The 112,884-nt window shown below is 71.7% G+C and carries 102 protein-coding genes, 3 tRNA genes and 15 pseudogenes (2 of these 120 cut by a window edge); 44 read left to right on the top strand and 76 right to left on the bottom strand.

The annotated features are described in order from the left end of the window. From ACZZ0J_RS01755 to ACZZ0J_RS01715, 9 genes are all read right to left on the bottom strand, one after another. On the bottom strand, positions 1-690 hold the 5' portion of the coding sequence (locus ACZZ0J_RS01755) for an LLM class flavin-dependent oxidoreductase (protein ID WP_463434415.1). It extends 360 nt beyond the left edge of the window; 690 of the gene's 1,050 nt are visible here — the first part of the coding sequence; the start codon lies at positions 688-690; its stop codon lies off the left edge, out of view. Then, positions 659-2,095: an NtaA/DmoA family FMN-dependent monooxygenase gene (locus tag ACZZ0J_RS01750; RefSeq protein ID WP_463434413.1), complete on the bottom strand. Its 1,437-nt coding sequence runs from the start codon at positions 2,093-2,095 to the stop codon at positions 659-661. The genes ACZZ0J_RS01755 and ACZZ0J_RS01750 overlap by 32 nt, the downstream gene beginning before the upstream one ends. Continuing rightward, entirely contained in the window at positions 2,092-2,997 is a 906-nt protein-coding gene (locus tag ACZZ0J_RS01745) for an LLM class flavin-dependent oxidoreductase (protein WP_463434411.1), read from the bottom strand. The genes ACZZ0J_RS01750 and ACZZ0J_RS01745 overlap by 4 nt, the downstream gene beginning before the upstream one ends. Next, positions 2,994-3,323: a hypothetical protein gene (locus tag ACZZ0J_RS01740; protein WP_463434409.1), complete on the bottom strand. Its 330-nt coding sequence runs from the start codon at positions 3,321-3,323 to the stop codon at positions 2,994-2,996. The genes ACZZ0J_RS01745 and ACZZ0J_RS01740 overlap by 4 nt, the downstream gene beginning before the upstream one ends. A gap of 10 nt (positions 3,324-3,333) precedes the next feature. Next, positions 3,334-3,741 carry a carboxymuconolactone decarboxylase family protein gene (locus tag ACZZ0J_RS01735; RefSeq protein WP_214547053.1) on the bottom strand — a complete coding sequence of 136 codons (408 nt, stop codon included), beginning with the start codon at positions 3,739-3,741 and terminating at the stop codon, positions 3,334-3,336. Between the two features lie 316 nt (positions 3,742-4,057). Continuing rightward, complete coding sequence (locus tag ACZZ0J_RS01730) at positions 4,058-5,335, bottom strand: LLM class flavin-dependent oxidoreductase (RefSeq protein ID WP_463434406.1); 1,278 nt, start codon at positions 5,333-5,335, stop codon at positions 4,058-4,060. Positions 5,336-5,432: 97 nt separating this feature from the next. Further along, positions 5,433-6,167: an LLM class oxidoreductase gene (locus ACZZ0J_RS01725; RefSeq protein ID WP_463434404.1), complete on the bottom strand. Its 735-nt coding sequence runs from the start codon at positions 6,165-6,167 to the stop codon at positions 5,433-5,435. 164 nt (positions 6,168-6,331) lie between these two features. Continuing rightward, complete coding sequence (locus tag ACZZ0J_RS01720) at positions 6,332-7,552, bottom strand: acyl-CoA dehydrogenase family protein (RefSeq protein WP_463434402.1); 1,221 nt, start codon at positions 7,550-7,552, stop codon at positions 6,332-6,334. 94 nt (positions 7,553-7,646) lie between these two features. Further along, complete coding sequence (locus ACZZ0J_RS01715) at positions 7,647-8,882, bottom strand: reverse transcriptase family protein (protein WP_463434400.1); 1,236 nt, start codon at positions 8,880-8,882, stop codon at positions 7,647-7,649. A 297-nt stretch (positions 8,883-9,179) separates the two neighbouring features. Between ACZZ0J_RS01715 and ACZZ0J_RS01710 the strand changes: the two genes are divergently transcribed. After that, on the top strand, positions 9,180-9,740 hold the full coding sequence (locus ACZZ0J_RS01710) for a histidine phosphatase family protein (protein ID WP_463434398.1): 561 nt from the start codon (positions 9,180-9,182) through the stop codon (positions 9,738-9,740). 191 nt (positions 9,741-9,931) lie between these two features. Here ACZZ0J_RS01710 and ACZZ0J_RS01705 read toward each other — a convergent pair whose 3' ends face one another. Together ACZZ0J_RS01705 and ACZZ0J_RS01700 are read right to left on the bottom strand one after the other, a co-directional pair. Further along, entirely contained in the window at positions 9,932-10,741 is an 810-nt protein-coding gene (locus ACZZ0J_RS01705; RefSeq protein ID WP_463434396.1) for a DUF1684 domain-containing protein, read from the bottom strand. Between the two features lie 93 nt (positions 10,742-10,834). Further along, positions 10,835-12,100, bottom strand: a complete 1,266-nt coding sequence (locus tag ACZZ0J_RS01700) for an ROK family transcriptional regulator (protein WP_463434393.1) — start codon at positions 12,098-12,100, stop codon at positions 10,835-10,837. Positions 12,101-12,234: 134 nt separating this feature from the next. Here ACZZ0J_RS01700 and ACZZ0J_RS01695 point away from each other — a divergent pair, with 134 nt between their 5' ends. The 5 genes from ACZZ0J_RS01695 to ACZZ0J_RS01675 are packed head-to-tail and all read left to right on the top strand — an operon-like array spanning position 12,235 to position 17,680. Next, on the top strand, positions 12,235-13,233 hold the full coding sequence (locus ACZZ0J_RS01695; RefSeq protein ID WP_123672741.1) for a carbohydrate ABC transporter permease: 999 nt from the start codon (positions 12,235-12,237) through the stop codon (positions 13,231-13,233). Between the two features lie 3 nt (positions 13,234-13,236). Then, complete coding sequence (locus ACZZ0J_RS01690) at positions 13,237-14,181, top strand: carbohydrate ABC transporter permease (protein WP_463434390.1); 945 nt, start codon at positions 13,237-13,239, stop codon at positions 14,179-14,181. Further along, entirely contained in the window at positions 14,178-15,569 is a 1,392-nt protein-coding gene (locus ACZZ0J_RS01685; protein WP_463434388.1) for an ABC transporter substrate-binding protein, read from the top strand. Before ACZZ0J_RS01690 ends, ACZZ0J_RS01685 begins: the two co-directional genes overlap by 4 nt. Before the next feature lie 39 nt (positions 15,570-15,608). Next, on the top strand, positions 15,609-16,613 hold the full coding sequence (locus ACZZ0J_RS01680) for a Gfo/Idh/MocA family protein (protein WP_463434386.1): 1,005 nt from the start codon (positions 15,609-15,611) through the stop codon (positions 16,611-16,613). Between the two features lie 44 nt (positions 16,614-16,657). Then, positions 16,658-17,680: a Gfo/Idh/MocA family protein gene (locus ACZZ0J_RS01675; RefSeq protein WP_214547037.1), complete on the top strand. Its 1,023-nt coding sequence runs from the start codon at positions 16,658-16,660 to the stop codon at positions 17,678-17,680. Positions 17,681-17,794: 114 nt separating this feature from the next. Here ACZZ0J_RS01675 and ACZZ0J_RS01670 read toward each other — a convergent pair whose 3' ends face one another. Together ACZZ0J_RS01670 and ACZZ0J_RS01665 are read right to left on the bottom strand one after the other, a co-directional pair. Further along, positions 17,795-18,463, bottom strand: coding sequence for an SLAC1 family transporter (locus ACZZ0J_RS01670; RefSeq protein WP_463434383.1), 669 nt, complete (start codon positions 18,461-18,463; stop codon positions 17,795-17,797). Next, entirely contained in the window at positions 18,427-18,801 is a 375-nt protein-coding gene (locus ACZZ0J_RS01665; RefSeq protein ID WP_463434381.1) for an SLAC1 family transporter, read from the bottom strand. The genes ACZZ0J_RS01670 and ACZZ0J_RS01665 overlap by 37 nt, the downstream gene beginning before the upstream one ends. A gap of 79 nt (positions 18,802-18,880) precedes the next feature. Here ACZZ0J_RS01665 and ACZZ0J_RS01660 point away from each other — a divergent pair. Next, positions 18,881-20,106 (top strand): annotated as a pseudogene (locus ACZZ0J_RS01660) (cobalamin-independent methionine synthase II family protein). A gap of 113 nt (positions 20,107-20,219) precedes the next feature. Here ACZZ0J_RS01660 and ACZZ0J_RS01655 read toward each other — a convergent pair. After that, positions 20,220-21,181, bottom strand: a pseudogene (locus ACZZ0J_RS01655) (SDR family NAD(P)-dependent oxidoreductase). Between the two features lie 75 nt (positions 21,182-21,256). Here ACZZ0J_RS01655 and ACZZ0J_RS01650 point away from each other — a divergent pair. Further along, entirely contained in the window at positions 21,257-21,520 is a 264-nt protein-coding gene (locus ACZZ0J_RS01650; protein ID WP_123672725.1) for a hypothetical protein, read from the top strand. A 373-nt stretch (positions 21,521-21,893) separates the two neighbouring features. Beyond that, positions 21,894-22,892, top strand: coding sequence for an alpha/beta fold hydrolase (locus ACZZ0J_RS01645; protein ID WP_463434379.1), 999 nt, complete (start codon positions 21,894-21,896; stop codon positions 22,890-22,892). Here ACZZ0J_RS01645 and ACZZ0J_RS01640 read toward each other — a convergent pair. Together ACZZ0J_RS01640 and ACZZ0J_RS01635 are read right to left on the bottom strand one after the other, a co-directional pair. Beyond that, a complete protein-coding gene (locus tag ACZZ0J_RS01640; protein ID WP_463434377.1) occupies positions 22,886-23,140 on the bottom strand; it encodes a DUF7218 family protein in 255 nt (84 codons plus the stop codon). The two genes, ACZZ0J_RS01645 and ACZZ0J_RS01640, sit on opposite strands and share 7 nt — an antisense overlap. 79 nt (positions 23,141-23,219) lie before the next feature. Continuing rightward, a complete protein-coding gene (locus ACZZ0J_RS01635) occupies positions 23,220-23,558 on the bottom strand; it encodes a DUF3140 domain-containing protein (protein ID WP_463434375.1) in 339 nt (112 codons plus the stop codon). A 108-nt stretch (positions 23,559-23,666) separates the two neighbouring features. On the opposite strand from ACZZ0J_RS01635, the gene ACZZ0J_RS01630 reads away from it, so the two are divergent. After that, positions 23,667-24,566, top strand: coding sequence for an SDR family oxidoreductase (locus ACZZ0J_RS01630; protein WP_463434373.1), 900 nt, complete (start codon positions 23,667-23,669; stop codon positions 24,564-24,566). Between the two features lie 155 nt (positions 24,567-24,721). Continuing rightward, on the top strand, positions 24,722-25,687 hold the full coding sequence (locus tag ACZZ0J_RS01625; protein WP_463434371.1) for a methyltransferase family protein: 966 nt from the start codon (positions 24,722-24,724) through the stop codon (positions 25,685-25,687). Here the strand turns inward: ACZZ0J_RS01625 and ACZZ0J_RS01620 are convergent. Together ACZZ0J_RS01620 and ACZZ0J_RS01615 are read right to left on the bottom strand one after the other, a co-directional pair. Then, positions 25,668-26,084: a VOC family protein gene (locus ACZZ0J_RS01620; protein ID WP_463434369.1), complete on the bottom strand. Its 417-nt coding sequence runs from the start codon at positions 26,082-26,084 to the stop codon at positions 25,668-25,670. The genes ACZZ0J_RS01625 and ACZZ0J_RS01620 overlap by 20 nt on opposite strands. A 148-nt stretch (positions 26,085-26,232) precedes the next feature. Further along, complete coding sequence (locus tag ACZZ0J_RS01615; RefSeq protein ID WP_123340467.1) at positions 26,233-26,820, bottom strand: acyltransferase; 588 nt, start codon at positions 26,818-26,820, stop codon at positions 26,233-26,235. Between the two features lie 200 nt (positions 26,821-27,020). Between ACZZ0J_RS01615 and ACZZ0J_RS01610 the strand changes: the two genes are divergently transcribed. The 4 genes and pseudogenes from ACZZ0J_RS01610 to ACZZ0J_RS01595 all read left to right on the top strand — a co-directional run bounded on the left by ACZZ0J_RS01610 (position 27,021) and on the right by ACZZ0J_RS01595 (position 32,002). Beyond that, positions 27,021-27,872 (top strand): mechanosensitive ion channel family protein, encoded by an 852-nt coding sequence (locus tag ACZZ0J_RS01610; protein WP_463434366.1) that lies wholly within the window; start codon positions 27,021-27,023, stop codon positions 27,870-27,872. A 99-nt stretch (positions 27,873-27,971) separates the two neighbouring features. After that, positions 27,972-28,762 (top strand): annotated as a pseudogene (locus ACZZ0J_RS01605) (sulfatase-like hydrolase/transferase). Then, the gene (locus tag ACZZ0J_RS01600) at positions 28,759-30,312 is read left to right on the top strand and encodes a sulfatase-like hydrolase/transferase (protein WP_463434364.1); all 1,554 of its coding nucleotides are present in this window, start codon (positions 28,759-28,761) and stop codon (positions 30,310-30,312) included. Before ACZZ0J_RS01605 ends, ACZZ0J_RS01600 begins: the two are co-directional and overlap by 4 nt. 1 nt (position 30,313) lies before the next feature. Continuing rightward, the gene (locus ACZZ0J_RS01595; protein WP_463434362.1) at positions 30,314-32,002 is read left to right on the top strand and encodes a SulP family inorganic anion transporter; all 1,689 of its coding nucleotides are present in this window, start codon (positions 30,314-30,316) and stop codon (positions 32,000-32,002) included. 8 nt (positions 32,003-32,010) lie between these two features. Here ACZZ0J_RS01595 and ACZZ0J_RS01590 read toward each other — a convergent pair. Beyond that, positions 32,011-32,915, bottom strand: a pseudogene (locus ACZZ0J_RS01590) (formylglycine-generating enzyme family protein). A gap of 217 nt (positions 32,916-33,132) precedes the next feature. Here ACZZ0J_RS01590 and ACZZ0J_RS01585 point away from each other — a divergent pair. Together ACZZ0J_RS01585 and ACZZ0J_RS01580 are read left to right on the top strand one after the other, a co-directional pair. After that, entirely contained in the window at positions 33,133-35,688 is a 2,556-nt protein-coding gene (locus ACZZ0J_RS01585; RefSeq protein WP_463434360.1) for a helix-turn-helix transcriptional regulator, read from the top strand. 121 nt (positions 35,689-35,809) lie between these two features. Further along, a complete protein-coding gene (locus ACZZ0J_RS01580; protein WP_123292622.1) occupies positions 35,810-36,010 on the top strand; it encodes a hypothetical protein in 201 nt (66 codons plus the stop codon). 58 nt (positions 36,011-36,068) lie between these two features. On the opposite strand, the gene ACZZ0J_RS01575 is transcribed toward ACZZ0J_RS01580, so the two are convergent. The 12 genes and pseudogenes from ACZZ0J_RS01575 to ACZZ0J_RS01520 all read right to left on the bottom strand — a co-directional run bounded on the left by ACZZ0J_RS01575 (position 36,069) and on the right by ACZZ0J_RS01520 (position 43,650). After that, positions 36,069-37,139 carry a SulP family inorganic anion transporter gene (locus ACZZ0J_RS01575; RefSeq protein WP_463434356.1) on the bottom strand — a complete coding sequence of 357 codons (1,071 nt, stop codon included), beginning with the start codon at positions 37,137-37,139 and terminating at the stop codon, positions 36,069-36,071. Further along, complete coding sequence (locus tag ACZZ0J_RS01570; RefSeq protein WP_463434354.1) at positions 37,031-37,723, bottom strand: SulP family inorganic anion transporter; 693 nt, start codon at positions 37,721-37,723, stop codon at positions 37,031-37,033. The genes ACZZ0J_RS01575 and ACZZ0J_RS01570 overlap by 109 nt, the downstream gene beginning before the upstream one ends. Positions 37,724-37,754: 31 nt before the next feature. Continuing rightward, the gene (locus ACZZ0J_RS01565) at positions 37,755-38,312 is read right to left on the bottom strand and encodes a GAP family protein (RefSeq protein ID WP_463438123.1); all 558 of its coding nucleotides are present in this window, start codon (positions 38,310-38,312) and stop codon (positions 37,755-37,757) included. Continuing rightward, positions 38,194-39,009, bottom strand: coding sequence for an AI-2E family transporter (locus ACZZ0J_RS01560; protein ID WP_463438122.1), 816 nt, complete (start codon positions 39,007-39,009; stop codon positions 38,194-38,196). The genes ACZZ0J_RS01565 and ACZZ0J_RS01560 overlap by 119 nt, the downstream gene beginning before the upstream one ends. 65 nt (positions 39,010-39,074) lie before the next feature. After that, positions 39,075-39,470 (bottom strand): annotated as a pseudogene (locus ACZZ0J_RS01555) (AI-2E family transporter); the annotation flags it as partial. Positions 39,471-41,035: 1,565 nt separating this feature from the next. Beyond that, positions 41,036-41,527, bottom strand: a complete 492-nt coding sequence (locus ACZZ0J_RS01550) for a GAP family protein (protein WP_463434352.1) — start codon at positions 41,525-41,527, stop codon at positions 41,036-41,038. Then, positions 41,457-41,753 (bottom strand): hypothetical protein, encoded by a 297-nt coding sequence (locus ACZZ0J_RS01545; RefSeq protein WP_463434350.1) that lies wholly within the window; start codon positions 41,751-41,753, stop codon positions 41,457-41,459. Before ACZZ0J_RS01545 ends, ACZZ0J_RS01550 begins: the two co-directional genes overlap by 71 nt. Positions 41,754-41,831: 78 nt before the next feature. Beyond that, positions 41,832-42,095: a DUF1269 domain-containing protein gene (locus ACZZ0J_RS01540; RefSeq protein ID WP_333926147.1), complete on the bottom strand. Its 264-nt coding sequence runs from the start codon at positions 42,093-42,095 to the stop codon at positions 41,832-41,834. Further along, entirely contained in the window at positions 42,074-42,325 is a 252-nt protein-coding gene (locus ACZZ0J_RS01535; protein ID WP_333926148.1) for a hypothetical protein, read from the bottom strand. Before ACZZ0J_RS01535 ends, ACZZ0J_RS01540 begins: the two co-directional genes overlap by 22 nt. A gap of 105 nt (positions 42,326-42,430) precedes the next feature. After that, positions 42,431-42,853, bottom strand: coding sequence for a hypothetical protein (locus tag ACZZ0J_RS01530; RefSeq protein ID WP_463434347.1), 423 nt, complete (start codon positions 42,851-42,853; stop codon positions 42,431-42,433). Positions 42,854-42,910: 57 nt separating this feature from the next. After that, positions 42,911-43,213, bottom strand: coding sequence for an SHOCT domain-containing protein (locus ACZZ0J_RS01525; RefSeq protein WP_463434345.1), 303 nt, complete (start codon positions 43,211-43,213; stop codon positions 42,911-42,913). Positions 43,214-43,221: 8 nt separating this feature from the next. Continuing rightward, positions 43,222-43,650: a DUF6325 family protein gene (locus tag ACZZ0J_RS01520; RefSeq protein WP_463434343.1), complete on the bottom strand. Its 429-nt coding sequence runs from the start codon at positions 43,648-43,650 to the stop codon at positions 43,222-43,224. A 179-nt stretch (positions 43,651-43,829) separates the two neighbouring features. On the opposite strand from ACZZ0J_RS01520, the gene ACZZ0J_RS01515 reads away from it, so the two are divergent. Then, complete coding sequence (locus ACZZ0J_RS01515) at positions 43,830-44,084, top strand: DUF6458 family protein (protein WP_463434341.1); 255 nt, start codon at positions 43,830-43,832, stop codon at positions 44,082-44,084. 17 nt (positions 44,085-44,101) lie between these two features. After that, the gene (locus tag ACZZ0J_RS01510) at positions 44,102-44,764 is read left to right on the top strand and encodes a GAP family protein (protein ID WP_463434339.1); all 663 of its coding nucleotides are present in this window, start codon (positions 44,102-44,104) and stop codon (positions 44,762-44,764) included. A 114-nt stretch (positions 44,765-44,878) separates the two neighbouring features. Here ACZZ0J_RS01510 and ACZZ0J_RS01505 read toward each other — a convergent pair whose 3' ends face one another. Next, a complete protein-coding gene (locus ACZZ0J_RS01505; RefSeq protein WP_463438121.1) occupies positions 44,879-45,814 on the bottom strand; it encodes an AraC family transcriptional regulator in 936 nt (311 codons plus the stop codon). Positions 45,815-45,918: 104 nt separating this feature from the next. On the opposite strand from ACZZ0J_RS01505, the gene ACZZ0J_RS01500 reads away from it, so the two are divergent. After that, on the top strand, positions 45,919-46,251 hold the full coding sequence (locus ACZZ0J_RS01500; RefSeq protein WP_463434337.1) for a hypothetical protein: 333 nt from the start codon (positions 45,919-45,921) through the stop codon (positions 46,249-46,251). Positions 46,252-46,292: 41 nt separating this feature from the next. Here the strand turns inward: ACZZ0J_RS01500 and ACZZ0J_RS01495 are convergent, their stop codons facing one another. Beyond that, positions 46,293-46,430: a hypothetical protein gene (locus tag ACZZ0J_RS01495; protein WP_463434335.1), complete on the bottom strand. Its 138-nt coding sequence runs from the start codon at positions 46,428-46,430 to the stop codon at positions 46,293-46,295. A gap of 384 nt (positions 46,431-46,814) precedes the next feature. On the opposite strand from ACZZ0J_RS01495, the gene ACZZ0J_RS01490 reads away from it, so the two are divergent. Next, positions 46,815-47,651: an alpha/beta fold hydrolase gene (locus ACZZ0J_RS01490; protein ID WP_463434333.1), complete on the top strand. Its 837-nt coding sequence runs from the start codon at positions 46,815-46,817 to the stop codon at positions 47,649-47,651. A 113-nt stretch (positions 47,652-47,764) separates the two neighbouring features. Here the strand turns inward: ACZZ0J_RS01490 and ACZZ0J_RS01485 are convergent, their stop codons facing one another. Genes ACZZ0J_RS01485 through ACZZ0J_RS01450 form a run of 8 tightly spaced genes read right to left on the bottom strand, consistent with a single transcriptional unit; the run spans position 47,765 to position 56,581 of the window. After that, positions 47,765-49,363: an ATP-binding cassette domain-containing protein gene (locus ACZZ0J_RS01485; protein ID WP_463434331.1), complete on the bottom strand. Its 1,599-nt coding sequence runs from the start codon at positions 49,361-49,363 to the stop codon at positions 47,765-47,767. Then, entirely contained in the window at positions 49,360-50,256 is an 897-nt protein-coding gene (locus ACZZ0J_RS01480; RefSeq protein ID WP_463434329.1) for an ABC transporter permease, read from the bottom strand. Before ACZZ0J_RS01480 ends, ACZZ0J_RS01485 begins: the two co-directional genes overlap by 4 nt. Beyond that, positions 50,253-51,236: an ABC transporter permease gene (locus ACZZ0J_RS01475; RefSeq protein WP_463434327.1), complete on the bottom strand. Its 984-nt coding sequence runs from the start codon at positions 51,234-51,236 to the stop codon at positions 50,253-50,255. The genes ACZZ0J_RS01480 and ACZZ0J_RS01475 overlap by 4 nt, the downstream gene beginning before the upstream one ends. Then, positions 51,233-52,795: an ABC transporter substrate-binding protein gene (locus ACZZ0J_RS01470; RefSeq protein WP_463434325.1), complete on the bottom strand. Its 1,563-nt coding sequence runs from the start codon at positions 52,793-52,795 to the stop codon at positions 51,233-51,235. Before ACZZ0J_RS01470 ends, ACZZ0J_RS01475 begins: the two co-directional genes overlap by 4 nt. Before the next feature lie 54 nt (positions 52,796-52,849). Continuing rightward, on the bottom strand, positions 52,850-53,908 hold the full coding sequence (locus ACZZ0J_RS01465) for an NtaA/DmoA family FMN-dependent monooxygenase (protein WP_463434323.1): 1,059 nt from the start codon (positions 53,906-53,908) through the stop codon (positions 52,850-52,852). Continuing rightward, positions 53,905-54,171, bottom strand: a complete 267-nt coding sequence (locus ACZZ0J_RS01460) for a hypothetical protein (protein ID WP_463434321.1) — start codon at positions 54,169-54,171, stop codon at positions 53,905-53,907. Before ACZZ0J_RS01460 ends, ACZZ0J_RS01465 begins: the two co-directional genes overlap by 4 nt. Beyond that, positions 54,168-55,544 (bottom strand): LLM class flavin-dependent oxidoreductase, encoded by a 1,377-nt coding sequence (locus tag ACZZ0J_RS01455; RefSeq protein WP_194648766.1) that lies wholly within the window; start codon positions 55,542-55,544, stop codon positions 54,168-54,170. The genes ACZZ0J_RS01460 and ACZZ0J_RS01455 overlap by 4 nt, the downstream gene beginning before the upstream one ends. Further along, the gene (locus ACZZ0J_RS01450; protein WP_463434318.1) at positions 55,541-56,581 is read right to left on the bottom strand and encodes an LLM class flavin-dependent oxidoreductase; all 1,041 of its coding nucleotides are present in this window, start codon (positions 56,579-56,581) and stop codon (positions 55,541-55,543) included. The genes ACZZ0J_RS01455 and ACZZ0J_RS01450 overlap by 4 nt, the downstream gene beginning before the upstream one ends. 235 nt (positions 56,582-56,816) lie before the next feature. Between ACZZ0J_RS01450 and ACZZ0J_RS01445 the strand changes: the two genes are divergently transcribed. Continuing rightward, a complete protein-coding gene (locus ACZZ0J_RS01445; protein WP_194648764.1) occupies positions 56,817-57,824 on the top strand; it encodes a helix-turn-helix transcriptional regulator in 1,008 nt (335 codons plus the stop codon). Between the two features lie 306 nt (positions 57,825-58,130). On the opposite strand, the gene ACZZ0J_RS01440 is transcribed toward ACZZ0J_RS01445, so the two are convergent. Together ACZZ0J_RS01440 and ACZZ0J_RS01435 are read right to left on the bottom strand one after the other, a co-directional pair. Next, on the bottom strand, positions 58,131-58,274 hold the full coding sequence (locus tag ACZZ0J_RS01440) for a hypothetical protein (RefSeq protein ID WP_463434315.1): 144 nt from the start codon (positions 58,272-58,274) through the stop codon (positions 58,131-58,133). A gap of 3 nt (positions 58,275-58,277) precedes the next feature. Continuing rightward, complete coding sequence (locus ACZZ0J_RS01435; RefSeq protein WP_214546999.1) at positions 58,278-59,267, bottom strand: hypothetical protein; 990 nt, start codon at positions 59,265-59,267, stop codon at positions 58,278-58,280. 130 nt (positions 59,268-59,397) lie between these two features. Here ACZZ0J_RS01435 and ACZZ0J_RS01430 point away from each other — a divergent pair, with 130 nt between their 5' ends. Continuing rightward, positions 59,398-60,084 (top strand): HAD family hydrolase, encoded by a 687-nt coding sequence (locus ACZZ0J_RS01430; RefSeq protein WP_463434312.1) that lies wholly within the window; start codon positions 59,398-59,400, stop codon positions 60,082-60,084. Positions 60,085-60,204: 120 nt separating this feature from the next. Continuing rightward, positions 60,205-61,371 carry a N(5)-(carboxyethyl)ornithine synthase gene (locus ACZZ0J_RS01425; protein WP_463434310.1) on the top strand — a complete coding sequence of 389 codons (1,167 nt, stop codon included), beginning with the start codon at positions 60,205-60,207 and terminating at the stop codon, positions 61,369-61,371. Positions 61,372-61,479: 108 nt separating this feature from the next. On the opposite strand, the gene ACZZ0J_RS01420 is transcribed toward ACZZ0J_RS01425, so the two are convergent. The 3 genes from ACZZ0J_RS01420 to ACZZ0J_RS01410 all read right to left on the bottom strand — a co-directional run bounded on the left by ACZZ0J_RS01420 (position 61,480) and on the right by ACZZ0J_RS01410 (position 62,332). Next, positions 61,480-62,031 carry a hypothetical protein gene (locus ACZZ0J_RS01420; protein WP_463434308.1) on the bottom strand — a complete coding sequence of 184 codons (552 nt, stop codon included), beginning with the start codon at positions 62,029-62,031 and terminating at the stop codon, positions 61,480-61,482. A 4-nt stretch (positions 62,032-62,035) separates the two neighbouring features. Then, a complete protein-coding gene (locus ACZZ0J_RS01415; RefSeq protein ID WP_214546992.1) occupies positions 62,036-62,233 on the bottom strand; it encodes a hypothetical protein in 198 nt (65 codons plus the stop codon). A 26-nt stretch (positions 62,234-62,259) separates the two neighbouring features. Beyond that, positions 62,260-62,332 (bottom strand) — tRNA-Val (locus ACZZ0J_RS01410). A gap of 111 nt (positions 62,333-62,443) precedes the next feature. On the opposite strand from ACZZ0J_RS01410, the gene ACZZ0J_RS01405 reads away from it, so the two are divergent. The 5 genes from ACZZ0J_RS01405 to ACZZ0J_RS01385 all read left to right on the top strand — a co-directional run bounded on the left by ACZZ0J_RS01405 (position 62,444) and on the right by ACZZ0J_RS01385 (position 66,175). Beyond that, entirely contained in the window at positions 62,444-63,088 is a 645-nt protein-coding gene (locus tag ACZZ0J_RS01405) for a SatD family protein (RefSeq protein WP_463434305.1), read from the top strand. After that, on the top strand, positions 63,088-63,945 hold the full coding sequence (locus tag ACZZ0J_RS01400; RefSeq protein WP_463434303.1) for a hypothetical protein: 858 nt from the start codon (positions 63,088-63,090) through the stop codon (positions 63,943-63,945). Before ACZZ0J_RS01405 ends, ACZZ0J_RS01400 begins: the two co-directional genes overlap by 1 nt. Before the next feature lie 114 nt (positions 63,946-64,059). Next, a complete protein-coding gene (locus tag ACZZ0J_RS01395; RefSeq protein WP_463434301.1) occupies positions 64,060-64,611 on the top strand; it encodes a hypothetical protein in 552 nt (183 codons plus the stop codon). 35 nt (positions 64,612-64,646) lie between these two features. Then, on the top strand, positions 64,647-65,627 hold the full coding sequence (locus tag ACZZ0J_RS01390; RefSeq protein ID WP_194648754.1) for an aldo/keto reductase: 981 nt from the start codon (positions 64,647-64,649) through the stop codon (positions 65,625-65,627). Then, positions 65,624-66,175, top strand: coding sequence for a hypothetical protein (locus ACZZ0J_RS01385; RefSeq protein ID WP_463434298.1), 552 nt, complete (start codon positions 65,624-65,626; stop codon positions 66,173-66,175). Before ACZZ0J_RS01390 ends, ACZZ0J_RS01385 begins: the two co-directional genes overlap by 4 nt. A 129-nt stretch (positions 66,176-66,304) precedes the next feature. Here the strand turns inward: ACZZ0J_RS01385 and ACZZ0J_RS01380 are convergent, their stop codons facing one another. Together ACZZ0J_RS01380 and ACZZ0J_RS01375 are read right to left on the bottom strand one after the other, a co-directional pair. After that, positions 66,305-67,879 carry a phenylacetate--CoA ligase family protein gene (locus tag ACZZ0J_RS01380; protein ID WP_463434296.1) on the bottom strand — a complete coding sequence of 525 codons (1,575 nt, stop codon included), beginning with the start codon at positions 67,877-67,879 and terminating at the stop codon, positions 66,305-66,307. Beyond that, positions 67,876-68,922, bottom strand: coding sequence for a nitroreductase family protein (locus ACZZ0J_RS01375; RefSeq protein WP_463434294.1), 1,047 nt, complete (start codon positions 68,920-68,922; stop codon positions 67,876-67,878). The genes ACZZ0J_RS01380 and ACZZ0J_RS01375 overlap by 4 nt, the downstream gene beginning before the upstream one ends. Positions 68,923-69,024: 102 nt before the next feature. On the opposite strand from ACZZ0J_RS01375, the pseudogene ACZZ0J_RS01370 reads away from it, so the two are divergent. From ACZZ0J_RS01370 to ACZZ0J_RS01350, 5 genes and pseudogenes are all read left to right on the top strand, one after another. After that, positions 69,025-69,348, top strand: a pseudogene (locus tag ACZZ0J_RS01370) (holo-ACP synthase); the annotation flags it as partial. 262 nt (positions 69,349-69,610) lie between these two features. Then, entirely contained in the window at positions 69,611-69,919 is a 309-nt protein-coding gene (locus ACZZ0J_RS01365; RefSeq protein WP_123292585.1) for an acyl carrier protein, read from the top strand. Then, positions 69,916-71,091, top strand: coding sequence for an acyl-CoA dehydrogenase family protein (locus ACZZ0J_RS01360; protein ID WP_323749205.1), 1,176 nt, complete (start codon positions 69,916-69,918; stop codon positions 71,089-71,091). The genes ACZZ0J_RS01365 and ACZZ0J_RS01360 overlap by 4 nt, the downstream gene beginning before the upstream one ends. Next, positions 71,088-72,056: an amino acid--[acyl-carrier-protein] ligase gene (locus tag ACZZ0J_RS01355; RefSeq protein WP_463434292.1), complete on the top strand. Its 969-nt coding sequence runs from the start codon at positions 71,088-71,090 to the stop codon at positions 72,054-72,056. The genes ACZZ0J_RS01360 and ACZZ0J_RS01355 overlap by 4 nt, the downstream gene beginning before the upstream one ends. Beyond that, complete coding sequence (locus ACZZ0J_RS01350) at positions 72,053-73,573, top strand: hypothetical protein (protein ID WP_463434290.1); 1,521 nt, start codon at positions 72,053-72,055, stop codon at positions 73,571-73,573. Before ACZZ0J_RS01355 ends, ACZZ0J_RS01350 begins: the two co-directional genes overlap by 4 nt. Here the strand turns inward: ACZZ0J_RS01350 and ACZZ0J_RS01345 are convergent. Both ACZZ0J_RS01345 and ACZZ0J_RS01340 read right to left on the bottom strand, forming a co-directional pair. Beyond that, on the bottom strand, positions 73,495-74,577 hold the full coding sequence (locus tag ACZZ0J_RS01345; protein WP_463434288.1) for an alpha/beta fold hydrolase: 1,083 nt from the start codon (positions 74,575-74,577) through the stop codon (positions 73,495-73,497). The genes ACZZ0J_RS01350 and ACZZ0J_RS01345 overlap by 79 nt on opposite strands. A gap of 53 nt (positions 74,578-74,630) precedes the next feature. Then, complete coding sequence (locus ACZZ0J_RS01340) at positions 74,631-75,119, bottom strand: peroxiredoxin (RefSeq protein ID WP_111085695.1); 489 nt, start codon at positions 75,117-75,119, stop codon at positions 74,631-74,633. A 241-nt stretch (positions 75,120-75,360) separates the two neighbouring features. Between ACZZ0J_RS01340 and aceE the strand changes: the two are divergent. The 6 genes and pseudogenes from aceE (at position 75,361) to ACZZ0J_RS01310 (ending at position 83,091) form a co-directional block, all read left to right on the top strand. Further along, a pseudogene (aceE, locus tag ACZZ0J_RS01335) lies at positions 75,361-78,104 on the top strand (pyruvate dehydrogenase (acetyl-transferring), homodimeric type). A gap of 96 nt (positions 78,105-78,200) precedes the next feature. Further along, positions 78,201-79,355, top strand: a complete 1,155-nt coding sequence (locus tag ACZZ0J_RS01330) for a PucR family transcriptional regulator (protein ID WP_463434285.1) — start codon at positions 78,201-78,203, stop codon at positions 79,353-79,355. A gap of 78 nt (positions 79,356-79,433) precedes the next feature. Further along, positions 79,434-80,374, top strand: a pseudogene (locus ACZZ0J_RS01325) (ACP S-malonyltransferase). After that, on the top strand, positions 80,371-81,474 hold the full coding sequence (locus ACZZ0J_RS01320) for a beta-ketoacyl-ACP synthase III (RefSeq protein WP_463434283.1): 1,104 nt from the start codon (positions 80,371-80,373) through the stop codon (positions 81,472-81,474). The pseudogene ACZZ0J_RS01325 and the gene ACZZ0J_RS01320 overlap by 4 nt, the downstream one beginning before the upstream one ends. A 41-nt stretch (positions 81,475-81,515) precedes the next feature. Further along, positions 81,516-81,764, top strand: a complete 249-nt coding sequence (locus ACZZ0J_RS01315) for an acyl carrier protein (protein WP_017886710.1) — start codon at positions 81,516-81,518, stop codon at positions 81,762-81,764. A gap of 83 nt (positions 81,765-81,847) precedes the next feature. Beyond that, positions 81,848-83,091: pseudogene (locus ACZZ0J_RS01310) on the top strand (beta-ketoacyl-[acyl-carrier-protein] synthase family protein). A 168-nt stretch (positions 83,092-83,259) separates the two neighbouring features. Here ACZZ0J_RS01310 and ACZZ0J_RS01305 read toward each other — a convergent pair. The 6 genes from ACZZ0J_RS01305 to ACZZ0J_RS01280 all read right to left on the bottom strand — a co-directional run bounded on the left by ACZZ0J_RS01305 (position 83,260) and on the right by ACZZ0J_RS01280 (position 88,222). Further along, a complete protein-coding gene (locus tag ACZZ0J_RS01305) occupies positions 83,260-83,760 on the bottom strand; it encodes a DUF3145 domain-containing protein (RefSeq protein ID WP_235035923.1) in 501 nt (166 codons plus the stop codon). Between the two features lie 170 nt (positions 83,761-83,930). Next, positions 83,931-84,761: a DUF1684 domain-containing protein gene (locus tag ACZZ0J_RS01300; RefSeq protein ID WP_463434252.1), complete on the bottom strand. Its 831-nt coding sequence runs from the start codon at positions 84,759-84,761 to the stop codon at positions 83,931-83,933. Next, positions 84,758-85,882, bottom strand: coding sequence for an AI-2E family transporter (locus tag ACZZ0J_RS01295; protein WP_194648745.1), 1,125 nt, complete (start codon positions 85,880-85,882; stop codon positions 84,758-84,760). Before ACZZ0J_RS01295 ends, ACZZ0J_RS01300 begins: the two co-directional genes overlap by 4 nt. A gap of 7 nt (positions 85,883-85,889) precedes the next feature. Then, positions 85,890-85,964 (bottom strand) — tRNA-Ile (locus tag ACZZ0J_RS01290). A 9-nt stretch (positions 85,965-85,973) separates the two neighbouring features. Further along, positions 85,974-87,122, bottom strand: a complete 1,149-nt coding sequence (locus ACZZ0J_RS01285) for a glycosyltransferase (protein ID WP_463434250.1) — start codon at positions 87,120-87,122, stop codon at positions 85,974-85,976. 188 nt (positions 87,123-87,310) lie between these two features. Then, complete coding sequence (locus ACZZ0J_RS01280; protein WP_181437562.1) at positions 87,311-88,222, bottom strand: DMT family transporter; 912 nt, start codon at positions 88,220-88,222, stop codon at positions 87,311-87,313. Between the two features lie 39 nt (positions 88,223-88,261). On the opposite strand from ACZZ0J_RS01280, the gene def reads away from it, so the two are divergent. Then, positions 88,262-88,837: a peptide deformylase gene (gene def, locus ACZZ0J_RS01275; RefSeq protein WP_463434247.1), complete on the top strand. Its 576-nt coding sequence runs from the start codon at positions 88,262-88,264 to the stop codon at positions 88,835-88,837. 59 nt (positions 88,838-88,896) lie between these two features. Here the strand turns inward: def and ACZZ0J_RS01270 are convergent, their stop codons facing one another. The 11 genes and pseudogenes from ACZZ0J_RS01270 to dusB all read right to left on the bottom strand — a co-directional run bounded on the left by ACZZ0J_RS01270 (position 88,897) and on the right by dusB (position 102,555). Next, positions 88,897-89,385, bottom strand: a complete 489-nt coding sequence (locus ACZZ0J_RS01270) for a hypothetical protein (protein WP_194648742.1) — start codon at positions 89,383-89,385, stop codon at positions 88,897-88,899. 76 nt (positions 89,386-89,461) lie between these two features. After that, positions 89,462-89,535 (bottom strand) — tRNA-Asn (locus ACZZ0J_RS01265). 125 nt (positions 89,536-89,660) lie between these two features. Beyond that, a pseudogene (locus ACZZ0J_RS01260) lies at positions 89,661-90,662 on the bottom strand (D-isomer specific 2-hydroxyacid dehydrogenase family protein). Further along, positions 90,659-91,588, bottom strand: a complete 930-nt coding sequence (locus ACZZ0J_RS01255; protein ID WP_123292572.1) for an ATP-binding cassette domain-containing protein — start codon at positions 91,586-91,588, stop codon at positions 90,659-90,661. The pseudogene ACZZ0J_RS01260 and the gene ACZZ0J_RS01255 overlap by 4 nt, the downstream one beginning before the upstream one ends. Before the next feature lie 174 nt (positions 91,589-91,762). Further along, positions 91,763-93,439 carry an ABC transporter ATP-binding protein gene (locus ACZZ0J_RS01250; protein ID WP_194648740.1) on the bottom strand — a complete coding sequence of 559 codons (1,677 nt, stop codon included), beginning with the start codon at positions 93,437-93,439 and terminating at the stop codon, positions 91,763-91,765. Beyond that, positions 93,436-94,440 (bottom strand): ABC transporter permease, encoded by a 1,005-nt coding sequence (locus tag ACZZ0J_RS01245; protein ID WP_123340417.1) that lies wholly within the window; start codon positions 94,438-94,440, stop codon positions 93,436-93,438. Before ACZZ0J_RS01245 ends, ACZZ0J_RS01250 begins: the two co-directional genes overlap by 4 nt. A 2-nt stretch (positions 94,441-94,442) precedes the next feature. Further along, on the bottom strand, positions 94,443-95,552 hold the full coding sequence (locus ACZZ0J_RS01240; RefSeq protein WP_463434242.1) for an ABC transporter permease: 1,110 nt from the start codon (positions 95,550-95,552) through the stop codon (positions 94,443-94,445). Between the two features lie 82 nt (positions 95,553-95,634). Further along, the gene (locus ACZZ0J_RS01235) at positions 95,635-97,266 is read right to left on the bottom strand and encodes an ABC transporter substrate-binding protein (RefSeq protein ID WP_463434240.1); all 1,632 of its coding nucleotides are present in this window, start codon (positions 97,264-97,266) and stop codon (positions 95,635-95,637) included. 759 nt (positions 97,267-98,025) lie between these two features. Continuing rightward, positions 98,026-99,938: pseudogene (gene dnaG / locus ACZZ0J_RS01230) on the bottom strand (DNA primase). Positions 99,939-100,050: 112 nt separating this feature from the next. Beyond that, positions 100,051-101,404: pseudogene (locus ACZZ0J_RS01225) on the bottom strand (deoxyguanosinetriphosphate triphosphohydrolase). Further along, the gene (gene dusB, locus ACZZ0J_RS01220) at positions 101,401-102,555 is read right to left on the bottom strand and encodes a tRNA dihydrouridine synthase DusB (protein ID WP_463434238.1); all 1,155 of its coding nucleotides are present in this window, start codon (positions 102,553-102,555) and stop codon (positions 101,401-101,403) included. The pseudogene ACZZ0J_RS01225 and the gene dusB overlap by 4 nt, the downstream one beginning before the upstream one ends. A gap of 47 nt (positions 102,556-102,602) precedes the next feature. Here dusB and ACZZ0J_RS01215 point away from each other — a divergent pair, with 47 nt between their 5' ends. Then, the gene (locus ACZZ0J_RS01215) at positions 102,603-103,088 is read left to right on the top strand and encodes an aminoacyl-tRNA deacylase (RefSeq protein WP_463434236.1); all 486 of its coding nucleotides are present in this window, start codon (positions 102,603-102,605) and stop codon (positions 103,086-103,088) included. A gap of 158 nt (positions 103,089-103,246) precedes the next feature. On the opposite strand, the gene ACZZ0J_RS01210 is transcribed toward ACZZ0J_RS01215, so the two are convergent. The 4 genes and pseudogenes from ACZZ0J_RS01210 to ACZZ0J_RS01195 form a co-directional block, all read right to left on the bottom strand. Beyond that, complete coding sequence (locus ACZZ0J_RS01210) at positions 103,247-103,456, bottom strand: hypothetical protein (protein ID WP_123340411.1); 210 nt, start codon at positions 103,454-103,456, stop codon at positions 103,247-103,249. Continuing rightward, entirely contained in the window at positions 103,453-104,187 is a 735-nt protein-coding gene (locus tag ACZZ0J_RS01205) for a DsbA family oxidoreductase (protein ID WP_463434233.1), read from the bottom strand. Before ACZZ0J_RS01205 ends, ACZZ0J_RS01210 begins: the two co-directional genes overlap by 4 nt. 85 nt (positions 104,188-104,272) lie before the next feature. Further along, positions 104,273-105,657, bottom strand: a pseudogene (locus ACZZ0J_RS01200) (glycine--tRNA ligase). 105 nt (positions 105,658-105,762) lie between these two features. Beyond that, positions 105,763-106,818 (bottom strand): aminotransferase class V-fold PLP-dependent enzyme, encoded by a 1,056-nt coding sequence (locus ACZZ0J_RS01195; RefSeq protein WP_463434231.1) that lies wholly within the window; start codon positions 106,816-106,818, stop codon positions 105,763-105,765. A gap of 70 nt (positions 106,819-106,888) precedes the next feature. Between ACZZ0J_RS01195 and ACZZ0J_RS01190 the strand changes: the two are divergent. After that, positions 106,889-107,440: pseudogene (locus ACZZ0J_RS01190) on the top strand (LysR family transcriptional regulator); the annotation flags it as partial. A 388-nt stretch (positions 107,441-107,828) separates the two neighbouring features. Beyond that, positions 107,829-107,960 carry a hypothetical protein gene (locus ACZZ0J_RS01185; protein ID WP_463434229.1) on the top strand — a complete coding sequence of 44 codons (132 nt, stop codon included), beginning with the start codon at positions 107,829-107,831 and terminating at the stop codon, positions 107,958-107,960. 8 nt (positions 107,961-107,968) lie between these two features. Here ACZZ0J_RS01185 and ACZZ0J_RS01180 read toward each other — a convergent pair whose 3' ends face one another. The 5 genes and pseudogenes from ACZZ0J_RS01180 to ACZZ0J_RS01160 form a co-directional block, all read right to left on the bottom strand. Continuing rightward, positions 107,969-108,766: an isoprenyl transferase gene (locus ACZZ0J_RS01180; RefSeq protein WP_123292559.1), complete on the bottom strand. Its 798-nt coding sequence runs from the start codon at positions 108,764-108,766 to the stop codon at positions 107,969-107,971. Positions 108,767-108,888: 122 nt separating this feature from the next. Continuing rightward, a pseudogene (recO, locus tag ACZZ0J_RS01175) lies at positions 108,889-109,610 on the bottom strand (DNA repair protein RecO); the annotation flags it as partial. A gap of 219 nt (positions 109,611-109,829) precedes the next feature. Beyond that, positions 109,830-111,605, bottom strand: coding sequence for a 2-isopropylmalate synthase (leuA, locus tag ACZZ0J_RS01170; protein ID WP_159574049.1), 1,776 nt, complete (start codon positions 111,603-111,605; stop codon positions 109,830-109,832). A gap of 384 nt (positions 111,606-111,989) precedes the next feature. Next, entirely contained in the window at positions 111,990-112,424 is a 435-nt protein-coding gene (locus tag ACZZ0J_RS01165) for an ABC transporter permease (protein ID WP_228505181.1), read from the bottom strand. A gap of 224 nt (positions 112,425-112,648) precedes the next feature. Beyond that, a protein-coding gene (locus ACZZ0J_RS01160) for an FtsX-like permease family protein (protein ID WP_463434225.1) crosses the window boundary here: on the bottom strand, positions 112,649-112,884 show its 3' end. The gene runs 505 nt beyond the window's last position; only the last 236 of its 741 coding nucleotides appear in the window; its start codon lies beyond the right edge, outside the window — the gene reads right to left on this strand; it ends in the stop codon at positions 112,649-112,651.

The following is a 112,884-nucleotide window of genomic DNA, read 5'->3' as shown; positions in this document are numbered from 1 at the left end:
GCGGTACGCCGCGAGCTGGTTCCGCTGAGCGGTGCCGTAGTCGTCGGTGTCCTCGCCCGAGGTGAGGTTGCCGAGCAGCAGGTTGAGCCCGGAACTGCCGGCGAACGCGGCCGACCGGAGCGACCCGCCGCCGTACCAGACCCGGTCGACCAGGCCCGGCGCGTACGGCTGCAACCGGGGGCGCTGGAGGTTCCCGGGGCTCTGGATGACGGTGCCGTCCGCGCCGAGGAACGCGCCGCGCAGGTTCTCCACGAACCGGGACACCCGCCCGTACCCACGGTCGAACGCGCGCCAGTCGCCGTCGAACACCAGATCGCCGAGGATCTCGGCGTGCGGCGAGCCGGTGGACAGGCCGACCTGCAGTCGACCGTGCGCCAGGACGTCGGCGAGCGAGAAGTCCTCGGCCAGGCGGAAGGGACTCTCCCACCCGATCGGCACGACGGCGACGCCGAGCTCGATGGACGTGGTGCGCTGCGACGCCGCCGCCAGGAAGACCGCGGCCGAGCCGATGCCGTGCTCGAGGTGTCGGTGCCGGACCCAGGCACCGTCGATGCCGAGCCGCTCGGCCGTGGCGAAGAGGTCGAGGGTGGCCTCGAGACCGTCGGCAGGGCGTCGTCCTCGAAGTTGCCGGGGACGAGGATCGCGAGGCTGGAGATCGTCACGCGAGCACCCCGGCGGACGCTGCCGCACGCGCCGGACCCGCCGCTGCGGCCGTGCGTGCGGCGGCCGATCGGTCGCGGATCGTGCCGGGCAGGTCGAGCGTCTGCCGGAGGGTCGCACCCTCGTCGTAGGACTGCCGGTAGACGCCGCGCTCCTGCAGCAGCGGGACGACCGTGTCGACGAACTCGTCGAGGCCGTAGGGGTTGGTGTGCGGCACGACGACGAACCCGTCGGTGGCGCGCTCCTGCACGTACCGGTCGATCTCGGCGGCGATGTGCGACGCCGTCCCGACGAACCCGCCGCGGGTCGAGGCGCGGATGACGAGGTCGCGGATGGACAGGTGCTCGGCCTCGGCCAGGTCCCGCCAGGACTGCACGAGCGCGGGGACGTCGCGGGTGTGCCGTGCGCGCCCGCGGGTGATCGCGGTGCCCTCGTAGTCGGGCTCGACCGTCGGCAGCGGGCCGTCGACGTCGTACGACGACAGGTCGCGGTTCCAGACCTGCTCGAGGAACGCGATCGCCGTGGCCGGACTGACCTGGGCACGACGGATGGCGTTCGACCGTTCTTCGGCGTCCTCCGCCGACGACCCGATCACGAACGTCGCGCCGGGCAGGATCTGCAGCTCGTCCTTCGACCGTCCGACCCGTTCGAGCCGCTCGGTCACGTCGCGGTAGAACGCCTGCGCGTCGTCGAACTCGGTGTGCAGCGAGAAGATGACCTCGGCGTTCGTGGCGGCGAGGTCGCGCCCCTCGTCGGAGTCACCGGCCTGCACGATCACCGGGTGCCGCTGCGGACTGCGGGGCACCGGGAACGTGCCGGTGACGTCGAACTGCGGACCGTGGTGGTCGACGTCGCGGATGCGCGACCGGTCGGCGAACACGCCGTCCGCCAGCTCGCCGACCGCGGCGGTGCCGGCGACGACGGCGTCGGGCTGCCACGAGTCCCAGAGTTCGCGGGACAGCGCGATGAACTCGGCGGCGCGCGTGTACCGGTCGGCGTGGTCGAGGAACCCGCCGCGGCGGAAGTTCGCGCCGTGGAACGCGTCCGAGCTCGTCACGACGTTCCAGCCGGCACGACCGTCCGTCAGGTGGTCGAGCGTAGCGAGCTGCTTCGCGAGCTCCACGGGCTCGTTGAACGTCGTCTGCAGGGTGCCGACCAGCCCGATGTGGTCGGTGACCCCGGCCAGGGCAGCCAGGACCGCGAGGGTGTTCGGGCGCCCGACCACGTCGAGGTCGTGGACGCGGCCCTTCTGCTCGCGGAGCCGCAGGCCCTCGGCGAGGAACAGGAAGTCGAAGAACCCACGCTCCGCGTTGCGGGCGAAGTGCTCGAACGACGAGAACGCGATCTGGCTCTCGGCGCGGTCGTCGCTCCAGATGGTGGTGTTGTTGACGCCTGGGAAGTGGGCGGCGAGGTGGACCTGACGCTTCGTGCTCATGCTGAGACCCCCGAGGGAACTGGACCGGTGACGGACGGACGGGCGTACCGGCTGACCGCCGGGGCGATGCCGAGCCGCGTGCGCAGGTCGGCGGTGGGACGGGACGCCACGTCGGCGCGGAGCCCGGCCGTGACGAGGGCGGGGACGAGCTGCCTGGCGATGGCGGTGCTGTCGATCGGGATGCGCAGCGGGCGGAGCCGGACGCCGGCGAAGCCGAGGCCCCGCAGATCCCCGATCAGCGACACGAGTTCGGGCACCGTCGTCGCGAGCACGGACGTGTCCGACCCGGAGCCGACGGCGTACGGGGTACCGGCAGCGGCGTCGAGCGCGGCGAGCTCGTCGGCCGCGGCAGCGGTCGACGACCCGATCAACACCGCGAGGTCGGCGAGGACCGGGCGACGGACGTCCGACCCGGCCACCTGCTCGAGGTGACGGACCTCGTCCAACAGGTCCAGCGCCTCCCGGCCCTGGTACCCGGGCGTGACGAGCACGACGTCCGCAGCGTCGACGGCGAACGCCGCTGCGTCGGCGCGGTGGGCCAGGACGAAGACCGGCGGACGCCCCTGCGGCGACCGCGGCACGATCGACGCGCCGTGGACGGACAGGTGACGGCCCGCGTACTCGGCGTTGTGGATCCGGTCGCGGTCGATGAAGCGGCCGGTCGTGACGTCGCGGATGATCGCGTCGTCGTCCCAGCTGTCCCAGAGGCGGGAGACGACCTCCGCCGCCTCGCGGGCCTCGTCGAACAGCGTGGTCGCGTCGTCGCCGCCGGGTCGACGGCCGAACAGGGCCGATTCGCGGGGCGTCGGGCTCACCTGGATCCGCCACCCGGCTCGCCCCAGCGAGACGTGGTCGAGGGTCTGGAGGCCCGTGGCGACGTGGAACGGCTCGGTGTGCGTCACCGAGACGGTCGGCACCAGACCGACGGCGCGGGTCGCGGGGCGACCGCGTTCGCGACGAGGAGGGCGTCGAGGCGTCCGACGACGGTCGTGGTGTCGAGGTCGTGGTCGGCAGCCGTCGGGCCTGGGCCTGCCGGGCGCGTCGGGCCCGCGGTGAACGAGTCCTCGATGGTGACGGCGTCGATGCCGAGCCGGTCCTGCTCGACGACGACCTCGCGCCAGTGCCGGAGGCTCGACAGGCGCTGCGCAGCCGGGCCGGCGACGCGCCAGGCGGCGGGGTGCCAGCCGGCGCCCTGCAGCGCGGTGACGAGGGTGATGCGGTCGGGCATGGCAGTCCTCCTAGTGGGTGTGCGCGGCGTGGTCGGCGGCGGCCGACGCGGGGGCCGCGTCGGCGGGGGTCGCGTGGGCGGGGGTCGCGTCAGCGCCGAACTTGAAGCCGAGCCGGCCGTGCGCGAACCCACCGCCGGCGCGGATGGCCGTGGCGACCCAGGCGGCCTCGGCGAGTTCAGCCTCGGTCGCACCGGCCGTCACCGCGCGCTGGCTGTGGCCGTCGATGCAGTAGACGCACTGCGTGGTGATGCCGACGGCGAGGGCGATGAGCTCGCGGTACTTGAGCGGGATCGCGCGGCCCTCGGCCTGGAACACCGACTCGTCGAACTGGACGAAGGCCTTGAGGATGTCCGGGGTCTGCTGCTTGTAGACCTTCGTGAAGGTCTTGTCCTGTTCGCGGTCGAGGTAGTCGGTCATGTCGGCGACGCTAGGGCGGTCGGGGCACCGAGGCGACGGGTGTTGCGGACCGTGACCGGCGGTGTCGCCGTGTGACACGGTGCCGCCGGCCGGCCGTCACACGGCGTCACGCGCGGCGGGGGACGCGCGGCGGGGACGCGCGGCGGGGGCGCGCGGTCCGCGCGGTCCGCACGGTGCGGCCTCCGTCGGTCGGTGCGAGGTTGCTCGCTCCGTGAGCGGCTGCAAGCCCGCACGGTGCGACCAACCTCGCACCAGCTGGGCGCACGCGCACCGTGCTGCAGGCGCGGCAGCATCGCGGACCTCGCACGGTGCGCGGTCAGAGCCCCCGTGCGCGCGCCGCGAACCGCCCGCGCAACGTCACGTCCTCGTACGACCGGTGGAACACCCCGCGTCGCTGCAGGATCGGCACGAGCTCGTCCACGACGGTCTCGAGGCCCCGCGGGAACTCGTCGATCATCAGGTTGAAGCCGTCGGCGGCACCGGTCCGGTACCAGTCCTCGATGGTGTCGGCGGCCTGTTCGGGCGTGCCGACCACGATGCGGGCGCCGTACCCGCCGAAGCCCCGCAGCACGTCCCGCAACGAGGTGTTGTTGGCGCGCACCCACCGCACGACCGTCTCGTGGTACCCGAGCGAGGGCCCGTAGGTGACCGGGTCGACCTCGCGGTCCAGGATCGCCGACGGGATCGGCGCCTCCGGGTCGAGCCCCGACAGGTCGGCGTCGAGGTGCGTCCCGAGCGCCCGGAGCGAGTAGCCGTCCGGCGCGAGGGCCTCGAGCTCGTCGAACCGGCGCTGCGCCTCGGCCTCGGTGCTGCCGAGCACGAGCGACAGTCCGGGTACGACGGCGACGTCCGCTGCGCTCCGGCCGTACGTCTCAGCGGCGACCTTGACCGCGCGCAGGTGCTCGCGGGCTGGTTCCGGCGTCAACTCGACGGCGAAGACGCCCTCGGCGACCCGCGCCGCCAGGTCACGACCGTGCGGCGATCCCCCGGCCTGGAACACGACCGGGTGCCCCTGCGCCGACGGCGGGACCCGGAGCACGCCCTCGAGGTCGAGGAACTCGCCGTGGTGCACGACGGGTACCCCGGTCGCGGCGGACCGCCAGAGCGCCGTCACCAGGTCGACGAACTCCCCGGCACGGGCGTAGCGCTCGGGCCGGTCGGGGTTCGTCGCGACACCGAAGTTCGCGGAGACCGAGCGGTCGTAGGTGGTGACGGCGTTCCAGGCGACGCGCCCGCCGGACACGAGGTCCAGGGACAGCAGCCGCTCGGCGACGTCGAACGGGTCGTTGTACGTCGTCGACGCGGTGCCGACCAACCCGAGGTGGTTCGTCGCGTCGGCGATCGCCCCGAGGGCCACGAACGGCTCGAGCAGTCCGTACGCGCGGACGTTCGGGTCGCCGAACGCCGGGTGGTCGGCGAAGAAGACCATGTCGAGCAGGCCGCGTTCGGCGGTGCGCCCGAGGTCAGCCCAGAACTCCGCCGTGAGCAGGTCGGTCGCGTCGACGTCCTGGGTCCGCCAGGCCGCCGGACGCTGCCCGAACCCCTGCAGGTTCACGCCGAGGATCAAGCCGGCGTCGCCGCCTGCGCCCGTCACGCGGTCACCGCCGCGGCGTCCGGCACGGCGAGCCCGAGCAGGGCACGGAGCGTCGGGCGCCTCGGTCGTGTCGGTCGCGGAGGTCGCGGAGGTCGCGTCACGGTCGACCGGGAGGCCCGGTGCGGCTCCGCCCCGTCCGTCTCCCCGGCAGCGGTGCGAGCGGGTGCGCCGCGCCCCCGAGCGTGAGGTCCGCTCCGGGCACGTCGATGTCGTGCCAGACCGCGAGGACGGGTTCGCCCTGCCGGCTCGACGGCGTGGTGAGCGGTCCCCGGACGCGGTAGCCGTCCGGCCCGCCGTCGTGGTCGAGCGGTCGGATCCGGTCGGTGTGCGCGAAGACACCCGACGTGCGGTCACCGACGATGCTGTCGAGCGGCCAGGTGCGCCACAGCCCGCGGAGCACGCGGGCGAACTCGGCGGGGTCGTGCGGTGCGCCGGTGCTCGGTGCGCCGGTGCTCGGTGCTCCGGTGCTCGGTGCGCCGTGGTCCCGGGCGCCGACGACGATGCCCACCCGGCCGTCCAGGACGTGGTCGAGCGAGAGCACCCGGCGGGCGACGTTGTACGGGTGCTCGCGTGTCGGTGCCACGGCGACGAGGAACCCGTGCTCCGGCAGGGCACGGCCGAGGGTGAGCGCCGCGGTCGTCGGGTCCAGCCGGTGGCCGGTGCTCGTCGCCGGGTCGAAGCGGTCGGTGCCGATCGCCACGACGGCCGCTCCGGAACCGACGATGCGGGCCGCGAGCCGGGCGATGCCGCCGGGTGTGGCGGCCGCGGCGGCGAGGTCCGCGTCCGGGATGGCGACGACGAGTGGTGCGGGGGCGCTGGGCGCGGTGGTCACGGTGGTCCTCCCGTTCGAGGTGCGCAGAACGGCCCGCCACGGTCACCTCCCCAGCGTCCGTGGCGAGCCGGTGCACCGACCGTAGGTGCTCACCTCGGCACGCTGCACGCAGGTGTCGGCGGGTTGCGCCCCGTGACGGTCCGTTACGGCGAAGCGGTCTGCCGTCAGCGGTCCAGCGGACTCGCACCGTTGACGAGCAGGTCGGCGACGATGCGGCGCTTGTGCACGCGCGGGTTGTGCGACGCCAGGGTGCGGGCGTTCCGCCAGTGTCGGTCGAGGCCGAGCGAGCGGAACGTCCCCGAGGACCCGAGCGCGTCGAACACCAGCGTCGTGGCGTCGAGCACGGCGTCCGTGACGATGGTCTGCGCGCGCGCCACCGCGACCCAGCTGCGCTCGAGCGCCGCGCGCAGCGCCGGGTCCGTCGACGGGTCCGCACCCGCCGCACGCAGGGCGGTGTGCCGGTCGACGGCCGCGTCCACCGGGCCGAGGCTCGCGACGAACGCGGCGTCGGCGGCGTGCACCCGGGCGTCGACGGTGCCGATCACGCTCAGCAGCTCCGGATCGTGGGTCGGGTCCGCCGCGGTGCCGTTGTGGTGTCCGCGCGCCCGGGACCGCAGTGCCTCGACGCCCTCGCGCAGGGCAGCGCGGCCGATGCCGACCAGGATCGCGTGCATCACCGTCTGGTAGTACTGCTCCTGGTACGGGTACCGGGTCGCGTACGGCAGCACCCGTTCGTCGGGCACCGGCACGTCGGTGTAGGTCACGCTCCCGCTGCCGGTGATCCGCTGGCCGAAGCCGTCCCAGTCGTCGCCGATCAGCACGCCGGGGTCTGTCGCGTCGACGAGCGCGACGGACTTCGTGCCGGTGTCGTCGACGGCCAGCACCGTGATCCACCGGGCGTACACGCTGCCCGTCGAGTAGAACTTCCGTCCGGTCAGCCGCCAGGACCCGCCCGGGTCACGGACGATCCGCGTGGCGAGGTCCGCGCCGGACGGGCTCGGCGACTCGCTCCACCCGCCGCCGACGAACTCGCCGTCGCCGAGCCGCGTCACGATGGCACGGTCGAACGCGGTGCCCTCGGCGTGCACGCGGTCCTCGACGAACGAGAAGTGGTTCCGCCACACGTGTGCCAGGTTCGGGTCGACCTCGGCGATCTCGGCGATCGCGCGGAACACGTCGGACAGACGGGCACCGACCCCGCCCCAGGCGACCGGCGTCCGCCACCGTGCGAAGCCGGCGTCGACGAGCCACCCGAGCTGCTCGGTGGCGAGACGCTCCTCGCGTTCCCGCTGGCGGGCGTCGAGACCCATCCGCTCGATCACGGGCCGGAGCGGCGCGATCAGCGCGTCGTAGCGGTCGTCGGCCGGGAGCTCACTCGGACACATGGCGGCACGCTACCCAGTGCGCGCGGCGCGCGGCCGGGCGCAGCAACGCGGGGCAACGGGGCGCAACCGGACGTCACACGGTGCGCAGACTGACTCACCACACGATGCGCGCGAACTCCTCGCGGAGCCGTCGGGCCCGACCCGGGTTGACCTGCTCGACCCACCCGATGCGCCCGAGCAGGTGCGCGCGGAGATCCGGGTGTCCCGCACGGTTCTGGGAAGCCGGCCCGTGCACCACGGCGTTGTGCAGGATGGCGTGCAGCCGGTCGACCTCGCGGCGCCCGGGCGACGGCCGCTCGTTGACCACGACGCCCGTGACCGACTGCCGGACCCCACGGCGCCGCACCCGGGTCTTCGACGGGTTGAGGCGGTGCCCCTGCTCGGTCACGATCCGGTCGACGCCCCGCAGGAAGGCATCCGGTCGTGCGGCCAGCCGGTCGCCCCCACTGAACATCAGGTCGTCGGCGTAGCGGGTGTACACCGCGTCGACGGCGCCGGCCCACCCGGCCAGACGGGCGTCGAGGTGCCGCAGCGCGGTGTTCGCCAGCGCCGGCGACGTCGGTGCGCCCTGGGGCAGGTGCGCCGTCGCCAACGCCTGGCGCAGCGCGTGGCGTTCCTCCGGCGAGCCGCCGGCGGGCATCGCGCTGAGCACGTGCACCGGCATCCGGTGGGTGCAGAGCCCGGTCAGCACGTGCGCGAGCGGTTCAGCGAACCCAGCGGCCCGGAAGACGCCGTAGACCGTCGGGGCGCTGACGCTCGCGAAGAACGACGTGAGGTCGGCGGTGACCACCACCTGCTGGCCGGTGTGCACGGCCGCTCCCGTGACGACGCTCCGCCCGGCCACGAACCCGTGCGCGGCGTCGTGCACGGGCAGCATCGTCAGGAGTTCGTCGAGGATCGTCCGTTGTGTGCGGCGGAGCATGTCCATCGGCTTCTCGAGCAGGCGCGGTGCTCGACCGGGTCGGGTGATCCACTCGTGCCGGTAGTGGTGGAGCGGGCTCGAGGGCCCGGAGCGACGGTTCCACGCGCGGGTGTCGGCGAGCCAGAGCAGCCGGCCGACGGTCAGGTCGAGCGCCCGGGCGAGCTCCGGCAGGGTGTCGACGAGCAACGGGCTCGCGGTCTCCGGTCGTGCGCGCACCGCGGTGGCCCGGTGGACGAGCACGCGGACCGGCCGGCGGTCCTCGCGCGACCGGTGCAGTGCGACGAGGCGCGGTGCGAGGGCGAGCACGGCGGCGAGCTGGCGCGGAGCGTCCACCGGTGGCCGGGGGTACGCCTCGAGCGCAGCGGCGACCGCGAGCCCGACGTACGCGCGCTCGACGCCGACGACCACGTACCCGACGGCCGCCAGCTCGTCCGGCTCCCACCGCTCGGCCGTCAGGAACGCATCTGCCAGCGCCGCGGTGACGACGGAGAGGGGCGTGGGGTTCCCGGAGGACCTGTCGGTGCCTCCGTGCAGCGGCGCGCGCGGAGCGCGCTCGCCTGCTCGGGGCGTGTCGTCCTGCTGGTCCTGCGTGCCCCGGGGTGACCCCGGAGAGGTCGACGCGTCACGCGCGCCGGCCGCCTCCCCGGGAACTCCACGCGCTCACCCTACGGCGGACCACTGCGGATGCCGTGCCAGGATCGGCGGATGGTCTCCTACTTCCTGAGCCACGCCGAAGTCGTCGTGGAGCCCGCCGTCGCGATCGAGTCGTGGGGGCTCTCCGCAGCGGGACGCGCACGCGCAGCGCGGTCGGGTCCGCTGGCCTGGGAGCCGGGCGTCCGGACACTCGTGTCGAGCACGGAACGCAAGGCCGTCGAGACCGCCGAGCTGCTCGGGGCCGCGGTCGGGCTCGTGCCCGCGCAGGATCCCCTGCTCGGCGAGATCGACCGCAGCGCGACGGGCTACCTGCCGCCGGCCGAGTTCGAGGGTGTCGTCGACCGGTTCTTCGCAGAACCGACCCGATCGGTCCGCGGATGGGAGCGGGCCGTCGACGCCCAGGCCCGCATCGTCGGAGCGGTCCGGCGGCTCACTGCGGCGGGCGACGCGACCATCGTGTCCCACGGTGCGGTCGGGGCGCTGCTCCTCGCTGCCCTGACGGGAGCGCCGGTGTCACGCGCGCTCGACCAACCCGGCATGGGCAGCGTGTTCGCGTTCGGTGCGCAGGAGTGGCGTGCGACGAGCACCTGGCAGCGCGTTCCCCTCGCCTGACGCGCACGCCGTTCACCGACGCCGAACGACACCGTGGACGTCGCACGACATCGGCCCTGTCGCTTCGGCGCGGCTGCAACGACCCGCGCGCGCAACGGACGACGTCCTCGACGTCGTACGACATCGAGGACGTCGTTCCGCGTCGGCCCGCTCACGGCGACCGGGCGGCGGCGCTGCCCCAGCGACACTGCTCAGGCGGGGAGACGCTCCCCGGCCTCGACCGCGACGTCGAGCCGGTTCTCGGCCGGCGGCAGCGGGCACGTCGCGTGCGCGGTGTACGCGCACGGCAGGTTCGTGGCGCGGTTGAAGTCGATCCGGGTCGCCCCGGAGGCGTCCGGTGCGGCGATGTCCAGGCTCCGGTTCGCGGCGTACGTCGTCACGCCGCTGGTGCGGTCGGTGAACAGGACGTGCAGACCGTCGCCGTGCCCGTTGAACGCGAGCAGCGACCGCGGCCCGTCGAGGTCGAAGGTGAGCACGCCCGGCGCCGAGTACACGTGCTGCAGCCCGTCGACGACCGAGCCGACTGTGACCTCGCGCGGTACGTCGAACGGTTCGAAGTGCGCGTCGACGACGAACCGGTCCGATGGCTCGTACGTCGGGGTGCCGGGGTACTCGGTCCGGGTCGGGTTGCCCGGGTGCCGGGGCCGGATGACGTCGCTGCCGCCGCGCCGGGCGACCTCGACCACGACGGTCTCGTCGCCGTCCTGCCACACGACGTTCGTGCTCGAGCGCTCGGGCAGTGGTCCGAAGCGGTGGGTCCCGGTGACCGACTGCCCGTCGACCGTGATGGTCTCGCCGTCCGCGAGCTCGACGACGGGGCCGTCCTCGCCCGTCGACCACGTGCCCGGGGCGTCGTCGAACCGCTCGGGCGTGCTCGTCAGCCACCGGATGCTCGTGATGGCGAGGAAGCCGTGCTCGCTCGCCCGGGCTCGTTCGTGGGCGTCGTGCCAGGCCGCCCACTCGGTGGCGGAGTCGGGTGCGGTCGGCGTCGTCGTGCTCATGCCCCCGACGCTACGACGCCCGGGCCGCGAACGCGACGTCCCCGTCGCGCGACGTCACGCGCACGGCCGACCCGAGGCCCTGGACGGTCCCGCTCACCAGGGGTGGGCGATGCTGCGGACGTGCACCGGGCCTCCCGGTCGACGCCCCGTACCGACGCCGGTGCCGCGGCCGACGGGGGCAGGCACGGCGAGGTCGGCCTGCAGCACCGCGCAGGCGGCGCCACGGGCCACCGAGGCCTCGCCGAAGGCGGTCGCCGCGACCGTCGGGAACGGCCCGTGCGGCAGGCGGACCGCGAGCCGCTCGCGGACGGCCGCGATGAAGACGTCGCCGCCGGCGAGGGCCGCGCTGCCACCGATCACGACGCGCGGCACGTCGAGCAGCTCGACGACGTGTGCGAGCGCGGATCCGAGCGCTGCACCGGCCTCGGCGACCAGCAGCGCTGCGGACGGCGTCGCGCAGAGCCGCTCGAACGCGTGCCGGACGTCGCTCGCGCGATCGAGCGGGATGCCCGTGGGGAGCAGCCCGGCGGCGATGGCGCGCCGGACCTGTTGCAGGGGCTGGCAGGCTTCCCAGACCTCGGTCCAGCGGCCGTGCGCCTCGACCGGCATGCCGCCGAACTCACCGGCGTTGCCGGTGGCGCCGCGGACCACCTCGCCCGCGGCGACCGTCGCGGCGCTGATGCCGTGGCCGAGGAACACGGAGACCAGGTCGTCGGCGCCGGCAGCGGACCAGACCTCGCCGAGGGCGCTCGCGACGCCGTCCTTCTCGAGGCGCACGGGCAGCCCCGTCCGGGCGGCGAGCTCGTCGGTGACCGGCAGTGACCACCAGGCGGGCAACTGCGCGGGGGTGCCCATCCGGACGCCGTCGGGGTCGATCGAGCCGGGGACGGCGAGGCCGATGCCGGCGGGAAGGGGAACGCGCGGACGGGCACCGCCACGGACCCGGTGCACCGCCGCCGCCATCGTGTCGAGCGTCCGCACCGGGTCGTCCGTGGCGTCCAGGTCGACGTGCTCGACGGCCAGCACGGCTCCGGTCAGGTCGGTGCGCACGACGACGAGGTGCGCCGGGTCGAGGTGGACCCCGATCGCCGACCGCGACCCCGCGACGACCTCGAGCTGCCGCCCACCGCCGGGGACCTCGCGCACCAGTCCCGATCCCACGAGCCCGGCTGCGATGTTGGACACCGTCTGCGCGCTGAGCCCGGTCGCACGCATCAGCTCGGCGCGGGCGAACGGTCCCCGGCGACGGACGAGATCGAGCACCAGCGCACGGTTCTGGACCCCGACGCGCACGAGGTTCGTGCCGCCCGTTCTGCCCTGCACCACGGTGTCAGGAAGGGGTTGACGCGGCTCGGACATGGTCCCTAGCATCTCTGGTCATACGAATTTGTCAATCAATTGGATTGAAACCGCGACGGTGCGATCGGTTCGCCCGTCCGGAGACGGGTTCGCCTGTGCCACACCGTCGTGGCACGGGGTCGGAAGGGACGCTCGTGACGACGACCGCACGATCCGGAACAGCAGCACCACCGCGAACGGCGCGGGGCGGTGACACCACCGTCCGACGACGACCACGCGAGAAGCACCCGTGGACACCGGCCGAGAAGCGCCGGCTGCGCGTCGGCATCGCGTTCATCTCGCCGTGGATCCTCGGTGTGCTGGTGTTCATCGCGTACCCCCTGATTTACTCGTTCGCGATCAGCCTGACCCGGTACTCGGGCATGGCCGACATCACCTGGGTCGGGTTCGCCAACTACGTCGCCGCGTTCATCGACCCGCTCGTGCACACCGCGGTCGGCAACACCCTGTTCTACGCCGTCATCGCGGTGCCCGTCGGGATCGTCATCGCCATCGTGATCGCCATCGCGATGAACCAGGACGTCCGCGAGATCGGCTGGTACCGGACGGCCCTCTACATCCCCTCGCTCATCCCGACCTTCGCGCTCGCGTTCATCTTCGTGGTGCTCGTCAACCCGCAGACCGGCCTCGTCAACCAGGTCATGAAGCTCGTCGGGATCCCGGCCACGAACCTGCTCGGCGACCCGACCACGGCGAAGCTCGTCATCGTCGCGCTCGCCCAGATGGGTGCCGGCAACGCGGCGCTGATCTTCCTCGCCGGACTGCGCGGGATCCCGAAGACCCTGTACGAAGCCGCTCGCGTGGACGGGGCCGGACCGCTCCGGCAGTTCTTCGCGCTGACGCTGCCGCTGCTCTCCCCCGTGATCCTCTTCAACCTGATCACCGGCATCAGCAACGGCCTGCAGGTCTTCACCGAGGCGTACGTGATCTCGTCCGGCACCGGAGGACTCGGCAGCCCGGACAACGGGACGTTGTTCTACATGCTCTACCTCTACAAGAACGCGTTCAGCTACGCGCAGCTCGGCTTCGCCAGCGCCATGGCCGTGCTGCTGTTCCTGGCCGGCATGATCCTGTCCGGGCTCGTGTACTGGCTGTCCAAGCGCTTCGTCAACTACGACGTGACCGGGGAGTGACCGATGACACTGCGCACTGAACGACACCCGGACCGCGACACCGTCACCGCGTCGATCGAGTCCGTCCGTCCCCGCGGTCGCAAGGGAGCCGACGACCGCTCCCGGAACGCCGACGGCTCGATCCGCTCACCGTGGTCGTCCGTCCTCGCCCGCGTGCTCCTCATCGCGATGAGCCTGCTGTTCCTCATCCCCATCTACTGGATGGTCATCTCGGCGCTGAAGGGCAACTCCGAACTCGGTGCCTTCCCGCCCACCTGGTTCCCGCAGTGGCTCGACTGGTCGAACTTCGGCAAGGCGATCGACGCGATGCCGTTCTTCACGTTCTTCCGGAACACGCTCATCATCACGGTCTGCGTGACGCTCTTCTCGATGGTGTCGAACCTCGTGATCGCGTACGGGTTCTCGTGCCTCGAGTGGCGCGGCCGCGACAAGGTGTTCTACATCGTGCTCGCCACGCTGTTCATCCCGTTCCCCGTCACGCTCATCCCGATGTTCGACCTGTACGCCCGACTCGGCTGGATCAACACCTTCCTGCCCCTGATCGTGCCGAGTCTGTTCGGGTCCGCGTTCTACGTGTTCCTGCTCCGGCAGTTCCTGCTGCAGATCCCGAAGGACCTGCTCAACGCAGCGCGGATGGACGGCGCCTCCGAGTGGGGCATCCTCTGGCGGATCGTCTTCCCGCAGGCCAAGGCGGCGCTCGTCACGGTCGGGATCTTCGCGGCGGTGGGTGCCTGGAACGACTTCCTCGGGCCGCTCATCTACCTGCAGGACGAGAACGTGCAGACGCTGTCCATCGGGCTGCAGATCTTCCGCCTCAACAACTCGCAGGACTTCCAGTTCAACCAGCTGATGGCGGCATCGGTGCTCATCATCCTGCCGCTCGTGGTCCTGTTCTTCGTGTTCCAGCGGACGTTCATCAAGGGCGTCCAGATCGGGAGCTTCAAGTGAGCAGCGCATTCGACCGACGAACGTTCCTGCGCGGTGCGGCCGCGACGGGCGGTGCGGGGGCGCTCGCGCTCCTCGCAGCATCGTGCGCCTCCGGCTCGAGCGACCGGAGCAACCCGAACCAGGTCACGATCTGGGGTGTCACCGGTACGTTCGTGCCGTTCCAGACGAAGGTGATCAAGGACTTCAACAAGATCCACCCCGAGGTCGACGTCAAGGTCAACGTCGTGCCGTCGCAGGGCACCGGCGACGCCACGAGCATCATCACCGCCGTGCGCGGCGGCACCGCCCCCGACCTGTGGCTCCTCGACCGGTTCAGCGCAGCGCAGTACGCGGCGATCGGGCTCATCGAACCGATCGACGACATGATCGAGGAGTTCGAGGACCAGCCGAAGGACGAGTTCCTGGCGCAGTGGCTCGGGTTCACGATCGGCGAGGTCACCTACCAGGGCAAGACCTACGGCCTCCCCCACGACACCGACGCCCGCGGCATGTTCGTGAACCGGAAGATGCTCACCGGCGCCGGGATCGACCCCGACGAGTTCGACTGGGAGCACAACGGTCCGGTGAGCATGGACCGGATGTGGGACGTCAGCGAACGCATCACGAAGAAGTCCGGTGGCAACTACACCCACATGGGACTGCTCCCCTGGTACGGCGAAGGCTGGCCGTTCACGTGGGGGCTCGGCCTCGGTGCGTCGTACTTCGACCAGCAGGACTCGAAGATGACGATGGACTCGAAGAGCGTCCGCAGCATCTTCGAGTTCTACGAGGACTGGGCGAAGCGGTACGGCTACAAGGACGCCGACACCTTCATCGCGACCTACGAGCCGACCGGGCACCCGCCGGGACAGACCGCGTTCATGGCGGACCGGATGGCGTTCATGGTCAGCGTCCCCTCGACGATCCAGACGTTCGACAACTACGGGCCGAAGGACCTCGACTGGGGCACCGCGTACCTGCCGACCCAGCAGGACGGCGGCGACAAGTACACGTGGTCCGGTGGCTTCGCGCTGTGCGTGCCGAAGGGCTCGAAGAAGAACAAGGCCGTGTGGGAGCTCATGAAGTACTTCACGAGCAAGCAGGGCCAGGAGACGTACGTCGTCCCCGCGACGAGCGTGCCGTCGAACATCGCGGCGCTCAAGGACCCGAAGGGATCGGCCAAGTCGATCCGGTTCTTCGTCGAGTCGATGGGTGCGTCGAGCTGCCGCCCGCCGCTGCCCGTCGGCGGCGCGTGGTGGGACTCCCTCGCCGACGCGCGCTCGAGCGTCCTGCTCGGCACCGCGAGTCCGCAGGAAGCCGTCGAGCGGGCCCAGAACCGCGTCGACCCGATGATGCAGACCTACTCGCCGTTCACGCTGCCGAAGGACTACGACGAGGTCCGGATCTGAGCAGGAACGCCCTGGTCGTCCCCCACGAAAGGAACACCCATGCCCTCCACCCCCTTGCGCGTCGCCGTCCTCGGCTTCTGGCACGTCCACGCCGGCGACTACGCGCAACAGACCGTCGACCACCCCGGCACCGAGCTCGTGGCCGTCTGGGACGACGACACCGAGCGCGGCCGAGCCGGCGCCGAACGGTTCGGCGTCGAGTACACCGATGACCTCGATGCGTTGCTCGCCCGCACCGACCTCGACGCCGTCACGATCACGACCTCGACCGACGTCCACCGCGACGTGATCGAGCGCGCGGCAGCGGCTGGCAAGCACGTCTTCACCGAGAAGCTCCTCGCCCCCACCGTCGAGGAGTGCGACGCGGTCATCGCCGCCTGCGACGCCGCCGGGGTCACGCTCGTGGTCTCGCTCCCGCGGCTGTACCACGGCTACACGGCCGCGATCCGGCGCGAGCTCGACGCGGGCCGCCTCGGCGACGTCACGTACTCCCGTGTCCGGCTCTCACACGACGGTGCCGTTGCACCGTGGCTGCCGGAGCGGTTCTTCGACCCGGCGACGGCGATCGGCGGCGCCCTCACCGACCTCGGCTGCCACCCCGTCTACCTGACGCAGCTGTTCCTCGGTGCCCGCCCCGACACGGTCGAGGCCGTCTACCGCTCGTACACCGGCCGCGCGGTCGAGGACCACGCCGTGGTCACCGTCGGCTACGCCTCGCAGGCGATCGGCGTCATCGAGGCCGGCTTCGTCGCGGGCACACCGTTCACGATCGACGTGGCCGGCACCCGGGGCTGGCTCGCGTACTCCGACCAGGAGGCCCGGCTCACCGCCGGCGGACCGGCCTACGGCGACGAGCCGGTCACCCTCGACGTCGCCGCCGACGCCCAGGACGCCTTCGGTCAGTGGGTGGACCACATCGCCGCCGACACGCGTGCCGACGACAACCTCGCCCGCGCCGTCGAGCTCACCCGCCTGGTGGTCGCCGCGAACGACGCCGCGGGCCAGCCCGCGACGAGCGACGCCCTCGTCGGCGCACCCGCCTGACCGCCCCAGCAGTCCAGCACCTCGAACCAACCACAGGAGTCACCATGTCCAGCGACATCATCCGCGTCGGCCTGATCGGCGGGGGCGGCATCGCGTCCGCGCACATCGCCGGCTACGCCGAGCACCCCGACACGATCCGCATCGCCGCGGTCGCCGACGCGTTCGCGGCCACGGCCGAGGAACGCGGGGCGGAGCTCGGCGTCCCGTTCTTCACCGACTACCTCGCCATGCTCGAGCAGGCGGACATCGACGCCGTCGACATCTGCCTGCCGCACCACCTGCACCGCGATGCGATCGTCGCCGCGGCGAAGGCGGGCAAGCACGTGCTGTGCGAGAAGCCGTTGTGCCTGAGCCCCGACGAGGCCGCCGACGTGCAGCGCGCGGTGTCCGAGTCCGGCATCACCCTGATGTGCGCGCACAACCAGCTGTTCATGCCCGCGGTCGCCAAGGCCAGGGAACTCATCGACGGCGGGGCCCTCGGCACCGTCTACGAGGTCCGCACCACCGACTCGTTCCGCAACGAGTTCGACCCGTCGAACATGGGGTGGCGTGCCCACGCGTCGACGAGCGGCGGCGGCGAGCTCATCGACACGGGGTACCACCCGAGCTACCTGCTGATGCACCTGGCCGGCGGCGTGCCCGTGCAGGCCACCGCGATGCTGTCCACGCACCGGCTGACGTTCATGGAGGGCGAGGACTCGGCGCAGGCCCTGTTCCGCTTCGACAACGGCGCCGTGGGCCAGCTCGTGACGAGCTGGGCGTACGACCCGGCCGCCGGCACCGAGCGGTTCAGCGTCGTCGGCGAACACGGCGCCCTGACGAGCGACGGCACCACGCTGCGGTGGGACCTGCGGGACGGCACGAGCGAGTCGGTCACCTTCGACGAGGTCGACACCTTCGCGGCCGAGATCGGCGCGTTCGGGGCGTGCCTGCGCGACGGCACGCGGCCGATCCACACGGAGCGCGAGGGCATCGCGGTGCTCGGCATGATCCTGGCGGCGTACGAAGGTGCCCGGACGGGGACCATCGCCCCGGTGCTGACGGCGGACGAGACCGTCAGCGCCTGATCCTCGCGCGGTCGCGTCGCACTGCACACCCGTTCTGCGACGATCCACGAGTCGTTCGACGCGTGGTTCGTCGCAGAGCGGGTGCTGACGCACCACGACACCGTCGGCGCCGCGTCAGTGCGTCGCGGGAGCCGCGTCCTCGTCGTCGGCGGCGTGCAGCACCGACTCGGCCTGCCCGAGCAGGTGCCGCGCGGCCAGGCTCAGCGACCGCACCCCGACCACGACGACGAGCAGGGTGAGCAGGACGAGCAGCACGGTCGTGGGCACCCACGCCACCGGCAGGTCGAGCACCCGGAACCACTCGATCGCCGCCGTCGCGACCGCCGCAGCCGGGAACACGAACGACCAGAACCCGAGCGAGAACCCGAGCCGGACGTACCGGGGCAGCAGGGCGAGCTGCACGAGGAGCATGAGGACCCCGAGGCCCGCGATCGCCTGCACGGGCAGGGTTCGGGCGTCGTCGGTGAGCGCGAACAGGGACACCGTCGCCACCGCGGGCGGAGCCACGAGGATCGCCATCGTGGGGACGAGCGGGTCGGGCAGTGCGGGGCGGAACGACAGCCGGATGAGGAGCAGACCGGTCATCACGCCCCAGAAGAACACGCCGACGCCGAAGCACGCCCAGGACAGCCATCCCACACCGACCTCGTGCGTGGCGACGGCGGCGACGAGGGCCGCGGCGACCGTCGGCAGCAGGTAGCCGCCGTGCACGGCCTCCAGGGTCAGGCGCCCCTCGAACCACGTGCTCAGCAACCACGCCGCGAACCCGGCAGCGACCGCCACCGCGAGCACCACGAGGACCTGCCCCCTATCTCCCAGAACCGCGCGAGGTCGACGCCGAGGAGCATCGCCGTCGCGGGGACCAGGGCCGCGATCGGGCCCTGCGCGGGGTGACGGAGCTGGTCGACCAGGCGTTCGTCGACCCGGACGCCCCGCAGGACGTGCGCGCCGAGCAACCACGACCACGCCACCGCCGCGACCACCCAGAACACCTGCGGAACGACGGACGGCACGCCGAGGACGGGTGCCGCGTACGACCAGGTCTCCGCGAAGCCGGCCAGGCCGAACGGTGCGGCGAGGGTGTTGAGCGGGATGCGGGAGGTCGGGCGCGCACTGGGCATAGGGATCCCATTCGCCCCGGCTCGCGTCGTGCCACGGAACGGAGCCCGGCTCGAGAGGCGCCCCGTGGCACATTGGGCCCTGCCCTTCGAGAACACCGACCACGTCCAGGCCACCACCGCCGGGTCGCTCCCGCGCACGCCGGAGCTCATCGCCGCGAACGCCGCCCGCCCCGTGGGTGCCGACGGCTTCACGCTCGAGACCACCGACGAGGTCCGCGCGATGACGAGCGCGGCCGTCGACGACGTCGTCGCCCGCCAGACTGCCCTCGGCATCACGCAGCCGGGTGACGGCGAGTTCGGCAAGGCGATGTCGAACAGCGTCGACTACGGCGCGTGGTGGGGCTACTCGTTCCAGCGCGTCAGCGGACTCTCGCTCACGGACGCCGACATCTTCACGCAGCAGCCGGTCCGGTCCGGTCCGGGCAACGTGCAGCTGACCAGCTTCCCGGACCGTCGCGACTGGACGATCTTCCGCGAGGCCTACACCGACCCGGAGTCGGGCATCGGCACCGGCAAGAACGCCACCGCGTTCCCCACCACGACCGGCCCGATCGTCTACACCGGGCACGAGGCCGCACGCACCGACGCTGCCAACCTCGAGCACGCCGTCGAAGCGGCCGGTGCCGAGAACGGCTTCATCACGGCGCTCTCCCCGGCTCCGCCGCACGGGTCGCGAACGAGTACTACGCCACCGACGAAGAGCACATCTGGGCCTGGGCCGACGCCCTGCGCGACGAGTACCGCATCATCCTCGACGCGGGCCTCGTGCTGCAGATCGACGACCCCTCGATCGCCGAGAACTGGGACCAGATCAACCCGGAGCCGAGCATTGCGGACTACCGCGCCTTCACCCGGATCCGGGTCGAGGCACTCAACCACGCGCTCGAGGGGCTCGACACCAGCCGTGTCCGCTTCCACCTGTGCTGGGGCTCGTGGCACGGCCCGCACACCACCGACATCGAGCTCCGCCACATCGTCGACCTCATGCTCGACATCGACGCCGGGGCGTACTCGTTCGAGGCCGCGAACGCCCGGCACGAGCACGAGTGGACCGTGTGGCAGGACGTCACACTGCCCGACGGCAAGGTGATCGTCCCCGGCGTCGTCGGGCACGCCACGAACGTCGTCGAGCACCCCGACCTGGTCGCGCAGCGCATCGAGCGGTTCGCCTCGGTGGTCGGGCGTGAGCGCGTCATCGCCGGCACCGACTGCGGTCTGGGCGGCCGCACCCACCCGCAGATCGCCGCCGCGAAGCTCGAGTCGCTCGGCGAGGGCGCACGCCGCGCGAGCGCGAAGCTCTTCTGAGCCGCACGTTCCTTCCCAGAACGGCTGCGGTAGCAAGCAAGAACGGGCGTACCTGCCACGAAGATCACGGCAGGTACGCCCGTTTCAGAACGGTACGCCCGGTTTCGGCAGGGCTACCGCCGTGCGCGGCCGAGCACGACCGCCCCGACCGCCGCAGCCGCGCCGAGCCACACGAGCGGACGCGTGACACGCCGACGCTTCGCGACCCAGCCACCGTTCGTGGCGTTGCCGGCGTCCGCCGGGGCGTAGAGGTTGCCGTCGGTCGGGTCGCCCTTCCCGCGCAGCGCGAAGGTCTCGACCATCGGCTTCGTGATCTTGTGGAACAGCCCCGGGAACACGTACTGCAGCGGGACGAGCGACGCCTGGATGCGGCCGACGTAGCGGTACCGCTTCGGGTGTGTGGCGGCGGTGACGACGGCACGACCCGCGCGCTCGACCGACACCGTCGGCGGCAGCGGGTGCGAGTTCTTGCCGGTGTAGTTCGCGCCGTTCTGGTAGATCGGGGTGTCGATCGTCGACGGCAGCAGCGTGGTGAAGCGGATGCCGGTGTGCGCGAACTCGTCGCCGAGGACGTCGACCAGGCCGAGCGCCGCGTGCTTGCTCGTCACGTAGGCCGACTGGTACGGCGCGGACAGCAGCGACTGGATCGAGCCGACGAGCACGTACGTGCCCGTGCCGCGCTGCTTCCAGTGCGGGAGCAGGTGCGTGATCGCGTTGAGGTGGCCGTAGAGGTTCGTGTCGACGACCCGCTTGAACGCCTCCGTCGGGGTCTGCTCGAACAGGCCGTAGACGAACAGGGCCGCGTTGCCGACGAAGACGTCGATGCGACCGTGCCGACTCGTCACCGTGCCGATGAGGTCCTTGACCTGGTGCTCGTCGGCGACGTCCGTCGGGATCGCGACCGCGTCGGCCCCGAGTGCACGGCACTCGGCGGCGGCGGCTTCGAGGAGGCGTGGCCGCGTGCGGCGAGCACGAGCGTGGCACCCTGTCGGGCGAACTCGTGCGCCGCGGCCCTCCCGATGCCGCTCGATGCTCCGGTGACGACGACGATCTTCCCGCGGTACCGATGTCCCATGCGTCCTTGGTACGCGCTGCTGGTCCGTTCCCGCACAGACGGGCCGTACCCCTCGCCCCGGTGCGAGGATGGAGCATGCGCAAGGACGACCTGACCGTCGACGAAGCCACGGTCATCGCCGAACACGCCCGGTCCGGTGCCCTCGAGCTGGACGACCCAGAGGTCCGCAAGGTCGTCGAGCAGGCGAACCGGGTGCTCGTCCGCGCACAGATGTGGGGCGAGGAGCGGAGTCCGAAGCTGCGTCGTCGCCGTCGGTTCATCGCTATCGGTGCGCTCGTGATGGTGCTCGTCTGGGTGGCTGGCTTGCTCGTGCCGCTCGCACTGCGCTTCGGCGTGTAACCGGAGCAAAGCCGTCGGCGCCCGGGTCAGCGTCCGGCGCGGGCGTTCCGGGCGAGCAGCCAGAGGTACGTGCTGTGCCCGACGAGCGCCAGGCCGAAGAAGATCGCGGCGACGGCGTAGACGCGGTCGAGCTTCCCTGCCCGATCACGAGCATCACGATGCAGAAGGCAACGGCGATCGCCAGCACGCCGACCTGCACGGTCGACCAGATCCGTCGGAAGCGCGGCATGCCCGTCTCGTTCACCCGGCCATTCTCCCCCATGCCGAACCCGCCGTGCGGTCGCCCGACGTCAGCCCGCGGTACGACGCGGGCGAGGCACGTCGGTACCGTGCTCCGATGTGCGGCGGTCCGAGCCCGACCTAGCGTGCAGGCATGGACACGCACCACCCCACGGCCACCCCCACCAGCACCCCGGTCCGCCCTGCACGCCGACGCCGTCGCCCGCTCCGGATCATCGGGTTCTCGCTCGTCGGACTCGTCGGCCTCGGCGCCCTGACGCTCGGCGGCACGGCCACCTACGACGCGATCGCGACGGCGGCGGAACGGGACGACATCCGCCCGTACGGCGAACTCGTCCCCGTCACCGGAGGCCGGGTGAACGTCGCCGTCACCGGGTCCGGCGCGTCGACCGTCGTGCTGCTGCCCGGCTTCGGCACGGCATCCCCCGTGATCGACTTCGCCCCGCTCGTCGACCGGTTGCAGGACACGCACCGGGTGGTGGTCGTCGAGCCGCTCGGGTACGGCCTGAGCGACGGCACCGACCGGCCTCGGACCAGCGCGAACATCGTCGACGAGGTGCACCAGGCGCTGTCGACGCTCGGCATCGACCGGTACGTGCTCGCGGGGCACTCGGTCGCCGGGATCTACGCGCTTGAGTACACGAACACGTACCCGGACGAGGTGCAGGCGTTCGTCGGCATCGACAGCAGCGTGCCGACGCAGCCCGGCATCGACGAGGCCGTCGGGTCTGGCCTGTTCCGTTTCGTGAAGGCCACCGGACTCGCCCGTGTGCTCACTGCCGTGTCCGGCGACGCGTACGCCGGGCTGCCCTACACCGATGCGCAGAAGGAGCAGATGACCCTGCTGTCACACCGCACCAGCATGCGCGCGACGTACCTGGACGAGTACGAGCACCTCGGCGCGAACTTCCGGCACGCCCGCAGCCTCGCGTTCCCCGCCGATCTGCCGGTCCGCCTGTTCGTCGTGGGCGACGACCCGGAGGTGCCGGGGTGGGAGCGCCTGCACCGTGCGCAGGCGGCGTCGGTCACCGACGGCCAGGTCGTCCTGCTCGACGGCGGGCACTACCTGCACCACACGCACGCGGCGGAGATCGCCGAGGGCATCGACGCGGTCGCCGACCTCGGTCAGTGATCCCGGAGCGCCTCGACGAGCTCGGCCTTGCGTTTCGACGAGTACCCGGTCAGGCCGAGCTCCTTGGCACGCTTCCGGAGGTCGGCGACGGTCCAGTCGTCGTACGAGCCGGACTCGCCGCCCTTCCGCCCGACTGCCTCCTCGCCGCGGGCCGCTGCGGCGTTGCTGATCCGCGCGGCCTTCTCCTTCGAGCTGCCCTCCTTGCGGAGCTCCTCGTACATGTCCGGCTTCTTGAGTTGGTTCGGCATGGTGCGTCACGGTACGCGCGGCGGCCCGGCGTCGTTCCGAGCCTGCGGCGGCCCGGCGTCGTTCCGAGCCTGCGGCGGCTCAGCGCTTCTCGGGGTCGTGGCCCCAGTTCATCAGCGACCACCGCCACGGGGTGTCGTGCACGTCACCGTCCGGCCGCTGCTCCGAGTGCCGGGCGACGTAGCCGACCACCTTCCGCATGTGGGCGCGGTCGTCGTCGGTCCGGTCCGCCTCGTGCTTCTCGAGGATCCGGATGACGTGCCGCCCGCTCTCGTGCCCGGTGGACTCGCCACCGCCCGGGGGCTTCTGCCCGACGTGCTTCGACTCGTCGGTGTCGAGCCACTCGCGGAGCTCCGACGGGGTCATGTTCACCGCGTCGGCGAAGTCGCGCTCGGTCTGCTGGTCGTCGTCGTCACTCATGGCCCCGAGGCAACCCCGCGGTCCTGGACGGGTGCGCAGGGCGGATGGCGCTCCGCCGCCGCCCAGCCGGGACGGGTTCCGTGGAGGCACGAGCAGGAAGGAACTCGCATGCCCACCGACCAGTACGAACACGGCGACCCGCGCACCCGCTACCCCGACGTCCAACCGGAGCCGCAGACGCAGGACGAGCCGGGCCTCCAGTCCGCCATGGACCCGGTGCCCGACCTGGGCGAGACGAGCTACCAGGGCACCGGCCGGCTCGCCGGCCGCAAGGCCCTGATCACCGGCGGCGACTCCGGCATCGGCGGCGCCGTCGCGATCGCGTTCGCCCGCGAGGGCGCGGACGTCGCGATCGCCTACCTGCCGGAGGAGCAGTCCGACGCCGACCACGTCCTCGAACAGATCCGTGCCGCCGGACGCACCGCCGTGGCGATCCCCGGCGACCTGCGCGACAAGGCGTACGCGCAGGAGCTCGTCGACCAGGCCGTCGCCGGACTCGGCGGTCTCGACGCCCTGGTGAGCGTCGCCGGCAAGCAGCGCTGGCAGCCGGACGTGCTCGACGTCACCGACGACCAGTTCGAGGCGACCTTCGACGTGAACGTCTTCGGGCTGTTCCGCCTCGTCAAGGCGGCGCTCCCGCACCTGGAGCCCGGCGCGACGATCACCACGACGGCGTCGATGGAGGCGTACAAGCCGGCTCCCGACCGCCTCGACTACGCGGCGTCGAAGGGCGCGATCAACAACCTGTCGAAGGGGCTGTCGCAGCTGCTCGTCGAGCGCGGCATCCGCGTCAACGTCGTCGCTCCCGGGCCGACGTGGACGGTCCTGCAGCCGAGCGGCGGCGTCGACCCGTCGACGCTGCCCGAGTTCGGGAGCAGCGAGTCGCCGATGGGCCGCGCCGGACAGCCAGCCGAACTCGCACCGGCCTACGTGTTCCTGGCGTCGGACGAGTCGAGCTACGTCGTCGGCGAGACGCTCAACGTGAACGGCGGCATGGTCACGCCCTGACCTGCACCGCGCGTCGACGGGCAGGTCAACCGCGAGGACTGATCTCCGGTACATCGTGAGCAGGAATGGTCGGGTTCGCTTGCAGCACCCGACCATTCCTGCTCACGAAGCGCCCCGGGCCCGCCGCCGCGGTCTCCCACTGCTAGCGTGCAGACGTGTCCTGGGGCCGACGGTACTTCGCACTGCAGGCCCTCGGCGGCGCGGTGTGGTGGATCACCGTCGCGACCGTCCCCACCGTCCGGACGCTCACGCTCGGCTCGCTGGACCCGCTGGTCGTCGCGGCCTTCGACGTCCCGCTCTTCGTCGTGGCCTCGGCACTCGCAGCGGTCTCCGCGGGCACGGTCGGGCGGATCGCTGCGACCGTCGCCACCGGGTGGACCGCGCTCGTGCTCGCCGGTCTCGCCGCCTGGGCGACCGGCACCGGCGAGGCCGGCTGGGGCGTCGTCGTCATGACCGCGGCGACCGTCGGTTCCGTGTTGGCCCTCGCCCTCGTCCTGCTCGGCCGCGTACCGACCGAGTGGCTGACGTCCGGTCCACTGCGGTTCCGCACCGCCGACCCAGGTGCCGCGACGTCACGGCACGTGGTGGCGACGACCGTGCAGATCGTCGTCTTCTGGGGGCTGTTCCTCGGGGTGTTCCCCGTGGGCATCGCCGTCGCCGAGCACCGCTGGCGGCTGCACCCCGCGCTGCCCGGACCGGTCGTGACCGCGCTGCTGGTGGTCGGGCTCGTCGTCCTCGCGCTCGCCAGCGCGCTCGGCATCGCGTCGGCGGCGGCGATGTCGACCAAGGGCGCTGGCACCCCGCTGCCGTCCGCCAGTGCGAACCGCTTGGTCGTCGCCGGCCCGTACCGCTCGGTGCGCAACCCGATGGCGCTCGCCGGCATCACGCAGGGCGTCGCCGTCGGACTGCTGCTCGGGTCGTGGATGGTCGTCGTCTACGCACTCGCCGGGTCGATCGTGTGGAACTGCGTCGTCCGGCCGCTCGAGGAGGCCGATCTCGAGGCCCGTTTCGGCGACGACTTCCGCCGCTACGCCGCGCGGGTCCGGTGCTGGGTGCCACGGTGGCCGATCGCGGCGAACGTCGGCGGGGTCCCGGTCCCCCTCAGTTCGCCGCGCCGGTGATGTTCACGAGCCACGTGACGCGGAACCGGTCGGTGAGCATCCCGAAGGTGTCGCCCCACGGGGCCGTCGTGAGCGGTTCGATGATCGACGCGCCCTCGGCGAGTCCGTTCCAGTAGCGGGTCAGGGCCTCGTGGTCGTCGCCACTGAGCGACAACGAGATCGTGCTCTCCGACGGCGTCTGCATGCCCGTCGGCGCGTCCGAGGCCATCAGCAGCAGGCCGTTCTCGCCCTCGAGCTGCCCGTGCATCACCTTGTCGGCGTCGGCGGGGTCCTGGCTCATGCCGGCTTCGCCGAAGGTGCCGATCGTGAGCTCGCCGTGGAACACCGAGTGGTAGAAGTCGAGGGCTTCGCGGGCCCCCGAGCGGAAGCCGAGGTACGGGTTGAGACGCACGGACACGGTGGACTCCTCACGACGGGCGGGCGTCGTCGCCCGCTGCGCGCCCATCGTCGCAGACGCGACGTCCCCGCGGAAGGGCGCGGGACCGAGAACAGCCCACAGGACGGCCTGGAGGCCCGTGGCGGCGCCGCCACGGGCCTCCAGGCCGTCAGGCGGTCGCGGTGCGGTCCGTGGCCGGGTCCGCCCCGGCCAGGTCACGGATGCGCTTCGCCGGTACGCCGGCGTAGACGCCGTGCGCCAGCAGGCGCCCGGTGACGACCGCGCCGGCCGCGACGACCACGTCGTGCTCGATGTGGGCGCCGGGCAGGATCGTCGCACGGCCGCCGATCCACACGCGGTCCTCGATGACGACCGGACGGCCGGTCGCGGTGTCGCTCCACCGGCCGTCGGCGTCGATCGCGTGGTGGCTCGTCATGATGAGGACCTGCATGCCGATCGCGGCGTTCGCACCGATGCTGACGGGGGCGATGGCCTCGATGGTCGTCGCGCGGTTGAAGTAGACGCCTCGCGCGACCGACAGGTTGCGCGGGTCGCCCGTGAGCGAGAAACCGACGCCGGGGGCCGACTCGGCGTGCGCGCCCGCGGCGTTCAGCAGGAGCCGTCGCACGACCCGCGGCAGGAACGGCGAGCCGAGCAGAGCCGTGAGCAGGACGTGCTCTCGGGCGTGCGCGACGTCCTCGCGGAGGCGTCGGGCGAACGTCGAGGGGACGGGGACGGGGACGGCTGGCGTGGCCATGCGGCCTCCTGGGTTCGGGGGACGGTGCGGGGTCGCACAGCCGAAACGTAGGCGCTGCCGGGCGGCTCGACAACGGAGGCACTGGTGGTTGCGCGATCCTTGCGGTATCGCCCGCCGGCCGGCACGACGGCGATCTCACCCGGTCGGTGCGATCCGGGCAGCGCCCGTGCTCGCCTACCGTGCTGCGGCTGGGAGGCGACATGCAGGAAATCGTGAACGGTCTGGTGCAGAACTCGTCCTTCGGCGCGTGGGACGTGGTCCTCGCCGTCGTCGTCCTGGTCGTCGGGTGGTTCGCGTCCGTGTGGGCCCGACGGGGCGTCGTCGTGGCGCTGGCGAAGTGGAGCGGGCTCGGACCGAGCGGGACGAACCTCGTGGCACGTCTCGTGCGCTACTCGATCCTCCTGCTCACGATCGGCATCGTCCTCACCGTGCTCGGAGCGCCGTTGCAGCCGGTGCTCGCCGCGGTGATCATCATCAGCGCGGTCGCGTTCCTGGCCCTGCGCGGGATCGCGGCGAACTTCGGCGCGGGTCTGGTCATCCAGGCCCGACGACCGGTGCGGATCGGCGACTCGATCGAGGTCGAGGGCGTGGCCGGCCGCATCGTCGAGTTGACGGGGCGTGCCGTCCTGCTCACCACCTCGGACGGCAGGACGATCCGGATCCCGAACACCATGCTGCTCGAGAACCCGCTCTGGAACGCCAGCGAGTCGGGGGCGGTCCGGAGCGAGGTCCGGGCGCGGCTGCACGGGTCGCCGGACCTCGACCGGGTCTGCCCGGTGCTGTTGGACGCGGTGGCCTCGGTGGCCTCGGTGGCTTCGGTGTCCTCCGGGGCCTCGGTGTCGTCGACGGATCCCGAGGTCTTCCTGCACACGATCACGCCGGCCTGGGCGGACATCAGCATCCGGTTCTGGTCCGCGTACGACGACCGCGAGGCCGCCCGGTCGTCGGTGGTGCGCGCGGTCGCGGTGGCGCTCGGCGGCACCGGCCTGACCTGCTCGGTGTCGTCGGACGGACCACGGTTCCTGACCGCGCTCGTCGACGCCGTGGACTGACGGTTCTGCGGGGTCGTGCGATCTCACCCGTTCCGGGCGTGTACGTCGACGTGCCGGGCCGTGAGGCTCGTCGCACAGACCAACGAACAGGAGCGGACCATGGCCAAGCAGTTCTCCGGCAAGATCGAACTCGACGTGCGCGACTCCGTCGCCGACTGGGACGCGTTCATCCCGTCGAAGGCGCCGAAGGGATCCCCGAACGTCCTCGTCGTGCTCTACGACGACACCGGGCAGGCAGCGTGGTCGCCGTACGGCGGCCGGATCCAGATGCCCACGATGGATCGGCTCGCCGCGAACGGCCTCACCTACTCGCAGTGGCACACCACGGCGCTCTGCTCCCCACGCGGTCGACGTTCCTGACCGGCCGGAACCACCACGCGAACGGCTTCGCCACGATCTCGGAGTCGTCGACCGGGTTCCCCGGCTACAACTCCCACATCCCGCCCGAGAACGCGACGATGGCGAACGTGCTCCGCGACGCCGGGTGGTCCACGTTCTGGGTCGGCAAGAACCACAACGTCCCGATCGACGAGTGGACAGCGGGCGCCTCGAAGAAGAACTGGCCGCTCGCGCAGGGCTACGACCGGTTCTACGGCTTCATCGGCGGTGAGACGAACAACTGGTACCCCTCGCTCGCCGAGGACAACCACTACATCGACCAACCGTCGCTGCCGGAGGACGGGTACCACCTGTCCAAGGACCTCGCCGACCAGGCGCTGAAGATGATCCGCGACACGAAGCAGACCGAGCCGGACAAGCCCTGGTACCTCTGGTTCTGCCCGGGAGCGAACCACGCGCCGCACCACGCCCCGCAGGAGTACATCGACAAGTACAAGGGCCAGTTCGACGACGGGTACGAGGCTTACCGTGAGTGGGTCCTCCCCGGATGATCGAACGCGGCGTCCTGCCGGAGGGGACCGAGCTGACCGACGTCAACCCGATGACCCCTGGCACGTTCAACCCGACCGACGAGGTCCGGCCCTGGGCGGAGCTGTCCGACGACGAGAAGGCGATGTTCAGCCGGATGGCCGAGGTCTTCGCGGGGTTCTCCGAGTACACCGATGCCCAGGTCGGACGCATCGTGGACTACCTCGAGGAGTCCGGGCAGCTCGACAACACCATCGTCGTCTACTGCGCGGACAACGGCGCGTCGGGCGAGGGCAGCCCGAACGGGTCGGTCAACGAGGGCAAGATCTTCGGCGGCTACCCGGACGACCTCGCACAGAACCTGACGATGGTCGACGAGCTCGGCAGCCCGGACACCTACAACCACTACCCGACGGGCTGGGCGATGGCGTTCTCCACGCCCTACCGGATGTTCAAGCGGTACACCTACCAAGGCGGCGTCTGCGACCCGCTGGTGATCTCGTGGCCGGCCGGCATCGCGTCCCGCGGCGAGGTCCGGAACCAGTACCACCACTCGACGGACATCGTGCCGACGATCCTCGACGCCTGCGGTGTCACGTTCCCGGAGACGTACGACGGCGTCGAACAGGCGCCGCTGGCCGGGGTGTCGATGCGGTACAGCTTCGACTCCGCGACGGCACCAACCGAGAAGCACACGCAGTACTACGAGATGCTCGGCAACCGCGGGATCTGGCACGAGGGCTGGAAGGCCGTCGCGGAACACGGGCCGATGGCGGGGACGAGCGGCTTCGACGGTGACCGGTGGCAGCTGTTCCACACCGACGTCGACCGCTCCGAGGCGCACGACCTCGCCGCGGAGCACCCCGACAAGGTCGAGGAGCTCGTGGCGCGCTGGTTCGAGGAAGCCGAAGCGAACAAGGTCCTGCCGCTGAACGACCTGCAGATCATCGGCAACCCGAAGGACTTCGAGACCTTCATCACGATGGAGTTCAACGTCCCCGTCCCGCCGAGCGGGCAGTACACGTACTACCCGGACACCACCGAGGTACCGGAGCGTTCCGCGGCGAACGTGCACGGGGTGTCGTACAAGATCATCGCGGACATCGACTTCACGCCGGACACCGAGGGCGTCGTGTTCGCGCACGGATCACGGTTCGGGGGCCACGCCCTGTTCGTCAAGGACGGGCAGCTCACCTACGTGTACAACTTCCTCGGCATCCCGCCCGAGAACGTCGTGTCCACCGCGGCTCCCACCTCCGGGCGGCACCTCGTCGGGGTCTCCTTCACGAAGGAGGGAACGGGCGAGCACCGCGAGGCCACGGGACCGCTCGCCCTCTTCGTCGACGACGAGCAGGTCGCCGAGACACCGATCAGGACCGTGCTCGGGCACTTCTCGCTCTGCGGCGAGGGACTCTGCATCGGCTACGACAGCGGCGACGCCGTCACGAAGGCGTACGCCGGCAAGCGGTTCGAGTTCCACGACGGCACGATCCACAAGGTCGTGTTCGACATCGCCGACGACGCCTACGTGGACCTCGAGGCGCACCTCGCAGCCGCGATCTCGCGCGACTGAGATGGGGACCCGGCAGGTGCGGGCGGACCCGGTGCCGATGCGCCGCGGGACCTGGTTCGCCCCCACCATCCGGGGGTACGACCGCCGGTGGCTCGGGCGCGACGTCCTCGCCGGCCTGAGCGCCGGTGCGGTCGTCGTCCCCCAGGCCATGGCCTACGCGAGCATCGCGGAGCTGCCGGCACAGGTCGGGCTCTACACGTGCATGGCGCCGATGGCCGTCTACGCCCTGTTGGGCGGGTCGCGCGCGATGAGCGTGTCGACGACGTCGACGATCGCGACGCTCAGCGCCACGACGTTCGTCTCCGCGGGCGTCGCGGTCTCGTCCGACGACGCGCTCCGCGCACTGTCGACCCTCACCCTGCTCGTCGGTGTCGTCCTCGTCGTCGCCCGGCTGCTCACCCTGGGATCGCTCGTCGAGAACATCAACAAGTCGACGCTGATCGGCGTCCAGATCGGGGTCGGCGCGACCGTCGCGGTCGGGCAGTTGCCGAAGCTGCTCGGACTCACCGACGATCCGACCGGTACGGGGTTCATCCGCTCCGTGCTGGCGGTCGTCGAGGCGCTCCCCGTGCGCACGGCCCGACGGTCGCACTCTCCGTCGCCTCGGTCGCCGTACTCCTGCTGCTGCGCCGCTTCGTGCCCGCGGTGCCGGGGCCGCTCGTCGTGGTCGCCGGCGGCATCGCCGGCTTCGGCCGTCCTGCACCTGACCGACCTCGGCGTCGAGGTGATCGACCCCGTCCCGAGCGGTCTCCCGGTGCCCGTGCTGCCCGACCTGAGCCTCGTGCCGGCGATGCTCCCCGGTGCCCTCGGCATCGCGATGATGGCGTTCCTCGAGTCCGCAGCGGTGGCACGTGGGATCCGACAGCCGAGCGAGCCGCCGATCGACAGCGACCGCGAGCTGCTCGCGGCCGCCGCGGCGAACCTCGCCGGGTCCCTGACCCAGACACTGCCGGCCGCCGGCGGGTTCTCGCAGAGCGCGGTCAACCAACGGGCCGGCGCACGCACCCAGGTGTCGACCCTGGTGACCGTCGCGCTCGCGGTGCTGGTCGCCCTCGTCCTCGGACCGGTCCTGGCCCTGATGCCCACGGCGACCCTCGCTGCCCTCGTCGTCACCGCCGTCGTCGGACTCATCGACGTCCCCGCGCTCCGGAGGCTGGCCCGGATCAGCCGACGCGACTTCTGGCTCGCCGTGGTGACCGCGGCGGTCGGCCTGACCGCCGGTCTGCTGGCGGCCGTCGTCGCCGGGGTCGCCGGGACGTACTTCCTGGTCCTGCGCGAGCTGCAGCGTGTCCGGCTGGCCCCGGGCCCCGTCGTCGGCACGACGATCAGCGCACGGATCGAGGGCGCCGTGTACACCGCGAACGTCCTGGCGTACGAGAACGCCGTCCTCCAGCTCGCCGACGACGCGGTCGGCGCAGATGCCGTCGTCCTCGACCTGTCGCGGATGCACGAGGCGACCGTCACCGTCCTCGACGGCCTCGCCGACCTCGATCACGAGCTCGCGCAACGCGGCGTCGTGCTCCTGCTCGTGGGCCTCCCCGGGTCGGCCTCGGAGACCGCGGCGCGGACCACGTGGTTCCGTGGGCTCGTCGACGACGGCAGGGTGCTGCCGACGGTCGACGCCGCGATGGCCGCACGGACCGCTCGGGCTGCACGGGCGTCTCAGGCGGAGAGGCCCGACCCGGGCTGAGGCCGGGATCAGCCGTCCCAGAGCACCCGGAAGCCGATGTGGGTGGCGGCGGAGTCGCTGGTCTGCGGCGACCGAGCCGCCGGACGGTACCGCAGGCAGTACTCCGGCGCGCACAGGTGCGACCCGCCCTTGAGGACCCGCGTGACGGTCGACGGCGTCTCCGGGGCGGCGTCGTGATGGGTGTCCGTCGGGCCGCAGCCGCAGTGCGCGGACGACTCGGTCGCCCGAGCCTCGGCCGGCGGCGTCGGGGTCGTCGACGGGTCGTGCCGCTCGGTGTACCGCGAATCGGTCCACTCCCACACGTTGCCGATCATGTCCACCAGACCGAGCGCGTTCGCGGGGAACGACCCCACGGGCGACGTCCCCGTCCACCCGCCGGCTCCGGTGTTGCGGTACGGGAACGCCCCGTGCCACGTGTTGGCCATCGTCCGCCCGCCCGGGTGCGCCTCCCTCCCCACGCGAACGGCCACGACGGGTCGCCGCCGGCGCGCGCCGCGTACTCCCACTCGGCCTCGCTCGGCAGTCGCCCACCGACCCACGCCGCGTACGCCGCCGCATCGCCGTGCGAGACCTGGACCACCGGGTGCTCCTCGAGTCCGTCCACCGACGACGTCGGCCCGGCTGGGTGCCGCCAGTCGGCACCCGGCAACCAGGTCCACCAGGCCCGCCAGTCGCCGAGGTCCACCGGTCCGGTGGTGGGCGCGAACACCAGTGACCCCGGAGCCCGGTCGGCCGGCGCGAGGTCGGGGTACTGCACGGGGTCGAGCGCGCGCTCGGCCTCGGTCGTCCACCCGGTCGCCGCCACGAAGGCGGCGAACTCGGCGTTGGTGACGGGGTGCGCGGCGATCCGGAACGCGGCGACCGTGCGTTCGTGCACCGGCCCCTCGTCGGGGTAGTAGCGGTCCGAACCCATCAGGAACGCACCGCCCGCGACGTCGACGGCATCGAGCAGGGTCTGCATGACCTGATCCTCCGGCGTCGGGACCGCACCCGCCTCACCCGGAGGGGATGAGGCGGCACGCTCTCACCCGGATGGGGTGAATGTCCTGAACGCGCACGACGATCCCTCGCCTCAACCGCCCGCCGCACCTATCGTGAGCAACGCAAGCCTTTTCAGGGAAAGGCCTCACATGTACACCTTCCAACAGACCAGGAGCAGCGGACAGCGCACCGGCACGGGGACGCCGGTCGGGTCGGATCCGACCACGACGGTCCCACCCACCGATGCGTTGGAGCGACCGCGGCTGCTCGACCACCTCCGACGGTTCCGCCGCTCGGACCGACGCCTGCTCACCATGTGGGCGCCGGGTGGTGCCGGCAAGTCCACAGCGCTCGCCGCGTGGGCGGAGGTCCTCACGGCGGACGACGTCGTCGTGCGGTGGCTCGACGCGGACACACTGCTGCAGGAGGACCCGCCGCCGGCCGTGCACGACGACACCGAGCAGTGGCTGTTCCTCGACGACGTCGACCGTCTGCTCGGCGGGCTCGGGGTCCCGCCGCTCATCCGGCTCCTGCGCGCGTGCGGTCCCCGGACCCGCATCGTCGTCGCCGGACGCTTCGAGCCGAGCGGCTTCGCCGCCGTGACGCAGGCGGCCGGCGGGCGGCTCGTCGTGCCGACGCAGGACCTCGCGTTCAGCGTCGAGGACACGCTGGCCCTCGCGCTCCGCTTCGACCTGGTGCTGCCGATCCAGGATGCCGAGACGCTCACCCACCGGACGGCGGGGTGGGCTGCGGGGCTCACGCTGGCGATGCCGTACCTGCTCGAGCAGTCCGACCGCGGTGCAGCGGTCCGCCACTTCGGCGGCGACCAGCACCAGGTCGCCGACTACCTGGTGGCACGGGTCCTCGACACGCTGGACGACGACCACCGCGACGTCCTGATGCGGACGGCCGTCGGGTCCGAGGTCCCGCTCGCCCTCGCCGTCGAGCTCACCGGGCGTGCCGACGTCGGCACGGTGCTGCAGCGGCTGAGCGCCCGGAACGTGCTCGTGACCACGAGTGCCGACCAGGACGGCTTCCGGTTCCACCCGATCCTCGCCGGCTTCATGCGCGCCGAGTTCCGTCGCCGCGACGAGTGCGGCGCGGTCCGCAACCACGTCGCGGCGGCCGGGTGGTACGAGTCCAGGGGCCTGCACGTCCTCGCCCTCGAACAAGCACTGCTCGCGCGCGACCAGTCGGCGGTGCGCGGGCAGCTGGAGCGGTCCGGCGGTGTCCTGCTCATGCAGGGCCGCGCGGCCATCGTGGCGACGGCACTGCGCGCCCTCCCGACGAGCCAGGACTCACTGGCCACGCTCACGATCCGCATCGGCATGGACGCCCCGTCGTTCCCGGACCGCATCGGCACCGAGGAACGGTTCGCCCAGGCCGCCGTGCAGCTCGCTGCGGCGACACCCGACGAGGCACGGGCCTGGCGGCCGGTGGTCGAGGCGCTCCGGTCGTTCACCGTCGAGGACCCCGACGACGCCTCGGCGCGGTTGCAGGAACTCGGCGCGTACCTGCGGCAGACGCCCGTCGAGTCGCTCGACGTCGCGCTGCTGCTCCGGGCCGCGGTCGCCTGGTGCCTCGTCGTCGCCGGCCGTCGACGCGACGCCGACCAACTGCTCCGGTCGATCCAGGCCGCCGCTGCGCACGCCGGGTTCTCGTGGGTCTTCCTCATCGCCTGCGACACCGCCGCGACGCTCGCCGTCCGCACCGGCGACTGGCGGACGGCCTCTGAGTACGAGGCGCGGATGGGCGCACTGCCCTTCGACACCGCGCCGCCCTACAACCGCGCGACCGCCCGCGCCCTGCTGCTCGCGACGTCACGCGCCTACCTGCGCTGCGAACCGGTCTCGTTCACCTCGTTGCACCGCATCGACCAGGCCGACCCGACCGGCAGCGAGCTCGGACTGCTCTTCCAGGTGCGCGCGCTGCTCCTCGTCGCGGCGATCGACGCCTCGCCCGCCCCGCGCGAGGCCCTCGCCCGCCTCGTGCAGCTCGTCCGCTTCGACGGCCGTGACCACCCGCGGGTGGTCGCCGGGGCCGCGACGCGCCTGCACGCCTGGTCGAGCACGCTCCACGGCGCACCCGCAGCGGCCGAGGTCCGCCGCATCGTCGCCGACGTCCTCGGCACCGACTCCCTCGAGGTGAACACCCTCCGGCTGCTGGCCGGCGGACGGACCGACCACCTCGTCGAGCGCGACCTCGCCGCGGCGGTCGACGGCGACGACGCGGCGTGGGCCGGCACGAGCATCGTGAACGCCCACCTCGCCCTCGCCGAGCACGCGTGCACCCACGGTCGGCCCGCCGAGGCAGCCGAGCGGGTCCGCCGCGCGCTCGCCGTCAGCGAGGAGTTCGGCTACGCCCGCGAGTTCCTCGCGTGCCGGGGTGCGGGCGCACAGCTCGTGTTCCGGCACCACGGGTCGTACGGGGCGCTCGAGCCGTACGCCGACCACGTCCTCGCGCTGGCCGAGCACGAGCGGATCGGCGTCGGACTGGAGCGTCCGGAGGCCACGGTCCCGCTGACCCCCAAGGAGCAGGAGCTGTTGCTCGAGCTCCCGGCGCACCAGACCGTCGCCGAGATCGCGGCGAAGCACCACCTCAGCGTGAACACGATCAAGACCCACCTGCGGAGCATCTACGGCAAGCTCTCCGCCGCGGGGCGCACCGAGGCGGTCCAGGCTGCTCGTCGGCGCGGCCTGCTCTGAGGCGGTCCGGCCGGGGATCCGGCGCGCTCCGGGCACTGCGGAGACCTCACCCGGATCAGGGAACCCCGCACCGGCCCCCGCGCGGGATGATCGTGGCTCCACGACGAGCAGGAGGCCGACGATGAGCCGCTACGAGGTCCGTCTTCCCTACGCGATGTCGGAGACCCTCGTCGCCGCGTTCCCGGAGTTCTCGCTGGTGCAGATCGGCCCCGGCGAGACGCTGCTCGTCGGCGACCTGTCCGACCAGACGCAGCTGCACGGGCTGCTGGCCCGGATCGCCGACCTCGGGCTCGACATCGCCGAGCTCCGGCAGCTGCGCTGACCACGGGCGACCACGGGCGGGCACGCGCGGCCTCGGGGCTTCAGCGGACTCAGGAGCCTCAGGGGCCTCCGCGGCCTCCGCGACCGAGTTCGGCGACGGCCGCCCGGTTGCTCGGGAAGAAGCGGCTGCCCCCGACCAGGTCGAAGTGCTCGAGGTCGGCCCGCGTCGCCGCCCGCGCCCGTGAGAAGCCGACCTCGACCCCGTTGGCGCGGGCCCAGTCGAGCGCCTCGCCGGCGACGTCCGCCGCGGTCGTGTCGATCCCGGTGACCGCGCTGCAGTCGAGCACCAGGGCGTGCACCGGGACGGCCTGGTCGCCGGGTGCGAGCACGGAGCGGACCGCCGACGCGAAGCGCTGGGCATTGCCGAAGAAGAGCGGTCCGGAGAACCGGAGGACCACGACGCCGGGTGCCGACGAGACGCTGCCGTCACGGGCGGCCCGGAACACGTCGACCGGGTCGCCGCTCGGCACCAGGACGTCGGCGGGCGGGTTCGCGGCGGACCTGATGACGTTGACGAGTGACAGGACGAAGGCGATCGCGATGCCGATGATCGGCCCGAGCAGCAACACCCCGAGGAAGCAGACGGCGGCGACGACGAACTCGAACCGTCGGAGCCGCCAGAGCCGGGCGAAGTCGCGGAGGCCCAGGAGCGGCACGACCGCGACGGCGACGATCGCGCCGATCGCCGGCGAGGGGATGTCCTGCAGCAGCGCGGTGCCGAAGCAGACGACGAGCAGGGTGAGCACCGCGGCGATCAGCGACGGCAGCTGGGTCCTGGACCCGCTCTGGTCCATGGCCGCCGTCCGCGAGGCCGACGAACCGACCGTGAACCCGCCGGTGAGGCCGGAGCCGAGGTTCGCAGCACCGAACGCCCAGAGGTCGCGGTTCGCCCGGTCCGTGTAGTCGTGTGCCTCGGCGTACCGGCGGGCCACGAGCAACCCCTCGGCCATCGCGACGAGGGTCAGCGCGACGGCGCTCGGGATGACCTGGACCCACTGGTGCCACGAGATCTGCGGCCACGTCAGGGTCGGGGTCCGGCCGGCACCTCGCCGAGCACGGCCACGCCGGCGTCGTCCAGCCGGAACACGACCAGGACGACGGTCGTCAGGACGAGCACGACGAGTGCCCACGGGACCGCTCGGAACCGGCGGCCGATGACCAGGACGGCCACCGACCCGACGGACAGGCACACCGACCACACGTTGAGGTGTCCGAGCCCGGTGACGAGTTCCCCGAACCGCGGGAGGAACTCGTCACCGCTGTTCACCTTGACCCCGAGCATCTTCGCCACCTGGCTGAGCAGGATGTCGAGCGCGAGACCGCCCACGAACCCGACCAGGATCGGCGCGGACAGGAAGTTGGCCAGGAACCCCAGCTTCAGGACGGCGCACAGGGCGAACACGACGGCGCCGACGAGTGCCTGCGCCAGTGCGAGCTGGACGTACGACGCGCTGCCCGTCGCCGCGAGCCCGGCGAGCGACGATCCGACGAGCGCGGCCGCTGCGGCGTCCGGCGACGCCACCAGCTGTCGACTCGACGCGAGCAGGGCGAACAGCACCGCCGGCACGATCAGGGAGTACAGCCCGGCGGTCGGTGGCAGACCGGCGATCTGCGCGTACCCGATGTTCAGCGGGATGGCGATCGCCGCGAGGGTCACGCCGGAGAGTGCCTCCGTGCGCCACGAGTGACGGTCGAGCCCGGCCAGGATGCGCATCAGAACGCACCGAGGCCCTTGCCGATGGTCGTCACACCGATGACGAGCAGCAGGACGGCCATGATCGTGGCGTTGTTGGCGGTGAGCCAGTCGCGCAGCGCCCCGAGTGCTCCTGCACCCGGGTGCGGGCGACCAGGTAGCCGACCACGGGGACGGCGATGCTCAGCGACGCGAGGACGACGAACACGACGAGCGCCCAGACGACCGACCCGGTGTCCGCGCCGCTGGTGCCGACGGTGACGCCGGCCGCCACGGCCATCATGAGGTTCTTCGGGTTGACGGCGGCGAGCAGGAAGGCCAGTCCGGCGGCGCGCACCGGCGTCATCGAGTCGATCGCGGACATCCACTTCGGGGGCGTCGCGGTGGTGCCAGGGGCCGGTCGGGCACGCCACTGCCGGACGGCGAGCAGCACGAGCAGCACGCCGAGCACCAGCTTCACGACCCCGGCGACGGGTTGCGACGCGTCGGGGTCACCGGCCGGGATCAGGGACGACAACAGGGTGACGGCCACGACGGCCACCGCGATGCCGACCACCCAGCCGACCAGGAACGCCGTCGCGACCGACCTGGCGCGCGGCGCGAGCAGCATCAGGATCGCGGCGATGATCGGGATCGGGCTGATCGCGATGGTCACGGCCTGCGGCAGGAGCTCGCCGATGAGCGGAGCGGTGTTCACGGGGCGCCCTTCGTCGTCGTGGTGCCGCCGGGAGCGGTCGGTGTGCGGCGTTCCGTCCGCCGAGTGGGGGCCCGAGGCCGGTCACGTCGCCGAGCACCGGGCGCATCCACCGCGCGTCCGGGTTCGCGTCGACCAGGACCGCGCGGACCAGCAGGGTCAGCGGGATGGCGAGGACGGCGCCCAGCGGCCCGAGCACGGCCGACCAGAAGACGACGGACAGGAACGCGACGGTCTGGTTGAGGGACACCGCCGACCCGACGATGTGCGGTTGCAGGCCGGACTGGATGACCCCGTTGATCACGGCGTAGACGACGATGACGACGATCGCGTTCTGCCAGCCGTTCGCGAGCAGGGCGAGGATGACGGGCGGGATGATGCCGATCCAGTAGCCGATGTTCGGGATGAAGCCGGTGATGAAGGCCAGCAGGCCCCAGAGCGCTGCGCCGGGGACCCCGAGCAGGACCAGCGCGAGGGCGTCGAGCGCGGAGACCGCGGCGCCGAGGACGGCCGTGACGACCATGTACCGGCGGACACTGACGGTGAAGTCGGTGAGGGCTTCGACGAGCTGGGGGCGGACCGGCCGGAGCCGGTCGGCGATGAGTCGCCCCACCCGGCGTCGAGCGTCATGAAGACGATCAGCGCGAGGACGACGACCAGGCCGACGCCGAGGCCGAAGACGCTGCCGACCAGGTCCGACACCGCGCCGATGACCGTGCCGGGGCTGAGCCCCGCCAGCAGCGTCTGCACCTCCTGCTGCCCGACGCCGAGCGACGTCAGCCACTGCCCGAGTTGGTCCTCCACCGCGTGCATCTGGTCGGCGTACTGCGGGAACAGCGTGGCGAACTGTGCGACCGAGACCACGAGCGCCAGCGAGAACCCCACCAGCAGCACCAGGATCACCACGATGACGACCGTCGAAGCGAGGCTCCGGGCGAGGCCGAGTCGCTCGAGGAACACCCGGGCCGGCTGGACGCAGATGGTGACGACGAGGGCGAGGGCCGTGGGAGCGATGATGCCGGCGAACCGGGAGCAGCCGACGGCGATGACGACCGCTGCGGCGAGACCGAGCATGATGCGCAGCCCACGACCGGACCCGACCGCGGCTGCCGGCGCGGCGTCGGGCGCGGCGCCGATCGTCGTCGCCGGATCGTCGGGTCGGCGCGATCGGTGCGGTCGGCGCTTCCAGAGTGACATCGGGGCCTCGTCTCCCTCGCGGCCCCGGTCCCCGGACGCCGTGCTCGGACGCTGAGTGCGCGGCGGAACCGACGGGATCGTCAGTTCCGGGTGAGACCCCGGCGTCGCCGCGAGCCCCGTCCGGACGCTGGAGGACCTCGAGCACGGCGACGAGGACGAGCGCGCCGACCAGGGTCCACACGACGAGCGCCGGTTCGAGCGGGCGGCCGAGCACGATGACGGTGGCCGCACCGAGCGCGATGAGGGTGCGGATGACGGCCCGGCCCCGGTACAGCTGCACTCCGACCCGCCCGGTGCCGATGCCGAGGGCGTCGCCGCGGCGGCGGAGTGCCCCGGCACCGCGGACGGCGGAGCTCCGCAGACGCCGGGCCGTGTCGGACGAGCCGGCGAACCACGCGACGAGGGCCACGCACGCCGCGAGGACCGCGCCGGCCACGGCGGCGTGCGCGGCGAAGGCCACCACGGCGTCGTAGACGGCTCGAGCTGCGTTGCGTGGCATGAGGTCCGGCGCCAGCGCCCGCACCGCGAACACCCGTCCGATCCCGATCCCGGCGAGCGTGGCGAGCATGGCGAGGGCGACGCCGACCGCGGCGAGGGTGAGCGCCCGCGCCCGGCGTCTGGCCATGACGACGCCGACGGCGATGCAGGCGACCAGGAGCCACGGCAGCCACACGGCGGACACCTGCAGCAGGGTGTACCCGGTCTGTGCCCGGACCGCCGCGTCGGACGTCGCGATGACGATGGTCCGGTCGACCGCGGGGATCCGTTCGGCGAAGGTGAGCCCCCGGTCGACGAGCCGCTCCTTGACCTCAGCGACGACCGGGCCGAGCTGGATGCCGATCGATCCGTCCGCTCCGATCGCCACCGCCGCCCGTCGGTCGCCGCTGAGCGACGCCACCATCTGGGTGTGCCCGGTGCGGAGCAGCTGCTTCCACAGGTCGGCGAACTGGTCGGACGCCACGAACCGGTCCACGGTGCCGGAGACCAGGTCCTGGATGCCGGCGGTCGCCGGCGCCTCGAGCGCCGAGAGCGCGGTCTCCGCCCGGGGTGGCAGGTCCAACCCGCGGATGCCGTCGAAGAGCGCTCCGGTCAGCCCGGCGACGTCCAGCTGGTCCTCGATCGCGCCGACCGTGCGGTCCGCGACCAGTGTCTGGACCGCCCGGTCGCGGGCGAGCGGCGCGAACGTCGCCACGAAGGCCTCGGTCGAGGTGACCTCGCGCTGTGCCCAGGTGGTGATCACCACCACCGGTGCGAGCAGCGCCCCGACGACGAGCAGCGCGGCGGACGGGATCGCCCAGGCCCACCCCCGGCGGCGGACCGGGGTGTCGTCGGCGGTCTGCCCTGCGAGCCGGATGCGCAGGCGCGCGTTCTCGGCGCGGAGTGCGGCGAGTTCGTCCTCGGTGCTGGTCATGGGCTGCGGTCCTTCCCGGGAGCGGCGATCGTCAGGAGATCAGGGCGGAGACGGCCTTCTGCAGCTGCAGCACACCGATGACCAGGATGAGCGCCGCGTTCAGCACGTTGGTGTGGCCGGCGATCCAGGTGCGCAGGCGCTCGAGGAGCGGTGCCGCAGCGTCCCCACGCGCGAGCACGAAGAACACCGGGACGGCGATCGGTGCGACCCCGACGACCACGAAGGCGATCGCCACGGCGGCGCCCTGCCCGGCGGTCACCGGGGCGCCGGCGATGTCGATGCCGGCGATGATCGCGCACGAGGCGTCGACGGGGTTGACGGCGAAGATGCCGAACCCGAGGGCGAGGGACCGCGCCGGCGTGAACTCGCTGACCTTCTGCAGCCAGCCGGGCAGCTGTGGTGCGGCCGCCGCGACCTGCTCGGGTGTCGACGCCTCGGACATCTTCCGCAGGTCACGGCCGCCCCGTCGGAACACCCAGACCGCGGCGGCGATCAGCCCGAGGGCGATGACCAGCCGGACCACGGCCGTCCAGAGCGGGGTGTCGGTCCGGGGTGGAAGTCGATCGCGGTGAACACCGCGACGGAGACCCCACGACGACGACGGTGGCGAGCAACCAGCCGATGAAGAACGCGAGGCCGTTGGCGCGGTACCGCCGCGAGAGCAGTTCGGCCACCAGGGCCATGATCGCCAGCGGGCTGAGCAGGATCCCGAGCGCCGGCGCGATGAGTCCGACGATGAGCGCACCCATGAGCCCGGTCCTTCCACGATGGGGGTGGCGACGCGCCGCCGACGTCAGGTGTCGGCGGCGCGTCGCCCGGGAGCACGCTCAGCGCGCGCCGGTCATGTCGTGCGCGAGCTCGTGTTCGTCGTCTGCCGACAACGAGGTCTGCACGATGGTCCCGCCGAAGCGGGAGAGGGCTGCACCGAACTTGTCCTCGGTGATCTTCGTGGCGTAGATGACGACCGCGGAACGACCGTCCGCGACGGCGCTCTTCACCCGGTCGCGGAACTCGGCGTTCAGCCCGGTCTTGTCGAGCCCGGCGAACAGCGCGCCGAGCGCACCGCCGATCACCAGTCCGAAGAACGGCACGAAGAACAGGAGTCCGAGGAGGGTGCCGAACAGGGCACCTCCGGCGGCACCGGCCCCGACGTTGCCCGCCGGACCAGGGTCTCGACGTGCGTCTTGCCCTTGTCGTCGACGCGGACGAGTGCGAGGCCGGACAGCTCGACGACGAGGTCGCTCTGCAGTTGCTGGACTTCCTCGTAGGCGGCGACGGCACTGGCGTCGTCGTCGAACGAGATCACGATGAGGTCTGCCATGATCGTTTCCTTTTCGTTGGTGGTGGTCGTCACTCGGAGTAGCGGCTGACCCGGACCGGGCCGGCAGCGTCGAGGATGCGGTGGGCGTCGTCGACGGTCTCGCCGTCACCGTGCACGATCACGAGGTACCGGTCGGCCTTCAGGTCGTCCTCGTACTGCGGGATCTCGTCCTCGGGGACCGCCAGGCCGATGAGTGCGCCGAGACCCGCACCGATGCCGGCACCGACGAGCGTGCTGGCCAGCCACCCGGCGGCAGCGACCCGCGATGCCGGGGAGCCAGACGAACCCGAGCAGCAGCCAACCGGTGAGCGCGCCCCACAGGGCACCCCACCCGCCGAACGTGCCGGCCTCGTTGCCGACCGGGATCCAGCCGTGCACCTTCTTCTCGTCCTTGACGCCCTTGCCGACGATCGAGACGACGTCGTCGCCGTACCCGGCGTCCTTGAGCGCCTTGGCGGCGCCGAGGGCCTCGTCACTCGTGGCGAAGACACCGACGGTCGAGTCGGTGGCGGTGGTCGTGGTGGCCATGGGGGTTCCCTTTCCTCGTGGTTGTCGAACGGTCGTGCTGCAGGTGGTCGGTGTCGGTCATCCGCCGATGAGGCGCTGCTTGGCAGCGGCGAACTCGTCGTCGGACAGGAGGCCCTGCTGCCGGAGCCGACCGAGTCGCTCGAGCTCGCTCAGCAGGTCGGGAGCAGCGGGGACGTCCGCCACGGAGCGTTCCGCTGCGGCGCGTTCCGCTGCGACCCGCTCCGCTGCGGCGCGGTCCTCTGCCGCACGCTCCTCGTGCCCGCGCACCGCATCGCCGACCGCCGACGCGGTCCCGGCCACGACCGCGGTCCGTGCAGCGAGCCCGAGCAGGCCGGGTCGGCCGAATCGTCGGAACGGCATGGTGTCTCCTACCCGATGTGCGCCGAAGCGGCGAGGTCGTTGAGTTCCGGTGCGGGGACGCGTGCGCTCCAGAGCAGCTGGCCCCCGCTGTCGGCGAACCGCTCCGCCAGGTCCTTGGCCCAGAGCTGCTCGATCACGACGATCGCGGCCGAGGTCCCGGGCACGAGCGTGTCCGCGACCTGGTCGACGTCGTCGTTGGCGGTCAGCCCGCGGGCTTCGAGGGCGACCGAGCCCGGCGTGCCGGTCCTGGTCACGTCATCGAGCTCGCGGACGTGGACGGTGCCGTCCTCGGCCCGGCTGATGAGCAGCAGGTCGAGGACCCGGACCGTCTCGGCGTCCGTCAGGTCGACGAGCGCGCCGAGCACGGCGTCGTCGGGCAGCTCGCCCTGGAACGAGACGACGAACACCTCGGCCGGGCCGTACGTGAAGGTGGTCACGGTGCCTCCCCTGTGGTCATGGCACCAGGTGTAGCCGCGCCGGAACGGGTCGGGCACCACCCTGAGCGGGTGATCTGGCACGCCTCCGCAGATCACCCGGGGCGGGTGATGCACCGCCGGCACCGGCCGTCGATCGTTGCGTCCATGAACCCCGTGACAGCACGACCCGCGGTGACACCGTGAGCATCGGCGGTGGGATCTTCCTGCTCGTCGTCGGCGCGATCATGGCGTTCGCGTTCGACTTCACGGTCGTCGGCATCGACATCCAGCTCATCGGCTACATCCTGATGGTCGCCGGTTCCCTGGTCCTCGTGCTGGGGATCGTCCTCCGGCTCCGGCCGCGCCGTGCCACGACGAGCGTCGTCACCGAGATCGACCCCGTGACCGGACAGCGTGTCGTCCGCCGGGTCGACGAGGACGACCGAGGGGTCTGACCGGCACCGTGCTCGCCGTGATCGGCCAGCTGCTGCCCCTCGCCATCGCCGGTGCGCTGAGCTCCGTCCCCATCGCCGCGGTGCTCACCCTGCTGCTCGGCGGTCGCGGCCTCGGTCCGGCCGTCCTGTTCGCCGTCGGCTCGGTGACCGGGGTCTTCGTGGTCACGGTCGCCGCGACCGCGCTGCTCGGCCGTGTCCTCGTCGTGGACCTGCCGGCGACGGCATCACCGGGCCTCGGCCTGGGTGAGTGCCTGCTCGGGGTCGTCTCGGTCCTCGCCGCAGGGGTCGTCTTCCGGCGCCCCGCCACAGCGGGACCGAGCCGGACGAGCGCACTCCTGACGGCGGCAGTCGGCACCGTCCGACCCGCCGTTGCGCTCGCCGTGGGTACCGTGCTCGCGCTGCGCCCGAAGGCCCTGCTCCTGGCGTCCGGCGTCGGCATCGTGCTCGCCCCCGCGGAGCTGCCGGCGGTGCCGTCGACCGTCCTCGTCGGGGCGAGCACCCTGCTGATGACGGCCACGGTGACGGGGCCGATCGTCTTCGCGCTGGTCGGCGGGGAACCGGCCCGCGCGGACCTGGAGCGGTTCCGCACCTGGCTGCGGCACAACTCGCGCGCCGTGACCGTCGTCGTCCTCGTGCTCGTCGGCGCGGTCCTGGTCGGCGACGGCCTCGGACGGCTCTGACGCCCCACGCACGAGCCGTCGGGCGGCCGCCGCCGACGACCGACCGCCGATCGCCGATCGCCGACGACGACCGACCACCGGCCGACTGCCGGCCGACCGCAGACCGCCGGCTCGCTACTCCCGCGCCGCCAGCGCCGTCTGCCGCGGCAGCTCCCCGAACTCCTGCCGGTAGCTCCCCGCGAACCTGCCCAGGTGCGCGAACCCCGTCGCCCGGGCGATCTCGGCGACGCTGCGGTCGTCGCCCGCCTCGAGCTGCTCCCGGGCGAGCAGGAGCCGGATCCGACGCAGGTACATCGTCGGCGTGATGCCGTGGTGCCGCTGGAACGCCGCCTGCACCCCGCGGACGCTCAGACCCGCGGCCTCGGCGACGTCGTTGACGGTGATCTGCTCGGTCGCGTGGTCGAGCAGGAACGTCTCGGCACGGGCGAAGCGCGCGGTCGACGCCATCACCGGTTCGTGCTGTCCCACCGGCCAGTGCGGGATCGCGGTCAGCAAGCCACCGGCGGCGAACCGGGCGAGCTCGCGCTCCCGTTCGAGCGGCACGTCCGTCGGACCCTGCAGGACCTCCTGCGCGACCGACCGGACCATGAGCCACCAGGCGGCGAGCGGCGCCCCCTCTGGTACGTGTCGGGGACGGAACTCCAGCGGACCCGGAGCCCAGTCACCGCGCTCGGCGGCGACCTGCTCGACGATCGTCCGGTCGATGCGCAGCACGTCGTGCTGGAAGTCCACCCACCGGAACCGCTGGGGATCCTGTCGGTAGAGCACCGGGCGGCCGATCTGCACCGGGTTGTCGTCGACGAGCGCCGAACCGGACTTCACCCAGACGATCATCATCGCCCGTCCGGGCTCGACCGCGCCGCTCAGGGTGCCCGTGCACCGCGTCGACTCGAGCGAGAGCAGGGAGGTGCCCCGCACGCGTTCCTCGAAGACGAAGCCCGCACCGGTCGCCTCGACGGTCAGACCGTGGGTCACGTGGGTCACCGACAGCGCCTCGGCCGCGACCGACGGCTCGTCTGTCCTGATCTCCCGCTGCGTGCGGTGCATCATCTCGGGCACGTCATGATCCTCGCGACATGTCGGCATCCGCGCAACGCACGACGCGCCGGGTTTCCTGGACGACGACCAGCATCCGCGCGTTTGACTGATGCGACATGAAGTACATCCAGTACGACCGCTCCACGATCCTGACCAGCGACGACGTCGCCGACGCGGTGATCGAGTACGCCGCTGCGCTCGCCGGGGGCAGCCGCGCCGACGCGATCGCGATCCCGACGGTGGCGGAGGACGGCACGATGACGACCACGAAGATGCTCATCGGCCCGTCGAGCGAGATCGTGGTCGCCGACGCGGACGAGGACGAGCTCGAGGTCGAGAACGGTGAGTTCGTGGAACGCCTGCGTGCTGCAGCGCGGACGTTCGAGCACCCCGAGACGATCCACGCCGACACCCGCTCGGACCTGACGGGCGACGGACCGGTCGCCTGACCGCAGCGCGGTCGGAGCGACGCGCACCGCGCGCACCGCGCTCATCGCCCGAGGTCGGTCGGGAACCTGCTGGCGTCGACCGCCAGGACGGCCTCGGTCCGCCGGCGCATCTCGGCCAGGAACGCCCCACCCTCGGGTTCCAGGTCGTCGTCGGGCGCCGGCTCCAGGGCGACCGCCACCGCGGAGTGCGAGCAACAGCTCGACCGTGCTGGCCGCGCCGAACTCGTCGGTCGTCGGGACCGACACGACGTCGCTCAACCGGCTCTGGTGCAGGGCGGCCGCGTACCGGATCACCGCGTCGGCGACCGTGTCGCCGGTCAGGACCCGGACGGTCCCCGCGTAGTTGACGTACTTCATCGGTGCTCCCTCGTGACGAGGGGCATCCGCCGCGGTGACGGTTCCCTGATCCTGCTGGACAGTAGGCCGCGGCCGCCGCGCGCGTCACAGACAGCGACGCCGGAGACGGCGCCGAGGGCCTGTCCACTCCGCGCTGTCGCTCGGGATCCCGCTGGTAGCAACGAGGTGCGTGCCGCCACCCGTGCGGCGCGGGAAGGAAGCGACTCTTGACCGAGATCACCGCCCACCACGGGCTCTTCAAGGACACGAACCTGCACGTCGACGACACCGGCGGCTCCGGCCGCACCGTCGTCCTGATCCACGGCTGGCCGCTGTCCGGCGAGTCCTGGAGCAAGCAGGTCCCGGCGTTCGTCGACGCCGGACACCGCGTCGTCACCTACGACCGCCGCGGATTCGGTCGCAGCGACAAGCCGAAGACCGGCTACGACTACGACCACCTCACCGAGGACCTGCACACGATCCTCACCGAGCTCGACCTGCAGGACGTCACCCTCGTCGGCTTCTCGATGGGCGGCGGCGAGGTCGCCCGCTACTTCTCGAAGTACGGCACCGAGCGGCTGCACAGCGTCGTCTTCGCCTCCGCAGTGCCGCCGTACCTGCTGCAGACGTCGGACAACCCGGACGGCCCGCTGCCGAAGGAGCAGGCGGCCGAGATGACCGCCGGCCTGACGAAGGACGAGGACGCGTTCTACGACCAGTTCACGACCGACTTCTTCTCGGTGGACGGCACCGTGGTCGTCTCCGAGGAGGACCGGCAGCAGGCACTCACGCTCGCGAAGCAGGCGTCGAAGACCGCCGCGCTCGAGGCGATGGCGTCCTTCGCGAACACCGACTTCCGTGACGACCTGCCGAAGGTCACCGTGCCGACGCTCGTCATCCACGGTGACGGCGACGCGACCGTGCCGTACGAGGGCTCGGGGGCCCGCACGCACGCCGCGATCGCCGGCTCCGAGCTGCACGTCGTGGCCGGCGGCCCGCACGGCGTCAACGTCAGCCACCCGGACGAGTGGAACCGCGTGGTGCTGGCGTTCCTCGCGAAGTAGCGCGGAACGCTCAGCGTCCGCGGCGGTGAACGCGACCGACAGGCGGACGGGAGGCCCGTGGCGGACCCGCCACGGGCCTCCAGTCCGCCCTGTGCGCAGGTCTCGGGCCCCACTCAGGCCGCGGGAGCCACCAGACCGGCGCGCCGGCGCAGGTCGAGCGCGGCCGCGACGAGCTCGCGGGTGCGCGGGTGCGCGCCCGCGTCGAACAGCCGCTCCGCAGGGCCCACGTCGACCACGCGACCACCGTCGAAGACCGCGATGCGATCGGCGACCCGGCGCACGACGGCGAGGTCGTGCGAGATGAACACGCAGGTCGTGCCGGTGGTGCGCTGCAGGTCGAGCACCAGATCGAGGATCCGCGCCTGCACCGAGACGTCGAGGGCGGACGTGGGTTCGTCGCACACCACCAGCGGCACCGGTCCGGCGAACGCCCGGGCGATGGCCACGCGCTGCTTCTGCCCGCCGGACAGCTGGGCCGGCCGGCGGTCGAGGACGTCGGCGGGCAGCCCGACCCGCGCAGCGAGCTGCTCGGCGGTGCCGTCGCCGTGCAGTAGCCGGATCGCCCGTCCGAGCACCTGTCGGACCGTCCGTCGCGGGTTGAGCGAGGCGTCGGCGTTCTGGAACACGACCTGCACGGGTGGGGTGCCGGTCGGCGTCCGGTCGCCCGCGTCCAGCGTGACCGTGCCGTCGTGTCGGACCAGTCCGGCGAGGGCTCGCCCGAAGGTCGTCTTGCCGGAGCCGGACTCCCCCACGACGCCCAGCACCTCACCGCGGCGCAGCTCGAGGTCGATGCCGTCGAGGGCGACGGCGCCGTCGTACTCCTTGCGGAGGCCCTTGATCGTCGCGAGCACGTCGTGCTGCGCGGTGTCGGCCGACGTGTCGGCCTTGCCCGCCGTTCCTGCCTTGCCCGTCGTGATGTCGGGCAGGGCGTCGACGAGCTGCTTCGTGTACGGCTCGGTGGGGTGGAGCAGCACCTGGGTCGCGGTGCCCTCCTCGACGAGCACCCCGTGGCGGAGCACCCCGACCCGGCCGCAGTGCGCGGCGACCAGCGGCAGGTTGTGGCTGATGAGCAGGGTCGCGAAGCCGATCTCGGTCCGGAGCTCGTCGATGAGCGCCATGATGCCCGCCTCGACCGTGCTGTCCAGGCCGGTGGTGGGTTCGTCGAGCACGAGCAGGCGCGGACGGGCCACCAGGGCCATCGCGATCGCGACGCGCTGCTGCTGACCGCCGGACAGCTCGTGCGGGTACCGCACGCCGATCGTCGTCGGTGACGGCAGCCCGACCCGTGTGAACGCCTCGATCGTCGCGGTGTCCGCAGCCGCGCGGCCGGAGCCCGTGGCGCGCAGGACCTCGGCGACCTGGCGTCCGACCGTCATCGTCGGGTTGAGGGCGAGGCCGGGTTCCTGGTGGACGACCGCCACGACGTCGCGCCGGAACCGCCGGAGACGCTCACCGCGCAGGGACGCGACGTCGACGCCGTCGACGACCAGCGCCGACGACCCGACGGCGGCGTCCGGGCCGAGCGACGCCGTCAGCGTGCCGGCCACGGTGCTCTTGCCGGAGCCGGACTCGCCCACGAGCCCGTACGAGCCACCGGGCTCGATCACGAACGCGACCTCGTCGACCACCCGGGTGCCGCGGTACGACACGGTGAGCCCCTCGACGCGGACCAGTGCGTCGGTCGTGCCGGTGGTCCGGGGCTGCCCGCTCACTCGGAGACCTCCTTGAGGTTGTCGGCGATCAGGTTCGCGGACACGACGATCGACGCCACGGCGACACCCGGGAACACGACCGTCCACCACGCGGCCTGCAGGTAGGCGCGGTTCGCGTTGATGTCGAGCCCCCAGTCGGCGGCCGGTGGTTGCGAACCGAGCCCGAGGAACGACAGCGACGCGGTGATGAAGATCGCGGCACCGAGACTCAGGACCGCCTGGATCACGAAGACCCCGATCACGTTCGGCAGCAGCTCCGTGACCATCGCCCGGGCGGCGCTCTCGCCCTGCAGCCGTGCGGCCTGGACGTAGGACTTGCCCATCTCGACGAGCACCGCGGCCCGGACGATCCGCGCGATGCCCGGCGCGAAGAGCACGCCGACGATGAGGACGAGCGCGGGCGTCGACACCCCGAACGCACCGACGAGGACGACCAGGAAGATCAGGCTGGGCAACGCGAGCAGCACGTCGAAGAACCGCATCAGGGCGGTGTCGACCCAGCCGCGGTGGTAGCCGGCGAGCAGGCCCAGGGTGCCGCCGACGACGGTCGCCAGCGCCGCGCCGAACGGGCCGATGACGAGCGCCGGCCGGGCCCCGGCGGCGACGCGGGCGAAGACGTCGCGGCCGAGCGAGTCGGTGCCGAACCAGTGCGCGGCGCTCGGCCCTTGCAGGAGCTCGCCGGTGCGGGCGAAGGGCTGCAGGCCGAGCAGGTGCCAGCCCACGGCCAGGGCGACCCACCAGAGCAGGATCGCCACGGAGACCAGGAACGTGGGACGCCGGAGCAGTCCGCGCCACCCGCGGCGGGTGACCCGTGCGGTGCCCGTGCTGGTCGACGCCGACGGCCGACCGGCGAGCCCGTCGGTCTCGACGGCACCGGGGACGACGGCGGTCATGCGGTGGCCGCCCGTTCGAAGCGGATCCGGGGATCGACCACCACGAACAGCAGGTCGGTGAGCAGGAGCGCGCCGAGCGAGAGCGCCCCGGCGAGCATCACCCCGCTCTCGAGCAGCAGGGCGTCCTTGCGCTCGGCGGCCGACACGAGCAGCGCGCCGAGGCCCGGGTAGGAGAACAGGGTCTCCACGATGACGCTGCCGCCGAGCAGAGTGCCGAGGTAGATGCCGAGCACCGAGAACGTCGGGATGAGCGCGTTCCGGACGACGTGCCGGCGGACGACCTGACCGGTCGTCAGGCCCTTGAGCACGGCGGTGCGGTGGAACTGCGACCGGATCGTCTCGATCGTCCCCGCACGCACCATCCGGGTCAGGACGGCGAGGTACGCCAGGGCGAGCACCACGGCGGGCAGCGTGAGCACCCGGAGCCGCTCGCCGAACCCGGCGTCAAGCGCACCGGACGCCTGCACCGGCACCACCCGCAGCCAGACCGCGAAGACGAGCAGCAGCACGATCCCGACGACGAACTCCGGCACTGCCGAGATCGTCAGCAGCCCGACCGTGACGGCCCGGTCGGAGCGGCGACCCTGCCGGTACGCCTGCACGGCACCGAGCGTGATCGCGACCGGCACCATGATGACGAACGCGTACGCACCGAGCAGCAGGGAGTTGCCGAGACGGCCGAGCACCAGGTCGCGGACCGGCTCGGAGTAGACGAAGCTCGTGCCCCAGTCCCCCGTGACGAACCCGCTGATCCAGTGCAGGTACCGGCTGACGAGGGACCCGTCGAGCCCGTGGTCGACGTTCCACGCGCGCACCTGCGCCGCCGTCGCGTACTGCCCGAGGGCGTTCCGGCCCGGGTCACCCGGCACGACCTGGACGAGCCAGAACGTCAGGACGGAGACCACGACCAGGACGAGCGGGATCTGGACGACCCGTTGCCCGACCAGGGTCAGCAGACGACGGCGGCGCGCGGTGCTCATGACGCGGTGACCCCGATGCCCCGGAAGTCGAACCCGCCCGGGAAGTCCTGCCCCGACCGGAAGGTGCCCGTGACGCGCTTCTGCAGCAGGATGCTGCTCGACGCGAACGCGGGGACGATCACGGGCAGGTCGGTCCACTCGATCTCGGCGATCTGGTTCGCCAGGTCCTGCCGCTCCGACTCGTCGGTCGTCGACTCGTACCGGTCGGTCAGCTGCTCGAGCTCCGGGCTCGAGTACTTCGAGGCGTTCCAGACGGCGCCGTCGCGGTAGATCAGGTCGACGTACTGCGCGGGCAGGCGCTGCGCCCAGTTCGTGATCGTCACCGGGGCGTTCAGCCACGGGGTGTCGTCGCCGTCGGCGTAGTACTGCGCGCTCGTCAGCACCTTGAGGGTGACGTCGAACCCGCCGACCGCCTCGAGCTGCTGCTGCACCACCTGGGCGAGGGCCTTCTCGGCGTCGAGCGTCGTGATCTCGAAGGAGACCGTCTTGCCGCCGAGCAGGTCCGCTACCTTCGCCTTGTCCTGCTCGCGCTGCTGGAGTCCCTTCGGCTGGATCGCCGAACTCGGGAAGAACGTGGTGTCGTTGCCGACCTCGGCGGCTCCGCCGTAGACCGTCTTGACGATCTCCTCGCGGTCGAGCGCGAGGGCGAAGGCCTCACGGACCTTCGGGTCGTCAAAGGGCGCCTTGGTGACGTCGAGGAAGATGCCGTCGAACTTGTTGAAGTACGGCTCGGTCTCGGTGTAGTCCGAGGCCCGCAGCGTCGACGTCGCAGTGGGGCTGGCGGCGATCTGGTCGATCTCCCCGCTCTGGAACGCGAGCAGCTGGGCCTGGTCGTCGGCGTAGAACTTCACGTCGACCTGCTGCAGCTCCACGTCCTTCGCGTCCCAGTAGTCCGGGTTCTTCGTGAACGTGGCGCCCTGGCCGGCCGAGTACTTCGTCAGCACGAACTGTCCGGCGCCGACGGGCTGCTTGGCCCAGTTCGCGCCGGCGTCGAAGCCGGCCGGCTGGATGGTCGTGTTCGAGCCCGTGAGCAGGTAGGGGAAGTCGGCGTACGGCTTGGCGAGCGTGAAGTCGATCGTCGAGGCACCGTCGGCGGCGACCGACTGCAGGATGCCGTCGAAGCTCGACTTGCCGGGCGACTGGCTGTCCTTGCCGATGATCGAGTCGAACGTCGCGACGACGTCCTTGCTCGTGAGGGCGGCACCGTCGGAGAACTGCAGGTCGTCGCGGAGCTGCACCGTCCAGGTGCGTCCGTCGGACGATGCCTTCCACGAGTCGGCCAGACGGCCCTCGAGCTTGCCCTTCGCGTCCTGGCTGAGCAGTCCCTCGGACGCCAGCCCCACGATGAACATCGCGTTGTAGTCCGAGGTGGTGAGGGGGTTGATCGTGCTGTCGGGCTCCTGGAGTCCGAGCGTGTAGGTGCCGGTGTCCGAGGACGATCCGGGCGAGGCGTCGCCGCCGGACGAGCACGCGGCGAGCGTGAGGGCGAGGGCGGACGCGGTGGCCGCGAGGGCGAGGCGCTTGAGGCGACGCCGCCGCGACGTGAGGTCGACGGTCACGGATGACTCCTAGGGGTTCGGGATGCAGGGTGCGGTGCTGGGAGGGTGGAGCGGTCAGCGGTGCGCGCGGTCCGGCACCCGGGGGTGGCCGAAGCGCTCGCGCAGGGTGAGGTCGTCGTACGCCGTGGCGGTCCGGCCGCGGCGCTGCAGTTCCGGCACGACGTGGTCGACGAACCGGTCGATCCCGCCGGGCAGGTACGGGAACTGCACGATGAAGCCGTCGGCGCCACCGTCGTCGGCGAGCTCCTCGAACCGGTCGGCGATCTCCGGTCCGGTGCCCGTCAGCAGGCTCCGGCGGTACGACCACGCGTAGACGTCGCGGGGCGTCGCCGGGCCGTCGGCGAGCAGCCGTTCGACCGCGGGCTTCGGCGAGCGGGTCTCGTTCGAGGTGTCGAACTCCTCGGCGTAGTCGAACGGCACGTCGACGTCGCGGCCGGACAGGTCCTGCCCGATCTGGTGCGACACGTCCTCGAGGATGAGGGCGTCCGGCGTCAGGGCGAGGATCGCGTCCGCCTCCGCTCGGGCGTCGGCGGCGGTCTCCCCCACGACCGGCATCACCGACGGCATGATCTTCACCGCGTCGGCGGAGCGGCCGTGCCGGACGGTGCGGGCGCGCAGGTCGTCGACGAAGCGTCGGACGTCCGCGGTGGAGCCACCACGGGTGAACACCGCGTCGGCCGTGTCCGCGGCGAGTTCCAGCCCGGACTCGGACCCGCCGGCCTGGAACAGCAGCGGGTGGCCCTGCGGCGGCCTGGCGGTGTTCAGCGGCCCGCGCACCCGGAAGAACTCGCCCTCGTGGTCGAGACGGTGCAGGCCGTCGCGGCGCGCGAAGACCCCGGACGCCGGGTCGGCCACGATCGCGTCGTCGTCCCAGCTGTCCAGCAGACCGTTCACGACGTCGACGAACTCGCGACCGCGCTCGTACCGCCGGGAGTGGTCGATGTGGGCGTCACCACCGAAGTTGCGGGCCTCTTCGTCGTAACGACTCGTGACGAGGTTCCACGCGGCTCGCCCACCGCTGAGGTGGTCGAGCGAGGCGAGGGTCCTGGCCACGTGGTACGGCTCGTTGTACGTCGTCGACACGGTCGCGGCGAGGCCGATCCGCGACGTCACCTGGGACAGCGCGGCGAGCAGCGTGAACGGTTCGGCCGCAGCGCACCGTAGTGGTCGACGCCCGACGGGTACCGGTCCCAGAAGTACAGGCCGTCGGCGAGGAAGAGCGTGTCGAACACCCCGCGCTCGGCGGTCTGCGCGATGTGCCGGTGGTGCCGGATGCTCAGGTGCTCGGCGGGACGCGAGGACGGGTGCCGCCACCCGGTGACGTGCGCGCCTCCCGGGTGGAAGGCGAAGGCGCCCAGCAGGATGCGGTCGCTCACGCGGACGCCTCCTGGTCGACAGCCGCTGGCGCGGGCGCGGCTGCCGAACCGTCGTACCGGCTCGCCGGTCGCGCCAGCCCGAGGTGCTCCCGCAGGGTGTCGCCGCGGTACGCGCGGTCGTACACGCCACGACGTTCGAGCTCCGGCACCACCTGGTCGACGAACCGGTCGACGCTCACCGGGATCGACGAGAACGCGAGCATGTAGCCGTCGGCGGCGTCCTGCTCGTAGCGCTCGGTCAGCCAGTCGGCGATCTGCTCGGGCGTGCCCGGCAGGAACCGACGGCGCAGGATCGTCCGGTAGACCTCGCGCAGCGTGGTGGCCTCGGCAGCGATGCGGCGGATCGACTCGTAGACGGACTTCGACTGGTTGATCGCCGTCTCGTCGAAGACGTGCTCGAACGGTGCGTCGAGCGGCCGGTCGGACAGGTCGGTCTGCAGGTAGTGGGACAGCAGGTCGAGCGAGACGCGGTCCGGTGTCAGCTCCTCGATCTCGTCGAGCTGCCGCAGCGCGTCGGCCTCGGTGTCGCCGATCACCGGCGACACCGCCGGCAGGATCAGCATCGACGACGCGTCACGTCCGTGCTCGACGGCGCGGCGCTTGTAGTCGGCGTACAGGGCCTGTGCGTCGGCGAGGTCGTCCTGCCAGAGGGTGAAGACGCCCTCGGCCTTCGCACCGGCCAGCGCACGGCCGGCCTCGGACGCCCCGGCCTGGAACAGCACCGGGTGGGCCTGCGGCGGCCGGGCGATGTTGAGCGGCCCGCGTACGCGGAAGAACTCGCCCTCGTGGTCGAGCACGTGCAGTCCGTCGCGCTTCGCGAAGTACCCGGACTCCTGGTCGTACAGGAACGCGTCGTCGTCCCAGCTGTCCCAGAGGCCCTGCACGACGTCGACGAACTCGGCACCCCGGCGGTAGCGGACGGCGTGGTCGAGGTTCGCGTCGCGACCGAAGTTCCAGGCCTCTTCGTCCGAGGCGCTCGTCACGAGGTTCCAGGCGGCCCGGCCCTCGCTCAGGTGGTCGATCGACGCCAGCTTCCGGGCCACGTGGTACGGCTCGTTGTAGGTGGTCGAGACCGTCGCGGCGAGCCCGATGTGCTCGGTCCGCTGCGACAGGGCACCGAGCAGGGTGAAGGGCTCGGTGCGGATGTTCACGGCGTGGTCGATGCCCGACGCGAAGCGGTCCCAGACGTACAGCTCGTCGGCGATGAACAGCGTCGCGAACCCACCGCGCTCGAGCGTCTGCGCGAACCGGACGTAGTACTCGACGTCCAGGTAGGCGTCCGGTTCGCTGCCCGGCAGGCGCCAGCTCGTGACGTGCTCGCCGCCGGGGTAGAAGACCATCCCGCCGAGCACCAGGCCGCCGTCGCGGGTCATGCCGTCACCGCCTCGTGGGCCAGGACGGCGCCGAGCTGCGGGGCCACCTGTTCGGCGAACAGCGCGAGGGCGTCCGTCCGTGCACCGACGTCGGAGTAGCCGTCGTCGACCTGCACGTTGAGCTGCGTCGTGTACCGGGAGTACGGCTTCGACGCGATCGACTCGGCGATGTCGTCGGCCGTGCCGTAGTGCAGGTTGAGCGACGCGGCCTTCTCGGCCAGGGTCGTCGCCGGCGGCAGGAACGACTCGCCCCACGCGTACTTCGCCTCGATGCCCGCACGCGCCTCGCGCAGCGCGGTGTCGCGGTCCGGGGCCGGGTAGATCGCCGTCGAGAGTGCGACCCGGGGAACAGCGTCGTCCGGCAGCGCGGCGTAGTAGGCGTCCGCGGTGACCTCGGCCGGCACGGTCTGCGTGGTGCCGATCAGCACCCCGTGCCCCCGACGGGCGGCGATGGCGGCGCTCTCGGCGCTGAGCGTGGCGTCCCAGATCCGGTCGAGCAGCCCGCTGCCGTCCGGGTTCAGGCGTGCGGTCCCCGTGCCGAGTGACGCACCACGCAGCGCGTCGAGCAGCCGTGCGAGCTGCTCGTCGAACGCGTCACGACGGGTGTCGTGGTCGGCCCCGACCAGACCGGGCGCGAAGACGTCGAGGGTCTCCGGGCCGCCACCGTTCGCGACGCCGAGTTCCACGCGTCCGTCGCTGATCGCGTCGAGGACGGCAGCGTCCTCCGCGACCCGGACCGGGTCCTCGTGCGGCAGCGTGACCGCTCCGAGCCCGAGGCGCAGGGTGGACGTCCGCTCGGCGAGGGCCGCGAAGAACACGAACGGTGACGGCAGTCCGCCGCGCGCCGGTGCGTCGTCGTGTCGGAAGTGGAACTGGCGGACCCAGGCCCCGTCGTACCCGAGGCGTTCCGCCGCGGTGAACAGCTCGAGCTCCTCGCGGTAGGCCCGGGTCGCCGGCGGCGCCTCGGTGCCGTGCGAGAACACCGCGATCCGCAACGGCACCGTGGCCGCGCGGGCGGTGCGTTCGACGTGCGTCATGCAACACTCCCTCGTCAGTGGAGCGATGCAAACACGAGCGGGCGACGCGCACGAGCGTCGACGTAACGGGACGCAGTGATTCGTCACGGAACGTAGGAGAGCGCGCACCGCGCGGGACAGGAGCATGATCACCGCTCTTGTGCCCGGAGCAGGACCGACGTAGCTTTGCGGCAGCTGCCCCGGACCCCGGTCGCCGGAACTCCTGTGTTCCTCGAGACGATCAGGGATATTCACCGTGCCGCAGCAATCCGTCGACGAGACGTCATCCGCGAACACCACCGAGCAGACCACCGTGACCGCGGTTGCTCCGGTCCGCCTGGAGGCCTCGGCGTCCTCGCCCGAGCAGGCCCTCGAGCAGTTGCCGGGCCTCGTCACGGGCACCTCCTGGCAGACCCGTCCGACCACCGGGGCGTACTCGTTCCGGTACCTGGCCGTCGGTGACGGCAACGTGACGCTCCGCCGGTCGCAGATGCGCGGCTACGTCCGCGGCACCGTGGCCCCCGACGACGCGTACGTCGTCGTCCTGGTGCTCGGCGGCGTCGTCACGCTCGACCTCCTGCGCGGCGGCGGGCCGGTCGACAACGGCGTGCCGGCGCTGATGCCCACCGAACGACGCGCCGTGGTCGAGGCCAGCAACCACGACGCCGTCATGGTGCACCTCACCCGCGCGTTCGTGCGGTCCGTCGCCGAGGAGCGCCACGGCCTGCCCTCCGGCGGCCTGCACCTCGACGAGCGCGCGGTCCCCGCAGCGGACGCCGTCGTGCGCTGGCGGCAGGTCCTCGAGTCCGCTCGTCGGGTCCTCGCGGCGCAGGGCGTGGCCTCCACCGCGTGGTCGGACGCCACCCGGGCCGTCGCCGTCGCCTTCCTCGCCCTGTACCCGCCGAAGGCCGCCGAACCGTCGAGCGCCCTGTGGGCACCGCGGAACGCCCGGATCCGGCGAGCGGTCGACCACGTGCACGAGCACGCGGCGGAACCCATCGCCGTGTCGGACCTCGCCGCGGTGTCCGGCTTGAGCGTCCGTGCCGTGCAGGAGTCGTTCCAGCGGCTGTTCGGGATGCCGCCGTCGGCCTACGTCCGGTCCGTCCGGCTCCAGCGCGTCCGGGGCGACCTGCTGCGACTCGACACCGCGACCACCTCGGTGAGCGAGGTCGCCCGCAGCTGGGGGTTCGCCCACCTCGGCCGGTTCTCGGCGGAGTACACGAGCCGCTACGGCGAGTACCCGAAGGCCACGCTGCACCGGTGACCCGTGCGCTGCCGGACCGCGTGCCCTGGGCGGGGCCGACGGGCGGACGGGAGGCGCGGGGCGGGCCCGCACCGCGCCTCCCGTCCGTCAGGTCGTCCCGTCCACCGCCCTGACGGACGTCACGCAGACGGCGTCGCGTCGAGCGCGATGACCGCGACCTGGACCACCGCGTCGTCCGGCATGTCCGGGTAGTAGTTGGCGCGCAGCTGCCCGGCGAAGTCGACCATGTCGGTGTCGGCCGGCTGGTGCGCCGCCCGAGGGTGAGCTCCGCCAGGCGGTGGTCGGTCACCTCGGTGACCTGGCCGGTCAACGGCGTCGCCGAGGGTGCTCGTCGAAGACGAACACCGCGGGGCCGGTGCGGACGTCCTCGTGCCAGCGCACCGTCGTGACCTTCTCGCCGCGCTGGACGGCGTCGTGGTGCTTCTGGTGGAAGTGGATCGTCTGGGACACGGATCAAGTCTGGTCGATGTCGACCAGGTCCGCGTGCCGCGCGGCGTAGGCCGTCGCACGGCGGATCCGGCGGAGCGTCAGCGGGACGACCCAGACGAGCACCGCCACCATGAGCACGAGGAACACCGGCGGCAGGGTCCCGAGGTCGCCGCGGATCCACGTCGACACCATCTGGAACGCGAGCGCTGTGTAGAGCAGCCCGATGTACGCGAGCTGGAACCGCAGCGCGAGTGGGACCACCGTGGCGTACCGGACGGCGCCGACCTGCTCAGCCGGGTCGAGCGGCAGGTCCGCGCCGCGGGCCACGATCTTCGCGAAGCGACGGAGTCGACCGAGGTCGTGGCCGGCGGACGCCCGCAAGAGCCCGTTCAACGGCAGCGACTGGAGCAGGGCCGCGAACGCGGTCGCAGTGAAGACCAGCTGGCCGGCGAGGAAGGCCGCCTGGGTGAGTCCAACGGGGTCGTCCCCGGTGAAGGCGGCCAGGACCACCACGCCGATCGTCACGACGACGATGGACACGCCGAAGGTCACCGCGATCACCACGATCGTGTGGCGGAGTTCGGCCGGTCCGAACCGGTAGCCGACCGGGTACGCCGACGGCGACGGCTCCGTGCGCCGGAACAGCGCACCGAGTGGCCGCGCGATCACCAGCAGCACCGCCGCTCCCCCGATCAGCACGACCGGCACCCAGACCGGCGCGCCGGCCGAGACCGACGCGAGCACGATGACCACCGCACCCGCCACGTCCACGGCGACCACGCCCAGCAGCCACCACCGCAGGTACCGGGAACTGTCCGCGGACGACCGGTGGTCCCAGTAGCCCGCCAACGACCCGACCACCGCAGGTCCGACGACGAACAGCGGGATGCTGACGCTCACCGCGATGATCAGGACGTCCGAAACGTCGCTGAGTTCGAACACCGCCAGCAGGGTGCCCCCGAGGGTGAGCGCCGTGATCAGCACGATGAGCAGGACGTAGCTCAAGACCCGCATGGGGTGACTCCTCTTCCGGCAGGACGACGCCTCCCAGTGCATCCTGGCCGAGCTCCGACGGGCCGGCCCACATCGTGCGGAGAACCGCAGCACGTCAGGTCGGCGAGGTCGCCGTCCCTACGCTGAGGACATGGCGCATCTGCGAGCGGTCGGGTTCGACCTCGACGGGACGCTGTTCGACCACCGTGGCGCAGCGACCACCGGTGCCGCCCGGTTCCTCGAGTCACTCGGCATCCCGGTCTCGGCGTCCGCCATCGGCCGATGGTTCGCCGCCGAGAGCGAGCAGTTCGAGCGGTGGCGAGCCGGGCAGATCAGCTTCGAGGAGCAGCGACGCGAACGGCTGCGGGTCGTCCTGCCCGCGCTCGGCGTGCCGATCCCCGCCGACGACCGCAGGCTCGACGAGCTCTTCGAGGCGTTCCGGCACCACTACGAGGCATCGTGGCGCGCGTACCCGGGGAGCCTGCCGCTGCTGCGGACGCTCCGTGTGCAGGGGTACCGCATCGGCGTGCTGACGAACGGCACCGAGACGCAGCAGGTCGACAAACTGCGCCGGACCGGCCTGCTCGACGCGGTCGACGTCGTGTGCACCTCGGAGCGGATCGGCGTGCAGAAGCCGGACCGTCGAGCATTCGAGACCCTGTCCGCCGAACTCGGCGTCGAGCCGAGCGGCTGTTTGTTCGTCGGGGACAGTGTCGCGCACGACGTGGAGGCGGCCCGGGCCGCCGGGATGCACGGACTGTTGATCGACCACGGGGCCCAGGACGGCCCCGACATGGAGGCCCTGGTGCTCACGGCGCTCGCCGACCGCCGCGGGTGACTTGGCCGCTCGGCCGCTCGGCCGCCCGGCGGCTCGGCGGCTCGGCCGCCCGGCGGCTCGGCGGCTCAGCGGCTCGGCCACTCGGCCGCTCGGCGGCGGCAAGCGGCCGTAGAGTGCACCATGACCCAAACACCGGCAGCATCGCCGCTGCTGCACCTCGGGGTGCTGGCCGAGTCGCGGAAACCCGACGAACGCCGCCTCCCGATCCACCCCGCCCACTTCGAGCGCATCGACCCCGACCTGCGCGCGAACATCATCCTGGAACGCGGGTACGGTCGCCGCTTCGGCGTCACGGACGACCAACTCGAACCCCTCGTCGGCGCCGTGGCGGACCGAGACGCGCTCATCGCCGCGTCGGACGTCGTCCTGCTGCCCAAACCCCAGGTGTCCGACCTCGAGGACCTGCGGGACGGACAGGTCCTCTGGGGCTGGCCGCACTGCGTGCAGGACCCCGCCCTCACCCAGGTCGCGATCGACAAGCGCCTGAGCCTCATCGCGTGGGAGTCGATGAACCACTGGCGGTCGGACGGCGGGTTCAGCCTGCACGTGTTCCACAAGAACAACGAGCTCGCGGGCTACTGCTCGGTCATCCACGCCCTGCAGCTCTGTGGTTCCACCGGGGACTACGGCCGCCGCCTCACCGCGGTCGTGATCGGCTTCGGGGCGACCGCCCGCGGTGCCGTCACCGCGCTGAACGCCCACGGGATCCACGACGTCCGCGTCCTGACCAACCGCGACATCGCCGCCGTGGGCTCGCCGATCCCCTCCGTCGACATGCTGCAGATCAGCCAGGACGACCACGACCCCAGCGTCAACGCGGTGAAGACCGAGGACGGTCCGGTGCCGCTGGCGCCGTACCTGGCCGAGAACGACATCGTCGTGAACTGCACACTCCAGGACCCGAACGCCCCGCTCACGTACCTGCGCACCGAGGACCTGGGCGTGTTCCGACCGGGCAGCCTCATCGTCGACGTCTCGATCGACGTGGGGATGGGGTTCGAGTGGGCGCAGGCGACGACCTTCGCGGAACCGATGACCACCGTCGGCGAGAGCACGAACTACTACGCCGTCGACCACAGTCCGTCGCTGCTCTGGAACTCGACGACGTGGGAGATCAGCGAGGCGCTCATGCCGTTCCTCCGGCCGGTGATGGCGGGCGCGGCTGCGTGGGCCGACTCGGACACGATCCGACGCGCCGTCGAGATCGAGGACGGCCACGTGCGCAACCCGGCGATCCTCGCATTCCAGGGGCGGTCGGACGAGTACCCGCACGTGGTGGGCGGCTGACGCAGGAGCTGAGGGGCTGGTCGGCGCTGACCCGATGCGCAACGACGAGGTCGACGTCGTTCGACAACGACCTCGTCGCACCGCGTCGCATCGTGATCGCGGTGTGGGTCAGTCGCCGGGCGCCGACACCCAGACGTTGGGGGCGAGCTCCTGGAACGGGTCCGGTCCGCCACTGGTGTAGCCGTCGGACACCAGGAGGGTCTGGTGCTCCTGCTCGTCGATCATGCTCGTGATGACCGATGCCGGCTTGAGATCCTGCCCGCCGGCGCACACCGCGTAGTTGTCGACACTGTCGGGGTCATCGTTCCGTGCGATCAGGCACGCTCCGCCGTCGGCGACGGCAGCGATCCAGTACTTCGTGCCGTCGCGCTCGACCGCGAACCGTGCACTGTCCGGGACCATGTCGGCAGCAGCCGTCGTCTGGTCCTCCTCGGGCAGCGCGTCCGCGGCGGTGACCGGCTGCCGCAGGATCGAGAAGTAGTCTGCCGCGTCGGTCGTCGGGTTCGGCCGCGGCGTCGTCGACGCTCCGGTTGAGTGCGCACTCGGCGATGCACGTGGTGCGGCATCACCGTCCGAGCAGCCGGTGAGGGCGACGGCCGACACGATCACCGCACCGATCACTCCAGCGAACAGGCGGACGAACCCGGGTCGACCGTTCACGAGGTCAGTTCCCCCACACGAAGAACGCGATGACCCCGCCGATCAGGACCGCGCCGATCGGGACGAGGTACACCCAGTCGTGCCGGATCGGGCCCTGTCCGGGCTGGTGGTCGCGCTGGAACGGCGCGACCGGGTTCCCACTCGTTCCCGGCAAGTAGTCGACGGAGTGCTGTCGGACCGGCTCGTGTCGTCGGCTGTTCATCGGACCCCCCGTGATCGCGTGTGCGGTGGGCTCTGGCGGGCTCGAACCGCCGACCACTTCGGTGTAAACGAAGTGCTCTACCAACTGAGCTAAGAGCCCGCGACACGATCCTAGAGGTCGATCCCCCGTATCGTTGCGCTGGACAGCCCGGCCGATGGCCAGTTCAGCGCTCGGCTTCATTTCGCCGATAGTAAGCCTTACACTTAACCCATGTCTGACGAGTCCGTCTACGCCGTGATCCTCGACCTCGTCGACTCACGCACGCTCGACGACCGCCACGCCGCACAGCGCGACGTCGAGCAGGCGTTCCGCGAGACGACCGACGTCACCCCGGTGGACCCGGTGCACGCGACCGTCGGCGACGAGTTCCAGGTGATCTACGCCACGCTCACCGACGCGCTCGTCGCCAGCACCGCCGCGATGCTCGCGCTGCCACCGACGGTGCAGGTCCGGCTCGGGATGGGTCGCGGGACGGTGCGGACGGTGGGGTCCGGCACGAGCGGTCCGCTCCAGGACGGCCCGGCCTGGTGGTCCGCCCGCGACGCCATCAACGAGACGCACCGCCGTGAAGACGGCCGGACGTCCTTCCTCCGGTCGTGGTTCCACGCGTCCGACGATCGCCACGGCACCGAGGAGCGACTCGTGAACGCCTACTTCCTCAGCCGCGACCACGTCCTGGCCCGCCTGACGCCCCGGGCAAGACGCATCGCGCTCGGCCTCGTCCAGAGCCGGACCCAGGCGCAGATCGCCGCGACCGAGGGGATCACCCCGTCAGCGGTGTCCCAGTCGGTGCAGAAGTCGGGCGTGGCCGCGATCGTCGAGGGCCTCCGGGTCCTCGTGGGACAGGAACGCTGATGCTCGCCGGGATCCTCCTCGCACTCATCGGTCTGGGCGACGTCGTCCGGGCCCGCACCGGTGCCGACGCGCACCAGCAGCGCACGCTGACCACCATCGCGGTCGTCGTGCTGTGGGCCGGGGTGTCCGCCGTGGCACGGCTCGGTCTCGGAGTCCCCGTGTGGAGTGTCCTCGTCACGGTGGTGCTCGCGGCGGCGTGGATCGCCGCGACGGCGCCGGTCCGAGCCGGTGCCGGGACCGCCGACGACGACCGTGACGCGCCGACGACCCGGGGGTGGCTGCGGCGGTCCGGGTCCTGGCCCGCGGTCCTGCTCGCCGTCGCCGTCGCCGTGCTGCTCCTCTGGGGGCCACTGCCCGACGCCACGGGCTTCGTGGTCGACTGGCACGACGGCTCAGGCCTGGCGTTCGTCGACGCCGTTCCGCTCGCCGCCGTCGTGGGCGGTGTCGGCTCGGCGCTGTTCCTCGTCGACTCCGCGAACGTGGTCGTCGCCCAGGCACTCCCGCCGGGACTGCAGCGCGGAGCCGTCACGGGCGCCGAGGCCGACGACCTCCGACGCCGGTTCGGGCGACGCCGACGCTCCGACGCCGACGCCGAACAGTCCGGGGACAGCACGGTGAGCCTCAAGGGCGGTCGCCTGATCGGCCCGATCGAACGACTGCTGCTGGCCGGGTTCGCGGTGGCGGGGGCCTTCCCGGTGGTCGCTGCACTGATCGCGGCCAAGGGCATCGTCCGGTTCCCCGAGATCCGGCGCGAGACGACCGGCTACCAGGCGGAGTACTTCCTGATCGGCAGCCTGGTGAGCTGGGCGATGGCCTTCGCCGCCGCTGGCATGTGCTGGCTCCTGGCGCACAGCTGACCCGGGCCTGTCCGCTCGCACCCTGTCGGCCGCGTCCCTCGAGATCTCGGAACCTCGGGGCAGCACCGACCGAAGGAGGACGGGCGGGCAGCAACGGCGCGTACCCTCTCCCTCGTGAACGGTGCCGGTGTCCTCGACGAATCCGGGCGGCTGCGGCTCCTCGGCTCCGGGGTGACGGGTGCCGCGTTCGCGGTCGTCCTCGTCATGCTCGTGCTGTCGTCGTGGACCGAGGCGACCACCACCGTCCTGGTCTCCGTCGGCATCCCGTCCGCGGCGGCAGGTGCCGCGATCGCCGTGTACCTGCAGCTCCGCGCTTGGCGTGCCGAGGGCGGGTACGAGCGTTCGGTCGCGGTCCGCGAGTGGATCGCCGACGGTCAGGTGCCGTACGGCGTGCCGGCGGAGCTGTGGATCCCGCTCGTCCAGGCGCAGGCCGACCGCGAAGGAGCCGGCTGGGGCAAGGTCGTCCTCGGCACGCTGTGGATCGCGATGACGTGGTCGATGCGTGACCAGCACGACGCCCTCATCACGACGATGTTGATCCTGCTCTGGGCCGGCATGGTCCTGTGGGCGGCGGTGTGGGTCATCCCCGCGCTCGAGCGGCCCGTGCGCTGCTCCGCCGCGGCGTCTCCACGATCGGCTGAGCGACCGCGCGAAACCATCGGCTGAGCGACCGCCGGAACCCACTGACTACGCTCGGCGGCATGCAGAGTCGCACCCTCGGTCGCACCGGCCGCGAAGTCTCCCCCATCGGTCTCGGGACGTGGCAGTTCGGCGGTGACTGGGGCCCGGTGAGCGAAGCGGACGCGAACGCCGTGATGGACGCCTCGGTCGAGTCCGGCGTCACCCTCTTCGACACCGCCGACGTCTACGGAGACGGTCGCAGCGAGCAGCTCATCGGGTCCTGGCGCGCGTCGAACCCCGACGTGCCGTTGACGGTCACGACGAAGATGGGGCGCCGCGCCGAGCAGGTCCCGGCGAACTACGTCGCAGCGAACTTCCGCGAGTGGGTCGACCGTTCCCGCACGAACCTGCGGCAGGACACGCTCGACCTGGTGCAGCTGCACTGCCCGCCGTCCGAGGTCATCGGCGACGACGCCGTGTACGACGCCCTCGACGCGCTGGTCGCGGACGGCTCGGTCGCCGCCTACGGCGTCAGCGTCGAGACGGCCGACCAGGCGTTGGCCGCGATCGCCCGGCCCGGCGTCGCGAGCGTCCAGATCATCCTCAACGCGTTCCGGCTCAAGCCGCTCGACCGCGTGCTGCCGGCAGCCCGGGAGGCCGGGGTCGGCATCCTCGCGCGCGTCCCGTTGGCGTCGGGGTTGCTGTCCGGCAAGTACACGACGGAGACGTCGTTCGCCGAGGGCGACCACCGCAACTACAACCGCCACGGCGAGGCCTTCGACCAGGGCGAGACGTTCAGCGGTGTGGACTACGACGACGGCGTGCGCGCGGCGCAGACCTTCGCAGCGTCACTGCCGGACGCCGTCTCGGTGCCGCAGGCGGCGCTCGCCTGGGTCATCGCGCAGGACGGCGTGACCGCGGCGATCCCCGGTGCCCGCAACCCGGAGCAGGCTCGGTCGAACGCGGCGGCCGGCGACCTGCCGGAGATCGACGGCCTGGACGCCACGGTGCGCGACCTCTACGACACGTGGTTCCGCGCCACGGTCCACGACCGCTGGTGAGGACCCGCGTCGTCGCGGTCGCGGTGGCCGCACTCCTGCTGCTGTCGGGCTGTGCCGCCCCGGGAGCGGGGACGTCGCGCGACGCCCCGCCCTGGCCGCGGCCGACCGACCTGTCCGCCCGCGCCGACGCTGCGGGCCTCCGGAACGTGTGGGGCGAGCGGCTCGCCGAGCACGTCCACACCCACCTGACGATCCTCGACGGCGACAGCCCGGTGACGGTCCCGGCCAACATCGGGCACTCGGACCGGGGGAAGTTCGCCGCCGAGATCCACACGCACGACACCTCGGGCATCGTGCACGTCGAGTCCCCCACCGAGCAGACGTTCACGCTCGGTCAGTTCTTCGACGAGTGGGGCGTCTCGCTCGGTCCGGAACACGTCGGCGGCCTGCGCGGTGAGCTCACGGTGTGGGTGGACGGGCGCCGGACGATCGGCAACCCACGCTCCATCGAGCTGACGAACCGGCGCGAGGTCGTCCTGATCGTCACGACGATCGGCGAGGTCCCGCGCCTGCCGGCCCCCTTCGACTGGCCGCCGCAGTACGGCTAGCGAGCACCGGCCCGCCCCCGCGCGGCGCGCCCAGCCCGCGCACGGCGCGCCCAGCCCGCGCACGGCGCGCCCAGCCGGCGCACGGCGCACCCGCCCGCGCGCGGCGCGCCGCCCCGCACGGCGCCCCGCTCACGCCTCCTTCGGCGCGACCCACGCCAGGTCGAGCTCCCACTGCTCCACCGATCCGGCCGGCAACTGCCACACGTACTCGTTCTTGAGCTTCCGACCGTCGTCACGGAACGGCCCCGTCCGGTACGGGTAGAACGCCACCGTCGGCAGCGTGCCGGGCGGCGCAGTGCGGATCGCGTTCGAGAAGTCCTTGTTCAGCCGCCGCAGTTCGGCGATGACCGCGGGGCGCGCCGCGTCCGAGTCGAAGGACCCGGCGCCCGCAGCGAGCTGGAACGCGATGTGCAGCTGGCGGTCGCCCCGGTCGTCCTCGTAGCTGATGAGCCGGTGGTTCTCGACGGCCTCGAGCAGCTCCGCGTCGCCGTAGACCACGTCGCGCACGACGTCGGGTGCGACGACCGCGCCGTTGTAGTCGACGGACAGGTCGGACCGGCCGTAGTGGAACAGCAGCGGCAGGTCGAGCTCGGCGGCGTCGGCGAGCTCGTCGAAGCCGTGTGCGCGGAGCGTCTGCCGCAGTGACCGCATCCGCACGACGTGCCCGCGGTCGTGGATGTTGTAGCGGATCCGCGGGCTGATGTTCTCGGATCGGGTGATCGTGACGACGAGTTCGCCGAGTTCGTTCGTCTCGATCAGGTACCCGAACGGGTTGAACTGGAACACCATCGGCAGCACGCCGTACTCGGCCTGCTTCGTCAGCGCGGCGGACAGCTCGGGCGACGCCGCGATCGCCCGACGCAGCTGCACGCTGAACGGCGTCTCGATGCCGAGGTTGATCTCGAGGTCGCTCGCTCCGTACGACCCGAGGACGGCCTGCGCGTACTGCTCGATGTGGGCGCGCATGTTCTCGCTGATGCCCTCGCCACCGAACGCCGCGACGATCGTGTACTCGCTCCAGTCGAGCCGGTCGTCCTCGAACAGCGCCTTCAGGAACGGCGGGTAGCTGCAGATGATGTACGTGAAGTCGGTGCCGAACTCGCGCATCGTCTGCACGATCTTGTCGCGGTCCGGCCCGATCGACTTGATCATCGACGACTCGGTGAGCGACGCCGTCACGTTCATGCCGGTGGCCCACGCCCCGAGCGAGAACGCGTTGAGGACGAACGGTTGCTTCGGCAGGTCCTTCGCAGTGCGCGAGAACCCGAGCTGCAGCAGCTGCCGTGTGGCCTGCCGTTCGTCGGGACCCCGCACCCAGCTGGTCGGCGTGCCGCTCGACCCGCTCGACTCGTCGACCACTACCCCGCGCCGTGGCAGCCGTCCGTCCACGCAGCGCTCCGGGATGCTCCACCGCTTGACGTACGACTCCTTGTCCATCTCGGGCAGCCCCGAGATCGCTGCGGCGATCCCGCCACGCGTGTCCAGACGGGAGGCCCGCCCCGCCTCCGCCAGGAACGCCCCGTACGCAGGCACCCGCTTCGCAGCCCGCTCCACCGTCCGCCAGGCACGCCAGCGTCCGAGGGTCCAGCGGAGCGGCTCGATGCCCGGCGTGAGCAGGAGCTTGTGCGTGCCGACGCGCGGCATGAACAGCGCCACGAAGGTCTCGACGACCCACACGACGGTGAAGACCGCCGCGCGCTTCACCGTGCACCCCCGAGCGTCATCGCGGCCGCGGGTCTGCGGTGTGCCAGGGGCGGTGGAGCGCTGTGCCCGAAGCGGAACAGCATCCACGCCATCCGGCCGTCGGACTCGTCGACGCCGGCCTGCTCGACGAAGGCCGCGTGTGACCGCGGGTTCGTGATCACGGTGCCGAACGGGTGCAGGGCGATCCCCCGCGCGGTGAACTCGAGCCAGATCCGCATGAACACGCGACCGGCCTCGACGTACTCGGCCGGCGTCCGGAACGGTCCTTCGAGCCAACCGAGCTGCCGGACGCCGCGCATCGTCGACAGGTACACGCGTTTGAAGACCCCGCCGACGCCGGGTGCTTCCCACAGCCCGCGGTGCTCCATGGCGAACCGGAGCACCGGGCCGGGCATGAGCATCGTCTCGGCCGACAGGCCGTCACCGGTCGTCGCCGCCTGCCGCTTCGAGAACCGCAGCCAGTGCAGGATCTCGTCGTGCACGGCGTCGTGCTGCAGGTCGTCGAACAGCGTCTCCTGGTTCACCCGCACGATCTCGTCGACGGTCGCCCGGTCGGACGTGGTGCGGAAGCGCTGCCCGGCTGCCGACGCGATGGCGGACGCGGCCTCGATCGCGGCGTCGTCCACCAGGCTGGCGTCGTACGGCCTGCGTGACGTGCGCCGCGCGAGGAAGCGGGCCAGGGCCTCCCGGTCGTCCGCGGTGACCGCCCGCGGACGCAGGCGCACCGTGCCCAGCCGGTGCAGGTGCTCGTCGGCCGCGCCGGACGCGGCGTCCAGTCGGCCGAAGTCCATCTCGGCGTGGTCGAGCCGCTCCTGCACGGAGAAGCCGTGCGCCCGGGCGACGACCTCGAGCCCGGCCAGGAACACCCCCGCGCAGACGTGCCCGAACGGGATGCCGAAGGACTCTGCCGGCAGCCCCCGTCGCAGGTCGTAGAACACGGTCGCGGTGCGGTCGTCCTCGACGCGCACGACGATCGGTTGCGAGTTGTGCGGCGACGGGTAGTGTCGCGCGTCCTCGATGATGCCGGTCCACGGTGATGCCATCGGTTCCCCCTCGGTGGTCTCTGGCACCGATCATACGAACCCCTCCGACGCCCATGCCGCTGCGGGCATGCGGGGTCGCCGCGACCTGCGTAGCCTGCTGCCATGGGCACGATCCGGACCGGCACCGACCTCGCTGCGGTCGAGGACGTCGTGGCGGGCATCTCCTCCCACGGTGAGCGGTACCTGGACCGGCTCTTCACCGTGCGGGAGCGCACCGACGCGGGCGACGACCCGGAGCGTCTGGCCGCACGGTTCGCGGGCAAGGAAGCGGTGGTGAAGCTCCTCCGCCCCGCACCGGACCAGGCGATCCCGCTGCGCGACGTGGCGATCGTCCTCGACGACCACGGGGCGCCGACGGTCGAGCTGACCGGGGCCGCCGCCGCGCTGGCCGAGTCGGTCGGGTGCGGCCCGATCGCGGTGTCGCTCGCGCACGAGCGGGGCTCGCGGTCGCGACGGCGGTCGCACTGTCCGACCGCTGACGGGGCGCACCGGCAGCTCCACCGCCGGCACCGCCGACTCGGAACGACGATCTCGATGTCGTACGACGTCGACTTCGTCGTTCCGAGTCGCGCCGACCCGCCCGGCCCCGCCCCACCCTGTACCACCGCACAGGGGCGTCGGACGCCGTGCGGTTTCGCGCACCCGCACGGCGGTTTCCCGAGGCCCGGTCTTCCTTATCGTTGCCGTCATGGACCAGGAACCACAGCTCTCCAGCACGACCGCACCGACGGCGACCACGACCGCGACGCTCGCCGACCCGGCGATCGAGCAGGCCGTCCGCCGTGCCCTCGCCGACCACGGGCGCCTGACCGTCGACGCGCAGGACGTCGCGTCGATCGCCGACCTGTACGCGCTCGGGCTGTCGTCGCACGCCACGGTGAACGTCATGCTCGCCGTCGAGTCCGAGCTCGACGTCGAGTTCCCCGACTCGGTCCTGAACCGGTCCACCTTCGCCACCGTCGAGTCGATCGTGGCCGCTGCGGAACTCGCCTCGTGACCCTGACCATGGCGGCGACCGCGGTCGTCGACCGGTTCGCCGAGCGTGCCGCCGCCGTCGCCGCGGTCGCCGCGCAGTTCGCGGACGAGGTCGACCGCGACGCCCGTCCGCCGCGCGAGGCCATCGCAGCGATGCGCGAGTACGGTCTGCTCGCCGCTGCCGTCCCCGCCGAGCACGGTGGCGAGGGCGCCTCGGTGTCCGAGCTCTCCGCGATCGCCACCGAGCTCGGGCGTGCCTGTGCCGCCACCGGGATGGTCTTCGCGATGCACCAGGGCCAGGTGATGGCGCTCTGGCGACACGGCGGCGACGGTGCCGGCGTGCTCGAGACGATCGCAGCGGTCCGCGACGGCGCGCTCGTCGCCTCGGCGACCACGGAGCGCGGGGTCGGCGGCGACGCCCGCCGTTCCACGTGCTCCATCGAGGCCACCGACGACGGCCGGATCCGCCTGCGCAAGGACGCGCCGGTGATCTCGTACGCCACCGAGGCCGACGCGGTGTTCGTCACCGCCCGCCGCGACCCGGATGCCCCGGCCTCCGACCAGCGGCTGCTCATCTGCCGGACCGACTCGATGGTGCTGTCGCAGACCTCCACCTGGGACACCATGGGGCTGCGCGGGACCTGCAGCAACGGCTGGGTCCTCGACACCGAGACCACCGTCGACCGGGTGTTCCGCGACGACTACGCCGCGATCTCGGCGCAGACGGTCCTGCCGGTGTCGCACGTGCTGTGGGCCTCGGTGTGGCTCGGCATCGCGGCCTCGGCGAGCGAGCGCGCCCGGACGGCCGTCCGCAAGCAGGCGCGCGCCGCGATCGGGACGACCCCGCCCGGAGCACTCCGCCTCGCCGAGCTCCTGGTCGACCTGCAGGGCCTCGCCGACTCCGTCCGGCACGCCGCCGAGCGGTTCGACGCCGCGGCCGACGACCCCGAGGTGCTCGCCTCGAGTGCCTACGCCCTCGCCGCGAACGCCCTGAAGATCGGGGCGTCCGAGCGCGTCACCGACATCGTCACGAAGGCCATGCGGATCGTCGGGATCGCGGGCTACGCGGCCTCGGGGCCGATGAGCATCGCCCGACACCTCCGAGACGCCCACGGTGCCGCCGTCATGGTGAGCAACGACCGTCTCCTCAAGAACGACGCCGACCTGGCCCTCATGACGGGAGTGATCCTGTGACCATCACGGACCCCACCACCAGCACGACCAGCACGACCAGCCCCATCGCTCCGGACCTCGACGCCGCCCGCGCCGCACTCCGTGCCCGCCTGCTCGCCGACCGTGTGCTCATCGACCTCGGCTCCCCCGGGCTGTACGGCCGCACCGGCGTGTTCGAGCGTGTGTACACGGCGGTCGACGCCGCGGCCGTGCGCAGCCAGCAGGACCTCGACGCCGAGGTGCTGCGCTTCCCGCCGGTCGAGCCGCTCGCCGCGTTCGAGCGCACCGACTACATCGCGTCGTTCCCGGACCTCGCCGCGTCGATCTCCGGGTTCACCGGCGACGACCGCACCCACCGTGCACTGCTCGCCGCCCGCGAGCGCGGTGAGCGCTGGGAGGGCTTCCTCGAGCCCGCCGACCTCATGCTCACCCCCGCGGTCTGCCACCCGGTGTACGGCCTGGTCGGCGACACGATCCCGCAGGAGGGCCGCTTCTTCGACATCGTCGGCGACTCCTTCCGCCGCGAGCCGTCGCTCGACCCGATGCGCCTGCAGGCCTTCCACATGCACGAGTTCGTGCACATCGGCACGCCGGCGTCGGCCCAGCAGCACCGCGACGGCCGGATCCCGGTGATGCGTGAGCTGCTCGAGTCGTTCGGGCTCGAGATCGACGTCGTCCCCGCCAACGACCCGTTCTTCGGCCGCGTCGGGCAGATGCTCGCCCGCAACCAGGTCGAGCAGGCGCTCAAGTTCGAGTTCGTCACGCCCGTCTACGGCGACGACCACCCGACCACGGCGATCAGCTCGGCGAACCTGCACGAGGACCACTTCGGCACCTCGTTCGGCCTCCGCACCGCCGACGGCGAGGTCGCCCACAGCGCCTGCGTCGCCTTCGGCCTGGAGCGCATCACCATCGCCCTGTTCGCCGCACACGGCACGGACGTCGACGCCTGGCCGGCGTCGGTCCGCGCGGCACTCGAGCTGTGACGACGCTGCACGGATGGTCCGGTTCGCCGGCCGTCCGCGCCGCCGTGCAGCTGCCGCCCGCGGCGCGGGCCGGCGTCGTCGTCTGCCCGCCACTGGGTCAGGAGGGCGTGATCGCGTACCGCACGCTCCGCCTGCTCGCAGACCGCCTGGAGGCCCGTGGCATCGCCTCGGTGCGCTACGACCCGTCCGGACGTGGTGACGGCGCACCCGACACCGACCCCGACGCGCAGGTCCGGTCCGCACGCCACGCGGCCGCCGTGCTCCGCACGTCGGGAGTGCAGCACGTGGCGTTCGTCGGACTCGCCTCCGCAGCCCTCGTCGCCGCGGCCGCCGCCGAGGACACCGACGCCCTGCTCGTCTGGGACGCCCCGGCGTCCGGTCGGGGCTGGCTCCGTCGGCAACGTGCCCTCGCGACGATCACGATCGGCAGCGAGCGGATCGTCGACGGCGTCGAGAGCCTGATCGGCATCGAGGTCGAACCCGACGAGGCGACGGCGCTCTCCGCCCTCGCCTTCGCGCCGCGCACCGGTCCGACCGTGGCGCTGGTGCGGCCCGAGACCCGCGCGCCGAAGGCCCTCGGACCCGTCGAGACCGTCGAGGTGCCCGGCAGCGCCGAGTTGCTCGACGGCACGAGCATCCACGCCCGGATCCCCGGAGCCGCGGTCGACCGAGCCGTCGCCTGGCTCGACGCCTGGGCGCCGACCGCTGCGGCGCAGGTGGTGCCGCCCGTGCTCGACGAGGTCCTGGACGTCGACGGCCGCGTGTCGGAGCGCATCGTCCACCTCGGCCCCGACGCGTTGTTCGCCGTCGAGACCGTGTCGTCCGCCCAGCACCACGACGCGCCGCTCGTCGTCCTGCACAACGGCGCCGCCGAACACCGGGTCGGTGCGACCGACTACCAGGTCGACCTCGCCCGCGCGCTCGCCCGTGACGGCGCCCGCGTCGTCCGGGTCGACCGCCGTGCCACCGGCGAGAGCACCAGCGTGCGCGAGGACGAACGCAGCTTCCTCTTCGCCCAGGAGTGGGTGGAGGACCAGTCCGCCGTCGTCGCCGACCTCGGTACCCCCTCGGACCGCCTGGTGCTCGTCGGCATGTGCGCCGGCGCGTGGCTCGCCGGTCGGTCGGCGGACGAAGCTCCGCGTCTGGTCGTCGAGATCAGCCCGAACGACTACCGCCGACAGCCGGCGGCACCGGGCAGCTACGAGGACGCCGTCCGCGCCGTCGACGCCCCCTCGGCACGTCGGCTGTGGGTCCGTCGGCGGTACAACGCCGTCGTGCCGAAGGGCCTGCGTGCGTGGATCGCCCGGCGGGACCGGGTCGGCGGCGTCGTCGAGCACGTCCGACCGCTCGTGGAGCACGGCACCGACGTCGTGGTGATCGCCGCCCCGGAGGACGCCGCGCTGTTCGACCGGCTCGGCGGGCAGAAGGCCCTGCGCCGCTACGGCGGTGTCGGTCGGCGCGGTTCGGTGTCGATCGTGCGGGTCGAGGACGGCGACCACTCGCTGTTCTCCCCGTGATGCGTCGCGCCGTGCGCGCCGAGGTGCGTTCCCGGGTCGCGGCGACGTTCCCCGTCCCCGCCTGACCGTCCGCAGGGATCAGGCGAGTCCGAGCTCGCGCGCCACGGCGTGCGGGTGCTCGACGTGCGCGAAGTGCCCGCAGTCGTCGAGCAGCACCGTGCGGACCTGCGGCACGAGCTCCCGCAGGGCCTCGAGGTCCGAGACGCGCGCGAACACGTCGTCGCGCCCGGCGATCGCGGTGACCGGGCAGGTGATCCCCGCCAGCGGCCGAGGTCGTAGCCCGCAGCGGTCCGCGCCGCGTCGGTGAACCGGGTCGGCCGGAGTTCCTGGACGAAGGCGTCGAGCACGCTGCGGTCGAGGCGTCGCACGTGCGTGAAGACGGGTGCGGCGAGCAGCGGCAGCAGCCCGACGCGGGACAGCGCCCGGAGCATCGGCCGCGCGGCCTCGCCGGTGATCGACAGGCCCGCACGCAGCAGGGTGAACGACGGCAGCGTCCGGAGCCCTCGGAGCGGGTGCCGTGCGGCGTCCGCGGTTGCGACGGTCGTGCCGGACACCAGGGCCACCGAGCGCACGAGCCGGGGCGCGACGACCGCCAGGTGCATGCCGACGAAGGCCCCCATCGAGTGCCCGACGACGTCCACCGTCGTGATCCCGAGTGCATCCAGCACCGCCACCAGCGACACGGTCACGTCGTCGAGGTCGAACGCACCGCTCGGCGCCGGCGACGATCCCCATCCCGGCAGGTCGACGAGCACGAGGCCACGGGCACCGACGCCGTGCGCCGCGGTCAGCAGCGGGGTCCAGGTCGACCAGGAGCCCGCGACGCCGTGCAACAGCAGGAGCGGATCGGGACCCGGGCGGTGGTGCACCACGACGGCTCCAGCGGGCATCAGGACCTCGGTACGCCGGAGGTGCCACGTGGCGGGCGTGGGCGACACCGGGTAGGGGGCGTAGGCCTCGGTGGTGACCACACGGTCACGTGCGTCCGCGTCGATGGCGTGCACCGGGCCTCCTGTCCGCTGCCGACGCGGATGCGTCGCAGGAGGGATTCGGAACGCTAGCCGACCGGGACGGGTGCGGTGCAGGCGGCGAGGCGGTCGAGCGCGGCCTTGTACTCGGCGACGTCGCGCTGCAGGCCGGGCTCGGTGATGATCGAGGCCTTGATCCGGCCCTGCACGTCGATGACGAAGGTCGCGCGGGTGGCGAAGCCCTTGTGCTCGAGGAAGACGCCGTACTCCTTCGAGACCGCGCCGTGCGGCCAGAAGTCGGCGAGGAGCTCGAAGTCGTAGCCGTTGAGCTCGGCGAAGGAGCGGAGCGTCGCCTTGGAGTCGACCGAGATGCCGATGAGCTCGACGCGCTGGTCCTGGAACATCGCGACGTTGTCCTGCAGGGCGCAGAGCTCGTTCGTGCAGTTCGACGAGAACGCGAGCGGGAAGAAGACGAGTGCGACCGGGCGGTTGCCGCGGAAGTCGCTGAGTCGGACGTGCTCACCGAACTGGTTCGGGAGCTCGAAGTCCGGCGCGAGAGAGCCGATCTCGAGAGCCATCGGGACGTGTGCTTCTTCCTCGGGTGTGGGGTGTACCCGTCGGGTCCGTGCGCACGCGGGTCGCGTGTGCACGGTCGGCCATGCTACGCCGACCGCACCCGAATGCAAGCACCCGCCACGTGCACCGCACCATCAGCATCACCGTCGGTGCTGGGGCCTAGAGTGGACGGGGCCCCATCCGGTCGTGACCCGACCACCGGAGCCACCATGTCCACCACCACGAGAACGAACGAGGTCAAGGGTGACGGTGAACGACCAGGACCCGTACAGCACCGGGGCGAACGACCAGGACCCGCAGGAGACCGCCGAATGGCGTGAGTCCCTCGACGGATTGGTCCAGACCCACGGACACCAGCGCGGTCGCGAGATCATGCTGAGCCTGCTCAAGCGGTCCAAGGAACTGCACCTCGGTGTGCCGATGGTCCCGACGACGGACTACGTGAACACCATCGCGCCGGAGAACGAACCCGAGTTCCCCGGCGACGAGGAACTGGAGCGCCGGTACCGCCGGTGGATCCGCTGGAACGCGGCCATCACGGTGCACCGTGCGCAGCGTCCGGGCATCAGCGTCGGCGGCCACATCTCGACGTACGCGTCGAGCGCCGCGCTGTACGAGGTCGGCTACAACCACTTCTTCCGTGCGCAGGACCACGCGTCCGGCGGCGACCAGGTGTTCTTCCAGGGCCACGCCTCCCCGGCATGTACGCCCGCGCCTACATGGAAGGACGTCTCGGCGAGGACCAGCTCGACGGGTTCCGTCAGGAGAAGTCCCACGCCGGCGGCGGCCTGTCGTCGTACCCGCACCCGCGGCTCATGCCGCACTTCTGGCAGTTCCCGACCGTGTCGATGGGCATCGGCCCGATCAACGCGATCTACCAGGCGCAGCAGGCGAAGTACCTCACCAACCGTGGCATCAAGGACGCCTCCGACCAGCAGGTCTGGGCGTTCCTCGGCGACGGCGAGATGGACGAGGTCGAGTCGCGCGGACAGCTCCAGGTCGCCGCGAACGACGGCCTCGACAACCTGAACTTCGTGATCAACTGCAACCTGCAGCGGCTCGACGGTCCGGTGCGCGGCAACGGCAAGATCATCCAGGAGCTCGAGGCGTTCTTCCGCGGTGCGGGCTGGAACGTCATCAAGGTCGTCTGGGGGCGTGAGTGGGACGACCTGCTCGCCCGCGACACCGAGGGCGCGCTGCTCAACCTGATGAACCAGACGCCGGACGGCGACTACCAGACGTACAAGGCCGAGAACGGCGCGTACGTCCGCGAGAACTTCTTCGGGCGCGACCCGAAGGCGCTCGAGCTCATCGAGGGCTACAGCGACGACCAGGTCTGGAACCTCAAGCGCGGTGGCCACGACTACCGCAAGGTCTACGCCGCGTTCAAGGCCGCGACCGAGCACAAGGGCCAGCCCACGGTGATCCTGGCGAAGACGGTCAAGGGCTACGGCCTCGGCCCGAGCTTCGAGGGCCGCAACGCGACCCACCAGATGAAGAAGCTCACGCTCGACAACCTCAAGCAGTTCCGTGACGAGATGCGCATCCCGGTCACCGACGCGCAGCTCGAAGAGAACCCCTACACGCCGCCGTACTACCACCCGGGCAACGACGACGAGGCGATCCAGTACATGCACGAGCGTCGTCAGGCGCTCGGCGGCTACGTGCCGGAGCGTCGCACGAAGTACACCTCGATCACCCTGCCCGAGGACTCGAAGTACCAGGTCGTGAAGAAGGGCTCCGGCAAGCAGGAGATCGCCACCACCATGGCGTTCGCCCGACTGCTGAAGGACCTGCTCCGCTCCCCGGACTTCGGCGACCGCGTCGTCCCGATCATCCCGGACGAGGCACGCACGTTCGGCATGGACGCCTACTTCCCGTCGGCGAAGATCTACAACCCGAACGGCCAGCACTACACCTCGGTCGACCGCGAGCTCCTCCTGGCCTACAAGGAGAGCCCGCAGGGCCAGATCATCCACGTCGGCATCAACGAGGCGGGCGCCCTGGCGGCGTTCACCGCGGTGGGCACCTCGTACTCGACGCAGGGCGAACCGCTCATCCCGGTCTACGTCTTCTACTCGATGTTCGGGTTCCAGCGCACGGGTGACGCGATCTGGGCGGCGGGCGACCAGATGACCCGTGGCTTCATGATCGGCGCCACCGCCGGTCGCACCACCCTGACGGGTGAGGGCCTGCAGCACGCCGACGGCCACTCGCTGCTCCTCGCGACGACAAACCCGGCCGTGGTGTCGTACGACCCCGCGTACGGGTACGAGATCGGGCACATCGTGCAGGCCGGCCTCGACCGGATGTACGGCACGAACGAGGACGGCTCGCCGAAGCACAGCGACCCGAACGTCATGTACTACCTGACGGTGTACAACGAGCCGATCGTCCAGCCGGCCGAGCCCGAGGGCGTCGACGTCGACGGGATCGTCAAGGGCATGTACCTCCTCAAGCCGAGCGAGCACGACGGCCCGAAGGCCCAGCTGCTCGCGTCCGGTGTGGCCGTGCCGTGGATCCTCGAGGCCCAGCAGCTGCTCGCCGAGGACTGGGGCGTCTCTGCCGACGTCTGGAGCGTCACGAGCTGGGGTGAGCTGTACCGCGACGGTCTCGACGCGGAGCAGCACGCGTTCCTCAACCCGAACGAGTCGCCGCGCACGCCGTACGTCACCGAGCGCCTGCTCGCCACCGAGGGGCCGGTCGTCGCCGTCAGCGACTTCATGCACCAGGTGCAGGAGCAGATCCGCCCGTTCGTGCCGACCGACTACGCCACGCTCGGCGCCGACGGCTTCGGCTTCTCGGACACCCGTCCGGCCGCTCGCCGCTTCTTCCACATCGACGGCCCCTCGGTCGTCGTGCGGACGCTGCAGCAGCTCGCCCGCCAGGGCAAGGTCGACGGCGCACTCGTCCAGCAGGCGATCGACAAGTACCGCCTGCACGACGTGACCGCTGGGACCACGGGCAGCGCGGGCGGCGAGAGCTGATCAGCAGGTGACACCCGTCCAGCCGGACACCGAGGGCCTGTCGAGACCCAGAGCCAGGAGAGCGCGCGCGAGCGGGCGCTCTCCTGGCTCCGTCAGGTGTCCGGAGAACTCTCCACCGCCACGATCAAGCGGCTCGAGGACACCCTCCCCTGGTACAGCGAGATGCCGCCGGGGCGCCGCTCCGCCGTGGGCCTCGTCGCCCAGGCGGGCATCACTTCATTCATCAGCTGGCTCGAGGGCACCGCGTCGACGCCGTGGATCGCCGCGGCCGACGTCTTCGGCTCAGCCCCGCGTGAGCTGCTGCGCTCGGTGAGCCTGCAGCAGACCCTGCAGCTCATCCGCGTGGTCGTCACGGTGGTCGAGGAACGCGCTGCCGACGACGAGATGCTGCAGGAAGCGATCCTGAAGTACTCGCGGGACATCGCGTTCGCGGCGGCGGACGTCTACGCCCGGGCGGCCGAGGCCCGCGGGCTGTGGGACGCCCGACTCGAGGCGCTCGTGGTCGACTCGATCCTGTCGGGCGAGTACGACGACGAGCTGCCGTCCCGCATCGCGGCTCTCGGGTGGCACGGGCACGGCGAGGTCGCGGTGCTCGTCGGCACGGCACCGAAGCAGCTCGAGGTCGACCAGGTCCGCCGCACCGCCCGCCACATGGACGCCGACGTGCTCGTCGGCGTGCAGGGCTCGCGGCTCGTCGTGGTCATCGGGCGCTCGACCCCGCGGGACGACGTGCCCGAGGGTGAGGACCCGGTCTCGTTCACGGCGATCGCGCAGGCGCTCGAGCCGCTGTTCGGCGAGGGCCACCTGGTGCTCGGCAACGAGGTCCCCGGGGTCGTCGACGCCTCGACCAGCGCGAAGGCGGCCCTCGCCGGATTCGCCGTCGCGCGGGCATGGCGCGGGGTCCCCCGTCCGGCGCTGGCCGACGACCTGCTGCCCGAACGCGCCCTGGCCGGCGACCCGCTCGCCCGGTCCGCCCTGGTGCAGCGCATCTACGTGCCGCTCAAGGACCAGTCCACCGAGCTCCTGCAGACCCTGTGGTGCTACCTGGACACCGGGCGGTCGCTCGAGGCCACGGCGCGCGAGCTCTTCGTGCACCCGAACACCGTCCGCTACCGTCTGCGCCGCGTCGCGGACATCATCGGGTGGGACGCCACGCACGCTCGGGACGCCCTGATCGTGCAGTCGGCCCTGATCCTCGGTGCGATGTCAGAATCGGCCACGGGTCGTCGCCGGATCACCCCTCGCCGGTAGGGAACCGACAATGTCACGCGGGGTTTCGTGTGGGAAGCCCACACGGGCCCCGCGGTGCATGAGCGACAGGATTGTCCGGTGATCGTCGTCGTCGCGCCCGGACAGGGCTCCCAGACCCCGGCTTCCTCGCCCCCTGGCTCGAGGACGCCGCCGTTCGTGAACGTGTCGGGCAGTGGTCCGAGTCGATCGGGGTGGACCTCGCCGCACACGGCACCACGTCGGACGCCGACACCATCAAGGACACCGCACTCGCGCAGCCCCTCATCGTCGCCGCCGGTCTCGTGACCGCCGACGCGCTGCTGGCCGACGGCCGCCGTGCGCTGGTCAGCGGGGTCGCCGGGCACTCGGTCGGCGAGTTCACCGCCGCCGCGGTCGCCGGGGTCCTCGAGCCGACCGACGCCGTGTCGCTGGTCGCCGAGCGCGGCCGGGCCATGGCGGACGCCGCTGCCCTCGAAGCGACCTCGATGGCCGCTGTGCTCGGTGGCGACGCCGACGCGGTCGCCGCAGCACTGCAGTCCCACGGGCTCGTCCCCGCGAACCACAACGGCGGCGGCCAGACCGTCGTCGCCGGCACGGCTGTCGGCATCGCCGCGCTCGTCGCCGACCCGCCCGCCAAGGCCCGCGTGATCCCGCTCGCGGTCGCCGGTGCGTTCCACACCCACTTCATGGCCCCAGCGGTCGAGCGCGTGGCCCCGGTCGCCGCGGCCGCCACGGTGCACGACCCGACCCTGCCGATCTGGACCAACGCCGACGGCTCACGGGTCGACGACGGTCGCCGGTTCGTCGACCTGATGGTCCAGCAGATCGCGAGCCCCGTGCGCTGGGACGCCGTGATGGAGTCGTTCGCGGCCGCCGGGGTCACCGGCATCATCGAGCTCGCGCCGGCCGGCGCCCTGGTCGGACTCGCCAAGCGCGGCCTGCGCGGCACGCCGTCCGTCGCCGTCAAGACCCCCGAGGACCTGCCCGCAGCGATCGACCTGCTGCAGCGCGCGGACCAGGAAGCAGACGCCACCGCATGACCGAACGTCCCGCACTCTCCCAGCGCCGCGGCCACGAGTTCACCCGCATCCTGGCCTTCGGGGCCGCCCGCGGCGAGAACGTCGTGCCGAACGACGACCTGGTCGGCCCGATCGACTCGTCCGACGAGTGGATCCGCCAGCGCACCGGGATCATCACGCGCAAGCGTGCCGGCAAGGACGTCGAGGCCGTCGACCTCGCCGAGACCGCCGCGCGCGAGGCGATCGAGAAGGCCGGCCTGTCCCCCGACCAGATCGGTGTCGTCCTGGTCAGCACCGTGACGCACACCGTCGCGACCCCGTCGATGGCGTCGCTGCTCGCCGAGCGGATCGGCGCCACGCCCGCCGCCGCGTACGACATCAGTGCCGCCTGTGCCGGGTACGCCTACGGCATCGCCCAGGCCGACTCGTTCATCAAGTCCGGGCTCGCCGACCACGTCCTGGTCGTCGGGGCCGAGAAGCTCAGCGACGTCGTCGACCCGACCGACCGCTCGATCTCGTTCCTGCTCGGTGACGGTGCCGGCGCAGCCGTCGTCGGCCCGAGCGACTTCCCCGGCATCGCCCCGACCATCTGGGGTTCGGACGGCTCGAAGTGGGACGCCATCGGCATGACGGCGACCTACAACGAGTGGGAGGCCGGCGCGCCCCGCCCGACCATGCGCCAGGCGGGCCAGACGGTGTTCCGCTGGGCCGTGTGGGAGATGGTGAAGGTCGCCCGCGAAGCACTCGAGACCGCCGGTGTCCGACCGGAGGACCTCGCGGCGTTCGTGCCGCACCAGGCGAACATCCGCATCATCGACGAGTTCGCGAAGCAGCTCGGCCTGCCCGAGTCGGTCACGATCGCGCGCGACATCACCACCACCGGCAACACCTCCGCCGCGAGCATCCCGCTCGCCACCCACCGCCTGCTCGAGGAACACCCCGAGCTGTCCGGCGGGCTCGCCCTGCAGATCGGCTTCGGTGCCGGGCTCGTGTTCGGCGCCCAGGTCGTCGTGCTCCCTGACTCGCCCACCCGGCGAACCCGAACCCACCCGGCCGCGCATCCCGCGCGACCAGCGACCACCCCGACGAGTCTCCGGGCGCGAGCACGCTGCGTGCCCTAGGCTGGTCCACGGTCAAACGACACCCCCTCAAGGAGAAACTCATGGCCCTGTCCAACGAAGAAGTCCTCGCCGGCCTGGCCGAGCTGATCAACGACGAGACCGGTATCGCCACCGACACCGTCGCCGCCGACAAGTCCTTCACGGACGACCTCGACATCGACTCCATCTCGATGATGACCATCGTGGTCAACGCCGAGGAGAAGTTCGACGTGAAGATCCCGGACGAAGAGGTCAAGAACCTCAAGACCGTGGGCAACGCGGTCGACTACATCGTCAAGGCCCAGGCCTGACACGAGCTTCCTGAGCGCCGCGGCCAGCGGTCACCGTCGGCCGCGGCGCTCATCTTGTTCCCCAACGAAAGAACCGTCGTTCCATGACCAAGAAGACCGTCGTCGTCACCGGGATCGGTGCGATCTCACCCTCGCCGCGACTGCCCCGGAAACGTGGGACGCGCTGCTCGCCGGCAAGTCCGGCATCACCCGCATCGAGGACCCGCGCTACGCCGAGCTCGAACTCCCCGTGGAGTTCGCCGGCCAGGCACGTCGGTTCCTCACCGACCAGCTCACCCGCCCCGAGTCGAAGCGCCTGGACCCCTCGTCGCAGCTGTCGCTCGTCGCGGCGCGTGAGGCGTGGGCCGACGCCGGCATCGACGCCGAGTCCGTGGTCCCCGAGCGGCTCATCGTCGACTGGGCGACCGGCATCGGCGGCGTGAACACCCTGCTCGACGCCTGGGACACCCTGCGCGAGAAGGGCCCGCGTCGGGTCCTGCCCATGACGGTCCCGATGCTCATGGCGAACGGTCCGGCCGCCGCCATCGAGATGGAGTTCGGCGCCCGTGGCGGCGCCCGCACCTACCTGTCGGCCTGCGCCTCGTCGACCGAGTCCCTGGCCGAGGCGTACCGCCACGTCGCCGACGGAGACGCCGACATCGTCATCACCGGTGGCGCCGAGGCCGCCCTGCACCCGCTGCCGCTGGCGGCGTTCGCGGCGATGCAGGCCCTGTCGCGCCGCAACGACTCCCCCGAGACCGCCTCGCGTCCGTACGACGTCACCCGTGACGGCTTCGTCCTCGGTGACGGCGCCGCGGCGCTCATCCTCGAGTCGAAGGAGCACGCCGAGGCCCGCGGTGCGACCATCTACGCCGAGGTCGCCGGCGCCGGCATCACCTCGGACGCGTTCCACATCACGGCACCGGACCCCGAGGGCAGCGCAGCCGCCCGTGCGGTCCTGCAGGCTCTCGACCACGCCGGTGCCAGCCGCGAGGACGTCGTGCACGTCAACGCGCACGCCACCTCGACCCCGGTGGGCGACGTCGCCGAGTACCACGCCATGCGCCGCGTCTTCGGTGACCACCTCGACGACATCGTCGTGTCGGCGACCAAGGCGTCGACGGGTCACCTGCTCGGTGGTGCCGGTGCGATCGAGGCTGCGTTCACCGTCCTCGCGCTGCACAACCGTGTCGCGCCGCCGACGATCAACCTCAACGACCAGGACCCGGAGATCGTCATGGACGTCGCGCGCGAGCCGCGTGCGCTGCCCGACGGTGACCTGCTCGCGGTCAGCAACTCGTTCGGCTTCGGCGGCCACAACGCCGTGGTCGCGTTCCGCAGCGTCTGATCCGTCGCACCCTGCCAGGAGGCCCGTCCCGCGTCGTCGGGGCGGGCTTCCGTCGTTCCAGTGCCGGTCGGAGTGCTCGGCACGAGTCTCGCGGTGAGCGACACCTCCCGCGCGGCGGGCCGCGAGGACTGTCGCACAGGCCGAGTCTCGGCCAGCGCGGCCCGAGTCTCAGCCGACGCGGTGCAGCCAGACGACGGGGTTGCCCTCGGCCGCGTGGCGGAAGGGCTCGAGCTCGTCGTCCCAGGCCTGTCCGAGCGCGAGCCGGAGCTCGCGGTGGAGTTCGAGCGCGTTGCTGCCGGCGACCTCCATGGCGTAGCGGACGCGGTCCTCGGGGATGACCATGTTCCCGGTCACGTCGGTCTGCGCGTAGAACACGCCGAGGTCGGGCGTGTGCATCCAACGGCCGCCGTCGGACTCGGTCGTCGGTTCCTCGGTCACCTCGTAGCGCAGGTGCTCCCAGCCACGCAGCGCGGAGGCGATCGCGGCACCGGCACCGACCGCACCGGTCCAGGTGAACTCGGTCCGCCGGGCACCGTCCTGTGCCGGCTGGTCGAGCCAGGAGAAGTTCACGGCGCGGTTCATCGCGCGACCTGCTGCCCATTCGACGTGCGGGCAGAGCGCGCGGGGTGAGGAGTGCACGTAGAGCACTCCTGTCGTCGTTCCGTTCACGGTTCCTCCGATACGTCAGGTGCGACTTCCCCATCGACCTGGTGCGGAGGATCCGAGCGGCTGCGAGCCACGGAACCATTCGGTATGCGATTGTGATGTCCCGACAGGACACGCCCATTATGCAGCGTTCCGGCTGGGAACGGCAAGGACCCCGCCGAGCGCGATCCGGTTCAGTGCAGGACGGTGCCCGCGGGGTCGACGGGGTGCCGCTCCCCCGCCGTGATCGGCACGGGCACGCGGTTCTCGGCCGGCGGGATCGGGCAGGCGAACTGGTACGAGAACGCGCAGGGCGGCAGTACGAGCAGGTTCCAGTCGAGCTCGACCGTGTCCGCGGTGCCGGGGTCGTCGAGGTACAGGAAGCGGCCCATCGAGTACGTGCTGCCGGGGTCGTCCTCGGCGAGGGCGCTCGTGGCGTCCTGCACGATGAGCTGCAGCCGCGGAGCACCCCGGAACGCGGCGGACCGGACCGCGACGAACCGCATGGTCGTGCTGCCGACGGCCGTCTCGATGTGCCCGGCGACCGGCAGGGCGTCGCCGTCGGCGTCGAGGACGCTGCCACGGGCCTCCCGGTCGTCGCCCGCACCGGCGTCCAGCGGGACGTACGTGCCGGACCCCACCCAGTCGTCGGACCGGTCGAACCGGGCGATGCGCGCGAAGCGGTGGATCGGCTCCGCTGCGGGGTCCCAGACGCGCAGCGTCGAGCCGGACACCGTGCCCGCGAAGCCGTCGGGGAACGCGACGGCGGACGGGACCACGGCGGTGTCACCGGCGACGAGCACGGTGCCGTCGACCGGGACGCCGTCCACGACGACACCGTCGGTGGCGGCGGCCGTCACCGTGAGGCCGCCGACCGCGGGTGCCCAGGTGCCGGGGACCGGCCACACCGGCTGCTGGTGGTCGACGTGCTGGGCGTTCACGAGTGCCAGCGGGCCACGGGGACCGCGTGCCCAGCGATCGCGTTCCGCGACGTGGTCGGCGAAGCCGGCGGCGGCGTCCGTCACGCCAGCTCCTGGCGCGGGTAGATGACCTTCTGCACGATGATGATGATCGACGCGGCGACGGGCAGGGCGACCAGGGCGCCGAGCACGCCGCCGATCGTGCCGCCGGCCACCGCGGCGATGACCACGAGGGCCCCGGGCACCTGCACGGCACGCGACATGATGCGCGGCGAGATGAGGTACGCCTCGACCTGCATGTAGACGAGGTAGTAGATCGCCGCGGCGAGGGCGGTCGCGGGCGACGCGAACAGGCAGAGCAACGAGATGACGACCGCGGCGCCGAGGGTGCCGACGAGCGGGATGAGCGACCCGAGGAACGCGAACGAGGCGAGCAGCACGGGCAGCGGCGCACCGATGATGAGCAGGAACACCAGGCTCAGGATGCCGTTGATGAGCGCCTGCGACACCTGGCCGACGACGTAGCGACCGACCGCCTGGGTGATCTGCTCACTGACGTCGATGAAGTTCTCGCGGCGGGACGCCGGCACGAACCGGTACGCCGCGCGCTTCATCCCCCGCATCGACGCGAGGAAGTAGAGCATCAGGATGAGGACGATGAGCACACCGGTGAGCCCGGACAGGATGCCGCTGCCGACCGCCAGGATGCCGCCGCCGACGCTGAGCAGGTTGCCCGGGTTCTCGACGAAGGACTGCACCGACTCGAGCGCGTGGTCGATGTCGAACGACCCGGCGAACTGCTTCGACAGGTCCTGCACCCACTGCTGCTTCGAGATGTCGTCGACGACCTCGGGGAAGTTCTGGATCAGGTTCGTCGCCTGCTCGACCAGGATCGGGACGACCGCGAAGACGACCCCCGCGAACGCTCCCAGGACCCCCACGACGACGACGGTGATCGCCGCCCACCGCGGGATGAGTCGCTCGAGGAACGAGACGAGCGGGTCGATGCCGAGCGCGAGGAAGAGCGCGACCCCGATGTAGACGAGGACGGTGCTGAGCTCGCCGATGATGGTGCCGGCGAGCAGCGCGACGAGCACACCGATGGCACCCATGAACCCGATGCGGAAGGCGTTGACGCGCACGCCGGTGCCACCGCGGTTCACCTGGAACGTGACGTTCGGCGTCGGACCGGCACCGTCGTGGTCGTCCTCGCGCTTGCGTTTCATCTGCACGTAGGGCGGGCGGGACTTGAACCCGCGAATCGTTCGGTTATGAGCCGACTGCCTTGACCAGCTTGGCTACCGCCCTCGACGGCCGTCAGGCCACCGGTTCCCCACGATACAGCGCCTCGAACGTCGTGAGCGTGCGGTTGATGTCGTGTGCCTCGATCATGGCCGAACTGCGCTCCCGCATGGCCGTGTACTCCGCGTCCGACGCCGTCAGCACCGCCTCGAGCTTGTCGGCGAGGTCGTGCTCGTCACCGGGGGCGAACAGGTACCCGTTGCCGTCGATCAGGTGGGGCAGCGCCATCGAGTCGGCGGCGACGACCGGCAGCCCGGACGCCATCGCCTCGAGCGAGGAGATGCTCTGCAGCTCGGCGGTGGAGGGCATCGCGAACACGGTGCCGTTCGTCAGGGCGGTGCGCTTGACCTCGTCCGAGACGAACCCGAGGAACCGGACACGGTCCTCGAGCCCGAGCTCCTTCGCCAGGGCGGTCAGCTTCGGGATCATCTCGCCGTCGCCGACGATCGTCAGGGTCGCCGCGAGCGAGCCGGGCAGCAAAGCCACGGCCCGGACCAGCACGTCGAGGTTCTTCTCCGGCGCCACGCGGCCGACGAACACGATGTCGTTGCCCACCGGACGGCCCTCGCGCGCGACGTACCGCGACGCGTCGATCCCGCACGAGATCGCGAGCACCCGCTGCCCGGCGATGGCCTTCCGCAGGTAGTCGGCGGCCAGGTTCGTCGGCGTCGTGATGGTGTCGGCGAGCCGGTAGGTCTTCGCGGCGTCACTCCACGCGATCTTCAGCGCGATGGGCAGCGTCCACTTGCCGAACGGCGTGTACTCGAGCAGGTTCTCGGGCATGAAGTGGTTCGTCGCGATGACCCGGATGCCGCGCGCGTTCGCCTCGGGGACGATCCCGCGACCGATGACGACGTGCGACTGGATGTGCAGGACGTCGGGCTTCACGGCGTCGAGGATCGGGCCGGTCCACTTCTTGACGCTCCACGGCCACACGAAGCGCAGCCAGGCGTGCAGCGGCCACTTGTACGACTTCAGGCGGTGCACGACGAGGGTCACGCCCTGGTGCTCCTCGTCGAAGGTGCCGTGGTGGCGGCTCGACGCCGGGGCGACCACGTGGACCTCGTGCCCGCGCTCGGCCAGGCCGACGGCGAGCTGCTCGGCGAAGGTGGCGGCGCCGTTGACGTCCGGCGGGAAGGTGTCCGCGGCGATCAGGATGCGCAAGGGTCGGTGTCCGCCCGTCGCACCCGTCGGTTCGGCGGTGGCGGTGGTGACGTCTCCTGGACACGGCTGGCGTCGTCCTCTCGTGGGCGATTGCTGGTCGGACTGCCGACGGTACCGCACCTGGTTCCGCGGCCGCGTCAGCCGCGCGGAGGACCCCGTGGTACCGCGGGGTGACGCGGCCCCCGCGGTCAGGCGCGGGTCTGCGGGTGGTGCTTGGCGAGCAAGAACACCCCGGTGATGGCGATGCCGGCCGCGACCACGAACCCGGCGACCGCACCCCACGGCGCCCCGGACGCCTCGTCGAGGACGACCACGCCGATCCCGACGGCGACGATCGGGTCGATCACGGTCAGCCCCGCGATGACGAGGTCCGCCGAACCGGCCGAGTACGCGTTCTGCACGAAGTACCCGCCGAGCGACGCCGCGACGACCACCCCGATGATCGCCAGGACCGTCAACCAGTCGAACGTGCCGTTCACGAACCGGTTCAGCACGACCTTGGCGAGCGTCGCGACGAACCCGTAGAGGATGCCCGCGCCGACGATGTAGTAGAGCGCGCTCTTGTGCTTGGCCACGAGCCGGAACGACACCAGCACCAGCACGAGCACCACGGCCAGGATGATCAGGACGGTCACCAGCTGCTGCCGGGTGATCGCGCTCTCGTGCCCGACGAACGCCGCGATGCCGACGAAGATCGCGACACCGATGATGCAGGTCCACACCGCACGCTTCGCCCGACGGCCCAGCGGCACGCCCGACGACCGCGAGGAGAACCACGTGGTGATCACGAGCGCGACCGCCCCGAGCGGCTGCACGACGATCAGCGGCGCGTACGTGATGCTGATGAGCTGCAGCACGACGGCGATGCCGAGCATCAGCGTGCCGAGCACCCAGTAGCCGCTCGACACCAGACCCACGACGTGCCGGACGCTCAGTCCCTTCGACTGCCGCCCCAGCCGCGCCTCGACCCGCTGCACGCCCCGGCTCTGGAACTGCGCTCCCAGCGACAGGAACACCGCACCGATGAGCGCGACGGGGATCATGAGGGCCTGGAACGGCGTCAGGTTCACCGCGTCGGGCAGCTGGAGGTCCGTCGTCACGCGTCGAGGCTACCGTCCACCGCCGGATAACCTGGGTGAATGGCCGTTCTCCCGATCCGCATCACCGGCGAACCCGTCCTGCACGAGCGTGCAGCCGAGGTCACCGAGTTCGATGACGACCTCCGTTCCCTCGTCGCCGACATGTTCGAGACCATGGACCTCGCCCCCGGCGTCGGGCTGGCCGGACCCCAGGTCGGCGTCGGCAAGCGCCTGTTCGTGTATTCGTACACCGACGACGACGACGTCCTGCACCGCGCCGCGGCCGTGAATCCGGTCCTCTGGATCAGCCCGCCGGTCCCCGAGTCGGTCGACGAGCTCGACGAGGACGACGAGTCCGAGGGCTGCCTGTCCGTGCCGGGCGAGCGCTTCCCGCTCCGACGCTCCGGCAGCGCACTGCTCCGGGCGTTCGACGAGCACGGCGACCCGTTCGAGGTCCGGGCCGACGGCTGGCTCGCGCGCATCTTCCAGCACGAGTACGACCACCTGGACGGCTGGCTCTACGCCGACCGCCTGGTGCACCCCTACGGCAAGCAGGTCGCCAAGGCCATCCGCAAGAACAGCTGGGGCGGCCCCGGCCAGTCGTGGCTGCCGGGTCGCGACCACCCCGAGGGCTGACGGGTCGGTCCGGCCCGCGCGTCGCCTGCCGTGGTCAGCTGACGGCCGGGAGGCCCGGCTCAGCTCCGGTACGTCGTCAGCGCGTCGCGCAGGTGGTCGGTCTCCGGGTGCCCCGGGCAGTACTGCAGGAGGCCGGCGGCGACGTGCGCTGCGCCGTCGTCGGCCACGGCCGACGTCCACGGGTCCGTGCCGGTCACGGCGCAGGTGCTCGCGAGCTCGACGAGGGTGGCGTCACCCCTGGTCGCGTCGACGGCGGCCTGCTGCTGCGTCGACGGCACCGAGCCCGTGAGCCGCTTCGCGGTGCACGAGGTCCGCTCGTCCTCCCACACCGCCGAGTACGTCGTGTAGGTCTCGCGGTCGCCGTCGTCGCACACGAAGGCGAACACGACCGGCGAGGCACCCGACCCGAGCCCGGTCTCCGAGCTGGTGGGTTCCTCTGACGAGTCGGTGTCGGGTCCGGCACCGCTGCACCCGACCAGCACGGGCGCGATGACCGCCGCGAGCAGCACGCCGAGGAGCACGGCGCGGGGCGGACGGGATCGGTGCACCTGTGAACGCTAACAGGTGGCACCGGGCAGCAACGAAACGCAGAAGACCCCCACCCGGGCGGGTGGGGGTCTGTTGCTCCCCGAGTTGGACTCGAACCAACAACCTGCCGGTTCAACAGCCGGCTGCTCTGCCAATTGAGCTATCGAGGATCACTGTTCGCTGGCGAATGTCGTGCGAACAACGGGTAACAGCATAGCAGCACCGCAGGGCCCTCACCGCATCGGACACGCCGCCCGGGCGCGCCGCGCTGTGGGCCCCGGCGCTGCGCAGTTCCTCAGTACCCGGCGACCGGGTCGACGACGCCGACGAAGCCCTCGCCGCTGCCGTCGAGGAACGCCGTGGTGTTGAGTCGCACTCCGCTCGGCGAGCAGCGGCGCGACCATCTCCGGGGTGTCCGCCTGGTGCGGTGTGATGACCGCGCCGGGCTCGGACCACAGCGGGTGACCGTCGGGCAACGGCTCGGGGTCGGTGACGTCGAGCCCTGCGGCGGCGATCGCACCGGTGCGCAGGGCCTCGACCAGGGCGTCGGTGTCGACGAGTCCCCGCGGGCGATGTTGACGAGCCGGGCGGACGGCTTCATGATCGCGAACTGCCGCTCGCCGAAGAGCTTCGCGGTGCCCGAGGTCATGGCCGCTGCGATCATCACGACGTCGGCGTCGGGCAGGACCTCGTCGAGCTGGTCGGTGGTGACGGTGCGCGATGCACCGTCCACCGGGTCGGCCGAGCGGCGCACCACGGTGACGTCGACGTCGAACGGGGCGAGCAGGCGGATGTACTCGAGCGCGATCCCGCCGGCGCCGATGACGACGACGTTCCGGCCGTACAGCGACACGCCCTCGGGTTCGGTGGCCCACGAGTGTGCACGGGCGCGCTTCTGCAGGACCCGCAGCGTCCCGAGCGTCAGCGCCAGGGCGTGCTCGGCGACGGGCTCCGCGTACGCGCCCTTCGCCGAGGTGAAGAGCACGCGGTCCCCGTGCTCCTGGATGAGGTGCGCGAAGGCGTCGACCCCGGCGAACGGCAGCTGCACCCATCCGATCCCCGGTGCGGCGTCGAGCGCGTCTGCGAGGCCGGACGGGTCGCGGGGGTCCAGCCAGACGAGCCCGCGGGTGTCCGCGTCGAGCGGCGCGACGGTCCCGCCGGCCTCCGTCACCGCGGTGACGTGCAGGTCGGTCGGCTCCGGCAGCACGGCGACGGGGCCGGACTGCGGTGCGTCGATCGGCAGCGGGGTGCCGGAGGTGGGGACGACGGCGCGGTGGCCTCGGGTGGCGGTGCTCACGGGTTCTCCTGTCGGTCCGTACGGGGGCCGGTGCCGGCGGCGACCGGTCGGCGTGGCGCCGTCGAGCGGCGCGGGGCGGTGGGTGCCGGGCGACGCTTCACGCCGCGGGCCGCGGTCGCGGCCAGGGTCTTGACGTAGGGATCGACGGGGTTGTCGAGGACCTCGTCGAAGGTGCCGAGACCGACCAGCCGGGCATCGGCCATGACGGCGACGCGGTCGGCCAGGGCGCCGGCTTCGCGCAGGTCGCTGGACACCACGACTGCGGAGAACTGCCGGTTGCGCTGCAGGGTCGCCAAGGCCTCGAGCACCGACTGGCGCACGAGCACGTCGACACCGCGGGCGGGTTCGTCGGCGACCAGGAGCTGGGGTTCGAGCACGAGGGCCCGTGCCAGGGCGACACGCTGCCGCTGTCCGCTGGAGAGCTCCCAGGTGTTCAGCCGCATCACGCCGAGCGGCAGGTGCACGGCGTCGACCAGGCGCGCGACGATGAGGCCCGCCTCCTTGCGGTCGAAGCGGCGGTCGCGCTGGTAGATCGGCTCGGCGATGGCCTCGCCGACGGTGAGGTCCGGACTGAGCCGGTCGGCGCCGTCCTGCGGCAGGTAGCCGATGCGGCCGCTCAGCCGCTCGAGCTTGCGGGACGAACCGCGCAGGCCGCGGGTCTTCTGGCCGAGGACGGTCAGTTCGCCCCCGACGATGTGCCGGCGCAGCGCACCGTCACCCTCGCCGTGCGACCCGAGCTGCCCCGCGATCGCGGCGGCGAAGGTCGACTTGCCCGACCCCGATTCACCGAGCAGCGCGAGGATCTCGCCCTGCCGCACCGTCAGGCTGACCCCGTCGACCGCTCGGATCGACTCGGACCCCCGTCCGCCCCGGTACTCGATCGACACGTCGTCCGCGACGACCGCCGGTCCGTTGACCGCGATCATGGGTCCCCTTCCACGCCGCCCCCTGGCGGCGGTTCGCGACGGACCGCGCTGGCAGGACCGTCGTGCGTACAGCTGTGGAGGCGACCGTCCAGGAGGCCCGGCGTGCGTCGACGACGCTGGACGGGCCTCCTGGGCGGTCGCGCCGGGTCAGGACCCGACGCGGGTCGCATCGGGTCAGGACCCGACGTTCTCCAGTTGCTCCAGCGTACGCCGTCGCTCGGCCTGCTCCGCAGGGTCCGGCACCGGGAGCGACGCCAGCAGGCGCTGCGTGTACGGGTGTTGCGGCGCTCCGAGGACCTGCGCGGTCGTGCCCACCTCGACCAGGTCGCCGCGGTAGAGCACGGCGATCCGGTCGGAGAGCGCGCCCACGACCGCCAGGTCGTGGCTGATGAACAGCGACGCGAAGCCCAGGTCCTGCTGGAGCTCGAGGAAGAGCTCGAGCACGCGGGCCTGCACCGACACGTCGAGCGCACTCGTCGGCTCGTCGGCGATGAGCAGCTTCGGCCGGAGCGCGAGCGACCGGGCGAGCGACGCGCGCTGGCGCTGCCCGCCGGAGAGCTCGTGCGGGTAGCGGTCCCCGTACGCCTTCGGCAGCTGGACCGCCTCGAGGAGTTCGTCGACGCGCGTGCGGGCCGCACGCGGACTCGACACCTCCTTGTGGACGACCAGCGGTTCGGCGACGCACTCGGCGATCGTGAGCAGCGGGTTGAACGACGTCGCCGGGTCCTGGAACACGAACCCGATGTCCTTGCGCAGGTGCTTGAAGTCGCGCTCCCGGTAGCCGAGCATCTCGGCGCCGAGGACCTTCAAGGACCCGCCGGTGACCTTCGTCAGTCCGGCCATGGCGCGACCGATCGTGGTCTTGCCGGAGCCGGACTCCCCCACCAGGCCGAGGACCTCGCCGGGACGGATCGCCAGGTCGACGCCCTTCACGGCACGGAACGCGGGCGAGCCGAGGCGGCCGGGGTACTCGATCTCGAGTCCCTTCGCCTCGACCAGCGGGGTGACGTCCTCGGTGATCGCGGCGCGGCGGGCGGTGCCCGTCGACGCCTCGAGCCGGGGCACCGCGGCGAGCAGCCGTTTCGTGTAGTCGGCCTGCGGACGCGCGAACAGGTCCGTCGCCGATGCCTCTTCGACGATCTCGCCCTGGTACATCACGGCGACGCGGTCGGCCAGGTCGGCCACCACGCCCATGTTGTGGGTGATGATCACGATCGCCGTGCCGAACTCGTCGCGGCAGCGGCGGAGCAGGTCGAGGATCTCGGCCTGCACCGTCACGTCGAGCGCCGTGGTCGGCTCGTCGGCGATGATCACCGACGGCTCGAGTGCGAGCGCGCTCGCGATGACGACACGCTGCTTCTGGCCTCCGGAGAACTGGTGCGGGTAGTGGTCGACGCGGGTCTCGGGGTCGGGGATGCCGACGCGGCCGAGGTAGTCGATGGCCTTCGCCCGCGCCTCCTTCTTGGACATGCCACCGTGGGCGCGGAGCCCCTCGGCGATCTGCCACCCGACCGTGAAGACCGGGTTGAGGGCGGTCGACGGCTCCTGGAACACCATCGCACCGGCGGTCCCCCGCAGGCTGCGGAGCTTCTGCGCGCCGACGGTGACGACGTCGGTACCGTCGAGCAGCACCGCGCCGCCGAGCGTTGCCGTCTCGGGCATGAGGCGGAGCATCGCCCGAGCCGTGACGGACTTGCCGGAGCCGGACTCGCCGACCAGGGCGAGGACCTCGCCGGGGCGGACGTCGAGGCTGACACCCTTCACCGCGTCGACGGCGCCGCCGTCGGTGGCGAAGGTGACGGTGAGGTCGTCGACGACGACCACGGGTGCGTTCTCGGTGTCGGTCGTCATGCGCCCGATCCTTCCGCGGTGGCCGTGTTGCGCGCGTCGCGCGTGGACACCAGCTGCTTCAGCCGTCGGCGCGCACGCAGACGGGGGTCGGAGATGTCGTTGAGGCTCTCGCCGATGAACGTCACACCGAGCACGAGCACCACGATCGCGACACCCGGGTAGACACCGGTCCACCAGACACCGCTCGCGACGTCGGACAGCGCACGGCTGAGGTCGTAGCCCCACTCGGCGCCGGACGTCGGCCCGATGCCGAACCCGAGGAAGCCGAGGCCGGCCAGGGTCAGGATCGCGTCGCTGGCGTTGAGCGTCAGGATGAGCGGCAGGGACCTGGTCGAGTTCCGCAGCACGTGGCGGATCATGATGCGCCACGGGTTCGTGCCCATCACGCGCGCCGACTCGACGAACGCGTCGTTCTTCAGGCGCACGGCTTCGGCGCGGACCACCCGGAAGTACTGCGGCACGTAGACGACGGTGATCGAGATCGCCGCCGCGATGATGCCGCCCGAGTAGCTCGAGTTGCCGCCGGAGATCACGATCGACACGACGATCGCGAGCAGCAGCGAGGGGAACGCGTAGATCGCGTCGGCGACCACGACGAGGACCCGGTCGAGCCAGCCGCCCAGGTAACCGGAGACCAGGCCGAGCAGCACGCCGACGATGATCGACACGACGACGGCGACGATCACGACGAGGACCGCCGTCCGGGCGCCGTAGATCACCCGGCTGAAGACGTCGAACCCGCCGACGGTGGTGCCCCAGATGTGCTCGGCGCTCGGCGCGCCGGTGCGTGGGAAGCTCTCGCCGTCCGCGCCCTGCAGCTGGCCGAAGCCGTACGGGGCCAGCAGCGGCGCGAAGACCGCGACGAGCAGGTACAGGGCGCAGATGACCACGCCGACGATGAGCATGGCGCGTTGCCAGCCGGTGCTCTTGCGGAGCTGGACCACCACGGGCAGCCGCTTCCAGAGCGGCTCGTGGCGGTCGACGAGGGTGGTGTCGGCCATCGTCAGAACCTCACTCTCGGGTCGATCAGGGCGGCGACGACGTCGACGATGAAGTTGGTCACCGCGACGATCACCGCCAGCATCGCGACGATGCCCTGGACCGCGACGAAGTCACGGGCCGACAGGTACTGGTTGAGTTCGAAGCCCAGGCCGCGCCAGCCGAAGGTGGTCTCGGTCAGGACCGAACCGCCCAGCAGCATCGCGATCTGCAGGCCCATCACGGTGATGATCGGCACGAGGGCGGGGCGGAACGCGTGCGTCCGGACGAGCCGCGACTCGCGGACACCGCGGGAGCGGGCCGCGTCGACGTACTCGGAGCCGAGCGACCCGATCATGTTCGCGCGCACCAGGCGCAGGAAGATGCCGGCGGTCAGCAGTCCGAGGGTCAGCGCCGGCAGGACGGCGTGCTGCAGCACGTCGCCGATGACCGCCGCGTTGCCGGTCCGGAGCGCGTCGACGATGTAGATGCCGCTCGCGCCGGGGATGCCGTCCAGGATGAGTTCCACCCTGGTCGATGCACGGTCGCCGAGGGGCAGCCAGCCGAGCCACACCGAGAAGACGAGCTTGAGCAGCAGGCCGCCGAAGAACACCGGGGTCGCGTACGTCAGGATCGCGAGGGCACGGAGCAGCACGTCTGGCCACTTGTCGCGCGTGTACGCGGCCAGCATGCCGAGCGGGATGCCGAGCACGAGCGCGACGATGAGGGCGTAGAAGACGAGCTCGGCGGTCGCGCCGCCGTACTGCAGGATGATCTCGGTGATCGGCCGGTTGTCGGTCGACGCGTTGCCGAAGTCACCGCGCAGGATGCCGCCGAGGTACTCGAAGTACTGCACGAGCACGGGACGGTCGTACCCGGCGGCGTGCAGGCGTTCCTGCAGCTGCGTCGGGGTGAGTCGGCCGCCGACCGACGCGGTGATCGGGTTCCCGATGACGCGCATCAGGAAGAACACGAGCGTCACCAGGATGAAGACGGTCGGGATGATGAGGAGGAACCTGACGAGGACGTACCGGCCGAGTCCGCCGCCACTGCTCTTGGCACGACGTTGTGCCTGTGGCTTGGTCGGATCGGTGCCGTTCACGTCCTGGGTCGCCTCGGGGGTGCTCAGGGTCACGGGGAGGGTGCCTTTCATGCCGGTGCGCAGGCACGCGGGCGTTCCTCGTGGGAACGCCCGCGGCCTGCGCGAGGGCGTGGTGCTACTTGCTGAGGGTGGCGTACCGGAACTTGAACGAGGCGTCGAGGGTCAGGCCCTTGACGTCCTTGCCGGCGACGGCGACGGACTTGCCCTGCAACAGGGGCAGCGTCGAGATCTGCGATGCCTCGCGCTCCTGGGCCTGCTCGATCAGGTCGGCACGCTTGTCCGGGTCGGACTCCGCCTGCTCCTTCGCGATGAGGTCCTGGATGACCGAGTCGTCGTAGTGGTTCTGGACGAAGTTCTCCTTGGTGAAGAACGGCGACAGGTAGTTGTCGGCGTCGGAGAAGTCCGGGAACCAGCCGAGCTGGTACTCAGGGTACGCGTCCTTCGTGCGCTCCTGCGCGTAGGTCGTGTAGACCGTCGACTGGATGTTGACGGTGAACAGGCCCGAGTCCTCGAGCTGCGTCTTCAGCAGCGCGTACTCGTCGTCCGAGGCCGAACCGTAGTGGTCGGGCGCGTACTGGATGTCGAGCTGCACCTTGCCGGAGACACCGGCGTCGGCGAGGGTCTTCTTCGCCTTGTCGACGTCGGGGCCACCGTCGCCGTCGCCGTACATGTCCTTGAACGGCTGGACCGCACCGGTGAGGCCGTCCGGCACCATCGAGTACAGCGGCGTGAAGGTGTCGTTGTAGACCTCCTTCGCCAGGGCGGCGCGGTCGACCACGTCAGCAGCGGCCTGGCGCACGGCGAGGGCCTTCGCCTCGTCGGCGTCGTCCTGACCGGTGCCGAACGGCTGCGTCTTGAAGTTGAAGACCACGTAGCGGATCTCGCCGCCGGGGCCGTCGGTGACCTTGAGCTTGTCGTCCTTGCGCAGGTCCGAGATGTCGGTCGGCGTCAGGGAGCGGTACGCCACGTCGACGTCGCCCTTCTGCACGGCGAGCTTGAGGTCGGTCTCCTTGGTGTAGTAGTTGGCCGTCACCTCGTCGCTCTTCGCCTTGCCGAGCAGGCCGTCGTACTTCGGGTTCGTCTTGTACTGGATCAGCTGGTTCTCCTTGTAGGAGCTGATCTGGTACTGCCCGGCGAACGCCTTGCCCTTGACGATGTCGTCGGCGCTGGTGAGCTTCGTCGCGCTGAAGACGTCCTCGTCGACGATCGGGCCGGCGGGGCTCGAGAGCACCTGCGGCCAGGTCTGGTCGGCGTGGTCGAGGTTGAACACCACGGTCGTGTCGTCCGGGGTGTCGATGCTCTTGAGGTTGGCGAGCAGCGACTGCGGGCCGTTCTCGTTGTTGATCTTGAGCTCGCGGTCGAACGAGAACTTCACGTCACTCGAGGTGAGCTTGTTGCCGTTCGCGAACTCGAGGCCGTCCTTGAGGGTGACCTCGTACGTGGTCGGGCTCGTGAACTCCGCCTTCGTGGCGATGTCCGGCTCGACGTCCGGGCTGCCCACGGGCGTGTTCATCAGGAACGGGAAGACCTGGTTCTGCACGGCGAAGGAGCCGTTGTCGTAGGAGCCGGCCGGGTCGAGGGACGTGATCTTGTCCGTCGTCCCGATGCTCAGGCCGTTCAGCTCGGTGTCGCTCACGCTGCTGCTCGCGCAGCCCGTCAGCACCAGCGCCGTCGCTGCTGCTCCGGCGCCGAGCGCGATGCCGCGCCTGCCCCACGTGGCTGTGCGCTTCTTGAACACGGATGCCATGTTCGATGCCTCTCTTGAAGTTGGGTGCAAGTGTCCGGACCGGCGGGTGGTACGTCTGTGTGCCCGGCCAGGAACGCTCATTGGTATCACCCTGTCACGGAACAGATCGAACCGGGAGCGATTTGTTTACACCGCTGTAATGCAAGCACCCGTCGCGTGATGCATCATTCGTGCGCATCGAGCCGGCGCGCCGCACACGAAAGTTGCGCGGTGCAACGGGCCCCGTCCCGGCCCCCGAGGTTCCGAAATCTCGGCATCTCGACGCTCGTGCAGCTCCGTAGCGGAACCTCGACATCCCGCACGCGGCATGTCGTGGAACCTCGGCACGCCGACCGGGAGGCCCGCCCTCGCCCCTTTGACTCCGCCGACCGATCACGTCCCGCCTGCGGTCCCGCCTCGCTTCGCCACCGCCGCAACCCGAGGTTCCGAGATCTCGGCATCTCGACGCTCGTGCGGCTCCGTATCGGAACCCCGGCGGCGCGCATGCGGCATGTCGTGGAACCTCGGCACGCCGACCGGGAGGCCCGGCACACCCCCGCAGCGACCGTCACCTCTGCGACGCGGTTGCGCCGCACGGCCTCAGTCACGTCGGGCGGTCGCGTCACCTCGGCACTCGTGCTCGCCGAGGTTCCGCGAAGAGCCGCTCGAGTGCGGCCAGATGCGCAGATTTCGGAACCTGGGCGAACGGCAGGCGGCAGGTCGAACGGGTCGACCGGGTCGAACGGGTCGTACGACCCCTGGCGCTCCGGCGGCGCGGGGCTAGGACGCCTCGGCGTCGGCGCGGAGCCGCATGCGCTGCGCGTCGATGTCCACGAGCTGCCGCTGGATCTCGGCGCGTCGCTCGGCCTGCTCGTGCGGGTCCGCACGCTGCAGCTGTCCGAGCAACGAGGCCTTGCGGGCGAGCAGGTCCCGCTCGACCAGGGCGACGACGATGCTCCGGCAGTACGCGGCGAGGTCCTCGGCGTTGCGGGCGGGGATCGGCGCGAGGGCCAGCTCGTGCGTCAGGGTGCGCAAGGGGGTCGGAACGTCGGCGAGCAACCGGTCGAGCCAGTCCCCCGCCCCGATGACGTCGACGTTGGCGACCACGGCGTCCCGCACGACGGCGAGCATCGGCGCCGAGAACGTGGCGGACGCGGCGAGCCCGAGCAGCGGCGCTCCGACCGAGGTCGGCTGCTGCACCATCGCCATGACGGCGTCGCGCTCCATGCGGCTGATCGGGTCGTTCGGCAGCGAGCGGATCCCGGCGACGGGCTCCTCGACCACACCGGCCCCGTCGGTGGCGTGACCGGCGCGACCATCGCGCCCCGGGCCTCCTGACCGATCGTCCGTCGACCCCGCACGCCGACGCGCGGTCTCGACCGATCGACGGACCTCGGGCATGTCCATGCCGAGCCAGCCGGCGAGCTCGCGGACGTACCCCTGCGTGAGCGACCGATCGCGGATGCCGGCGAGCACGGGGGCCGCGGCGCGGAGGGCACTGACGCGGCCCTCGACCGTCTCGAGGTCGTGGCCCTCCAACGTGCGGCGGATCATGAACTCGAACATCGGGCGCTTGTTCGTGATCAGGCGGCGGATGGCGTCGTCGCCGCGGGCGAGCCGGAGGTCGCACGGGTCGAGGCCACCGGGTGCCACCGCGACGAAGGTCTGCGCGGCGAACCGCTGTTCCTCGGCGAAGGCGCGGGATGCGGCACGCTGCCCGGCCTCGTCCGGGTCGAAGGTGAAGACGACCTCGCCGTTGGCGTTCGGGTCGGCGCCGGCCAGGTCGCCGAGCATCGGGCGGAGCACCTTGATGTGGTCGACGCCGAACGAGGTGCCGCACGTGGCGACCGCGGTGGTGATGCCGGCGACGTGGCAGGCCATGACGTCGGTGTAGCCCTCGACGATCACGACCTGCTTCTGCTTCGAGATGTCGCGGCGGGCCAGGTCGAGCCCGTAGAGCACCTGGCTCTTGTGGTAGATCGGGGTCTCGGGCGTGTTGAGGTACTTCGGGCCCTTGTCGTCGTCGAGCAGGCGACGGGCACCGAACCCGATCGTCGCCCCGGTGACGTCGCGGATCGGCCACATCAGGCGCCCACGGAACCGGTCGTACGGCGACCGGTCGCCCTGGCTGACGAGCCCGGCCGAGGTGAGCTCCTCGAGCGTGAAGCCCCGACCGCGCAGGTGGTCCTTGAGCATGTCGAACGACTTCGGGGCGAAGCCGACACCGAAGTGCTGCGCCGCCGAGGATCGAACCCGCGCTCCCCCAGGAACCGCCGTGCGGGGTCGGCCGCGGCGGTGGTGAGCTGCGCCGTGTAGAACTCGAGCGCGGCTTCGTTGGCGGCGATCAGCCGGGCGCGGGTGTTGTAGTCGGTGCGCGGCCCGTCGCCCTCTTCGTAGTGCAGGGTGAAGCCGATCTTCGCGGCCATGCGCTCGACGGCCTCAGCGAAGGTGGTGTGGTCCTGCGCCATGATGAAGCTGAAGACGTCGCCGTCCTCGCCGCAGCCGAAGCAGTGGTACCGGCCGACCTGGGGCCGAACGTGGAACGACGGAGAGCGTTCGTCGTGGAAGGGGCAGAGCCCCTTCATCGAGCCGACGCCCGCGTTCTTCAGCGTGACGTAGTCGCCCACGACGTCGGCGATGTTGACACGCGAGCGGACCTCGTCGATGTCGTTCCGCGCGATCCTGCCAGCCACCCTCTGATCCTAGTTCGTGGGACCGACCTCGGCCGACCGCGGCCCCGGGATGTGGACGAGCCACCGAGGCCGACCGCGGCCCCGAGACGTCGACGAACCACTGCGGCTCCACTCACACCGGGATGTGGACCGCTTCCCGCTCGCCGACGACCAACCGACGGTGCCAGGCGATCGCCCCCTGGTCCGTCAGGCTCGCGACCTGGTCGACCACGGCGCGGAGTCGCCCGTCGTCGTCGGACGCCGCACGCCAGTCGGCGGCGAAGCCGGGCTCGAGGTCCGACGCACCCGACGCCGCCAGGGCGTCGAGCAGCTCCGTCAGGATCCGACGCTGGTCTTCGTACACCGGCTGCCGGTCACCCTGCGTCATCACGAACGCCGCCACGATCCCCTTGAGGACCGCGATCTCGCCGATGATCTCCGGCGGTGTCACCACCGATGCCGCGAACCGGACCAGGGACCCGGAGGCGTAGGACTCGCGGGTCGCGGCCGTCGCCGTCCGCGCGAAGCGTCCGATCAGCTGCGAGGTCAGGTTCTTCAGGTGTGCCGCGTCGCGCCGGGACCCGTCGTACGAGGTCATCCAGAGCGGCAGGGCACGGAGGCGGTCGAACGCCTCGAGCAGTTCCTCACGACTCAGGTCGTCGCCCACCCACGCGTGCATCGCGGTGACGATGTCGTTCTCGCCGACCCGGTCGCCGAGCGCCGCGACGTCGATGAACCCGGCGACGACGGCGTCCTCGAAGTCGTGCACCGAGTACGCGATGTCGTCGGACAGGTCCATGACCTGCGCCTCGATGCACCGCTGCCGTCGGGGCGCCCCGGCACGGAGCCACTCGAAGGCATCGTGGTCGTCGTCGTAGAAGCCGAACTTGGTCCGACCCGATGACGACTCGGAGACGCCCTGCGCAGCCGGCCACGGGTACTTGCAGCTGGCGTCGAGCGACGCGCGCGTCAGGTTGAGCCCGAAGGGACGCTCGACGCCAGCGCCAGCGCCAGCGCCAGCCCCGCGCCGGCCCCCGCGCCAGCCCCGGCAGCGGCGCCCGCCCCGGACGGAGCCCGTACACCTTCGGCTCGAGCCGGGTGAGCAACCGGAGCGTCTGCGCGTTGCCCTCGAACCCGCCGATGCCGGCGGCCCAGGCGTTGACGGCGGTCTCACCGTTGTGGCCGAACGGCGGGTGGCCGATGTCGTGCGCCAGGCACGCGGTGTCCACCACGTCGGGGTCGAGGCCCAGCGAGTCCGCGAGCTCGCGACCGACCTGCGCCACCTCGAGCGAGTGGGTCAGGCGGTTGCGGGCGAAGTCGAGCCCGGTCGTCGGGCTGAGCACCTGGGTCTTGGCGGCGAGGCGGCGCAGCGCGCTGGAGTGCAGCAACCGGGCGCGGTCACGGGCGAAGTCCGATCGGCGGTTGCCGTGCTCTTCCGGGAGCCAGCGCTCGGCGTCGGCCGGGCCGTACGAGGCGGTGGCGCTCATCCGCCGCTGTGGTGCAGCTCGGCGGCGGCGAGGACCTTGCGGAACTCGCTGTCGACGTCGCGGGACTCGAGCCAGCGGTCGGGCAGTGCGGTGCGCTTCGGGTTGCCGGAGCGACCGCGGGAGCCCTCAGCGCCCTCGCCGGGGTACGGTGCGTCGCGGTCGAGCTGCCCGAGCAGGTCGTCGATCTCCTGCAGGCTCGACGACAGCGCGAGACCGGACCGCACGTCGCTGCCGATCGGGTACCCCTTGAAGTACCAGGCCACGTGCTTGCGGGCGTCGCGGCAGCCGTGGTCTTCGGACCCGAAGAACTCGACGAGCAGTTCGGCGTGCCGACGGAACCCGTCAGCGACCTCGCCCAAGGTCGGCATGTACCGCAGCCCTTCGCCGCGGAACGCCGCAGCCAGGTCGCCGAACAGCCACGGACGCCCGAGGCACCCACGCCCGACGACGACGCCATCGACGCCGGTCTCGTCGACCATGCGCAGGGCGTCGGCTGCCGACCAGATGTCCCCGTTGCCGAGGATCGGGATGTCGGTGACGGCTTCCTTCAGCGTCGCGATCGCCGACCAGTCAGCGTGCCCGGAGTAGTGCTCGTTCGCCGTGCGGGCGTGCAGCGACACCGCGGCGACGCCGGCGTCGCGCGCGATGCGGGCGGCGTCGAGGTAGGTCAGGTGGTCTTCGTCGATGCCCTTGCGCATCTTCACGGTGACCGGCACGTTCCCTGCGGCGCGGACGGTCTTCGTGACGAGTTCGCGGAACAACTCGAGCTTCCAGGGTAGGGCCGCGCCGCCGCCCTTGCGGGTGACCTTGGGCACCGGGCACCCGAAGTTCAGGTCGATGTGGTCGGCACGGTCCTCGCCCACCAGGATCGAAGCGGCCTCGGCCACCGTGTTCGGCTCGACGCCGTACAGCTGGATCGACCGCGGGGTCTCGGACTCGTGGTGCTGGATGAGCTGCATCGACACGGGGGTGCGTTCGACCAGTGCGCGCGAGGTGATCATCTCGCAGACGTAGAGACCGGCGCCGTACTCGCGGCAGAGCCGGCGGTACGCCATGTTCGTGATGCCCGCCATGGGCGCGAGCACGACCGGCACGTCGACCTCGATCGGGCCGATGCGCAGAGGCCGTGCTGGGGCTTGTGTGATCGTCATACCGGCTCCATCCTCCCACGTCGGTGCGCGCCGGTAGCGTTCTCCACATGACGATCGACGCCAGCACCCGGTTCGACGCCGACGCAGCGGCCCGCGGCCTGACGGTCGAGGTCGTCGAACGCCCCGCCGCGGACTCCCTGCAGCAGGCCGCCGAACTGCTCGGCATCGACCCCGGCGACATCGTGAAGACACTGGTCGTCAAGCGGCACGACGGCGGCTTCCTGCTCGCGCTCGTGCCGGGCGGCCGGAGCATCGCGTGGAAGAAGCTCCGCACCGTCGTGGGGGTGAACAAGCTCTCGATGCCCGACGCGGCGACCGCGCTCCAGGCGTCCGGCTACGAACGCGGCACGATCACGCCCATCGGAGCGACCGGCGACCTGCCCGTCTACGCCGACGACCGCATCGTCGGTCGACGGGTCGCCCTCGGCGCGGGTCGGCACGGCACGAGCGCCTTCGTCGACGCCGACGACCTCGTCGCCGCGTACGGCGCGACGGTCGCTGACATCACCGACGAGGAACCGCAGCGCGCCTGATCGGTCCGGCGACCGACGAGGCGCCCCCGCACAGCCGTCGCGCCCCGCAGAGTCGGGGCGCGACGACCGCACGGGGCGCGAGAGCAGCAGCGCGCGGCGCGGCACCAGCAGCGCGCGGCGCGGCCCCAGCAGCGCGCGACGCGCGACCGACGGAACCGTCAGTCCGGCACCTCGGTCCAGTCGCCCTCGGCACCGGCGAACGATCCGGCGTCGATCAGGCACGAATCACCGTCGCAGACCGGCGCACCGCCGGGCGTGACCAGCGTGAGCAGGCCGGGGCGCGCCTCCAGACCGGAGATCGCATCCGGAACCGACGGGGCGGACGGGAGGCCCGCCCCACCCCCGACGGTGACCGTCGCGCCCGTCATCGGGTCGCCGCCACGTCGGCGCTCGCGTCGTCCGCAGCGCGTTCGGTCGCCGAGGCGACCTCGTCCGGCGTCGTCCCGCGCAAGGCGACGACCTGCGTCAGCACCTGCTCGAACGCTGCCGGGTCCTGCGCGCCCGAGACGCCGTACTTGCCGTCGATCACGAAGAAGGGGACGCCGTTGATGCCGAAGGCCTGCGCCTGGGCCTGGTCGGCGCGGACGGCTGCGAGCTGCGAGTCGTCGCGGAGCGTCGCGAGGACCTCGTCGCGGTCGAGCCCGACCTCGGCGGCCAGGTCGGCCAGCGACGCGTCGTCGCCGACGTGCTCGCCGCGCTCGAAGTAGGCGGTGAACAGGCGCTCGACCATGTCGAGCTGCTTGCCGTGCTGCTTGGCGAGGTGGATGACCTGGTGCGCCTTCACGGTGTTCGTGTGGTGCACGGCCTCGAAGTCGTAGTCCAGCCCGACCGAGGCCGCGATGCCGGTGACCTGGTCGAGCATCTGCTGCGCCTGCTCGACGGGCATGCCCTTGTGCTCCGACAGGAACTCGGCCTCGGTGCCCTCGAAGTCGACGGGGGTGTCCGGGCTGAGCTCGAAGGAGTGGTACTCGACCTCGACCGGGCGGCCGTCCGCCGAGGCGCCGAACGCGGCGACGCCGGCCTCGAACTTGCGCTTGCCGATGTAGCACCAGGGGCAGGCGATGTCCGACCAGACATCGACCTTCACGGAGTCGTTCATGCTGATCCCAACGCGGGCGTCGCGCGCGCATTCCCACAGAACCTGGTTCCGGCGATCGCGACGCCCGCGACGCCCCGCGAGGTCCCTATGCGCCGAGCAGGCGCTGCGCCAGGTAGCCCTGCAGCTGGTCGAGGGCGACCCGCTCCTGCGCCATGGTGTCGCGCTCGCGCACGGTCACGGCCTTGTCCTCGAGCGTGTCGAAGTCGACCGTGATGCAGAACGGCGTGCCGATCTCGTCGTGGCGACGGTAGCGGCGACCGATCGCCCCGGCGTCGTCGAAGTCCACGTTCCAGTTCTTGCGCAGGTCGTCGGCCAGGCCGCGGGCGACCGGGGACAGCTGCTCGTTGCGCGACAGCGGCAGCACCGCGGCCTTGACGGGGGCCAGGCGCGGGTCGAGACGCAGCACGGTGCGCTTGTCGACGCCGCCCTTCGCGTTCGGCGCCTCGTCCTCGTGGTACGAGTCGAGCAGGAACGCCATGAGCGCACGGGTCAGGCCGAAGGACGGCTCGATCACGTAGGGCACGTACTTCTCGTTGGCGGCCTGGTCGAAGAAGCGCAGGTCCTGGCCGGACGACTCGATGTGGTTGTTGAGGTCGAAGTCGGTGCGGTTCGCGACGCCCATGAGCTCGCCCCACTCCGAGCCGGTGAACCCGAAGCGGTACTCGATGTCGGCGGTGGCGTCGGAGTAGTGCGCCCGCTCGCCGTCCGGCACGTCGAAGCGGCGGAGGTTCTCCGGGTCGATGCCGAGCTCGGTGTAGAACGCGATCGAGTCGGCGATCCACTGCTCGTAGTGCTCGCCCGCCTCGGCCGGCGGCACGAAGTACTCGATCTCCATCTGCTCGAACTCGCGCGTGCGGAAGATGAAGTTGCCGGGCGTGATCTCGTTGCGGAACGCCTTGCCGACCTGCCCGATGCCGAACAGGGCTTCATGCGACTGGTCGTGACGACCTGCGCGAAGTCGACGAAGATCCCCTGCGCGGTCTCGGGGCGCAGGAAGTTCAGGCCCTCTTCGGACTCGACCGGGCCGAGGTAGGTCTTGAGCATGCCGGAGAACTCGCGGGGCTCCGTCCACTCGCCGCGGGTGCCGCAGTTCGGGCAGGCGATCTCGGCCATGCGGCCCTCGGGGTCGCGGCCCTTCTTGGCGACGAACGCCTCGATCAGGTGGTCCTCGCGGAACCGGTGGTGGCAGTGCAGGCACTCCACGAGCGGGTCGGTGAAGGTCGCGACGTGGCCCGAGGCCTCCCACACCTTGCGCGGCAGGATGACGGCGGAGTCGAGGCCGACCATGTCGCCACGGCCGCGGACGAACCGCTGCCACCACTGACGCTTGATGTTCTCCTTGAGCTCCACACCGAGGGGCCCGTAGTCCCACGCGGAGCAGGAGCCTCCGTAGATCTCACCCGACTGGAAGACGAAGCCGCGGCGCTTGGCCAGGGCGATGACGCTGTCGAGACGGGAGGGCTGTGCCAAAGGGTGCTCCAGAGGTCGCCGAGCTGGGTGCTCGGTGCGGAAACGGTCCGGGCAAGACTACCGGCGTTCGTGACCCGGGAGGCCCGCCCCCGGTCCGCCCTCCGGTCACGTCCCCGACGTGGTCGCCCGCACCCCGCCCAGCGCGGCCGCCACGTCGGTCACGTCGGACTCGTCGTTCCACAGGTGGAACGCGATCCGGAGTCGCCCGGCACGCCCCGACGCGGTGAGCCCGGCGGCGGTGAGGGCCCGGAGGGCCGACCCGTCGGCGTCCGCGAACGTCACGATCGCCTGCCCGTCGCCCTGCCGAGGCGACCCGAGGGCGTCGCACAGCCGATCCGCGAGAGCGGTGGCGTGCCTCCAGACCGCCTGCTGGTCGAGCGCGACCGCGTGTTCGAGCGCGGCCACGGCACCGGGCCACGCCTGCCAGGCCGGCGAGACGTCGAAGCGACGGGCGTCGTCGGCCAGGCGCATGTCGGGGCCGTAGCACGAGGACCAGACGTCCTCCCCCGCGTACCAGCCGGCCTGCACGGGGCGGAGCCGACCGAGGGCGGTGTCGGAGAGCGTCATGAAGGCGACGCCGCGCGGGGCGCAGAGCCACTTGTAGGCGTGCGTCAGCGTCACGTCGAAGAGTGCCGCGTCGACGGGCAGGACGCCGGCCGCCTGCGTGAGGTCGCAGAGGGTGAGGGCACCGACCCGCCGGGCCGCGGCGACGACCGGCTGCGGATCCGTGACGGCGCCGGTGGCGGACTGCACGGCGGACCACGCCACGAGGGCGGTGCCGGGCCCGACGGACGCGGCGAGCCGGTCGAGCGGGACGTGCCGGACGCGGACGCCTCGGTGCGCCTGGCCGAGGAACGGGAAGACGACCGAGCTGAAGTCGCCGTCGGGCACGACCACCTCGGCACCGTCCGGCAGGGCGTCGGCGACGACCGCGGCCATCACCGAGGTCTGCGAGCCGGTCGCCACGTGGGACACCGGCACCCCGACGAGGGCGGCGAACAGCGCGCGGCCCTCCTCGACCAACGCCCCGTAGTGGGCCGGCGAGGTCTCGGCGCGTGACCACGCGTCGAGGTCGGCCCGCTGGGCGGCGAGCGTGGCCCGGCTGGGCAGACCGGCGGTGCACGCCGCGAGGTAGCCACGGCCGGCGGGGAAGGAGTCCATGCGGACAGCGTCCCGGCTCGTGCCCCATCACACCAGGCCGGGTTCGTTGTGCAGCCGATAACATCGCGTGATGGACGACATCGATCCCCAGCTGCTCCGGGTCCTCCGCGCCATGGCCGACGGTGGGTCGATCACCCGCGCCGCCGTAGCGCTCGGGTCGAGCCAACCCGCGGTCAGCCAGTTGCTCGCCCGGGCCGAACGGCGGCTCGGGCACACCCTGGTGCTGCGGTCCGGGCAGGACGGTCGCGGCGGGCGCGGTGCCACCCTGACGGACGCCGGTCGGGTGCTCGCAGACCACGCCCTGCACGTGCAGGCCGCACTGACCGCCGCGCGCGAGGACCTCGACGCCGTCGAGGGCCTGACCCGCGGTCGAGTGCGCCTCGCCGGGTTCCCGAGCGCCTCCTCGGCCCTCGTGCCCGCCGTGCTCGCCCGGATGGCGGCGACGGCTCCGGGGGTGACGACCTCGTACGTCGAGGTCGAACCGCCCGAGGCGCTCGACCTGCTCCGGAGCGGGGAGGTCGACGTCGCCCTGACCTTCACCTACGTCGGCGACGAGGTCGGGTCCGCCCCGGACCCCGGGCTCGTCACGCGGGCACTCGGGCGGGATCCGCTCGCCCTGGTGACGCCGGCCGGAGGCTCGGGCAGCGCCCGCACCGTGAGCGCCGGTGCCGTGGGCGCCGGTGCCGTGGGCTCTGGCGCCGTGGGCGCCGGTGCCGAGGGCGCCGGTGCCGGTGCCGGTGCCGAGGGCGCCGGTGCCCTGGGCTCTGGCACCGTGGGCTCTGCCGTGGACCTCGCGTCGCACCGCGACGCCCGCTGGATCGGCGGCTGCCCCGGTGCCGCGGCCACCTGCTCGCCTCGTGTGCGACCGCCGGGTTCGCCCCGGACATCGTGCTCGAGACCGACAACGCGGCTGCGGTGGTGGGGCTCGTCGCCGCCGGACTCGGCGTGGCCCTGCTCCCCGGCTGGCGCTCGCGACGACGGTCATCCCCGCAGAGGTCCGGGTCGACCCCGTGGACGACGACCTGGCCCGCCGCGTCGAGGTCGTCACCGCCCGAGGGGCCGAGCGTGTCCCGAGCGTCCGTGCGGCCCTGGACGCGGTGCGGTCGGCGGCACACCTGCTCGACGGGCCGCTGCCCGGCTGACGGATGCGTCAGGCGGTCGGGGCGTCGACCGCACCGCCGTAGCGACGGTCGCGGCGTGCGTACTCCTCGATCGCGCCCCACAGGTCCGTGCGCCGGAAGTCCGGCCACAGGCGGTCCAGGAACACCATCTCGGCGTACGCCGACTGCCACAGCAGGAAGTTGCTCGTGCGCTGCTCCCCCGAACTGCGCAGGAACAGGTCGACGTCGGGCATCTCGGGCACGTAGAGCCGCTTCGCCAGTGCCTTCTCGGTGACCTGGCTCGGCTTGAGGCGTCCGGCGGCGACCTCTTCGGCCATCCCCCGCACGGCGTCGACGATCTCGTTCCGGCCGCCGTAGTTGACGCACATCGTCAGGGTCAGCACGTCGTTGCCCGCGGTCATCTGCTCGGCACGGTCGAGTTCGTCGATGACGCTCCGCCACAGCCGCGGACGGCGTCCGGCCCACCGCACCTTGACACCCCACTCGTTCAGTTGGTCGCGCCGACGACGGATGACGTCGCGGTTGAAGCCCATCAGGAACCGGACCTCTTCCGGCGAACGCTTCCAGTTCTCGGTCGAGAACGCGTACGCCGAGATGTGCTTGACGCCGATCTGGATCCCGCCGGCCACGACGTCGAGCAGCGAGGCCTCGCCCGCCTTGTGCCCCTCGATCCGGGTGAGCCCGCGCCCGTTGGCCCACCGGCCGTTGCCGTCCATCACGATCGCGACGTGGTCCGGCACGAACCGGGCCGGGATCGCCGGAGGCGTCTCACCGGTCCAGTCGATCGGGCGGAACGGCTCGGCGTCGTCGGGGCGGCGGGGGCTCATGCGGTGGGGGTTCCTTCGACAGCGGGATCGGGCTCGGGCACGGCGGGTGCGGGGGTCGAGGCCACCGCGCGTGCCGTCGCCTCGGGTCCGTCGTGGGTCAGCGGCACGGGCAGCGGGTGCTCGGAGCGGTCGACGTGCGGCAGGGACCGGAGTGATCGTTCCAGGTGCCACTGGGCGTAGGCCGCGACCACGCCGGAGGCCCGCGACCGCGTCCGTTCGTCGGTGGCGTCGACGCTCGCCCAGTCACCGGCGAGCAGCGAACCGAGCACGCCGAGGGTCGCCGGGTCGAGCCGCGGCGTGCCGGGAGGCGCAGCCCGGTCGGCGACGACCCCGCCGAGCTGCACCACGAACGCGGAGTGCGGCCCGGGCTCCCCGTGACCGCACAGTCGCTGAACGAGGGCGCCCAGCCCGCGATGCTCATCGCACGGAGCAGGTAGGAGTCGAGCGTGGCGCTGGAGTGGTGCTCACCGCGCGACAGCGACCGCAGCGCGCCGACGAGCAACAGGTACTGCTGCAGCCCGGCGTCGGCCTCGCTCAGGCGGTCGGCGGTCTCGACCATCGCACTGGCTGCCGTGTAGGCGCCGTAGTCGGCGACGATCTGCGCCCCGTAGGCCCCGAGCGACTCGGCCTGCGTGACGATGTCGAGCGAGCGGCCCTCGTAGAACTGGGCGTCGACGACCATGAACGGCTCGAGCCGGCTGCCGAACTTCGACGCCGTCCGCCGCACGCCCTTGGCCACCGCGCGGATCTTGCCGTGCTGCCGGCTGAGCATGGTGACGATCCGGTCGGCTTCCCCGAGCTTGTGGGTGCGCAACACGACGCACTCGTCCCGGTACAGCGGCATGCCCCCAGTATCCCCCGCCCCGCCGACACCGCGCCGCGCGCGCCGCGCCGCGCGCCGCGCGCGCCCGGGTACCGAGCGGAATCGGGCGTACCTCGTCGGAAGAAAGCACCCGGTACGCCCGATTCGACCTGCCATCGCGCGTGACGGGGAAAGACCGGGCACAGACGGGAGGCGCGGTGCGAGTCCAGCCCGCACCGCACCTCCCGGCCTGGTCGCGTCTCAGGCGGAGACGAGCTCCGGCGAGTCGGCGCCGGCTGCGGCACCGGCGCGTACCGCGCGGTTCACCGCGGACACGATCGCCTTGAGCGAGGCCGTCGAGATGTCGGCGTCGATGCCGACGCCCCACAGGCGCACGCCGTCGACGTCGAGCTCGACGTACGACGCCGCCTTGGCGTCACCGGAGGCGCTCATCGTGTGCTCCGAGTAGTCGTACAGCGTGACCTGGACGCCCTGCTCGGCGAGGACCTTGAGGAACGCGTCGATCGGACCGGTGCCCACGGCGTCGGCGGTGACGGAGCCCTCGTCGACGCGGAGTGCGACCGACAGCGAGGTCGTGCCGTCGAAGTCGCTCGAGGTCGCCGTCTTGGTGAGCTCGTACCGGCCCCACTTGTCGTCGTCGGTCGAGGCGGGCAGGTACTCGTCCTGGAACACGTCCCAGATGCGCTGCGACGAGAACTCGCCGCCCTCGGTGTCGGTGTGCCGCTGGACGACGCCGGAGAACTCGATCTGCAGCTTGCGGGGCAGGTCGAGCGCGTGGTCGGTCTTGAGCAGGTACGCGACGCCGCCCTTGCCGGACTGCGAGTTGACGCGGATGACCGCCTCGTACGACCGGCCGATGTCCTTCGGGTCGACGGGCAAGTACGGCACCGCCCACTCGATCTCGTCGATGTCCTTGCCCGCGGCGGCGGCCTTGGCCTTCATCGCCTCGAAGCCCTTGTTGATGGCGTCCTGGTGCGAGCCGCTGAACGCCGTGTAGACGAGGTCGCCCGCCCACGGCTGACGCTCCGGCACCGGCAGCTGGTTGCAGTACTCGACGGTGCGCTTCACCTGGTCGATGTCCGCGAACGAGATCTCCGGGTCGATGCCCTGCGTGAACAGGTTCATGCCCAGCGCGACGAGGTCGACGTTGCCGGTGCGCTCACCGTTGCCGAACAGGCAGCCCTCGATGCGGTCCGCGCCGGCCATGTAGCCCAGCTCGGCGGCGGCGACGGCGGTGCCGCGGTCGTTGTGCGGGTGCAGCGACAGGATGACGTCCTGGCGGTGGGCGAGGTTGCGCGACATCCACTCGATCGAGTCGGCGTAGACGTTCGGCGTCGCCATCTCGACGGTGGCCGGCAGGTTGATGATGACCTTGCGGTCGGGGGTGGGCTCGAAGACCTCGAGAACGGCGTTGCAGATCTGCAGCGCAACCTCGAGCTCGGTGCCCGTGTAGGACTCCGGCGAGTACTCGTAGTAGACCGTCGTGTCGTGCTGCAACGTCGCCTCGGCCGCCTTGCAGAGCTTCGCGCCGGCCACCGCGATGTCGACGACACCCTGCACGTCGGTGCGGAAGACGACCTCGCGCTGCACGATCGACGTCGAGTTGTACAGGTGGACGATGGCCTGCTTCGCGCCGTCGATCGCCTCGTACGTGCGCTGGATGAGGTGCTCGCGCGCCTGGGTCAGCACCTGGATGGTGACGTCGTCGGGGATCGCGCCCTCGTCGATCAGGCTGCGGACGAAGTCGAAGTCGGTCTGCGAGGCGCTCGGGAACCCGACCTCGATCTCCTTGTAGCCCATGCCGACGAGCAGGTCGAACATGGCGCGCTTGCGCTCGGCGTCCATCGGGTCGATGAGCGCCTGGTTGCCGTCGCGCAGGTCGACCGCACACCAGCGCGGGGCCCGCTCGATGCGCTTCGTCGGCCAGGTGCGGTCGGGCAGGTCGACCGCGATCTGTTCGTGGAACGGGACGTACTTGTGGATCGGCATCCCGGAGGGCTGCTGCGTGTTCTGCATCGTTCGTCGCTTTCGTGTGCTCTGGATGAGGGCGGCCACGACGGACTCCGCGACGAGGTGGGCCGGTGTGTCAGGCCTCGTCGCGGCAGCGAAGGAGGAGGAGTGCCGAGTACATCGAGTCCACGGTAGCACCGGCGGGCTGCTGTGTGACAAGCGCGTCAGTGGCCGGCGCCCGAGTGGTCACGACATGCCGCCGGTCGGTCGTCGCGGTTCCACGAATCGACGCCAGCGCCGCCGAGAACTGCAGATCGTGGAACCTCGACGAACGCAAGCGGCGCGGCGGGCGCGGGCGCGGCGGTGGACGCGCAGCACGGCGGACGGGAGGCACGGTGCCAGCTGGCACCGGGCCTCCCGTCCGCCGCGTGGTGCGACCAGGGCGCCGCGTCAGTCGACCGCGAGCGCCTCGGTCGGGGGCACGCGCATCGCGCGCCGCACCGGCGCGATCGTCGCGACGACCGCGAGCACGAGCGCCCCGACGACGACGATCCCGATCGTGAGCGGCGGTAGCACGGGCGTGACCGGGTGCCCGAGCGACCCGAGCAGCGTCTGCCCGCCGACCCAGCCGTAGAAGGTGCCAAGCACGAGCCCCGAGACGACGGCCGCGACGACCATCTGCACGGCCTCGGTCACGATCATCCGGCGGACCTGCGCCCCGGTGAGACCGAGCACCCGCAGCAGCCCGAGCTCGCGTCGGCGCTGGAGGACCCCGAGTGCCAGCGCGTTGACGACCCCGACGGCGGCGATCACGGCGGAGAACCCGACGATGACGCTGACGACGGCGTTCAGCTGCACGAAGAAGTCGCGCTGCGCCTGCACCATCTCGGTCGTCATCTGGCCCTGCCCCATCTGCTCGAGCTGCGCCTCGAGCACGTGCTGCATGATCCCCAGTGCGACGGCGAAGGTGACGAGCAGGGTGACGCCGATGACGAGCCCGATCGTCGCCCGCGAGGACCGACCCGGCGCACGCATGGCGTTGCGGCCGGCGAGCAGGACGACGGGGTCGTGCGAGCCGATGCGTCCGATGAGCTGCAGTACCGGCGGCATCACGATGGTCGCCCCGACGGCGACGCCGGCGAACGACACGAACCCGCCGAGGGCCGCGGGCAGCACCGCGATCGGCGAGCTCGCACTGACCGCGAGCCCGATGAGCATGAGCGCGGCACCGCCGGCCATGAGCACGATGGCCCAGACCTTGCGGGCGGTGCCCGAGCGGACGTCGTCGTGGCTCGGCTCGACGCTCGAGGACAGCGCCTCGAGCGGGGTGACGGTGAGCACTCGG

Source organism: Curtobacterium sp. AC272 (genome assembly GCF_979258155.1).
Note: the sequence above shows the minus strand (reverse complement) of the source record. Positions and strands in the feature narration are given on the sequence as shown.

What these genes read in the sequence shown, in the direction of transcription:
- ACZZ0J_RS01750 (WP_463434413.1), bottom strand. Translation starts at nt 2,095, where the DNA reads ATGAGCACGAAGCGTCAGGTCCACCTCGCCGCCCACTTCCCAGGCGTC.
- ACZZ0J_RS01740 (WP_463434409.1), bottom strand. Translation starts at nt 3,323, where the DNA reads ATGCCCGACCGCATCACCCTCGTCACCGCGCTGCAGGGCGCCGGCTGG.
- ACZZ0J_RS01735 (WP_214547053.1), bottom strand. Translation starts at nt 3,741, where the DNA reads ATGACCGACTACCTCGACCGCGAACAGGACAAGACCTTCACGAAGGTC.
- ACZZ0J_RS01720 (WP_463434402.1), bottom strand. Translation starts at nt 7,552, where the DNA reads ATGTGTCCGAGTGAGCTCCCGGCCGACGACCGCTACGACGCGCTGATC.
- ACZZ0J_RS01710 (WP_463434398.1), top strand. Translation starts at nt 9,180, where the DNA reads ATGGTCTCCTACTTCCTGAGCCACGCCGAAGTCGTCGTGGAGCCCGCC.
- ACZZ0J_RS01705 (WP_463434396.1), bottom strand. Translation starts at nt 10,741, where the DNA reads ATGAGCACGACGACGCCGACCGCACCCGACTCCGCCACCGAGTGGGCG.
- ACZZ0J_RS01700 (WP_463434393.1), bottom strand. Translation starts at nt 12,100, where the DNA reads ATGTCCGAGCCGCGTCAACCCCTTCCTGACACCGTGGTGCAGGGCAGA.
- ACZZ0J_RS01690 (WP_463434390.1), top strand. Translation starts at nt 13,237, where the DNA reads ATGACACTGCGCACTGAACGACACCCGGACCGCGACACCGTCACCGCG.
- ACZZ0J_RS01680 (WP_463434386.1), top strand. Translation starts at nt 15,609, where the DNA reads ATGCCCTCCACCCCCTTGCGCGTCGCCGTCCTCGGCTTCTGGCACGTC.
- ACZZ0J_RS01675 (WP_214547037.1), top strand. Translation starts at nt 16,658, where the DNA reads ATGTCCAGCGACATCATCCGCGTCGGCCTGATCGGCGGGGGCGGCATC.
- ACZZ0J_RS01665 (WP_463434381.1), bottom strand. Translation starts at nt 18,801, where the DNA reads ATGCCCAGTGCGCGCCCGACCTCCCGCATCCCGCTCAACACCCTCGCC.
- ACZZ0J_RS01650 (WP_123672725.1), top strand. Translation starts at nt 21,257, where the DNA reads ATGCGCAAGGACGACCTGACCGTCGACGAAGCCACGGTCATCGCCGAA.
- ACZZ0J_RS01645 (WP_463434379.1), top strand. Translation starts at nt 21,894, where the DNA reads ATGGACACGCACCACCCCACGGCCACCCCCACCAGCACCCCGGTCCGC.
- ACZZ0J_RS01640 (WP_463434377.1), bottom strand. Translation starts at nt 23,140, where the DNA reads ATGCCGAACCAACTCAAGAAGCCGGACATGTACGAGGAGCTCCGCAAG.
- ACZZ0J_RS01635 (WP_463434375.1), bottom strand. Translation starts at nt 23,558, where the DNA reads ATGAGTGACGACGACGACCAGCAGACCGAGCGCGACTTCGCCGACGCG.
- ACZZ0J_RS01630 (WP_463434373.1), top strand. Translation starts at nt 23,667, where the DNA reads ATGCCCACCGACCAGTACGAACACGGCGACCCGCGCACCCGCTACCCC.
- ACZZ0J_RS01615 (WP_123340467.1), bottom strand. Translation starts at nt 26,820, where the DNA reads ATGGCCACGCCAGCCGTCCCCGTCCCCGTCCCCTCGACGTTCGCCCGA.
- ACZZ0J_RS01610 (WP_463434366.1), top strand. Translation starts at nt 27,021, where the DNA reads ATGCAGGAAATCGTGAACGGTCTGGTGCAGAACTCGTCCTTCGGCGCG.
- ACZZ0J_RS01600 (WP_463434364.1), top strand. Translation starts at nt 28,759, where the DNA reads ATGATCGAACGCGGCGTCCTGCCGGAGGGGACCGAGCTGACCGACGTC.
- ACZZ0J_RS01595 (WP_463434362.1), top strand. Translation starts at nt 30,314, where the DNA reads ATGGGGACCCGGCAGGTGCGGGCGGACCCGGTGCCGATGCGCCGCGGG.
- ACZZ0J_RS01585 (WP_463434360.1), top strand. Translation starts at nt 33,133, where the DNA reads ATGTACACCTTCCAACAGACCAGGAGCAGCGGACAGCGCACCGGCACG.
- ACZZ0J_RS01580 (WP_123292622.1), top strand. Translation starts at nt 35,810, where the DNA reads ATGAGCCGCTACGAGGTCCGTCTTCCCTACGCGATGTCGGAGACCCTC.
- ACZZ0J_RS01570 (WP_463434354.1), bottom strand. Translation starts at nt 37,723, where the DNA reads ATGCGCATCCTGGCCGGGCTCGACCGTCACTCGTGGCGCACGGAGGCA.
- ACZZ0J_RS01565 (WP_463438123.1), bottom strand. Translation starts at nt 38,312, where the DNA reads ATGCTGCTCGCGCCGCGCGCCAGGTCGGTCGCGACGGCGTTCCTGGTC.
- ACZZ0J_RS01545 (WP_463434350.1), bottom strand. Translation starts at nt 41,753, where the DNA reads ATGGGTGCGCTCATCGTCGGACTCATCGCGCCGGCGCTCGGGATCCTG.
- ACZZ0J_RS01535 (WP_333926148.1), bottom strand. Translation starts at nt 42,325, where the DNA reads ATGGCAGACCTCATCGTGATCTCGTTCGACGACGACGCCAGTGCCGTC.
- ACZZ0J_RS01530 (WP_463434347.1), bottom strand. Translation starts at nt 42,853, where the DNA reads ATGGCCACCACGACCACCGCCACCGACTCGACCGTCGGTGTCTTCGCC.
- ACZZ0J_RS01525 (WP_463434345.1), bottom strand. Translation starts at nt 43,213, where the DNA reads ATGCCGTTCCGACGATTCGGCCGACCCGGCCTGCTCGGGCTCGCTGCA.
- ACZZ0J_RS01505 (WP_463438121.1), bottom strand. Translation starts at nt 45,814, where the DNA reads ATGATGCACCGCACGCAGCGGGAGATCAGGACAGACGAGCCGTCGGTC.
- ACZZ0J_RS01500 (WP_463434337.1), top strand. Translation starts at nt 45,919, where the DNA reads ATGAAGTACATCCAGTACGACCGCTCCACGATCCTGACCAGCGACGAC.
- ACZZ0J_RS01480 (WP_463434329.1), bottom strand. Translation starts at nt 50,256, where the DNA reads ATGACCGCCGTCGTCCCCGGTGCCGTCGAGACCGACGGGCTCGCCGGT.
- ACZZ0J_RS01475 (WP_463434327.1), bottom strand. Translation starts at nt 51,236, where the DNA reads ATGAGCACCGCGCGCCGCCGTCGTCTGCTGACCCTGGTCGGGCAACGG.
- ACZZ0J_RS01455 (WP_194648766.1), bottom strand. Translation starts at nt 55,544, where the DNA reads ATGACCCGCGACGGCGGCCTGGTGCTCGGCGGGATGGTCTTCTACCCC.
- ACZZ0J_RS01450 (WP_463434318.1), bottom strand. Translation starts at nt 56,581, where the DNA reads ATGACGCACGTCGAACGCACCGCCCGCGCGGCCACGGTGCCGTTGCGG.
- ACZZ0J_RS01435 (WP_214546999.1), bottom strand. Translation starts at nt 59,267, where the DNA reads ATGCGGGTCTTGAGCTACGTCCTGCTCATCGTGCTGATCACGGCGCTC.
- ACZZ0J_RS01430 (WP_463434312.1), top strand. Translation starts at nt 59,398, where the DNA reads ATGGCGCATCTGCGAGCGGTCGGGTTCGACCTCGACGGGACGCTGTTC.
- ACZZ0J_RS01425 (WP_463434310.1), top strand. Translation starts at nt 60,205, where the DNA reads ATGACCCAAACACCGGCAGCATCGCCGCTGCTGCACCTCGGGGTGCTG.
- ACZZ0J_RS01415 (WP_214546992.1), bottom strand. Translation starts at nt 62,233, where the DNA reads ATGAACAGCCGACGACACGAGCCGGTCCGACAGCACTCCGTCGACTAC.
- ACZZ0J_RS01405 (WP_463434305.1), top strand. Translation starts at nt 62,444, where the DNA reads ATGTCTGACGAGTCCGTCTACGCCGTGATCCTCGACCTCGTCGACTCA.
- ACZZ0J_RS01400 (WP_463434303.1), top strand. Translation starts at nt 63,088, where the DNA reads ATGCTCGCCGGGATCCTCCTCGCACTCATCGGTCTGGGCGACGTCGTC.
- ACZZ0J_RS01390 (WP_194648754.1), top strand. Translation starts at nt 64,647, where the DNA reads ATGCAGAGTCGCACCCTCGGTCGCACCGGCCGCGAAGTCTCCCCCATC.
- ACZZ0J_RS01375 (WP_463434294.1), bottom strand. Translation starts at nt 68,922, where the DNA reads ATGGCATCACCGTGGACCGGCATCATCGAGGACGCGCGACACTACCCG.
- ACZZ0J_RS01365 (WP_123292585.1), top strand. Translation starts at nt 69,611, where the DNA reads ATGGACCAGGAACCACAGCTCTCCAGCACGACCGCACCGACGGCGACC.
- ACZZ0J_RS01340 (WP_111085695.1), bottom strand. Translation starts at nt 75,119, where the DNA reads ATGGCTCTCGAGATCGGCTCTCTCGCGCCGGACTTCGAGCTCCCGAAC.
- ACZZ0J_RS01320 (WP_463434283.1), top strand. Translation starts at nt 80,371, where the DNA reads ATGACCGAACGTCCCGCACTCTCCCAGCGCCGCGGCCACGAGTTCACC.
- ACZZ0J_RS01315 (WP_017886710.1), top strand. Translation starts at nt 81,516, where the DNA reads ATGGCCCTGTCCAACGAAGAAGTCCTCGCCGGCCTGGCCGAGCTGATC.
- ACZZ0J_RS01295 (WP_194648745.1), bottom strand. Translation starts at nt 85,882, where the DNA reads ATGAAACGCAAGCGCGAGGACGACCACGACGGTGCCGGTCCGACGCCG.
- def (WP_463434247.1), top strand. Translation starts at nt 88,262, where the DNA reads ATGGCCGTTCTCCCGATCCGCATCACCGGCGAACCCGTCCTGCACGAG.
- ACZZ0J_RS01255 (WP_123292572.1), bottom strand. Translation starts at nt 91,588, where the DNA reads ATGATCGCGGTCAACGGACCGGCGGTCGTCGCGGACGACGTGTCGATC.
- ACZZ0J_RS01250 (WP_194648740.1), bottom strand. Translation starts at nt 93,439, where the DNA reads ATGACGACCGACACCGAGAACGCACCCGTGGTCGTCGTCGACGACCTC.
- ACZZ0J_RS01245 (WP_123340417.1), bottom strand. Translation starts at nt 94,440, where the DNA reads ATGGCCGACACCACCCTCGTCGACCGCCACGAGCCGCTCTGGAAGCGG.
- ACZZ0J_RS01235 (WP_463434240.1), bottom strand. Translation starts at nt 97,266, where the DNA reads ATGGCATCCGTGTTCAAGAAGCGCACAGCCACGTGGGGCAGGCGCGGC.
- dusB (WP_463434238.1), bottom strand. Translation starts at nt 102,555, where the DNA reads ATGACGATCACACAAGCCCCAGCACGGCCTCTGCGCATCGGCCCGATC.
- ACZZ0J_RS01215 (WP_463434236.1), top strand. Translation starts at nt 102,603, where the DNA reads ATGACGATCGACGCCAGCACCCGGTTCGACGCCGACGCAGCGGCCCGC.
- ACZZ0J_RS01210 (WP_123340411.1), bottom strand. Translation starts at nt 103,456, where the DNA reads ATGACGGGCGCGACGGTCACCGTCGGGGGTGGGGCGGGCCTCCCGTCC.
- ACZZ0J_RS01205 (WP_463434233.1), bottom strand. Translation starts at nt 104,187, where the DNA reads ATGAACGACTCCGTGAAGGTCGATGTCTGGTCGGACATCGCCTGCCCC.
- ACZZ0J_RS01195 (WP_463434231.1), bottom strand. Translation starts at nt 106,818, where the DNA reads ATGGACTCCTTCCCCGCCGGCCGTGGCTACCTCGCGGCGTGCACCGCC.
- ACZZ0J_RS01180 (WP_123292559.1), bottom strand. Translation starts at nt 108,766, where the DNA reads ATGAGCCCCCGCCGCCCCGACGACGCCGAGCCGTTCCGCCCGATCGAC.
- leuA (WP_159574049.1), bottom strand. Translation starts at nt 111,605, where the DNA reads ATGCAGAACACGCAGCAGCCCTCCGGGATGCCGATCCACAAGTACGTC.
- ACZZ0J_RS01165 (WP_228505181.1), bottom strand. Translation starts at nt 112,424, where the DNA reads ATGGTGCAGGCGCAGCGCGACTTCTTCGTGCAGCTGAACGCCGTCGTC.